Annotated in this window: 80 protein-coding genes and 2 pseudogenes; 60 read left to right on the forward strand and 22 right to left on the reverse strand. The window is 64.6% G+C overall.

The genetic code is table 11. The features are described from left to right. Positions 1-443: 443 nt before the first annotated feature. Entirely contained in the window at positions 444-1,643 is a 1,200-nt protein-coding gene (gene tyrS / locus Q1L50_RS19545; protein WP_300341999.1) for a tyrosine--tRNA ligase, read from the reverse strand. Between the two features lie 83 nt (positions 1,644-1,726). Between tyrS and Q1L50_RS19550 the strand changes: the two genes are divergently transcribed. Further along, the gene (locus tag Q1L50_RS19550) at positions 1,727-3,055 is read left to right on the forward strand and encodes a peptidoglycan DD-metalloendopeptidase family protein (protein WP_300342001.1); all 1,329 of its coding nucleotides are present in this window, start codon (positions 1,727-1,729) and stop codon (positions 3,053-3,055) included. Between the two features lie 87 nt (positions 3,056-3,142). On the opposite strand, the gene Q1L50_RS19555 is transcribed toward Q1L50_RS19550, so the two are convergent. From Q1L50_RS19555 to Q1L50_RS19575, 5 genes are read right to left on the reverse strand one after another with little or no spacing between them, the layout of a single operon-like run. Further along, a complete protein-coding gene (locus Q1L50_RS19555; RefSeq protein ID WP_300342003.1) occupies positions 3,143-3,403 on the reverse strand; it encodes a YfhL family 4Fe-4S dicluster ferredoxin in 261 nt (86 codons plus the stop codon). Between the two features lie 13 nt (positions 3,404-3,416). Further along, positions 3,417-3,914: a pantetheine-phosphate adenylyltransferase gene (gene coaD / locus Q1L50_RS19560; RefSeq protein ID WP_300342120.1), complete on the reverse strand. Its 498-nt coding sequence runs from the start codon at positions 3,912-3,914 to the stop codon at positions 3,417-3,419. Further along, the gene (gene rsmD, locus Q1L50_RS19565) at positions 3,907-4,461 is read right to left on the reverse strand and encodes a 16S rRNA (guanine(966)-N(2))-methyltransferase RsmD (protein WP_300342123.1); all 555 of its coding nucleotides are present in this window, start codon (positions 4,459-4,461) and stop codon (positions 3,907-3,909) included. The genes coaD and rsmD overlap by 8 nt, the downstream gene beginning before the upstream one ends. 4 nt (positions 4,462-4,465) lie before the next feature. Further along, on the reverse strand, positions 4,466-5,761 hold the full coding sequence (locus Q1L50_RS19570) for a pitrilysin family protein (protein ID WP_300342005.1): 1,296 nt from the start codon (positions 5,759-5,761) through the stop codon (positions 4,466-4,468). 13 nt (positions 5,762-5,774) lie between these two features. Beyond that, positions 5,775-7,142 carry a pitrilysin family protein gene (locus Q1L50_RS19575; RefSeq protein WP_300342007.1) on the reverse strand — a complete coding sequence of 456 codons (1,368 nt, stop codon included), beginning with the start codon at positions 7,140-7,142 and terminating at the stop codon, positions 5,775-5,777. Between the two features lie 95 nt (positions 7,143-7,237). Between Q1L50_RS19575 and ftsY the strand changes: the two genes are divergently transcribed. From ftsY to ftsX, 3 genes are read left to right on the forward strand one after another with little or no spacing between them, the layout of a single operon-like run. Next, on the forward strand, positions 7,238-8,227 hold the full coding sequence (ftsY, locus tag Q1L50_RS19580; RefSeq protein ID WP_300342009.1) for a signal recognition particle-docking protein FtsY: 990 nt from the start codon (positions 7,238-7,240) through the stop codon (positions 8,225-8,227). Then, on the forward strand, positions 8,224-8,913 hold the full coding sequence (ftsE, locus tag Q1L50_RS19585; RefSeq protein ID WP_300342010.1) for a cell division ATP-binding protein FtsE: 690 nt from the start codon (positions 8,224-8,226) through the stop codon (positions 8,911-8,913). Before ftsY ends, ftsE begins: the two co-directional genes overlap by 4 nt. Further along, the gene (gene ftsX / locus Q1L50_RS19590; protein WP_300342012.1) at positions 8,910-9,809 is read left to right on the forward strand and encodes a permease-like cell division protein FtsX; all 900 of its coding nucleotides are present in this window, start codon (positions 8,910-8,912) and stop codon (positions 9,807-9,809) included. Before ftsE ends, ftsX begins: the two co-directional genes overlap by 4 nt. Positions 9,810-9,866: 57 nt before the next feature. On the opposite strand, the gene Q1L50_RS19595 is transcribed toward ftsX, so the two are convergent. After that, complete coding sequence (locus Q1L50_RS19595) at positions 9,867-10,241, reverse strand: diacylglycerol kinase (RefSeq protein WP_300342014.1); 375 nt, start codon at positions 10,239-10,241, stop codon at positions 9,867-9,869. Positions 10,242-10,434: 193 nt separating this feature from the next. On the opposite strand from Q1L50_RS19595, the gene rpiA reads away from it, so the two are divergent. Then, positions 10,435-11,097 (forward strand): ribose-5-phosphate isomerase RpiA, encoded by a 663-nt coding sequence (gene rpiA / locus Q1L50_RS19600; protein WP_300342126.1) that lies wholly within the window; start codon positions 10,435-10,437, stop codon positions 11,095-11,097. A gap of 61 nt (positions 11,098-11,158) precedes the next feature. Here rpiA and Q1L50_RS19605 read toward each other — a convergent pair whose 3' ends face one another. The 4 genes from Q1L50_RS19605 to Q1L50_RS19620 form a co-directional block, all read right to left on the reverse strand. Beyond that, a complete protein-coding gene (locus Q1L50_RS19605; protein ID WP_300342015.1) occupies positions 11,159-11,431 on the reverse strand; it encodes an oxidative damage protection protein in 273 nt (90 codons plus the stop codon). 94 nt (positions 11,432-11,525) lie between these two features. Beyond that, a complete protein-coding gene (gene argA, locus Q1L50_RS19610) occupies positions 11,526-12,845 on the reverse strand; it encodes an amino-acid N-acetyltransferase (RefSeq protein WP_300342017.1) in 1,320 nt (439 codons plus the stop codon). Between the two features lies 1 nt (position 12,846). Next, positions 12,847-14,508: a polyphosphate:AMP phosphotransferase gene (pap, locus tag Q1L50_RS19615; protein ID WP_300342019.1), complete on the reverse strand. Its 1,662-nt coding sequence runs from the start codon at positions 14,506-14,508 to the stop codon at positions 12,847-12,849. After that, on the reverse strand, positions 14,501-15,265 hold the full coding sequence (locus tag Q1L50_RS19620) for a 16S rRNA (uracil(1498)-N(3))-methyltransferase (RefSeq protein ID WP_300342020.1): 765 nt from the start codon (positions 15,263-15,265) through the stop codon (positions 14,501-14,503). The genes pap and Q1L50_RS19620 overlap by 8 nt, the downstream gene beginning before the upstream one ends. Positions 15,266-15,318: 53 nt before the next feature. Between Q1L50_RS19620 and Q1L50_RS19625 the strand changes: the two genes are divergently transcribed. Both Q1L50_RS19625 and Q1L50_RS19630 read left to right on the forward strand, forming a co-directional pair. Further along, positions 15,319-15,870, forward strand: coding sequence for a thioredoxin family protein (locus Q1L50_RS19625; RefSeq protein ID WP_300342022.1), 552 nt, complete (start codon positions 15,319-15,321; stop codon positions 15,868-15,870). A gap of 63 nt (positions 15,871-15,933) precedes the next feature. Then, positions 15,934-16,743 carry an inositol monophosphatase family protein gene (locus Q1L50_RS19630; protein ID WP_300342129.1) on the forward strand — a complete coding sequence of 270 codons (810 nt, stop codon included), beginning with the start codon at positions 15,934-15,936 and terminating at the stop codon, positions 16,741-16,743. Positions 16,744-16,943: 200 nt separating this feature from the next. On the opposite strand, the pseudogene Q1L50_RS19635 reads toward Q1L50_RS19630, so the two are convergent. Then, positions 16,944-17,960: pseudogene (locus Q1L50_RS19635) on the reverse strand (PLP-dependent cysteine synthase family protein); the annotation flags it as partial. Positions 17,961-18,121: 161 nt separating this feature from the next. Here Q1L50_RS19635 and apbC point away from each other — a divergent pair. The 3 genes from apbC to Q1L50_RS19650 all read left to right on the forward strand — a co-directional run bounded on the left by apbC (position 18,122) and on the right by Q1L50_RS19650 (position 22,392). After that, positions 18,122-19,213 carry an iron-sulfur cluster carrier protein ApbC gene (gene apbC / locus Q1L50_RS19640; RefSeq protein WP_300342026.1) on the forward strand — a complete coding sequence of 364 codons (1,092 nt, stop codon included), beginning with the start codon at positions 18,122-18,124 and terminating at the stop codon, positions 19,211-19,213. 264 nt (positions 19,214-19,477) lie between these two features. Beyond that, positions 19,478-20,044 (forward strand): dCTP deaminase, encoded by a 567-nt coding sequence (gene dcd, locus Q1L50_RS19645; protein WP_300342028.1) that lies wholly within the window; start codon positions 19,478-19,480, stop codon positions 20,042-20,044. 110 nt (positions 20,045-20,154) lie between these two features. Further along, positions 20,155-22,392, forward strand: a complete 2,238-nt coding sequence (locus Q1L50_RS19650) for an arginine/lysine/ornithine decarboxylase (protein ID WP_300342030.1) — start codon at positions 20,155-20,157, stop codon at positions 22,390-22,392. A 139-nt stretch (positions 22,393-22,531) separates the two neighbouring features. Here Q1L50_RS19650 and Q1L50_RS19655 read toward each other — a convergent pair whose 3' ends face one another. Further along, positions 22,532-23,959 (reverse strand): hemolysin family protein, encoded by a 1,428-nt coding sequence (locus Q1L50_RS19655; protein WP_300342032.1) that lies wholly within the window; start codon positions 23,957-23,959, stop codon positions 22,532-22,534. A 342-nt stretch (positions 23,960-24,301) separates the two neighbouring features. Between Q1L50_RS19655 and hisG the strand changes: the two genes are divergently transcribed. Both hisG and hisD read left to right on the forward strand, forming a co-directional pair. Next, positions 24,302-24,946 carry an ATP phosphoribosyltransferase gene (hisG, locus tag Q1L50_RS19660; RefSeq protein ID WP_300342034.1) on the forward strand — a complete coding sequence of 215 codons (645 nt, stop codon included), beginning with the start codon at positions 24,302-24,304 and terminating at the stop codon, positions 24,944-24,946. Continuing rightward, positions 24,943-26,271, forward strand: a complete 1,329-nt coding sequence (hisD, locus tag Q1L50_RS19665; RefSeq protein ID WP_300342036.1) for a histidinol dehydrogenase — start codon at positions 24,943-24,945, stop codon at positions 26,269-26,271. The genes hisG and hisD overlap by 4 nt, the downstream gene beginning before the upstream one ends. A 55-nt stretch (positions 26,272-26,326) precedes the next feature. On the opposite strand, the gene hisC is transcribed toward hisD, so the two are convergent. Next, on the reverse strand, positions 26,327-27,403 hold the full coding sequence (hisC, locus tag Q1L50_RS19670; protein WP_300342037.1) for a histidinol-phosphate transaminase: 1,077 nt from the start codon (positions 27,401-27,403) through the stop codon (positions 26,327-26,329). A 186-nt stretch (positions 27,404-27,589) separates the two neighbouring features. On the opposite strand from hisC, the gene hisB reads away from it, so the two are divergent. The 10 genes from hisB to tatC all read left to right on the forward strand — a co-directional run bounded on the left by hisB (position 27,590) and on the right by tatC (position 33,330). Beyond that, positions 27,590-28,177: an imidazoleglycerol-phosphate dehydratase HisB gene (gene hisB / locus Q1L50_RS19675; RefSeq protein ID WP_300342039.1), complete on the forward strand. Its 588-nt coding sequence runs from the start codon at positions 27,590-27,592 to the stop codon at positions 28,175-28,177. Next, a complete protein-coding gene (gene hisH, locus Q1L50_RS19680) occupies positions 28,177-28,836 on the forward strand; it encodes an imidazole glycerol phosphate synthase subunit HisH (protein WP_300342040.1) in 660 nt (219 codons plus the stop codon). The genes hisB and hisH overlap by 1 nt, the downstream gene beginning before the upstream one ends. A gap of 76 nt (positions 28,837-28,912) precedes the next feature. Beyond that, positions 28,913-29,656: a 1-(5-phosphoribosyl)-5-[(5-phosphoribosylamino)methylideneamino]imidazole-4-carboxamide isomerase gene (gene hisA / locus Q1L50_RS19685; RefSeq protein ID WP_300342042.1), complete on the forward strand. Its 744-nt coding sequence runs from the start codon at positions 28,913-28,915 to the stop codon at positions 29,654-29,656. 40 nt (positions 29,657-29,696) lie between these two features. Beyond that, the gene (hisF, locus tag Q1L50_RS19690; protein ID WP_300342043.1) at positions 29,697-30,458 is read left to right on the forward strand and encodes an imidazole glycerol phosphate synthase subunit HisF; all 762 of its coding nucleotides are present in this window, start codon (positions 29,697-29,699) and stop codon (positions 30,456-30,458) included. Beyond that, positions 30,455-30,859 (forward strand): phosphoribosyl-AMP cyclohydrolase, encoded by a 405-nt coding sequence (hisI, locus tag Q1L50_RS19695; protein WP_300342045.1) that lies wholly within the window; start codon positions 30,455-30,457, stop codon positions 30,857-30,859. The genes hisF and hisI overlap by 4 nt, the downstream gene beginning before the upstream one ends. Further along, positions 30,856-31,176 (forward strand): phosphoribosyl-ATP diphosphatase, encoded by a 321-nt coding sequence (locus Q1L50_RS19700; protein ID WP_300342046.1) that lies wholly within the window; start codon positions 30,856-30,858, stop codon positions 31,174-31,176. The genes hisI and Q1L50_RS19700 overlap by 4 nt, the downstream gene beginning before the upstream one ends. 3 nt (positions 31,177-31,179) lie before the next feature. Continuing rightward, positions 31,180-31,530, forward strand: coding sequence for a histidine triad nucleotide-binding protein (locus Q1L50_RS19705; RefSeq protein WP_300342048.1), 351 nt, complete (start codon positions 31,180-31,182; stop codon positions 31,528-31,530). Positions 31,531-31,613: 83 nt separating this feature from the next. Continuing rightward, entirely contained in the window at positions 31,614-31,862 is a 249-nt protein-coding gene (tatA, locus tag Q1L50_RS19710) for a Sec-independent protein translocase subunit TatA (RefSeq protein WP_300342050.1), read from the forward strand. Between the two features lie 174 nt (positions 31,863-32,036). Then, complete coding sequence (tatB, locus tag Q1L50_RS19715; protein WP_300342052.1) at positions 32,037-32,456, forward strand: Sec-independent protein translocase protein TatB; 420 nt, start codon at positions 32,037-32,039, stop codon at positions 32,454-32,456. Between the two features lie 7 nt (positions 32,457-32,463). Next, on the forward strand, positions 32,464-33,330 hold the full coding sequence (tatC, locus tag Q1L50_RS19720) for a twin-arginine translocase subunit TatC (protein ID WP_300342054.1): 867 nt from the start codon (positions 32,464-32,466) through the stop codon (positions 33,328-33,330). A 47-nt stretch (positions 33,331-33,377) separates the two neighbouring features. On the opposite strand, the gene Q1L50_RS19725 is transcribed toward tatC, so the two are convergent. Beyond that, entirely contained in the window at positions 33,378-34,184 is an 807-nt protein-coding gene (locus Q1L50_RS19725; protein WP_300342055.1) for a class II glutamine amidotransferase, read from the reverse strand. A 14-nt stretch (positions 34,185-34,198) separates the two neighbouring features. After that, on the reverse strand, positions 34,199-35,374 hold the full coding sequence (locus Q1L50_RS19730; protein WP_300342057.1) for a trypsin-like peptidase domain-containing protein: 1,176 nt from the start codon (positions 35,372-35,374) through the stop codon (positions 34,199-34,201). A 21-nt stretch (positions 35,375-35,395) separates the two neighbouring features. On the opposite strand from Q1L50_RS19730, the gene Q1L50_RS19735 reads away from it, so the two are divergent. The 8 genes from Q1L50_RS19735 (at position 35,396) to Q1L50_RS19770 (ending at position 44,632) form a co-directional block, all read left to right on the forward strand. After that, positions 35,396-36,142, forward strand: a complete 747-nt coding sequence (locus tag Q1L50_RS19735) for a Nif3-like dinuclear metal center hexameric protein (protein ID WP_300342059.1) — start codon at positions 35,396-35,398, stop codon at positions 36,140-36,142. 22 nt (positions 36,143-36,164) lie between these two features. Beyond that, the gene (locus Q1L50_RS19740; protein WP_300342060.1) at positions 36,165-36,848 is read left to right on the forward strand and encodes a fumarylacetoacetate hydrolase family protein; all 684 of its coding nucleotides are present in this window, start codon (positions 36,165-36,167) and stop codon (positions 36,846-36,848) included. Between the two features lie 134 nt (positions 36,849-36,982). Further along, positions 36,983-37,510, forward strand: coding sequence for a DUF3124 domain-containing protein (locus Q1L50_RS19745; protein WP_300342061.1), 528 nt, complete (start codon positions 36,983-36,985; stop codon positions 37,508-37,510). A gap of 105 nt (positions 37,511-37,615) precedes the next feature. Next, complete coding sequence (locus Q1L50_RS19750; protein WP_300342062.1) at positions 37,616-38,164, forward strand: Gx transporter family protein; 549 nt, start codon at positions 37,616-37,618, stop codon at positions 38,162-38,164. Next, positions 38,157-38,774, forward strand: a complete 618-nt coding sequence (locus Q1L50_RS19755) for a flavin prenyltransferase UbiX (protein WP_300342063.1) — start codon at positions 38,157-38,159, stop codon at positions 38,772-38,774. The genes Q1L50_RS19750 and Q1L50_RS19755 overlap by 8 nt, the downstream gene beginning before the upstream one ends. Before the next feature lie 62 nt (positions 38,775-38,836). Next, the gene (locus Q1L50_RS19760) at positions 38,837-39,097 is read left to right on the forward strand and encodes a hypothetical protein (RefSeq protein WP_300342064.1); all 261 of its coding nucleotides are present in this window, start codon (positions 38,837-38,839) and stop codon (positions 39,095-39,097) included. Beyond that, positions 39,097-40,320 (forward strand): MFS transporter, encoded by a 1,224-nt coding sequence (locus Q1L50_RS19765; RefSeq protein ID WP_300342065.1) that lies wholly within the window; start codon positions 39,097-39,099, stop codon positions 40,318-40,320. The genes Q1L50_RS19760 and Q1L50_RS19765 overlap by 1 nt, the downstream gene beginning before the upstream one ends. 112 nt (positions 40,321-40,432) lie before the next feature. After that, positions 40,433-44,632: a PAS domain S-box protein gene (locus tag Q1L50_RS19770; RefSeq protein WP_300342066.1), complete on the forward strand. Its 4,200-nt coding sequence runs from the start codon at positions 40,433-40,435 to the stop codon at positions 44,630-44,632. A 38-nt stretch (positions 44,633-44,670) separates the two neighbouring features. Here the strand turns inward: Q1L50_RS19770 and mutY are convergent, their stop codons facing one another. Then, positions 44,671-45,723: an A/G-specific adenine glycosylase gene (mutY, locus tag Q1L50_RS19775; protein WP_300342067.1), complete on the reverse strand. Its 1,053-nt coding sequence runs from the start codon at positions 45,721-45,723 to the stop codon at positions 44,671-44,673. A 118-nt stretch (positions 45,724-45,841) separates the two neighbouring features. Here mutY and Q1L50_RS19780 point away from each other — a divergent pair, with 118 nt between their 5' ends. The 7 genes from Q1L50_RS19780 to pbpC all read left to right on the forward strand — a co-directional run bounded on the left by Q1L50_RS19780 (position 45,842) and on the right by pbpC (position 56,882). After that, positions 45,842-46,072: a hypothetical protein gene (locus tag Q1L50_RS19780; protein ID WP_300342076.1), complete on the forward strand. Its 231-nt coding sequence runs from the start codon at positions 45,842-45,844 to the stop codon at positions 46,070-46,072. A 37-nt stretch (positions 46,073-46,109) separates the two neighbouring features. Then, the gene (locus tag Q1L50_RS19785; RefSeq protein ID WP_300342077.1) at positions 46,110-46,700 is read left to right on the forward strand and encodes a flavin reductase family protein; all 591 of its coding nucleotides are present in this window, start codon (positions 46,110-46,112) and stop codon (positions 46,698-46,700) included. A gap of 209 nt (positions 46,701-46,909) precedes the next feature. Then, positions 46,910-47,218 carry an H-NS histone family protein gene (locus Q1L50_RS19790; protein ID WP_300342078.1) on the forward strand — a complete coding sequence of 103 codons (309 nt, stop codon included), beginning with the start codon at positions 46,910-46,912 and terminating at the stop codon, positions 47,216-47,218. 183 nt (positions 47,219-47,401) lie between these two features. Then, the gene (gene galE, locus Q1L50_RS19795) at positions 47,402-48,406 is read left to right on the forward strand and encodes a UDP-glucose 4-epimerase GalE (protein WP_300342079.1); all 1,005 of its coding nucleotides are present in this window, start codon (positions 47,402-47,404) and stop codon (positions 48,404-48,406) included. 9 nt (positions 48,407-48,415) lie between these two features. After that, positions 48,416-49,234 carry a symmetrical bis(5'-nucleosyl)-tetraphosphatase gene (locus tag Q1L50_RS19800; protein ID WP_300342080.1) on the forward strand — a complete coding sequence of 273 codons (819 nt, stop codon included), beginning with the start codon at positions 48,416-48,418 and terminating at the stop codon, positions 49,232-49,234. Between the two features lie 85 nt (positions 49,235-49,319). Then, positions 49,320-54,467 (forward strand): MG2 domain-containing protein, encoded by a 5,148-nt coding sequence (locus Q1L50_RS19805; RefSeq protein ID WP_300342081.1) that lies wholly within the window; start codon positions 49,320-49,322, stop codon positions 54,465-54,467. A gap of 96 nt (positions 54,468-54,563) precedes the next feature. Further along, positions 54,564-56,882: a penicillin-binding protein 1C gene (gene pbpC, locus Q1L50_RS19810; protein WP_300342082.1), complete on the forward strand. Its 2,319-nt coding sequence runs from the start codon at positions 54,564-54,566 to the stop codon at positions 56,880-56,882. 508 nt (positions 56,883-57,390) lie between these two features. Here the strand turns inward: pbpC and Q1L50_RS19815 are convergent. Together Q1L50_RS19815 and Q1L50_RS19820 are read right to left on the reverse strand one after the other, a co-directional pair. Next, complete coding sequence (locus Q1L50_RS19815; RefSeq protein ID WP_300342083.1) at positions 57,391-58,152, reverse strand: class II aldolase/adducin family protein; 762 nt, start codon at positions 58,150-58,152, stop codon at positions 57,391-57,393. Positions 58,153-58,251: 99 nt separating this feature from the next. Further along, entirely contained in the window at positions 58,252-59,982 is a 1,731-nt protein-coding gene (locus Q1L50_RS19820; RefSeq protein ID WP_300342084.1) for an amidohydrolase family protein, read from the reverse strand. A 204-nt stretch (positions 59,983-60,186) separates the two neighbouring features. On the opposite strand from Q1L50_RS19820, the gene Q1L50_RS19825 reads away from it, so the two are divergent. The 14 genes from Q1L50_RS19825 (at position 60,187) to queC (ending at position 73,470) form a co-directional block, all read left to right on the forward strand. Continuing rightward, complete coding sequence (locus tag Q1L50_RS19825) at positions 60,187-60,339, forward strand: hypothetical protein (RefSeq protein ID WP_300342085.1); 153 nt, start codon at positions 60,187-60,189, stop codon at positions 60,337-60,339. A gap of 11 nt (positions 60,340-60,350) precedes the next feature. Next, positions 60,351-60,854: a hypothetical protein gene (locus Q1L50_RS19830; protein WP_300342086.1), complete on the forward strand. Its 504-nt coding sequence runs from the start codon at positions 60,351-60,353 to the stop codon at positions 60,852-60,854. Positions 60,855-60,940: 86 nt separating this feature from the next. Continuing rightward, positions 60,941-61,231, forward strand: coding sequence for a DUF1330 domain-containing protein (locus Q1L50_RS19835; protein WP_300342087.1), 291 nt, complete (start codon positions 60,941-60,943; stop codon positions 61,229-61,231). Between the two features lie 380 nt (positions 61,232-61,611). Continuing rightward, on the forward strand, positions 61,612-62,745 hold the full coding sequence (locus tag Q1L50_RS19840) for a DNA repair exonuclease (protein ID WP_300342088.1): 1,134 nt from the start codon (positions 61,612-61,614) through the stop codon (positions 62,743-62,745). Further along, positions 62,742-65,396, forward strand: coding sequence for an AAA family ATPase (locus Q1L50_RS19845; protein WP_300342089.1), 2,655 nt, complete (start codon positions 62,742-62,744; stop codon positions 65,394-65,396). The genes Q1L50_RS19840 and Q1L50_RS19845 overlap by 4 nt, the downstream gene beginning before the upstream one ends. Before the next feature lie 381 nt (positions 65,397-65,777). Next, the gene (locus Q1L50_RS19850) at positions 65,778-66,536 is read left to right on the forward strand and encodes a transglycosylase SLT domain-containing protein (protein WP_300342090.1); all 759 of its coding nucleotides are present in this window, start codon (positions 65,778-65,780) and stop codon (positions 66,534-66,536) included. A 332-nt stretch (positions 66,537-66,868) separates the two neighbouring features. Next, positions 66,869-68,158 (forward strand): Tol-Pal system beta propeller repeat protein TolB, encoded by a 1,290-nt coding sequence (gene tolB, locus Q1L50_RS19855; RefSeq protein WP_300342091.1) that lies wholly within the window; start codon positions 66,869-66,871, stop codon positions 68,156-68,158. 42 nt (positions 68,159-68,200) lie between these two features. Next, a complete protein-coding gene (pal, locus tag Q1L50_RS19860; RefSeq protein WP_300342092.1) occupies positions 68,201-68,725 on the forward strand; it encodes a peptidoglycan-associated lipoprotein Pal in 525 nt (174 codons plus the stop codon). Positions 68,726-68,738: 13 nt separating this feature from the next. Continuing rightward, on the forward strand, positions 68,739-69,524 hold the full coding sequence (gene ybgF / locus Q1L50_RS19865; RefSeq protein ID WP_300342093.1) for a tol-pal system protein YbgF: 786 nt from the start codon (positions 68,739-68,741) through the stop codon (positions 69,522-69,524). A gap of 4 nt (positions 69,525-69,528) precedes the next feature. Beyond that, a complete protein-coding gene (queE, locus tag Q1L50_RS19870; RefSeq protein ID WP_300342094.1) occupies positions 69,529-70,188 on the forward strand; it encodes a 7-carboxy-7-deazaguanine synthase QueE in 660 nt (219 codons plus the stop codon). Between the two features lie 13 nt (positions 70,189-70,201). After that, the gene (locus Q1L50_RS19875; RefSeq protein ID WP_366145266.1) at positions 70,202-70,573 is read left to right on the forward strand and encodes a PilZ domain-containing protein; all 372 of its coding nucleotides are present in this window, start codon (positions 70,202-70,204) and stop codon (positions 70,571-70,573) included. Positions 70,574-70,652: 79 nt separating this feature from the next. Next, entirely contained in the window at positions 70,653-72,011 is a 1,359-nt protein-coding gene (locus tag Q1L50_RS19880) for a hypothetical protein (RefSeq protein WP_300342095.1), read from the forward strand. Positions 72,012-72,135: 124 nt separating this feature from the next. After that, positions 72,136-72,621 (forward strand): phasin family protein, encoded by a 486-nt coding sequence (locus Q1L50_RS19885; protein ID WP_300342096.1) that lies wholly within the window; start codon positions 72,136-72,138, stop codon positions 72,619-72,621. Between the two features lie 150 nt (positions 72,622-72,771). Continuing rightward, positions 72,772-73,470 (forward strand): 7-cyano-7-deazaguanine synthase QueC, encoded by a 699-nt coding sequence (gene queC / locus Q1L50_RS19890; protein WP_300342097.1) that lies wholly within the window; start codon positions 72,772-72,774, stop codon positions 73,468-73,470. 47 nt (positions 73,471-73,517) lie between these two features. Here the strand turns inward: queC and Q1L50_RS19895 are convergent, their stop codons facing one another. Continuing rightward, the gene (locus tag Q1L50_RS19895) at positions 73,518-74,837 is read right to left on the reverse strand and encodes a hemolysin family protein (protein ID WP_300342134.1); all 1,320 of its coding nucleotides are present in this window, start codon (positions 74,835-74,837) and stop codon (positions 73,518-73,520) included. A gap of 614 nt (positions 74,838-75,451) precedes the next feature. On the opposite strand from Q1L50_RS19895, the gene Q1L50_RS19900 reads away from it, so the two are divergent. Further along, complete coding sequence (locus tag Q1L50_RS19900; RefSeq protein ID WP_300342098.1) at positions 75,452-76,177, forward strand: lytic transglycosylase domain-containing protein; 726 nt, start codon at positions 75,452-75,454, stop codon at positions 76,175-76,177. Between the two features lie 13 nt (positions 76,178-76,190). Here the strand turns inward: Q1L50_RS19900 and plsB are convergent, their stop codons facing one another. Together plsB and fusA are read right to left on the reverse strand one after the other, a co-directional pair. Continuing rightward, positions 76,191-78,686: a glycerol-3-phosphate 1-O-acyltransferase PlsB gene (gene plsB / locus Q1L50_RS19905; RefSeq protein ID WP_300342100.1), complete on the reverse strand. Its 2,496-nt coding sequence runs from the start codon at positions 78,684-78,686 to the stop codon at positions 76,191-76,193. Between the two features lie 38 nt (positions 78,687-78,724). Beyond that, positions 78,725-80,773 carry an elongation factor G gene (gene fusA / locus Q1L50_RS19910; protein WP_300342103.1) on the reverse strand — a complete coding sequence of 683 codons (2,049 nt, stop codon included), beginning with the start codon at positions 80,771-80,773 and terminating at the stop codon, positions 78,725-78,727. A gap of 320 nt (positions 80,774-81,093) precedes the next feature. Here fusA and Q1L50_RS19915 point away from each other — a divergent pair, with 320 nt between their 5' ends. From Q1L50_RS19915 to Q1L50_RS19950, 8 genes and pseudogenes are all read left to right on the forward strand, one after another. Next, a complete protein-coding gene (locus Q1L50_RS19915; protein ID WP_300342105.1) occupies positions 81,094-83,382 on the forward strand; it encodes an NADP-dependent malic enzyme in 2,289 nt (762 codons plus the stop codon). 227 nt (positions 83,383-83,609) lie between these two features. Next, entirely contained in the window at positions 83,610-85,325 is a 1,716-nt protein-coding gene (gene pilB / locus Q1L50_RS19920; RefSeq protein WP_300342106.1) for a type IV-A pilus assembly ATPase PilB, read from the forward strand. A 13-nt stretch (positions 85,326-85,338) separates the two neighbouring features. Then, a complete protein-coding gene (locus Q1L50_RS19925) occupies positions 85,339-86,577 on the forward strand; it encodes a type II secretion system F family protein (protein WP_300342108.1) in 1,239 nt (412 codons plus the stop codon). Then, positions 86,577-87,437 carry an A24 family peptidase gene (locus Q1L50_RS19930; protein ID WP_300342110.1) on the forward strand — a complete coding sequence of 287 codons (861 nt, stop codon included), beginning with the start codon at positions 86,577-86,579 and terminating at the stop codon, positions 87,435-87,437. The genes Q1L50_RS19925 and Q1L50_RS19930 overlap by 1 nt, the downstream gene beginning before the upstream one ends. Before the next feature lie 106 nt (positions 87,438-87,543). After that, positions 87,544-87,873 (forward strand): zinc ribbon domain-containing protein, encoded by a 330-nt coding sequence (locus tag Q1L50_RS19935; protein WP_300342112.1) that lies wholly within the window; start codon positions 87,544-87,546, stop codon positions 87,871-87,873. Then, on the forward strand, positions 87,873-88,505 hold the full coding sequence (locus tag Q1L50_RS19940; RefSeq protein WP_300342115.1) for a DUF502 domain-containing protein: 633 nt from the start codon (positions 87,873-87,875) through the stop codon (positions 88,503-88,505). The genes Q1L50_RS19935 and Q1L50_RS19940 overlap by 1 nt, the downstream gene beginning before the upstream one ends. A gap of 20 nt (positions 88,506-88,525) precedes the next feature. Continuing rightward, positions 88,526-90,328, forward strand: a complete 1,803-nt coding sequence (gene aspS, locus Q1L50_RS19945) for an aspartate--tRNA ligase (protein WP_300342118.1) — start codon at positions 88,526-88,528, stop codon at positions 90,326-90,328. Between the two features lie 66 nt (positions 90,329-90,394). Then, positions 90,395-90,726, forward strand: a pseudogene (locus Q1L50_RS19950) (ribonuclease domain-containing protein); the annotation flags it as partial.

Raw genomic sequence — 90,726 nt, forward strand, 5'->3', positions numbered from 1 at the left:
GGATCGCTCCAGACCAGCACTCCTACTCCGTGCGAGTTACTCCATCTTTTCCGACAGCCCACCTAAGCAGACTACCCCAGACCGAGAACCCACACCTATCGGTTGTCTCATTTTTAAAGAGCTGGCGGATCGACCAACTGGCCGGGCGCCGTGTTGCGTTGCTGCCGGAGCAGCGAGAGGGGCGCATTATACAGACGTTTCCGGTTGCGTCAACACTTCTTTCCAGAAACCACCAGAGCCACCTTGCACCGCTTGCGCAGCCCCTCAAGGTCGCGCCAAACTCGCACTGTACGTCGATAACACACTGATTTTATTCAGCTTTTATGTCATACTCCGTAGCGGAGGTGCGAATTATACAGTGCTGGTTACCGGCGTCAACCCTCTTTCGAAACAATTCGGAGATCATTTCCGAAACCTTTGTCAGAGCGGGACTGCCAGAGCGCTCAAGCGATGCGCACCCGAGCAAACTTGCGCTTTCCGACCTGCAGGACGAAGCTGCCCTTGGCCGGGAGGACGAGGTGCCTGTCGTCGACGCGGACGCTGTCGATCCTGACGCCACCCTGATCGATCATGCGCAAGGCCTCGGAGGTGCTGGCGGTGAGCCCGGACTGCTTGAGGACCTGCGCGAGGCTCAAGGAAAACCCGGCGCCCGAAACGCTGACCTCGGCGATGTCGTCGGGGATTGCTCCCTCGCGGAAGCGGGCGTCGAAATCTGCCAGGGCCTGGGCAGCGGCAGCGCCACCATGGAAGCGCTCGACTATTTCCTGCGCCAGCAGCACCTTGACGTCGCGCGGATTACGTCCGCCAGCGACGTCTTGCTTGAAGCGATCGATCAGTTCCGTCGTCCGGAAGGACAGCAGTTCGAAGTAGCGCCACATCAATTGATCGGAGACCGACATCAGCTTGCCGAACATATCGCCAGGCGGCTCGTTGATGCCTACATAGTTGCCCAGCGACTTTGACATCTTGTTGACCCCGTCCAGACCTTCAAGCAGCGGCATTGTCAAGATACATTGGGGCACCTGCCCGTAGTGCTTCTGTAACTCCCGCCCGACCAGCAGGTTGAACTTCTGATCGGTACCTCCGAGTTCGACATCCGCCTTCATCGCCACCGAGTCATACCCCTGACAAAGGGGATAGAGCATTTCATGGATAGCGATCGGCTGCCCATTGCGATAGCGCTTGGCGAAGTCGTCGCGCTCGAGCATCCGCGCCACGGTATGCAGCGCGGCCAGGCGGATCATCCCCGACGCACCAAGTGGCTCGAACCAGGTGGAATTGAAACAGACCTCGGTCGCCTCCGGATCGAGGATCTTGAACACCTGCTCCTGGTAGGTCCCGGCGTTCTGGAGGATTTGTTCGCGCGACAGCGGCGGCCTCGTCACGTTCTTGCCGGTGGGATCACCGATCATGCCGGTGAAGTCCCCGATCAGAAACATCACATGGTGACCAAGGTCCTGAAAGTGCCTGAGCTTGTTGATCAGCACGGTGTGTCCCAGGTGCAGGTCGGGAGCGGTTGGATCAAATCCGGCCTTGATCCGCAGTGGGCGGCCACTTGCGAGCTTTTCGACCAGCTCGGTTTCGAGCAGCAATTCTTCAGACCCGCGCTTGATTTGCTTGAGGTCTTGTTCAACGGCGCGCATGCAAACCTCTATTGTTTGTGCCCAGAGAGCTTCTGGTGAGGAGGGTTTCTTGCTAGACTCCAGCGTTTTGCCACCGACAGTCCATGGATTTCGAGGAGAGCCGGATTCTAGCGCATTCACACCCATCGATCGACCGACTGCGTCGTCACCCTTGGGCAGCAGCCGCCATCGGCGGCGTCTCGCTGCTCGGCATGGTCGCCGCATTTGCCATTGCGCCAACAGCCGAAAGCCCGCGCGTTGCCCCGGTCACGGTGCTCGAACGACTTCCCGCACCGACCGCCATTCTGCTCAAGAGCGAGAACGCAGCCTTCCTGCGCGAAGAGCGCGTCCAACGCGGTGACACCATAGCCAGCCTGTTGAACCGCCTCGGAATTGCCGACCGCGAAGCGCTGCAATTCATTGGCGGCAATCGGCAAACGCAGGACGTGGCCCGGCACTTGCGGCCGGGAAATACCGTCAGCGCAAAATCCAGCGAAGGCGGCGAGCTGCTGGGCCTTTATGTCGAACTTCCCGGCGAGGACGCGCTGCTGGTAGTCGAACGTACTGGCGACGGCTTCGTTGCGTGGCAAGAGGCGCTGCACCTGGAAAGCCGCGCGGTCCTCAAGTCAGGCGAAATCCGCCACTCGCTGTTCGCAGCCACCGACGAAGCCGACATTCCCGACGCCGTCGCTCTGCAGATGGTCGCCATTTTCTCCAGCGAGGTCGATTTCCATCGCGACCTGCGCAAAGGCGACCGCTTTTCGCTGGTTTACGAAAGCCTTACGCACCGCGGCCAGACGGTGCGCAGTGGCCGCCTCCTGGCGGCCGAGTTGATCAACGACCAGAACGTCCTGCGCGCTTACTGGTTTCAAACAGAAGACGGCGAAGGCGCTTACTACGCCGCTGACGGCAGCAGCCTGCGCAAGGCCTTCCTGCGCTCACCGATCGAGTTCTCGCGGGTCACCTCCGGCTTTTCCGGCGCCCGCTTTCATCCAATTCTGCGCACCTGGCGAGCCCACAAAGGGGTGGACTACGGAGCGCCCACGGGCGCAGGCGTCGTCGCGGTGGCCGACGGCGTGGTCGAGACCGCAGAACGCCAGAGCGGCTATGGCAACTTGATCGTGCTCAAGCATCAGGGAAGGTATTCGACCGCCTATGGTCACCTGCAGAAGTTCGCCAAGGGCGTTCGCCAAGGCACCCGCGTCCGCCAGGGAGACACCATCGGCTACGTCGGCCAGACGGGACTAGCGACCGGACCGCATCTGCATTATGAGTTCCGGGTCAACGACCAGCCGGTCGACCCACTGGCCATTTCGCTGCCCCGGGCGATCCCGCTAACCAACTCGCTGCGCACTCGCTTCAACGCCTCCAGCAGGACACTCCAGGCACAGCTCAGCCTCGCCGGCCAAACCACCCTCGCCGCTATCGAGTGAGGTCGAGGCAGCGGCCCCACAAAAAAGCCGTCCCTGACCAGCAGGTGCGGCTCGTCCGCGGCTACCGGCCGACCACGGTTTCCGGGTTCAGGAAGTGCGCGGATTGCCGGTCAGCTTCTCGTACTTGACCCACAGTTGATCCTCGTTCTCCTGATTGGCCGGATCCTTGGGGATGCAATCGACCGGACACACCTCGACACACTGGGGCGTATCGTAGTGACCGACGCATTCGGTGCACTTGTTGGGGTCGATCTCGTAGATTTCCACCCCCTGGCTGATAGCTTCGTTCGGGCACTCGGGCTCGCACACGTCGCAGTTGATGCATTCGTCGGTGATAGTCAAAGACATTCTTGCTGTTCCTTCAGATCGATGAAATTTCTCTTACACGCTTGGCCAGTCGCTCACAAATTGCCGGCTGCACGAACTGGCTTACATCTCCGCCGAGCACGGCGATTTCCCGAACCATCGTCGCCGAGATGAACATGTACTGCTCGCCCGGTGTCAGAAATACCGTTTCGACCTCCGGAAAGAGGTTTCTGTTCATCCCCGCCATCTGGAATTCATAGTCGAAATCAGAAACCGCCCGCAATCCTCTGATGATCACCTTGGCGCCTTTGGCGTGAAGGAAATCCATCAACAGACCATTGAAGCCGCAGACTTCAGCATTCGGGTAGGGCGCCAGAATCTCCTGCGCCATCTCGACCCTCTCGACCAGCGAGAAGAACGGCCTCTTCGGCTGGCTCTCGGCGATGCCGACGATCACCCGGTCGAAGAGGCAACTCGCACGCCGAACGAGATCCTCATGGCCGCGTGTCATCGGATCAAAGGTGCCGGCATAGATTGCCATTCGCCTATTCAGCGCCATTAGCCTCGCCTCGCCGCATCAAGTGATAAAAAACCTGGCCCGCTTTCCCCTGGCGTACCGTGCGCCACGTCCCGCAACCCTCCAGCAGCCGCTCCGCCTCGACGTAGATGATGCCGTCCTCGGCCAGAAGGCTCGGGACGATCGGGGCCAGGCGGTCGATCCAGCCCTGATTGAATGGCGGATCAAGAAACAGCACGTCAAAGCACCCGCCGACGGAAGTTGCGAATCTTACCGCATCCGCGCAAACAATCTCCAGGCGCCTGTCAAGGTCCAGAGTCCTGGCGTTGCTCGCCAGCGCCGCCACGACTTTCGCCGAGCTATCGACCAGCACCGCCCTGGCCGCGCCGCGCGAGGCCGCCTCGAACCCCAGCGCGCCGCTGCCGGCAAACAGATCCAGGCAGGATGCGCCGCGCAAGTCGTTGCCCAGCCAGTTGAACAAGGTCTCGCGCACCCGATCCGGTGTCGGCCGCAAACCCGGCAAGTCAGGAAAGCGCAAAGTGCGGCGCCTCCACTCCCCGCCGATGATCCGCACCGCGTTCAGAGAACTATTCCGCGGCGACAACCACTGTCACCAGATGCTCCGGGCGCACATGCCGCGAGAACGCCGCCTTGACCTCGGCGGCGGTCACCCTGGCGATGTTTTCCGGATAAAGGTCGAGATAGTCGAGCGGCAATTCATAGAAACCGATCATTGCGACGCTGTCCAGAATCTTGCGATTGCTGTCGAGGCGCAGTGGAAAACTGCCGACCAGATTCTCTTTCGCCGCCTGCAACTCAACCTCGCTGGGCCCCTGTTCAAGGAAATTGGAGAGCACCGCGCGGGTCAGTTTGAGCGCCTCATTGGCCTGCGCCTTCTTGGTCTGCAGACCGATCTGGAAAGGCCCCAACTGCGCCAGCGGGTGAAAGTAGCTGTGCACACTGTACGCCAGCCCGCGTTGGTCCCGCACCTCCTTCATCAGCCGCGAGACAAAGCCACCACCGCCGAGCGAGTAGTTTCCGACCGCCAGTGGAAAGAAATCGGGGTCGCCGCGCTTCAGCGCCGGCAGCCCCAACAGCAGGTGCGCCTGCAACGCCGGGTGGGCAATCCGATGCTCGCTGGCAGCCGGCAAAGTCGGAGCGGCGACACCGCGCATCGCCGGCGCCGAAGGCAATGCAGCTGTCAGCTCGTCGGCCAGAGCCTCGGCCTGCGCTCGCTCCAGGTCGCCGACGATGGCCACGGTAGCGCGTGGCGCGGTGTAATTCGCGGCGTGGAAAGCGGCGACATCGGCCCGCTCCAGGCCGCTCACCGACTCCGGCGTGGCATAGCTGCCGTATGGGTGCGACCCATACATGGCCGACCAGAAGGCCCTGCTGGCCAGGGTATCGGGACGCGTCAGCGCCTCCTTGAGCGCGGCCACCGTACGCGCCTTCTCGCGATCAAGAACGGCCGCTGCAAACTGCGGCGTGCTCAGGATGGCGCGCAGAACGTCGAGCGCGGGACCCCGCTTGTCGGCCATCGACAACGTGCGCAGCACCACCGAAGCGCGATCCATGTCGACCCCACCCGACAGCCTGGCGCCGACATCTGCCAGCCGGCTGGCAATTTGCGTTTCATCGATCCCGGCCACGCCGAGGTCGATGAGCGCTCGGGTCAAGGACGCGACGCCTGCCCGTCCGACGGGCTCATAGGCCGTGCCGGCAGCAAAATCGACCTGAAGGTCGAGAATCGGCAAGGTGTGGTTCTCGACAAAGAACACCCGTGCACCCGACGAGCTTTGCCAGTGCTGGATCTTCGGGCCGGCGTGCGCCAGCTCCATGGTCAGAGCGAGAAACGACAGGAGCAGCAGCTTGAAGGGAGTCATCGACGCTCTCTGATCAGTGGCGCGCGGTGGACGGCGAAGCCGGGCGCGAAGCCAGCGGCAAGGGTTGCGGGTCGAGTTGGGCGACCGTCAGCTGCTCGTCACGAAAATATTTTGCTGCTACCACCCGAATTTGCTCGGCAGTCACCTCTTGCAGCTTGTCGATCATCCGCCGGTTCAGTGCGTGGGGGATTCCGACCGCTTCCAGTTGGCCGATTTCCATCGCCTGGGCAAAGATCGAATCGCGCTTGTAGATCTGTCCGGCGATCAGTTGCGCCTTGGCGCGCGCCAACTCGTCGGCGGCCACGCCATGCTGCTGCACGTCGGCGATTTCGGCGCGCAGGCCGGCCTCGAGTTCCGCCGCCGTCCGGCCCTCGCTGGGCGATCCATGCAAATAGAAGATGCCCGGACCGCGCGCGGTCGAGTCGTAACTGGCGGAAGCCACCACAGCCAGCCGCTGCTGGCGCACCAGGTGCCTTGAAAAGCGCGCTGCGTCGTGGCCGGCAAGAACGGCTGCCAGCATTTCCAGAGCATAGGGGTCGACGTCCTGATCGACATCGCGGATCACCGGCGCCTTGTAGGCCATCATCACTACCGGCAGATCCGCCGGCGCCTTGACCGTCAGACGACGAATGCCGAGCTGCGGCGGCTCGTCCTGCGGTTTCCTGACCGGCAACGGGCGCGCCTCCAGAGGGCCGTAGTGTTCTTCGGCAAGCTCGAACACCACCTGGTGATCGAGGTCACCGACGACCACCACATAGGCATTGTTGGGCGCGTACCAGCGCTCATACCAGCGGCGGGCATCGGCCGGCGCCAGGTGCTCAAGATCGTTCATCCAGCCGATGATCGGCACCCGGTAGGGGTGCGTCTGGAAAGCGACTGAGGTCAACTGCTCGACCAACAGCGACTGCGGCTGGTCGTCGGTGCGCAAGCGGCGCTCTTCCATGACCACCTTGATCTCTTGTGCGAACTCCCTGGGGTCAAGCGTCAGATGGCGCATCCGATCGGCTTCCAGCTGCATCATCTCGGACAGTTTCTGCTTCGGTACCTGCTGGAAGTAAGCGGTGTAGTCCCGGCTGGTGAAGGCATTGTCGCGTCCCCCCGCGGCGGCCACGCGACGGCTGAACTCGCCGGGCCCGGCACTCGGCGTACCCTTGAACATCATGTGCTCGAGAACGTGCGCCACGCCGGTGCTGCCATTCGTTTCGTCCATGCTGCCGGCACGGTACCAGACCATGTGTGCTACCGTGGGGGCACGGTGATCCTCCTTGACGATAATCCGCAGGCCATTTGCCAGCTGCCGTTCAAAGGTCTCGGCCAGCCCGCTGACCGGCATGGCCAGAGCCAGCAACAGCGGAATCAGTCTCGCGTGGCGCATGGGCATCAATCGCTTCTGATAGAATTTCGGGGTGTCGGGTGTTTGCGCCGGCATCTTAGCACCGCCAAAGCCTCGAAGCGCCTTTGAGACACGAACGCCCCATGTTTGGTTTCCCCAAGAAGTCCCCGCTACCACAAGAGACCCCCGCTGCGACCGTCAGTGACGTCAGCGAGGCCGCAGCGGCCGCATCGTGGCGGCTGCGACTCAAGACCGGTCTGGCGCGCACGCGCGCTCAGTTTGGTGGCAAACTGAAATCACTGTTCTCGCGCGGCAAGGTTGACGACCAACTGCTCGAAGACCTCGAAGCCCTGCTGCTGACCAACGACGTCGGCCTGGACGCCACGCAGCACCTGCTCTACCAACTGAAGATGCGTGCCAGACGAGACAGGCTCGGTACCCCCGAGGCCATTCAGCAAGCGTTGTCGGACATCATGTTCGACCTTCTTCGGCCGCTTGAAGAAGCGCTCGACGTGACCACCCACCGCCCCTTCGTGATCATGATCGCTGGCGTCAACGGTGCCGGCAAGACCACCTCGATCGGCAAGCTGGCCAAGCATTTCCAGGCGCAGGGCCGGTCGGTTCTGCTGGCCGCGGGCGACACCTTCCGCGCGGCGGCGCGCGAGCAACTGCAAACCTGGGGCGAACGCAACAACGTGACGGTCATTTCACAGCAGTCCGGCGACTCGGCGGCGGTTATTTTTGACGCCATCGCCGCCGCCAGGGCGCGTGGCATCGACATCGTGCTGGCTGACACTGCGGGTCGCCTGCCAACGCAGTTGCATCTGATGGACGAGATCGCCAAGGTCCGTCGCGTCATCCAGAAGGCCGACCCGTCCGGCCCGCATGAAACGCTGCTGGTGCTGGACGCGACCTTCGGCCAGAATGCCCTGCAGCAGGTAATGGCCTTCGACAAGGCGATCAAGGTCAGCGGCCTGGTGTTGACCAAGCTCGACGGCACCGCCAAGGGAGGTGTGGTCGCCGCAATCGCCCGCCAGTGCCCCAAGCCGGTACGCTTCATCGGCGTCGGCGAGGGTATCGACGATCTGCGACCTTTCCATGCCCGCGATTTTGTCGACGCGCTGTTCGAGTGATTACTGCCAACGCTGTCACCAAACGTTACCCTGACGGTCACGAAGCGCTCAAGAACGTGAGCTTCGAGGTCACCGCCGGGGAAATGGTCTTCCTCACCGGCCACTCGGGCGCCGGCAAGTCGACACTGTTCAAGCTGCTGGCGGCGATCGAACGTCCGACCGCGGGCAGCATCGTGATCAACGGCCAGAACCTCGCGGCACTTCGCAAAAGCGCGATTCCCTACCTGCGCCGCAAGCTGGGGCTGATCTTTCAGGATCAGAAGCTGCTGTTCGACCGCACCGTCCTCGATAATGTGCTGTTGCCGCTATCGATCGTCGGCCATCCGGCCAAGGACGCGCCGCGCCGCGCACAGGCGGCACTGGCCAAGGTCGGCCTGCCGAATCGCGAAAAGGCCTTTCCGATCGCCCTCTCGGGCGGCGAACAGCAACGCCTGGCAATCGCCCGTGCGGTGGTCAATCGGCCGGCGATCATCCTTGCCGACGAACCGACCGCCAACCTCGACGCGGAGTCGGCCACCGAGATCCTGGGAATCCTCCGGACTTTTCAGCAGGTCGGGGTTACCGTTCTCATCGCCACCCACGACCCGCTGATCCTGGCCAGGCTGAAGCCAAGAATTCTTCGCCTCGACAAGGGCGAAATGAGCGAACAGCTGCCCGAGCAAGCGGCCGACGGTGGCGAGCCATGACGGGCCGGCTCGGCCACCATCTGACCGCCTTGCGCGAGGCGCTGCGGCGCCTCGCCGCGGCGCCGCTGAACACCCTGCTGTCGCTGCTGGTGATCGGCGTCGCGCTGACGCTACCGACCGCCGGCTGGCTGGCCATCGAAAACCTGCGCACGCTGACCGGCAATACCCCGGGTGTGCAACAGATCAGCATTTTTCTCGAGCTCGACGCCGGTCAGCGCGAGCGCGGGGAAATTGAGTCACGGCTGCAGCAAGCGGCCGCCGGAAGCTGGCATTTCGTTCCCCGCGCAGAGGCACTCAAGCGCCTGCAGGAGTCGGAGGGAATGGCCGAGATCATCGGCAGCCTGCCGAAAAACCCGCTGCCGGACGCGTTCGTCGTCACCCCTGCCGATTCGCAGCCCGAATCACTCGAACACCTGGCAGAAACCTTCTCGCAATGGCCAAAGGTGGCGCACGTACAACTCGATTCGGTCTGGGTGAAGCGCCTCGATGCCCTTCTTCGCCTGGCGAAGCTGGTCGTCATGCTGCTCGCGGTGCTCTTCGCCGGTGCGCTGGTGACCATCACCTTCAATACCATTCGCCTGCAAATCCTCGCCCAGGCGGACGAGATCGAGGTTGCCAAACTGATCGGCGCGACCGATAGCTACATTCAACGCCCACTGCACTATTTCGGACTCCTGCAGGGCGCCCTCGGAGGACTGTGCGCTGCGCTGCTGGTGACCGCGGGCAGCCATCTCCTGACCCCACCGGTGGCCGAGCTGGCGCGGCTCTATGGTGCCGACTTCACTCTGCAGAGCCTGTCGGCCCGCGACTTTGGCGGGCTGGCCGCTATCGGCGGCGGCCTCGGCTGGCTGGGAGCCAAGATCTCGGCCCTGATTCACCTGCGCGGCAGCCGCTGAAGCCGGCACCCGTCGCAGCACCCTGAGCCAGCCACAGGACACTCTGGCCGAATGCACTCAGCCGAGCAATACGCAAGCCCAGATCAGCAGGGCATTGAGCAAGGCCAGCAACACCGCCGCGCTGCCAATGTCCTTGGCGCGCTTGGCAAGGTGATGCCGGTCCAGCGAGATCCGGTCCACGGTTGCCTCGATGGCTGAATTGAGCAGTTCGACGATCAGCACCAGCAGCACGCTGCCGATCATCAGCGCCCGCCCGATGCCATCCACGGCGAGGAAGAACGACCAGGGGATGAGCAGCGCGGCGATCAGCACTTCCTGGCGAAAGGCGTCCTCGGCGACAAGAGCCGCGCGCAAGCCCGCCAGAGAATAGTGCAGGGCGTTCCAGACCCGCCTCAACCCGGTCTGTCCCTTGAACGGGCTTTCGTCAACCATCGGGGTTTCCTTGCCGGTATTCGATCGGCGGCAAGTATAACCACATATGAACACCCCGCTGGTGCTCGCGGCCGCGTATGGCTCGATTCGCGGCCCAACGCGGCGAGGTCAATCCCGAGCTGTCGTCGCTTGCCCACCGCCGCTACAATGGCGGCCATCCACCCACGCGCAGACGACGAGGCCGAGTTTGGCGATTACCCAGGACCAACTGAAGCAAGCCGTTGGGCGCGCAGCCATCGCGCACCTTGTCGAAGGAGAAATTGTCGGCGTCGGGACGGGTTCGACCGCCAACTGCTTCATCGACGAACTGGCGGCGATAAGAGACCGGATCAGGGGCGCGGTAGCCAGTTCCGAGGCCACCAAAAGACGACTCCAGGGCCACGGCATTACCGTTTACGATCTCGACGAAGTCGACCGCATCCCGGTCTACGTGGACGGCGCCGACGAGATCAACGCGGCGATGCAGATGATCAAAGGCGGCGGCGGCGCGCTGACACGCGAGAAGATCGTCGCGGCGGTGGCCGGGAAGTTCATCTGTATTGCCGATGGTGCCAAACTGGTGCCAGTGCTGGGTCGTTTCCCCCTGCCAGTCGAAGTCGTTCCGATGGCCCTTGGCCACGTCAGACGCGAACTGGCGGCGATCGGCGGCTCGCCAGTTCTGCGCGAAGGCTTCGTCACCGACAACGGCAACCTGATCATCGACGTCAGCGGGCTCGAGATCCTCGACCCGGCCGGCCTGGAAACGCGTATCAACCAGATCGTCGGAGTGGTGACCAACGGCCTCTTCGCCCGTCGTCCGGCTGACGTCTGCCTCCTGGGCACGGCGGCCGGAGTGCTGACCCTGACCGCCAGTTGAACGACCGGCCGGACTTCCCGCCGCCGCCCATGCCGCCGCCGGCACGGGCGGCGGCAGCCGATCAGCTGGCAGGCGGAACGTAACCCTGCACCTTGTCCGCCCCACTGCCGAAGAAGTGTCTTTCCAGCTGCTCGGCGAGATACTTGCGATGCGCGGCGTCGGCAAGATTGAGGCGGTTCTCGTTGATGATCATGGTTTGCATGCGCACCCATTGCTGCCATGCTTCCTTGGATACGGCTTCATACAGCCGCTTGCCCAACTCGCCCGGATAGGGCGGAAAATCCAGTCCCTCGGCCTCGCGGCCCAGCTTGATGCAGTTAACCATTCTCGTCATGCAATCCACTCCTTGATTGCTCCACGGCGGCGCCGCAGAGGTAAACCCTGTACGTTCCGGTCGGCGTATGGGCCGAACGGCAACGGCAAGAAAACTAGAGATCCTTGATCAGCACCTTGGAACGACGCTGCAGGTTATACACCAAGCGCTTCTCGGCCGGCAGCTGATCAATCTGACGTTCGGCGAAGCCGCGCTCCTTGAACCAGTGTGCGGTCACCGTGGTGAGTACGAACAGGCGTTTGATCCCGGACGCCCGAGCCCGCGCCTCGATCCGCTTCATCAGCAGCGCCCCATGACCCCAGCGCCGATAGTGCGGATGAACGGCCAGGCAGGCCAGCTCGGCCTGATCGCCACCGTAAGGATAAAGCGCGGCACAGGCGACGATCACCCGATCGTGCTCGACCACCGAGAAGCGCGTGATTTCCCGTTCGAGCAACTCCCGCGAACGGCGGACCAGCGCGCCTTCTTCTTCGAGCGGCTCGATCAGCGCCACCAGGCCGCCGATGTCGTCGGGTCGGGCGTCGCGCAGTTGTTCGAGCGACTCACGGGTGATGATCGTACCCACCCCGTCACGCGTAAACAGTTCGCGCAGCAGGGTGCCGTCCTCGTCGTAGCCGATCAAGTGCACACGGCCGACGCCAGCGCGACTGGCGCGCACGGCGCAAGGCAGGTAGCGCTTGAGGTCCGGTGACAGCCACTCGCCGAGACTGAGCAGCCGCTCGGCCGCGGCAACCGTCAACTCGTCGAGCAGGGCGCCGTCGATGTCGGTCGCACCCCGGCTGTCGGTCAGAAAGATCAGCTTGTCGGCCAGCAAGGAAGTCGCCACTGCCTCGGCCACCTGCTCCATGGACAGATTGAAGATCTCGCCGGTCGGGCTCGACCCAAGGCACGACAGCAGTACGATGTTGCCCAGCGCCAGCTGGGCTCGTATCCCTTCGCTGTCGACCTTGCGTACCTGACCCGAATACTGCAGGTCCACGCCATCGACGACGCCGACCGGCCGGGCAGTAATGAAATTGCCACCGACCACCCGAATCGTGCTGTTGGCCATCGGCGTATCGGCGAGGCCCTGTGAAAGCAGGGCCTCGATCTCGACGTAGATGCTGCCGACCGCGTCAATCACGCTATCGAGGGCCTGAGCGTCGGTCACCCGACAGTTGCCGTGATAGACCGACGGCAGCCCTCTTTCGCGCAGCAGTTCCTCGATTTGCGGCCGTGCGCCGTGCACCAGCACCAATCGCACGCCGAGCGCCGCCAGCAGGTTGACGTCGTAGGCCAGGGTGCGCCCGAGTGGCCCGGCAATCGCCTTGCCGCCAAACGCGACCAGAAAGGTCTTGCCGCGAAAAAGATTTACGTACGGCGCGACCGACCGAAACCAGGCTACGAAGTTGTCAGAACTCGAATTCGCGGACATCTCACGTGGCGGGCGCCGCCTTTTCGCTCGACTGTTCTGCCGTCGCCCCCTTCATCGCCTTGCTCGCCTTGGCCGCAGTCGCTGCGGCAGCTTTCGATTCCTTTGCCGCCACCGCCTTGGCTGCCTTCTGTGTCGCCGGCTTGGCGACTTTTGGCGCCGCTGCCTTGACTTCCTTCATCGGATCGACTTTCAACTCTTTTTCGACGCGCTCGCAGATCGTGCGCAACACCTTGACGCGCGCAAAATACTTGTCGTTGGCCTCAACGATCGTCCACGGAGCGGTCCCGGAGCTGGTGCGCTCCATCATGTCGCAAACCGCTTCATGGTATTGGGCCGCCTTCTCGCGGTTGCGCCAGTCTTCCTCGGTGATCTTGAAGCGTTTGTGCTCGACCTCCGCGCGCCCCTCGAATCGCTTGAGCTGCTCCTCGTCGCTGATCTGCAGCCAGAACTTGATGACGATGCCGCCTGCGTGCCAGATGTCATGCTCGAAATCGTTGATCTCGGCGTACGCGCGTGACCAGTCGGCTTCGCTGCAGAAGCCCTCGACGCGCTCGACCAGCACCCGGCCGTACCAGGTCCGGTCGAAAATGGCCACCCGTCCGAGACGCGGCATGCGTCGCCAGAAGCGCCACAGATAGGGCTTCGCGAGTTCTTCCCGGGTCGGCGCGGCAATCGGGATAATCTGATACTGGCGCGCATCCATCGCCGAGGTCACCCGCCTGATCGCGCCTCCCTTGCCGGCCGCGTCGGAGCCTTCAAATGCGATGACCAGGGCGCGCTTGGTGAACGCCGGGTGGCGCGTCAGCTCCGCCAGGCGCCCCTGCCATTTGGCGAGTTCGGTCTCGTAGACGTCTTTGGCCAGGGTCTGCGACATATCGAGAGCACTCAGCACGTCCAGACCGTCGATTCGCGGCGACACCGGCGGCGCCAGCGGCGCACTTGCCTCGCGCTTCTCGAGCAAACGCTTCTGCACCGCATCGAGGATGGTCTTGCCGACGGTCAATGAGCGATAACGGTCGTCGGTACCCTCGACGATGATCCACGGTGCCCAGGAGGTGCTGGTCGTGCGCAACAGATGGCCGGCAACCTCCTGCAACTTGTCGTAGGTCTTCAGGCGATCCCAGCTCGCCTTGGTCACTCGCCACTTGGTCAGCGGGTTCGCCTCGATCGATTGCAGGCGCTCGCGCTGCGCGTCCTTGGAGAGGTGTATCCAGAACTTCAGGATCAGCGCGCCCTCGTTGACCAGCATCTCCTCGAACCGGTTGAGCTGGTCCATGCGCTGATCGAAATCGGAGCGCGACATGTCGTTGGTGATCCGCTCGGCAATCGGGTGCGAATACCAGGAACCGGAAAAGATCGCGACTCGCCCCTTCGGCGGCAGCGCTCGCCAGTAACGCCACATCGAGGGGCGCGCCTTCTCTTCGGCGGTCGGCGCGGAGTAGGCGTGCGTCGACAGGTAACGCGGGTCCATCCACTCGTAGAGGACGTTGATCGTTTCCCCCTTGCCCGACCCGTCGACGCCGCTGATCAGGATGATGACGGGAAAGCTGTCGTTGTCGCGCAACTGCGCCTGCGTTTCGAGCAAGGCGGCACGCAACTTGGGCACCTCCTCGCGGTAAGTTGCCTTGTCGATCTTGTGTCCCAGCTCGGCCGATTCAAACATCAGTCATCTCCTCCTTCAAGTCACCCCACAAAAACTGGATTGCTGCGAGCGCAGCCAGGCCAGCGGTCTCGGTGCGTAGAATACGCGGCCCCAGACGTAACGACAAAAAACCTGCCAACCGGGCCATGACGATTTCCTCGGGTGCCAGACCACCCTCGGCACCGACCAGCAACTCAACACGCCCGCCGACGCTCGGTGCCGGCAGACTCGCCAGCGAGTGCCGGCCGGCCGGCGCCAGCATCAGTCTGTGAACGCCCGGTTCGACGCCTCGCGCCAGCCAGTGTTCGAGACTCTCCGGAACGACAACCTCAGGCAAGCGGTTTCGGCCGCACTGTTCGCAGGAAGCAGCGACGATTCCGCGCCAATGTTCGAGCCGGCGAACCGCGCGCTGATCGGCAAGACGCACCACGCTGCGTCGCGAGATCACCGGCACGACACGTTCGACGCCGAGTTCGACCGCCTTCTGCACGGTCAGGTCCATTCTTTCACCGGCCTGAAGCGCCTGCACCAGGGTGATTGAAAGTGGCGACTCCCGCTCGGTGTCGCGCCTTTCGAGGACCTCGACGCGGACCCGCGCACGCTCGCAGCCAACGATTCGCGCAGCATATTCTCCGCCAGCACCATTGAACAGCGTCAGGCCATCGCCATGACGCAGGCGCAGAACCCTGACCGCGTGATGCGCAACCCGCTCCGGCAAATCGGTTTGGGTGCCTGCCGCAAGCGGCATCGGGCAATGAAAACGGGGATCATTCACCATGGTATTATAAAAGTTAAGCGCTTGGATGGTCGTTCTTTGGAGGCGAGTCGCTGATGGCACTCAATACACCAGTGTGTGACTTCGGCTGGCAGGCCGTAGACTTCGAACTCGAGGACACCAGCGGTTTGCGACATACGCCAGCCTCGCTGCGCGGCCCGAGCGGGCTGCTGCTGATGTTCATCTGCAATCACTGCCCCTATGTCAAGGCGGTAATCGACCGGATCTGCCGCGACGCCCGCGAGCTGCAGGCCATCGGCATCGGTGTTGCCGCGATCATGAGCAACGATTCGACCGAATACCCCGAGGATTCCTTTGAAAACATGCAGCGCCTGGCAGTGCGGCTCGACTTCTCTTTTCCCTACCTGTACGACGCGACGCAGAGCGTCGCACGCCAGTACGGTGCCGTTTGTACGCCGGATTTCTTCGGCTTCAACCGCCGCCTTGAATTGCAGTATCGCGGCCGACTCGATGCCAGCGGCCGTCTGCCCGCGGCACCGGATTCCCGACGCGAGCTGGTGCTCGCGATGCGAGAGGTTGCCGAAACAGGACACGGTCCGCGCCAGCAGATCGCCAGCATGGGCTGCTCGATCAAGTGGCGCAGCTGAGTCACGATGAGTGCCCTGGACAACGCGGCACTGCCGACGACCTCGGACAGTGAACTCAAGACGATGCTCGACGCCACCGTCGCGCTGGTCCGCGAGGTCGCGCAGCGGGAAATCATGCCGCGCTTCTTGCGCGTCGTCCACGACCAGCGCAAGGACGACGGATCACTGTGCTCGGAAGCCGACCTCGCCGCCGAGAACTTTCTGCATGAGCGGCTGAAGGAGATTCGCCGCTGCCCGATCATCGGCGAAGAAATGTCGCCAGCGGCCCAGCGCGCCAACTGGCTCGGCGGCAGCGACGACGACGGAGGCCTGTGGTGCATCGACCCCATCGACGGCACCACCAACTTCATCAATGGACTACCCTGCTTTGCCGTCTCGATCGCCTGGATCCGCGCCCGCCGAACCCGGCTGGCGGTGACCTACAACCCGATCACCGACGAAATGTTCTACGCCCGCGAAGGCAATGGCGCCTACCTCAATGGCCGCCGCCTGCCGCTGCGTCAGGTGACCGCCGACATGGGCCGCGCCGTCGGCGGCGTGGACTTCAAGCGGATTCCCAGGCTGCTGGCCGACCGAATTGCCGTCAGCCCGCCGTTCTACTCGCAGCGCAATTTCGGCAGCTCGACGCTCGACTGGTGCAACCTCGCCGCTGGCCGGCTGGATCTTTACCTGCACGGCGGCCAGATGCTCTGGGACTATGCTGCCGGCAGCCTGATCCTGCGCGAAGCCGGCGGTCAAATGTGTACGCTGGCGCACGACGACTATGACGATGAGGACGTCTGGTGCCGCTCGGTGATTGCCGCCCTGCACCCGACCGTGTTCACCAACTGGCGGAAGTGGGTGCGCCAGAACAGCTCGCCGGACGTCGGCTGAAGGCGTCTCACCGGACGTACGAGCGAGCTTCTGCACCCGCCGAAGCGCATGCTTTCTGGCTACTAGCCGGATCAGGCGCGCCTGATCGCCAGTTCGCCAGCGGTCCGCCAACTGGCGGCGAGCTCGGCGGCAATCCGACCCGAGTCCAGCGATACGGCAACGGCCTTGCGCTGCTCGTCACACTGCAAGCCGGCCTGCTGCAACCACTCCCGGCGGTAGTAGGTGCGGCCGTAGCGCTGCCCGGCATCACAGAGCAGGGTAACCACCGAGCCTGATTCGCCTCGTGCGCGCATCTGGTCCATGCACGCCAGCGCGGCGATCAGATTGGTTCCGGTCGAAGCACCCACCCGACGACACAGGCGCACCGATAGCTCGTGCATCGCGGCCACCGACCAGACATCGGGCACCTTGACCATGGCGTCGATGACCTGCGGCAGGAACGAAGCTTCGACGCGCGGCCGGCCGATGCCCTCGATTCGCGAGCCCTCACGCAGGCAGAGGTCGGGTTTGCGGCTGAGGTAGTGCTCGAAGAACACCGAAAACTCGGCATCCGCCGCGCAGACGCGGGTTGGCCACGCGCAGTAGCGGACGTAGCGACCGAGCGTCGCGACCGTGCCGCCGGTGCCGGCGCTGGAAACCAGCCAGCTCGCAACAGGGTGCTTCTCAAGCCGCATTTGCTGAAAGATGGACTCCGCGATGTTGTTGTTGGAACGCCAATCGGTGGCACGCTCGGCGTAGGTGAACTGATCCATGTAATGACCATCGACTTCGTCGGCCATTCGCTGTGACTCGCTGTAGATGCTCATCGGGTCGCCGACCAAGTGGCAGCGACCGCCCTGGAATTCGATCGCCGCGACCTTTTCCGGCGAGGTCGAGGCGGGCATGACGGCGACGAAGGGCAGCCCGAGGAGGCGGGCGAAATAGGCCTCTGAGATGGCTGTCGAGCCACTGGACGCCTCGACCACCGTACTGCCCTCGCGCAGCCAGCCATTGCACAAGGCGTAAAGAAACAGCGAGCGCGCCAGTCGGTGCTTGAGACTACCGGTCGGGTGGCTCGACTCGTCCTTCAGATAGAGGTCGATGCCCGGAAAACCTTTGAGCGGCAAGGGGATCAGGTGGGTATCGCTGGAGCGCTGGAAATCGGCCTGGATGCGGCGGATAGCGGCCAGCACCCAGTTTCGGTCACCTTGCTGAACGGGCGCAGGCGGGATATTCATGCGTGCAGCTTAGCAGCCGACAGGCGGCCGTCAATCGCCGTGATGGTGGAGTATCGTACAGCTACGCACCGCGCCGGCAGAACGACGGCGCGTGTGCTATGCGACTTTTTCGGGTAAACTTTACTAAATTACTCAGGTATCCATCGAAGGAGCTTTGGCAAATGGCTGTAACGAAAGAAGCCGTACACGCGGCACTGAAGGATGTGATCGATCCCAACACCCAAAAAGACTATCTGTCGACGCGTGCGGCGAAAAACATCAGGGTAGAAGGTTCAGATGTCTCGCTCGACATCGAACTCGGTTACCCGGCCAAGTCGCAGCTCGACGAAATCCGTCGGGCCGTAATCGACAAATTGCGGACAGTGCCCGGCATCGGCAATGTCAGCGTCAATATCGGCGTCAAGATCGTCGCCCACACCGTGCAGCGCGGCCTCAAGCCACTGCCGGGAGTGAAGAACATCATCGCCGTGGCCTCCGGCAAGGGCGGCGTCGGCAAGAGCACGACGGCGGTTAACCTGGCGCTGGCGCTGGCTCAGGAGGGCGCCACGGTGGGTCTGCTCGACGCCGACATCTACGGCCCCTCGCAGCCGCAAATGCTTGGCCTGACCGGTCAGAAGCCCGAATCCGAGGACGGCACGTCGATGGACCCGCTGCGCGCACACGGCTTGCAGGCGATGTCGATCGGCTTCATGATCGACGTCGATTCGCCGATGGTCTGGCGTGGCCCGATGGTGACCCAGGCCCTCGAACAATTACTCAAGCAGACCAACTGGGACGATGTCGATTATCTGGTGGTCGACATGCCGCCGGGAACCGGCGACACGCAACTGACCCTGGCGCAGAAGGTGCCGGTCACCGGCGCGGTGATCGTCACCACGCCGCAGGACATTGCGCTGATTGACGCGCGCAAGGGCCTCAAGATGTTCGAAAAAGTCGGCATCCCGATTCTTGGCCTGGTGGAGAACATGAGCACCCACATCTGTTCGAAGTGCGGCCACGAGGAGCACATCTTCGGTCAGGGCGGCGGGGCCCAGATGTGCGCCGACTACGACACCGAGTTCCTTGGTTCGCTGCCCCTGGAACTCTCGATTCGCCAGTTGACCGACTCGGGGAAACCCACCGTGGTCGGCGCGCCGGACTCACGGGCCGCCGAGATCTACCGGACGATAGCGCGCCGGATAGCGGTCAAGGTCGCCGAGCGCAGCCGCGACATGAGCGCCAAGTTCCCAAGCATCGTGGTCCAGAACACCTGAGAGCAGGCAGCGGGCCGGACCAATGCCGACCTATCGCAGGCGTTTAGAGGCACCCGCTTCCCGGCGATCAGGCGAGGCTGCGGACTAACAACGCTGGCGGTTCCGCGGCAGCCGCGCAAGGACCGAGAGCCTCGTCGCGTGGCCGACTGGCGTGCTGCCGCCGTAGCGCTCGCCTGGAATCGGCGTCGGAAGCGGTTTCTTCCCTTGCCCGGACGCCGTAGAATGAGCGCCTTTCCGGTATTGTCGGAATTCGGGTGACCAGCGATGTCGATCAAGTCTGACAAATGGATCCGCCGCATGGCGGCAGAGCACGGCATGATCGATCCCTTCGAGGCCAATCAGGTGCGCGAGATCGATGGCCGCCGGATCGTCTCCTACGGCACTTCGAGCTACGGCTACGATATCCGCTGTTCAGACGAATTCAAGCTGTTCACCAACCTCAACTCGACGATCGTCGATCCGAAGAACTTCGACCCGAATTCATTCGTCGAGGTCAAGAATGACTTCTGCATCATTCCACCGAACTCCTTTGCCCTGGCGCGGACGGTCGAATACTTCCGCATTCCGCGTAGCGTGTTGACCGTCTGCCTCGGCAAGAGTACCTACGCGCGTTGCGGCATCATCGTCAATGTCACGCCGTTCGAACCCGAGTGGGAAGGCTACGTGACGCTGGAATTCTCGAACACGACGCCGTTGCCGGCAAAGATATACGCCAACGAGGGCATCGCGCAGGTTCTCTTCTTTGAATCCGACGAGGAGTGCGAAACGTCGTACAAGGATCGAGGCGGCAAGTACCAGGGCCAGGTCGGCGTGACCCTGCCGAAAATGTGACCCCGTGCGGGACGCCTGCGCGGCTGGCGGGACACCAGGCGCCAGCGGCCGCACGACAATCCCGTGCTGATGCTGCAGCTTCTCCCTCTTGATTTCGTACTGGACTGGCCATGCATTTCGCTTTCCCGGTAATCATCATCGACAAGGACTACCGCTCGGAGAACAGCGGCGGACTGGGTATCCGGGCGCTGGCCAAAGCCATCGAGAAGAAGGGCTTCGAAGTCCTCGGGGTGACCAGCTACGGTGACCTGACATCGTTCGCGCAGCAGCAGAGCCGCGCCTCGGCGTTCATCCTGTCGATCGACGACGAGGACTTCCACGACGGCAAGGCCGACGACACCGTCGCCAGCCTGCGCGCCTTCGTCAAGGAAATACGCTGCCGCAACGAGGATATCCCGATCTTCCTTTACGGTGAAACGCGAACCTCGGGTCACATCCCGAATGACGTCCTCCGCGAGTTGCACGGTTTCATCCACATGTTCGAGGACACGGCCGAATTCATCGGCCGTTACGTCATCCGTGAGGCCAAGACCTACCTTGACAGTCTGGCACCGCCGTTCTTCCGTGCCCTGACGCATTACGCCGAGGACGGCTCGTATTCGTGGCACTGCCCGGGGCACTCAGGGGGGGTCGCTTTCCTGAAGAGCCCTGTGGGCCGCATGTTCCACCAGTTCTTCGGCGAAAACATGCTGCGCGCCGACGTCTGCAATGCCGTCGAGGAACTCGGCCAACTGCTCGACCACACCGGTCCGGTCGCCGCCTCGGAGCGCAACGCGGCGCGCATCTTCAACGCCGATCACCTGTTTTTCGTCACCAACGGTACCTCGACGTCGAACAAGATCGTCTGGCACTCCACGGTCGCACCCGGCGACGTCGTGGTCGTCGACCGCAACTGCCACAAATCCGTACTTCACTCGATCATCATGACCGGTGCCATCCCGGTGTTCCTGATGCCGACGCGAAACCACTACGGGATCATCGGGCCGATTCCGAAAGAGCAGTTTCGCTGGGAGAACATCCGCAAGAAGATCGAGGCGCACCCTTTCGCGCGCGCGGTCACCGCCAAGCCACGGGTGCTGACCATCACCCAGAGCACCTACGACGGGATCCTCTACAACGTGGAGGAAATCAAGGAAATGCTCGACGGCGCGATCGACACCCTGCACTTTGACGAGGCCTGGCTGCCGCACGCCGCTTTCCACGAGTTTTATGGCGATTACCATGCCATCGGTGCAGACCGGCCGCGCTGCAAGGACGCGATGATCTTCTCGACCCAGTCGACGCACAAGCTGCTGGCCGGCCTCTCGCAGGCGTCACAGATTCTGGTCCAGAACTCGGAGGGGCGAAAACTCGACCGCGACATCTTCAACGAAGCCTATCTGATGCACACCTCGACCTCGCCGCAATACGCGATCATCGCCTCCTGCGACGTGGCAGCGGCGATGATGGACGCGCCGGGCGGAACGGCTCTGGTCGAGGAATCGATTGCCGAAGCGCTCAACTTTCGACGCACGATGCGCAAAGTCGAGCAGGAGTGGGGTGCCGACTGGTGGTTCAAGGTCTGGGGCCCCGCCGACCTCTCGGAAGAGGGAATCGAGGAGCGTGCAGCGTGGATTCTCAAGCCGGGTGAACGCTGGCATGGTTTCGGCATGCTCGCCGAAGGCTTCAACATGCTCGACCCGATCAAGGCCACGGTGATCACCCCCGGGCTCGATGTCGACGGCGACTTCGCCGACTGGGGAATTCCGGCGGCGATCGTCACCAAGTACCTGGCGGAGCACGGAATCATCGTCGAGAAGTGCGGCCTGTATTCGTTCTTCATCATGTTCACCATCGGCATCACCAAGGGTCGCTGGAACACGATGGTCACTGAACTGCAGCAGTTCAAGGATGGTTACGACCAGAACCTGCCGCTGTGGAAGGTCATGCCGGAGTTCCTGGCCAAGAATCCCCGCTACGAGCGGTACGGTCTGAAGGACCTGTGCAAGCAGATTCACGGCATCTACGCGGCCAACGACGTGGCGCACCTGACCACCGAGATGTATCTCTCGGACATGGAGCCGGCGATGAAGCCGACCGACGCCTTTGCCAGCATGGCGCACCGCGAGATCGACCGCGTCCCGATCGACGATCTGGAAGGGCGGATTACCAGCACCTTGCTGACACCCTATCCGCCGGGGATCCCGCTGCTGATCCCCGGCGAGCGCTTCAACGCCACAATCGTTCGTTATCTGCGCTTCGCGCGCGATTTCAATGAGCGTTTTCCAGGCTTTGAAACCGACGTCCATGGCCTGGTGAAAGCGCTGGCCAACGGCAAGGCGGTGTACTCGGTGGATTGCGTTCGCTGAGGTGGCCGAGGCGCTTTTTTCGCTACCGGGGCATGCCCCCGACCATGACCAGTCCCGCTCGGCCCCCGCTCGATGATTGGCCGCTGCAGCGGCATTTGCCACTGCTGCAGTTGGCCGCGAGCGAGCGACGCCGTCCCGGTCAGGGTGCTGGGGAAGCGGCCGCATCTGCGGCAGAAGAGTCCTCTACCAGGCGAACGACACCGTCGGCACCCAGGGCAGTGTCTTCAAACTTCAACAGCGTGATCCGGTGGTTGTCCATCTCGAGTACGGTCAGTCGGCCACCCTCTAGCTCGACTGAATCGCCAAGTTTTGGCACGTTGCCCAGCTTCTTGTAGAACAGTCCCGCGAGAGTGACGTAGTCGTCGTCCAGGGGAAACGGAAAGTCGAGCAGCGACTCGAGGTCGGTGACCCGCATCGACGCATCGATCTCGTACTGGCTACCGAGCAGCTTTTTCACTCGCCGCCCCTGGCGAGTGAACTCGTCCTCGTACTCGCCAACGATTTCCTCGAGGATGTCTTCGAGGGTGATGATCCCTTCGGTCCCACCGTATTCGTCGATGACGATCGCCATCTGCTGGCGACTGTGCTTGAATTCCTTGAGCAGATCGCTGAGCGACTTGCTGTTCGGAACGATGAAGGGCGCCTGCGCGAACTCGCTGACCGGTCGCCGGCTGACTTCTTCAAGGGTCTGGCCGCTGCTTTCGGCCATGACCGTCAGCAGTTCCTTGATCGCCACCACGCCGGTGATCCGGTCGAGACTCTTGTCACAAATCGGAAAGCGCGCGTGCGGCACGTCGCGGAAGACCCGCAGAGCGTCGGCGAGGGTGTCGTCCTGGGTCAACGCCCGGATCCGCGTCCGCGGGATCATCGCCTCGCGTACCGTGTGTTCGTCGAGCTTGAACACGCCACGAATCATCTGCGTTTCCTCGGGCGCCAGCGTGCCGTCCTTCTCGCTGGCAGAGAGAATCATGCGAATTTCCTCGACCGACATCGTGAAGTGACTCTCCCCATGGCCTTCCAGGTTCTGCTGCCCGAAGAGCCTGAGCAGAGCGTTCGAGGACATTTTCATGACGTGGATCAGCGGTTTGAAAGTCAGGTACAGCACGTTGATCGTCCCGCCAACGGCCATGCTCAACTGCTCGGCCTTGTGGAAAGCCAGGACCTTGGGCGCCAGCTCGCCAGCGACCACGTGCAGGAAGGAAATGACGATAAAGGCAAAGACATAGGACATGGTATGCGCTGCCTTGATCAGCGCCGGACTGTCGCCGAACAGCGCGAAGACGGCGATAAAGGTCGAATCGGTCAGCGTGCTGATCGTCTCCATGCCGACGGCGCCCAGGCCGAGCGAGACCAGAGTGATGCCGACCTGGGTCACCGAGTAAAAGCGCTCCGGTTCGTTGTGCAGCATCTCGACCCGTGCCGCGCGCTTGTCACCCATCTCGGACAACTGCTTGATGCGGCTGCGACGCGCCGACGAAATGGCGATCTCGGAGCCGACAAAGAAGGCATTGCCGGCAATGAAAACCAGAATTAGTACGAGATTAAGATAGATAGTCATCTGTTCCATGCAAAACCCTCCCGTGTTAGCGGCAATTGAGAAACTCCAGCGGCCGCATGCGACCACCGAGCGCAACGACCGGCCCGCCCCCCGGGCAAGCGCCAACACTGCACATTTCCCGCTTTTTGGCCTTGTTTTTCCGTATTGTCGCCGCTGCGCGCGAATAGTACGCCATTTATGCGCGAACGCCGCCTTTTCGGCGCCTCCTCCGGAATCATCCCCGAGTCCTGGGGCAACCCTGGCGCCACACCTTTATTCCGGCGCGCGACGCGCCAGCCAGAGACCCGCCAGACGGCCCCGGCGACTGCATTGCGGTAGAATGCATCTTCATCGTCGAGCAGGAAAGCAGCCGTGAATGGCATCACCATTGCCCTCTCCAAGGGCCGGATTTTCGAGGAAACGCTGCCGCTGCTGGCGGCCGCTGGCATCGAACCGTTCGAAAACCCGGAAACGTCGCGCCGGCTGATCATCCCGACCAGCCGTGACGATGTGCGCCTGGTCATCGTCCGCGCCACCGACGCGCCGACCTACGTGCAATACGGCGCTGCCGACCTTGGTGTCGCCGGCAAGGACGTTCTGCTCGAACACGGCAGCGACGGCCTCTACCAGCCGATCGACCTGAAGATCGCCAAGTGCCGGATGATGGTCGCCATCCCGTCCGGTTTCGATTATGCCAATGCCGTGCGTCAGGGCGCACGGCTGAAGGTGGCGAGCAAGTACGTCAATATCGCCCGTGAGCACTTTGCTGCCAAGGGCGTCCATGTCGACCTGATCAAGCTCTATGGCTCGATGGAACTGGCGCCGCTGGCCGGCCTCGCTGACGCCATTGTCGACCTGGTATCGACCGGCAGCACGCTGAAAGCCAACAATCTGGTCGCCGTCGAGCACATCATGGACATCTCGTCGCGGTTGATCGTCAACCAGGCGGCGCTCAAGCTGAAGCGCAAGACGCTGGAGCCGATCCTCGCGGCGATTGCCGGCGTCGTCGAACGATGATCGGGATCAAGCGCCTGGCCAGCAGCGACGCCGACTTCACGGCGCGCCTGAACACCCTGCTGGCCTTCGAGGCCGCCCAGGACGAGGCCCTCGTACAAACGGTCGCCGCCATCCTGGCCGACGTCAAGGCCCGCGGCGACGTGGCGGTCGTCGAGTACACCCGGCGTTTCGACGGACTCGGCGTCAACTCGATGGCCGACCTGGAGATTCCGTCGAGGGTCCTGCTGCGCGCGCTTGCCGGGCTTCCTGCCGACCAGCGGCAGGCGCTCGAAGCCGCCGCCAGCCGCGTCCGCAACTACCACCAGCGGCAGACCCTGCAGAGCTGGCAATACGACGAGGATGGCGAACGGGACGGCGCCGGTGAGAGCCGCGGCACGATGCTCGGCCAGAAGGTGACGCCGCTCGACCGCGTCGGCCTGTACGTACCTGGCGGCAAGGCATCGTACCCGTCATCGGTCCTGATGAACGCGATTCCGGCCCGGGTCGCCGGCGTCGGCGAGCTGATCATGGTCGTACCGACGCCGGCTGGCGAGCATAACCCGCTGGTTCTCGCCGCTGCCGCGCTGGTCGGCGTCGACCGGGTGTTCACCATCGGCGGCGCGCAGGCGGTTGCGGCGCTGGCGTATGGCACGCAGACCGTTCCGCAGGTGGACAAGATCGTTGGCCCCGGCAACGCCTACGTCGCCGCCGCAAAGCGCCGGGTCTTCGGCGTCGTCGGCATCGATATGGTCGCCGGGCCCTCGGAGATCCTGATTATTTGCGATGGTCATACCGACCCCGACTGGGTGGCGATGGATCTCTTTTCGCAAGCCGAGCACGACGAACTCGCGCAGGCGATCCTGATCTGTCCCGATGCCGCCTATATCGACCGCGTTGCCGCGTCGCTCGAAGCACTCTTGCCGAGCATGCCGCGCCAGCAGGTGATTCGCGCCGCGCTGGAGAACCGCGGCGCACTGATCGAGGTACGCGATCTCGACGAGGCTTGCGATATCGCCAACCGCATCGCTCCCGAACACCTCGAACTGTCGCTCGACGACCCTGACCGCTGGGTGGATAAGATTCGGCACGCCGGCGCGATCTTCATCGGCCGCTACACCTCCGAGTCGCTGGGTGATTACTGCGCCGGGCCGAATCACGTCCTACCGACTTCCGGCAGCGCACGCTTCTCGTCGCCACTGGGAGTCTACGACTTCCAGAAGCGGACCAGCCTGATCCGTGTTTCTCGTGCCGATTCGAAAACGCTGGGCCGCATCGCGGCGACGCTGGCCTACGGCGAAGGCCTGCCGGCCCACGCCCGATCGGCTGAATATCGCGTCGACAGCTGAGGCCACGATTAGCGGCAGCGCCAGATGACTGTCGCCACCGCATCCGGCCCGTCGCTCAGGCCAGAATCTGGCGTAAGGCGGCGATCAGCACGCCGCATTGCGCGTCACTGCCAATACTGATCCGCAGATGCTGGTCGATGCGCGGCAGCTTGAAGTGGCGGACGATTATCCCGCGCTGGCGAAGGGCCGCCGCCAGCTGAACGCCCTCACGTTGCGGGTGGCGGGCGAAGACGAAGTTGGCCAGCGACGGCAGCACCTCGAAACCCAGCCCCAGCAGCTCGCCGCGCAGCGCCTCGCGGCTGCGGATGACCGCTTGCCGGGTGGTCTCAAAGTGCTCCTGATCGGCCATCGCCGCCACCGCACCGGCAATCGCCAGGCGGTCGAGCGGGTAGGAGTTGAAGCTGTTCTTGACCCTTTCCAGGGCCTCGATCAGATCCCTGTGGCCGACCGCGTAGCCGACCCGCAGCCCGGCCAGCGAACGCGCCTTGGACAGGGTGTGCACCACCAGCAGGTTCGGGTGCTGATTGACCAGGCCGATCGCCGACTCGCCGCCAAAGTCCACGTAGGCCTCGTCGACGACCACCGCCGACTGACGATGGCTGGCCAGCAGGCGCGCGATCGACGCCACCGGCAGCAGGCAGCCGGTCGGCGCATTCGGATTCGGGAAAATGATGCCGCCATTCGGCGCCGCGTAATCGTCGATGCGGATCGCGAAATTCTCGTCCAGCGGCACGGTGGCGTAGGCCACGTCGTGCAGCCTGCAATAAACCGGGTAGAAGCTGTAGGTGATGTCCGGGAAGAGGACCGGCAAGCGATGCCTGAGCAGCGCCATGAACACGTGCGCCAGTACTTCGTCGGAACCGTTGCCGACGAAAACCTGCTGCGGCGCGATGTCGAACTCGGCGAAACGGGCGGCTATCGCTTCCTTGAGGCGCGCCGCGTTCGGGTCCGGGTAGAGTCGCAGCAACTCGCCGCCATTGGCCAGTTGGTCGGCGATCGCGGCGACCACGCGCGGCGACGGCGGGTAGGGGTTTTCGTTGGTATTCAGCTTGACCAGATTCGGCAGCTGCGGCTGTTCGCCCGGAACATAGGGCGTCAGGCGATGAACAAGGGAACTCCAGTAGCGGCTCATGAAAGGCGGCGCAGGTCGGATGCAAGGAAAGCGCGAAATGGTATCATGCGCGTCTGCCGATCGAGACGCCATTGCGGATCATCGACCACTGCTCGCAAGCCACGCCAGGCGCCAACGGCGACCCCTTGCTGGCCCCGATCATTTCCGACTCAACATTCTTTGTTGCCACTCTGCGACGGGATCCCGATGCGGCAAGCAGAAGTCTCCAGGAATACGCTCGAAACCAGGATCACCGTTCGTCTGAACCTCGACGGCAGCGGTCAGAGCAGCTTCACCACCGGCGTCCCGTTCCTCGATCACATGCTAGAGCAGATTGCCCGGCATGGCCTGATCGACCTCGAAGTTGAAGCCGACGGCGACCTGCACATCGACGCGCACCACACCGTCGAGGATATCGGCATCACCGTTGGCCAGACGCTGGCCAGGGCGCTCGGCGACAAGAAGGGTCTGCGGCGCTACGGACACGCGTATGTTCCGCTCGACGAAGCGCTGTCGCGGGTGGTGATCGACCTCTCCGGCCGGCCGGGTCTCGAGTTCCACGTTGATTTCAGGCGCGCCATGATCGGCGCCTTCGACGTCGATCTGGTGCACGAATTCTTCCAGGGTCTGGTCAACCACGCGCTGATCAGTGTGCACATCGACAATCTACGTGGCGACAACGCGCACCACCAGGCGGAAACGGTGTTCAAGGCCTTCGGCCGCGCGCTGCGTGCCGCGGTCGAAGCCGACCCGCGCGCCAGCGGTACCATTCCGTCGACCAAGGGCACGCTCTGATGCCATCGCTCAACGCCCCGCCGGGGGCGATCGTCGTGATCGACTACGGCATGGGCAACCTGCGGTCGGTGTGGCAAGCGCTGGTGCGCGTCGCCGACGGGCGCCAGGTGCTCGTCTCTTCTGATCCAGCGATGGTCAGCGCAGCCGAGCGCGTGGTCTTTCCCGGGCAAGGGGCGATGCCCGACTGCATGCGCGAGATCGACCAGCGCGGCTTGCGAACGGCGGTGCTCGATGCGGCCCGAAACAAGCCCTTTCTCGGGATCTGCATCGGCCAGCAAATGCTCTTCGAGCACAGTGAAGAAGGCAATGTACCCGGTCTGGGCGTCCTTGCGGGTACCGTCCGGCGGTTTCCGCCCAGCCGCATGTTCGACGCCGCGGGCGACACACTCAAGGTCCCGCACATGGGCTGGAACGAGGTGCGGCACGCCCGCCAACACGCCCTCTGGAACGGCATTGCCGATGGCTCGCGCTTCTATTTCGTCCACAGCTATTTCGTCGACCCGCTGGACAGCGACTGCGCCGTCGGAACCACCGCTTACGGCATCCCCTTTACCAGTGCCGTGGCTCGGGATAATATCTTCGCCATTCAGTGCCACCCGGAAAAGAGCGCCGTGGACGGACTCGCCCTGCTGGCCAACTTCGTCGCCTGGAAACCCTGAACCGGCGCGCTGCTCGCGGTAACCTCTTCTCCCTGGTCGCATCTCCTTTCATCTCACTCTTGCTTGCACATTCAAAATGCTGATCATTCCCGCGATTGACCTCAAGAACGGACAGTGCGTCCGGCTCAAACAAGGTCTCATGGACCAGGCGACCGTCTTTTCGAATTCTCCGGGCGAGCAGGCCCGCGATTGGCTGGCCCAGGGCGCCCGTCGCCTGCACGTGGTCGATCTCGACGGAGCCTTCGCCGGCAAGCCAAAGAACGAGAAGGCCATCAAGGAGATCATTCAGGCCGTCGGCGACGACATCCCCGTGCAACTCGGCGGCGGCATCCGCGATCTCGACACCATCGAACGCTGCCTCGACGACGGCGTCAGTTACGTGATCATCGGCACCGCGGCAGTGAAGAATCCCGGCTTTCTGCACGACGCCTGTGGTGCTTTCCCCGGCCACATCATCGTCGGTCTTGACGCCCGAGACGGCAAGGTGGCGGTCGATGGCTGGTCGAAAATGACCGGGCATGACGTCATCGATCTGGCCAGGAAGTACGAGGACTACGGCGTCGAAGCGATCATTTATACCGACATCGGCCGCGACGGCATGCTCTCCGGGATCAACATCGAGGCGACCGTCAAACTGGCGCAGGCGCTGCTGATTCCGGTGATCGCCAGCGGCGGGCTGTCGAGCATCGACGACATCAGGCGGCTTTGCGCGGTCGAACAGGAAGGAATCAGCGCCGCCATCGCCGGCCGCGCGGTATACGATGGGTCGCTGGATTTTTCCGTGGCACAGGCCGAAGCCGACCGTGCGACCACCCCCTGATCTTCGCCACTTGCTCGCCGAACCAAGGCGCTAGCTGACCGTGGCCCTGGCCAAACGGATCATCCCCTGCCTCGACGTGACCGCCGGTCGGGTCGTCAAGGGCACCAATTTCATCGACCTGCGTGACGCCGGCGACCCGGTTGAAATCGCCCGCCGCTACGACCAGCAGGGTGCCGACGAAGTCACTTTCCTCGACATCACGGCGTCGTCGGATCAGCGCGAAATCATTCTGCACATCGTCGAAGCCTGCGCCGCTCAGGTCTTCATTCCGCTGACCGTTGGCGGGGGCGTACGCTCGGTCGCCGATGTGCGTCGCCTGTTGAACGCCGGCGCCGACAAGGTGAGCATGAACACCGCCGCGGTCGAAAACCCGGACCTGATTGCCGAAGCATCGGCCAAAGTCGGCAACCAGTGCATTGTCGTGGCCATTGACGCCAAGCAGCTGGCGCCGGGAGTCTGGCAGGTGTTCACCCATGGCGGAAGAAGGAATACCGGGATCGACGCCATCGACTGGGCTCGCCGCGTTCAGCAACTCGGTGCCGGCGAAATCCTGCTCACTAGCATGGATCGCGACGGCACCCGCAACGGTTTCGATCTGCCCCTGACGCGGGCGGTGGCGGCTGCGGTCGATATCCCGGTGATCGCCAGCGGCGGCGTCGGCACGCTGCAGCATCTCGCCGAAGGCGTCGCCGAAGGCCGGGCTGACGCGGTGCTGGCTGCAAGCATCTTCCACTTCGGTGAGTACACCATTCGGCAGGCGAAGGAGTACATGCGCGAGCGTGGCATCGAGGTCCGCCTGTGAGCGATCTGGACCCTGACCAACCCTGGCTTGAAGCCCTCAAGTGGGACCAACAGGGCATGCTGCCTGCGATTGCCCAGGACGCCAGCAGTGGTCGGGTGCTAATGTTCGCCTTCATGAACCGGCAGTCGCTACAGGAGACGCTTGACAGCGGTAGCGCGGTATACTGGTCGCGTTCGCGTCAGCGGCTGTGGCGGAAAGGCGAAGAGTCGGGCCATCGGCAACGGGTACGCTCGATCCGCACCGACTGTGACGGCGACGTGCTGTTGCTGGCGATCGACCAGGAGGGCGGCATCGCGTGCCACACCGGTCGGCAGAGCTGTTTTTTCTATCAACTGCAGGGCGGCCTGTGGGTGGCGGTCGACCCGGTGCTCAAGGACCCCAAGGACATCTACGGTAAATGAACATGGACATGCTGCACCGGATCTCGGAGACCCTGCTTGCGCGCCGCAAGGCAGACCCGGAAACCTCCTACACGGCACAGCTGATGGCCAAAGGGCCGGACGCGATCCTGAAAAAGATCGGCGAGGAAACCGCCGAGTTGATCATGGCCGGCAAGGAAGGCAACCGCCTGCACGTCGTCTGGGAGTCCACCGACGTGCTCTACCACACGATGGTTCTGCTCGCCTTTTATGGCCTGTCGATCGAGGATGTGCTGCAGGAGATGCGGCGGCGCGAAGGTGTTTCCGGAATCGACGAGAAGAAGTCGCGGAAGACCTGAGCCATGGAAAACTGCCTGTTCTGCAAAATCGCGGCGGCTCAGATCCCGTCGCGCAAGGTATACGAGGACGACGAGATCTTCGCCTTCCACGACATCAAGCCGGCTCGTCCGGTGCATCTGCTGGTGATTCCCAAGCGGCACATCACCTCGCTGGCCAGCGCCACCGAGGCCGACCTGCCCGTTCTCGGCCGGATGCTCGCCGTCGCCAACCGCCTGGCGACCGAGCAGGGCAGCCCCGACGGCTTCCGCTTGATCATCAATACCGGGACCATCGGGCACCAGGAAGTGCAACACCTGCATGCACACATCGTCGGCGGACCAGACCCGGTCGGGCCGATGCTCAAGCGAATCTGACCGGCGCGGCAGCCCTTGCACGCCGCGCCGGAACACCTTGCTGCCGGCAACGCGAGAGAATTTCACCTTAACGGAGGCCTGCTATGGGTTCTTTCAGCATCTGGCATTGGTTGATCGTACTGATCATCGTCCTGCTGGTTTTCGGCACCAAGAAACTGCGTGGCCTTGGCTCCGACCTCGGCGGCGCGGTCAAGGGATTCAAGGACGGCATAAAGGATGCGACGGCCGAAGACCAGGCGGCCGACAGCACCGCGCAGCCGACCCCTCCGCCGCCGCAGGTCAAGGAGGGTCAGACGATCGAGGGCGAGGTCAGGGAAAAGACCAGGAGCTAGTCGCCGTGCCAGCTGCTGCTCCCGCGACTTCCGGCGGCAGGCGATCCGGCAACCTGCGGCCTGGAGGTCATTGCCAGGCCGGCGCCGAAGACCCGTCAGGTCGCACTTCCCACAGGGGTTTCCACTGCAGTTCGCCGCGTTTCCACCGCTCGCACCCGATGCCCACACCGCGCCATGTTTGATATCAGCTTCAGCGAGATGATCCTGATTGCCGTCGTGGCGCTGGTGGTCATCGGACCGGAGCGGCTGCCCAAGGTGGCACGCACCGCCGGGCACCTGCTCGGCCGTCTGCAACGCTACGTCAGCGACGTCAAGTCCGACATCAACCGCGAAATCCAGCTCGACGAACTGAAGAAACTGCGGGCCGAGATCCAGGAGTCTGCGCGCAGCGTCGAACAGACCCTGAGCAGCGAAATGCACGCGGCACGGCAGGCGATGACCCAGACCGCCCAACAGGTCAGCGGCGAGAACCAGGCCGCAGCGGCCAACGAGCCGCCACCGCCCGCGGCGACGCCGATCCTGCCCGGCCCGGGGGCCGAGACGCCGCCGCCCGCAGACCAAGGCGGCGCCGGCAAGCCTAGCGGTCTGGCCTGAACGACCGATGAGCGAAACCGAAGACTCCTTCCTGTCGCACCTGGTCGAGTTGCGCGACCGCCTGATCAAGGTGCTGATCGCCATCGGCGTCGTTTTCCTCTGCCTCTTCCCGTGGGCCAAGGAACTCTATTCGCTACTCGCGCAACCCCTGCTGGCGACCCTGCCGCAAGGCGGCCAGATGATCGCTACCGACGTCGTCGGCGTCTTCCTGGTGCCGATGAAAGTGGCGCTGATGGTCGCCTTCCTGATCGCGCTGCCCTACGTCCTCTATCAGGTCTGGGCCTTCATCGCGCCGGGACTCTACGCCCACGAGAAGCGGTTGGCGCTGCCACTGGTCGCGGCGAGCGTTCTGCTGTTCTTCATCGGCATGGCCTTCGCCTATTTTCTGGTCTTTCCGACGGTCTTCGGGTTCATGGCCAAAGTGGCACCCGAGGGCGTCGCCTGGATGACCGACATCGAAAAGTATCTCTCTTTCGTGATGACCACCTTCATGGCTTTCGGGGTGACTTTCGAGGTCCCGGTGCTGGTCGTCGTTCTGGTTTATGTCGGCATCGTCGACCTCGCCAAACTCAGGGAATGGCGCCCGTATGTGATCGTCGGATCGTTCGTCGTGGCGGCAGTGTTCACGCCTCCGGACGTGATCTCGCAGTTGCTGATGGCCATTCCAATGTGCCTGCTTTTCGAGCTGGGGCTGCTGATGGCCAGGTTCGTCACCCGACGCGCAGCGCCTGCTGGCACACCGGGCGACCAGCCAGGGCCATCGGCTGCCGCCAATCAGGGGGACGATTGGACACCGCTGACCACCGAGGAAATGAACCAGGCGATCGCCGATCTCAGTCCGCAGCAGGGCGACGACCGCAAACCCGACGCCTGACACCGGGTGGTGGCGCCCTGCTCGACCGGCGGCGGACAAGTCCTCGCTCAGGCGGGTGTCTGCGGTGGTCCAGCGATGGTGAGCCGATGCCGGGCCGGCGCGCCGCCTTCGAACTGCCACAGGCTGCCGCGCGGCATCACCGTCCACTGTTCATTGTCGGTCAGTGGCACCGTGGCGATCACCGCGACGCGATCGTTGGGCGTCGTCACAGCGCTGAAATCGATGCTCAGATCCTGATCTCGCAGATGGGCAACGGCAAAGGGCGCCTGGCGAACGATGTAGCTCAGCTGCGTCGAGCAGTGCGCGAACAGGCAATCGCCATTCGACAGCAGGTAGTTGCATGCGCCACGCGCGCCGAGATCGAGGGTCAGTTGATGCAGCGCCTCGAACAGCATCGCCTGACTGGGCGGCCGGCTGCCGAAGCGCTGCCGCAGGTTCTGCAGCAGCCAGCAGAAAGCGCGCTCGCTGTCGGTCTGGCCCACCGGCGTGAAACTGCCGTCGAGTTCCGGCGCGAAATCCGGCAAGTGGCCGTTATGCGCGAAGATCCAGTAGCGTCCCCAGAGTTCGCGCATGAACGGGTGGGTGTTCTCGAGCGCGACCAGACCCTGGGTCGCCTTGCGGATATGCGCGATGACGTTTTGCGAATGGATCGGATAGCTGCACACCAGCGCGGCGACCGGCGACGAGCACGATGGCTGCGGGTCGAGGAACACGCGTGTGCCGCGGCCTTCGAAAAAGGCAATTCCCCAGCCGTCCGAATGCACGTCTGTAGCCCCGCCGCGGACCTGGAAACCGGCAAAGGAAAAGCAGATGTCGGTGGGCACGTTGCAGTTCATGCCGAGCAGCTGACACATGCCGGCTCGCCCGACTACTCGCGCTCGCGGCGCTGTGGCGCCCGCTTGCCGATCTTGACCGTGGTGTCGAACAGCTTGTTCTGCCGCCGCAACTGGAAACTGACCGTTTCTCCCGGCTTCTGGCCGGCGATCAGATCGAGCATCCCCTGCGGATCCTTGACCGGCCGCCCGCCGACGGCGAGCAGAATATCGCCCGGCTTGATCCCTCCCGCATCGGCCGGGCTGCCGCGCAAGACGCCGGCGATCAGGGCGCCCGAGGTATCGGGCAGGCCGAAGGACTCGGCCAGATCGATGGTGATTTCCTGCGCCTCGACGCCGATCCAGCCACGCGTCACGACGCCGGTCTGGATGATCTGCTCCATGACGTTGCGGGCGATCGAGATCGGAATCGCAAAACCGATGCCCAAAGAACCGCCAGAGCGCGAATAGATGGCCGTATTGATCCCAATCAGGTTACCCTGGCTGTCCACCAGCGCGCCTCCGGAATTGCCCGGGTTGATCGCCGCGTCGGTCTGGATGAAGTTTTCGAAGGTGTTGATCCCGAGATGCGAGCGGCCCAGTGCCGAGATGATTCCCATGGTCACCGTCTGCCCGACGCCGAAGGGATTGCCGATCGCCAGGGTCACGTCGCCGACCCCCACGTCGTCCATCTGTCCCAGCGTTATCGCCGGCAACACCAGCTTCTTGCCGTGCTCCTCGCTGATTTGCAGGACCGCGAGGTCGGACTCGGGGTCGCTGCCAACGAGGCGGGCGCTCAGGTTGCGACCATCACTGAGGGCAATCTCGATCTGGTCCGCGGCTTCGACGACATGGAAGTTCGTGAGAACATAGCCATTCGGGCTGACAATGACCCCCGAGCCCAGGCCGGACGTGCTCGGACCATCGCCACCCTCGCCGTCGCCAAAGAAGTGGCGGAAGGCCGGGTCGTCGAGCAGTGGATGGCGGCGCGCCTTGATCTTCTGCGAGGTAAAAATGTGCACCACCGACGGCAGCGCTTTCTTCGCCGCTTCGCGATACGACGGGGCGACCAGCACCGGCGGCATCCCCTTGACCGACTCCTGCAGGGAAACGATGCTGGGCCCCGTCAATGACCCCTTGCCCAGCCACTCGGGCTTAAGCGTGCTGACCACGAAGAGAACGGCCAGACCGATGGTCACCGTTTGTGCAAAAATCAGCCAGAGCCTGCGCATGGGCGAAATCGGAGCCGGTGAATGAAACGCGATGAATTGACACGCTACCTGGACAAGCTCCTGGACGCCGCGCGCTTCCGCGATTATTGCCCAAACGGTCTGCAAGTGGAAGGAGGCACTGCGGTCCACCGCCTGGTCGCCGGCGTCACCGCCAGCCAGGCCTTGCTTGATGCCGCCGTGGCGCGCGGCGCCGATACCATTCTGGTCCATCACGGCTGGTTCTGGCGTGGCGAAGATGGCCGCGTCACCGGCATCCGCAGAACGCGGCTGCGGACCCTGCTGGTAAACAACATCAACCTGATCGCCTATCACCTGCCGCTCGACAGCCATGACGAATTCGGCAACAACGCCCAGTTGGCCCGGCGGCTGGGCTGGCTGGCCGACGGGCGCTTCGGCGACCAGGACGTCGGCTGGCTGGGCCGCCCGGAAAGCCCGACCAGCCTGGAAGCTGTCGCCGGACGAGTCGCCGAGCAGTTACAGCGAATGCCGCTGGCGATTGGCGATAGCGCGCGCCTGGTACGCCGTGTCGCCTGGTGTACCGGCGGCGCGCAGGGCTTGTTCGAACAGGCCATCGCGCTTGGCGCCGACCTCTACCTGAGCGGCGAGGTCTCGGAGCAGACCGTGCATCTGGCGCGCGAGTCCGGTGTCGCGTACCTCGCTGCCGGTCACCACGCCAGCGAGCGCTATGGCGTGCAGGCGCTCGCCGAACACTTGGCCGAGCGCTTCGGCCTCGACTGCCAATTCGTCGATATCGACAACCCTGTCTGACACCGAACCGCGAGGAGAAGCAATGCCCTACGTCTTTCCACCCCCCCCCCAGGTCAGCGTTCCGGTCGCCGGCAGCGACGGCCTTTTCCCGGTCCGTCGGGTGTACTGCGTCGGTCGCAATTACGCCGATCACGCCGCCGAAATGGGCGCCGACGGCCGCGAACCGCCCTTTTTCTTCAGCAAACCCGCCGATGCGCTGGTTCCCGGCGGTGGTGCTGTCCCCTATCCGCCGGCCACCGACAATCTGCAGCACGAAGTCGAACTGGTCGTCGCGCTGGTCGGTGGTGGCGCGGATATTTCGCCGTCCCGGGCGCTCGAATTGGTCTATGGCTACGCGGTCGGAGTCGACCTGACCCGGCGCGACCTGCAGCAGGCGGCGAAGGACAAGGGCCATCCATGGGATATGGGCAAGGGCTTCGACCACAGCGCACCAATCGCGGCGATCCGGCCACTGGCCGCGATTGGCCATCCGAGCTGCGGCGCCGTCTGGCTCAAGGTCAATGGCCAGACGCGGCAGAATGGCGATCTCCAGCAGATGTCGTGGACGGTCGCCGAGGTGATCGCCAACCTTTCGACCTACGTCACGCTCGCGGCCGGAGACCTGATTTTCACCGGGACCCCGGCCGGGGTCTCGAAAGTTCTGCCTGGCGACGTCCTCGAAGCGGGCGTGGCCGGGGTCGGCGAGCTGACCGTGCGACTTGTCTGAAGCTGGTGCAAACCCACCTCGTTGCCATCGCGGCAGCGCCGGCAGGCGCCGCGACCCGACCCCCTACCGACGCCCGCCGGCGGAGCGATGACCAGGGACCGTTACCACTTGGGTCCCGAAGACAGGAGCGTGCTATGAGCAAGGACTACATTCCATCCCCAACCCGCCGCTGGCTGGCGCTGGCTGGCTGCCGACTGACCGCGGCGCTGCTGCTCGCCGGCGTGCTAACGCCCGCGCTGGCCGAGGGCATCGAGCCACCGACCCGAGGGCAAACGGTCTATGTGCCGATCTATTCGCATTTCCGGCACGGCAACGTCGCCTCGTCGGGCAGGTCGGGGACGACGCTGGTGTCGGTTCTGGTCAGTGTCCGCAACACCGACCCCAAGAACCCGATTCGCGTCGTCGCGGCACCGTACTACGATACCGAAGGCGTACTGGTTCGAAACTCGGTACCGATCCCCAGAACCATCCCCCCGTTTGGCACCATGGAACTGTTTATCGAGCTCAACGAGAACGCCGGCGGTTCCGGCGCCAACTACGCGATCAAGTGGGACGCCACAACGATGGTTTCGCCGCCGGTCATCGAAGCCCTGCATTCGAAGTTCCAGGCCGGCTATTCAGTGGCCTTCATTTCGCGCGGCCGAGCGATCTCGGAACCATGAGCTTCACTGGCCAGCGCCGCGGTCGGCGCGACGCTGGACGGCGGACCGAAGTCGGCAGCCGGCGATGTCCGTTTTCCTGACCAGCGCTCTAGCGCCGTGCCCCGAATGCCCGAGACCAGGCCGCTGATCAAACTCGTGGCGACACCCGAAGACCACCGCATCGCGCAACTTGCGGCGGCGGCGATCGGTCTGTCGCTGATCGACGCGGCGATCCCGCTGCCGTTGCCAGGAATCAAACCTGGCCTGGCGAACATCGTCACGCTGATCGTCCTGGCGCGCTACGGCTGGCTTGCCGCCGCCTGGGTCAGCGGCCTGCGCGTCTTTGCCGGCGGCCTGCTGCTCGGCTATTTTCTCTCGCCCGGGTTCTTCATGAGCCTCACCGGTGCGCTGTTCAGCCTGGCCACGCTGGCGCTCGCCAGCCGCCTGCCGAAGCGCTGGTTCGGGCCAGTCAGCTGGAGCGTCCTGGCCGCCTTCGCCCATATCGGCGGGCAGTTGCTACTGGCCCGACTGTGGCTGATCCCCCACGACGGCCTGTTCCTGATGGTGCCGTTTTTCGCAGCGGCGGCGCTCACTTTCGGTATCATCAACGGCCTGCTTGCCGCGCGCCTGCTTGAGGAGCTGCCGGTCGATGCAGCGGAGGTCAACCATGCCTGAAACGATCTGCCTGGCCTTCACCGGCGCCTCCGGCATGCCCTACGGCGTCCGCCTGCTCGAGTGCCTGCTGGCCGCCGGCTGCCGCGTGCAGTTGCTCTACTCGCAGGTCGCGCAGATCGTCGCCCGGCAGGAGATGGAGCTCGAGCTGCCGGCGCGTGCCAGCGATGCGCGCGCCGCCTTGCAAGGGCGCTTCCAGGGCTTGCCGGGAACACTCGAAGTTTTCGGCCGCGACGAGTGGTTCGCACCGGTCGCCAGCGGTTCCAACCCACCCGACGCGATGGTCGTCTGCCCGTGCTCGATGGGAACCCTGGCGGCAATTGCCCAGGGGCTGGCCAGCAAGCTGATCGAGCGGGCCGCCGACGTGGTCCTCAAGGAAGGCCGTAAGCTGGTCCTGGTGCCGCGCGAGACGCCCCTGTCGGCGATCCATCTCGAGAACATGTTGCGGCTGTCGCGAGCCGGGGCAGTAATCCTTCCACCCAGCCCGGGTTTTTATCACCACCCGCAGCGCGTCGAGGATCTGGTCGATTTTGTCGTCGCCCGCATCCTCGATCAGCTGCGGGTGCCGCACGCGCTGATCCGGCGCTGGGGAGACCCCGAGGCCAGCGAATGAGGTCGGCTGAAGGCCCCATGCAACCGCCCCGCGAAACGGCGACCGCACGATGGTCGCCGGAAATGGCGCTGTTTCGGCTCGGCGTGGCGTTGTTCCCGGGCGGCCTGAGAGCGTTGCTGCCGCAAATCGCCGCCCCGGCGGGAGCGGCCCGGATGCCCGCTCCGGATGTCTTCGACGACGCCAGCCGGCCCGCCTTTCGACTGGCCGAAACCTTGCCGCTGGAACAGCTGACCCGGCAGAAACCGCTCGAAGTCGACCATCCCGCGGCTCGGCTGGACACACTGTCAGGCGATCTGTCCCAGCCGCCACCGAACGGCCCGTAATGAACGGCGCGGCGACACGCTCGCCGACCAGGCTGGTGACCCTCTTCTGCGTCTCGGAAGCCGCCTCGATGGCCGGCTTCGCGCTGGTACCGTCGCTGCTCCCGCAGCTCTCGGAGCAATGGTCGCTATCGGCAACCGAAGCTGGCTGGCTTGGCGGCATTTTCTTTCTCGGCTACATCCTGGCCGTTCCGCTTCTGGTCGGCTGGACCGATCGCATCGACGCGCGGCGCATCTACCTGGCCGGCGCCGCCTTGAGTGGCGCCGCGCTGGCCGGCTTTGCCAGCTTTGCGGACAGTCTTGCCGCCGCCATGTTCTGGTGGTGGCTCGCCGGGCTTGGCCTGGCCGGCACCTACATGCCAGGCCTGAAAGCGCTGACCGATCGGCTGCCGGTCGCCGCGCAGTCGCGCGGCACGGCGTTCTACACCGCCACCTTCGGCGTCGGCGCAGGACTATCGTACCTGTGGATCGAACTGCTGCGAGGGCTGCTGCCATGGCCCGCGCTGTTCGCCGCCGCGGCCGGCGGCACGGCGCTGTCGCTCGCGCTGGTCTGGCGCGGGGTGTCGCCGGGCCAGCGGCCAGCGCCGGTTGCGGTCGCCCACCGCCGTTGGCGCAGCGTCCTGCGCGACCGCCGCATCCTGGCCTTCTGCGGCGGCTACTTCGGTCACAACTGGGAGCTCTTCGGCTTCCGCGGCTGGCTGGTTGCATACCTGACCTGGACGCATGCCAGCAGCGCCCACCCCTGGACCAGCATGCCTGGGCTGATCGCGGCGCTGGCGACTTTTCTCGCCGTCCCGGCGAGCATCCTCGGCAACGAAGGAGCGCAGCGCTGGGGACGCAGTCGGTGGCTGAACGGCGTGATGCCCTTGTCGTGCGCCCTGGCGCTCGTCGTCGCCTTTTCGGGCGGTCAGTCGAGCCGGCTGCTGGTGCCGCTGGTGCTCGTTTACGCGTTGAGCATGAATCTCGATTCAGCCGCGCTGACCGCCGGTCTGCTCACCGAAACGGCCCCCGAAATCCGCGGCACCGCGCTCGCGCTGTACTCGTCGATCGGCTTCGCCGGCGGCTTCTTCGGGCCCGTGGCATTTGGCGTCGCGCTCGACGCCTTCGGTCGTGCCAGCGATGCGGGCTGGGCGGCCGGCTTCGTGACGCTGGCCTGCGGCGTCGCTTTCGGGCGTTGGGCGATCGGCCAGATCGGCACCATGCCGGCCACAGCGAGTCACCAATGAGCCCGCAAGCCGGCCGCGACGGCGCTTGCACTGGTAGCCCGCGCCGACCAGACGCTGGCTCGTTCCCTGGCCTTGTCTTGTCTTGCCCGGCGAAGTCTTGCAGTATTGCCCGATGACATCCGTTGCTTCTCTCGCCACCATCCGTAGCCAACGCCGAACGCTGCGGATGGCGGTCGCCGTGCTGCTCCTGGTAGTCCTGCTGCTGCTGCCTTACCAGCTCTGGTTGAGCTACCAGGAGCAGGTTCACGCTGCCGAAACAACCACGCGCAACTATGCTGCGATCTTCGAGACCCGCCTCGAAGCAACGCTGCGGCGCACCGATAGCGTCCTGCAGGAACTGGCATGGCACATCCCCGCGGCAGCACTGAACCCGCGGCAGGCCGCCCGCTACCGCAGCGAAGTAGACGGCGAACTCGACGAACACCTGCACAATTTTGAGGAACTGGCCGGTCTGCGGGTTTTCGACCGCAATGGCGACCTGCAGTACAGCTCGGACGCGGCCGCGACGCCGCGGATCAATGTCGTCGACCGCGACTATTTCCGGATGCTGCGCGAAACGCCGCTGGCCGGACCGGTGTTCTCGGAGGTCCTGTCGTCGCGCGTCATCGACCGACCCAGCCTGATCGTCGCCCGCGCCCTGGTCGGCGAGCAAGGCACTTTTCTTGGCATCGTCACCGCAGCGCTCGACCTCGCACGCTACCAGCGGATCTTCCGGTCGGTCGATCTCGGCAGGACCGGGTCGATCGCACTGCGTCGGAGTGACGACCAACGCCTGGTCGTCCGCTGGCCGGATCTCGCCGGGCTGGTGAACCAGCCGCTCGATCCACGGCATCCGTTTAGCCTGCAGATGAGCGCCAGCGAGCCGACGGCAACGCTGCGCCTTGCCGACCCGACCGACCCGCAGGAGCGCATCTACAGCCTGCACCGGCTGCAGCGTTATCCCTTCTATTTCGTCATCGGCGTCAGCGTCGACGAGGTTCTGGCTGGCTGGCGGACGCGCGTGCTGGTGGTCGGTGTTTCCGGCTTGCTGCTGCTGGTCCTGCTGAGCACGCTGCTGCTGCGCCTGCAACGCAGCGAACGGCGCCAGGCACAGCTGATCAGCGAGCTGGTCGAGGGCGAGCGGCAGCTGCGCGCCAACGCCGAGCGACTGAACATCTTCCAGCTCCTGGTGGACAACGCCGGGCAGGGCATCGGCATGGCGTATCCGGACGGAAAGCTCATTTACGTCAACCCGGCAGCGCGCCGAATGCTGCAGCTGCCGCCGGCGGCAGAGAGCAGCGACTACTCGCTCACGCAGTTCTACAGCGACGAGAACCTGCACAGGATGCAGCAGGAGGTGCTGCCGGCTGCTCTGGAGACCGGCCACTGGACTGGCGAGATTGAATTGAAGGCGCTCGACGGCCGCAGCATTCCGACCATCCACGCGGTCTTCGTGGTCCATCAAGTTCCGGGAGAACGGCCGATCATCGCCAATGTCCTGGCCGACCTGAGCGAACGCCAGGAAATGGAAGAGCGCAACCGGCAGCTGCTGGCCGAGATGCAGACCTTGCTGGCCAACGCCATGGTCGGCATCGTGCACCTCCGGCAGCGACGTGTCATCTACTGCAACCGGCGCACCGAGGAAATCTTCGGTTACCAGCCGGGCGAACTGGTCGGCGAGTCGTCGGAGTGCTTCTACGCGTCGCGCGAGATCTTCGAACAGGTCGGTGCCAGAGCCTACGCCACGGTCGCCACGGGCAGCGCCTTCAGCACTGAAATGATGCTCAGGCGCAAGGACGGCAGCCTGTTCTGGGGCGCGTTGACCGGCCGGGCGATCGACCCGCAAGCGCCACAGGCAGGAAGTATCTGGATTTTCGCCGACATCTCGGAACGCCGGCAGGCCGAGGAAGAATCGCAGAAGCTGTTGCAGGCGGTCGAACAAACGCCGATGGCGATCATGATGACCAACCGTGACGGGGAAATCGAGTACGTCAATCCGAGTTTCACCCGCGTCACCGGCTATTCGCGGCTCGAAGCGATCGGCCGCAACCCGCGCTTCCTGCAATCCGGCGAGACGCCCGCCGAAACCTACCGCAGCCTGTGGCGCAGCCTGCTCGACGGCCGGGTGTGGAGCGGTCTGCTTCACAACCGGCGCAAGAGCGGCGAACTGTTCTGGGAAAATGCGTCGATTTCGCCGGTTCTTGGCGATCACGGCGAGGTCACCCACTACCTGGCGGTCAAGGAGGACGTTACCGACCGACTACGCGCCGAGCAGCAGCTACGCGAGAGTGAGGAGGCTTTTCGCCGTCTTTTCGAGGACGCCAAGGACCCGCTGCTGCTGCTCAAGAATGGCCGCTTCATCGACTGCAACGCGGCCACCCTGGCGCTCCTTGGCTACGGCTCCAAGGCCGAGTTCCTCGGTCGCCGTCCGGCCGACATCTCGCCGGCCCGCCAGCCCGACGGCCAGGTCTCCGACCAGAAGGCAGCGGCGATGATCGCCGCCGCACGTCGTTTCGGCTACCACCGCTTCGAGTGGACGCACCAGCGCGCGAACGGCTCGCTGGTCGCGGTCGAGGTCACGCTGACGCCGATCACGCTGCGTGGGGACGTGATTCTGCATACGCTCTGGCGCGATATCAGCGAACGCCGGGTCACCGAGACACGATTGCGTCTGCTGGCCGGTGTTTTCGAGCACAGCGCAGAGGCGATCATGGTCAGCGACCGCGACAACCGCATCCTGGAGGTGAACCATTCGTTCTGCCGCCTCACCGGCTATGACGCCGACGAAGTCCGCGGCAGGGATCCCGGGCTGCTGTCGTCGGGGCGATCATCCGCCGACGACTATCGGCAGATGTGGCAGGCGATCAATACCACCGGTCACTGGCAAGGCGAAGTCTGGGACCGCCGCAAGGATGGCAGCTGCTACCCGAAATGGCTGGCGATCTCGACCATTCGCGGCGCCGACGGCGCCATCGAGTACTACATCGGCAGCTTCGTCGACATCTCCGAGCGCAAGGCCGCCGAAGAGAAGATCAGCCATCTTGCGCACTTCGACACGCTGACCGACCTGCCCAACCGCTCCAGCCTGCAGTCGCGGCTGGACCAGGCGCTGGCCAACGCGCGGCGTGACCGCCCGAGCAGCCCGCTGGCGGTGATGTTCCTTGATCTCGATCGCTTCAAGAACATCAACGACACGCTCGGTCACCACATTGGCGACGCCCTGTTGCTGGAAGTCTCGCAGCGCTTGCGCGCCAGTGTCCGCCAGAGCGATGTAGTGGCGCGGCTGGGCGGTGACGAATTCGTCGTCGTGCTGACCGGTACCGACGCCGCGGCGGCCGAGCGGGTGGCGGCCAAGGTCCTCAAGGCGCTGTCGCAGCCCTACCAATTCGACGGACACACGGTGCACACCACGTCGAGCATCGGCATTACGGTCTTCCCGGGCGACGGCGAGACCGCCGACCTGCTGATGCGCAACGCCGACGCCGCGATGTATCACGCCAAGGCCGCCGGACGCAACAACGTGCAGTTCTTCACCGCGAGCATGAACGAGCTGGCCAGAGACCGGCGACAACTCGAGGAGGGTCTGCATCTGGCTTTGCAGCGGGGTCAGTTCATCGTCCATTACCAGCCACAGGTTGACGCCAAGCGACGCGTATTTGCGGCCGAAGCGCTGCTGCGCTGGCTACATCCCGAACGTGGGCTGGTGTCGCCAGCCCAGTTCATCCCGCTGGCCGAGGACACCGGTCTGATCGTGCCGATCGGTCAGTGGGTCCTGGCAAGCGCCTGCGCGCAGCTCAAGGAGTGGTCACTGGAAGAGCGGACTCGCGAGTTGCAAGTGGCGGTAAACGTCAGCGCCCGCCAATTCCGCCAGGCGGATTTCGTCGACCAGCTGGCGGTGATACTGCGGCACAGCGGTGCCGAGCCAACACGCCTGAAGCTGGAACTGACCGAGAGTCTGGTGCTCGACAACGTCGCCGATACGATCACCAAGATGAACGCCATCAAGCGTCTTGGCGTCACCTTCGCGATGGACGATTTCGGTACCGGCTACTCCTCGCTCTCGTACCTGACCCGCCTGCCGCTGGACCAGATCAAGATCGACCGCGCCTTCGTCAACCGACTCCCCGACAACCAGAGCGACGCGGTGATCGCCCAGACCATCGTCACCATGGGCCGTAGTCTCGGGCTGAAGGTCGTTGCCGAGGGAGTGGAAAACGAGGCTCAGTACCGGTTTCTCGACAGCCACGGCTGCGACGGCTATCAGGGCTATCTGTTCAGCCGCCCCTTGGCCAGCGACGATTTTGCCCGGTTTCTGAAACAAAGATCATCCTGACCGGACCGCCGCTGCGCGGCACGACCGTGCCGCTGGCATCAGACGGCGGCGCCCAGCAGGAGCTTCTTGATCGGCGCCGGCAAGGCCGCCGCTGCGATCTGGTCGACCGGCAGCCATTCGAGAACGGCCTCGCTTGCGCCGCCGAGCACTTCGACGTCACAGCGCAACACCTCGATACGCAGGCGAAAATGGCTGAAGACGTGCGCGATCGGCGGCAGCGCCCGGGCACTCAGCAACCGGCAACCGTGGCGCAGAACGAAAGCGTCCGGGGCTTCGCCGCGCAGTTCGGGCAAGCTCAGCAGCCCGCCCCAGATACCGACCGGCGGGCGGCGCTCGAGCAGCACCCGCTGGCCATCGGTGAGCAACAGCACGCTGCTCGATCGCTGTGGCAGCGCCGCCCTGCTCCGGCGCTCCGGCAGTTCGGCTTGGCGGCCGTCGCGGCGGGCGACACAGATCTCCCGCAGCGGACAGCCGGCGCAGGCGGGCTGGCGGGCGGTGCACACCGTCGCCCCCAAGTCCATCATGCCCTGGGTGTAACTTTGCACGCCGCGCTCCGGCAGCAGCGATTCGGCGAGCGCCCACAGCGCACGCTGATCCTGCGCGGCCGACGAGCCGGCGGTGACCGCAAAGCAGCGCGCCAGGACGCGTTTGACATTGCCATCGAGAATGGCGGCGCGGCGGCCGAAGGCAAAGACGCTGATCGCCGCAGCCGTAGACCGACCGATTCCCGGCAAATCCACGTTTTCACGGGGATCGGCAGAGAACTTCCCCGCCCGCTCGCCGACCAGCATTTGCGCGCACCGGTGCAGATTGCGCGCGCGTGCGTAATATCCGAGCCCGGACCACAGCTCGAGGACACTGCCGAGCGGCGCGCGAGCGAGTGCTTCAAGGGTCGGAAAACGTGCCAGAAAACGCGCGTAATAGGGAATCACGGTGGGCACCTGCGTTTGCTGCAGCATGATTTCAGACAGCCAGATGCGGTACGGGTCGGCCGTCTGCTGCCATGGCAGGTCGTGGCGGCCATTGGCTTTCTGCCAGCCAATCACGCGTCGGGAAAAGCCGCGTCGGGCGGCGGGACTGGAGTCAAGCATGTGCCGAACGGTTGCTCGCCGTGGCTGGAAAATGCCCGCTTGCACAACGGCCCGGACGAGGATTCGCCCGGCGCTCTTGAACGCACGCCGCAGGGCGATGTCTGATCGAGTCCAGATAATGGATTATCAAAATCGTCTCGACATCGAAGCGCAGTGCGGCGATAATCGCGCTTTTCGTCTACTTGCCGGCACGACGAGGAATGGCAAGCCCGGCAAGCAGAATGGCAAATCTGCCGAAGTTTGCATTGGCCTTATCGTCAGGTGTTTATTATTATCGGTAGCTGTCACCGGATTTCCATTTGCCTTGCCGCAGTCATGCGGATCTCGCCAACCATTTTGCCAACAGTGAATTCTAGCATGCCCGCAGCACGACCCCGGACGGCGTGATGGACCGGCTTTCTGGATCGCCCGAATGCCCGGCCGCCTCCGCCGCACTTGCCGACCTGCCGTGCGAGACCTGTGACACGGGCCGCGCGCTGGCGGCGCGAGACCTTGTCTGTCGGGACTTCCGCGATGCTCTGGGCAGCTTTGCCACCGGCGTCACGGTGCTTACGGCGCTGGCCCCGGACGGCAAACCGATCGCGGTGACGATCAATTCCTTCAACGCCGTTTCGCTGGAGCCGCCGCTGATCCTCTGGAGCCTGTCGTGCACTTCACCGCGACTCGACGCTTTCCGTCGCGCCAGCCATTACGCCGTCAATGTATTGGCCGCCGACCAGCAGTGGATCTCGGACTATTTTGCCGGCCGGGACAACGATCGTTTCGATCCGGTCGCGACCACCCGGGGACTGGCTGGCGCACCGCTCATCGAGGGCTGCTCGGCGTGGTTCGAGTGCGTCAATGAGGTACAACATCCCGGTGGCGACCATCTCGTTTTCATTGGTCGGGTGCAGCGCTTTGCGCGGGGAGAAGCCAGCGAGCCGCTGATTTTCCATGCCGGTGTCTATCGGCAGCTACGCGGGACCGCGGAGCGATAGCCATGAGCAGACGATCGGATAGCGTCGGCAAGGAGTACTGCCAATGCCGGGGCGGTCGACGTCGAGCAGCGAGCACTTGTTTTTCCAGCTGCGTTCTCGGCGTCATGGCGGCAGCGCGACACAACTTGATGACTTGATGCGTCGCGTGCTGCCTGTTGTAAATGGCGGTTTTCTTGTGTAACAGAACAATTTACTTTCGGGAGAAGTGCATGGCGACGTACAAGGAACTACTGGAACAACGTGAGGCCTTGGAGCAACAAATCGCGGAAGCTCGGCAGACAGAAGTGGCGTCGGCTATCGTGAAAGCGAAGCAGCTGATCGCCGAGTACGGTTTGACCGCCGCCGATTGCGGCTTCAGGGGCGTGGCTGCCTTTGCCGGCAAGACCAAGACCACGGTCGCCGTCAAGTTTCGCGGCCCCAACGGCGAGACCTGGTCGGGCCGCGGCAAGGCGCCAAACTGGCTGACAAGTCTGGAGGCGCAAGGACGGCACAAGGACGAGTTCCTGGTTGCACGGTAGTCGCGCGCCGGCAATGATCTCAGCCCGGCCCTCCTCGCCGGCACGGCAGGAGTGGCCAGCTTGCGGACTTCTTCGTGGCGTGACCTGCGCAGGCAGGCCGTTCGCGGTCCGTCGCCGGTCGTTGCGCTGTCGCCGCCGGGCAGGCGTGCCAGCGCCGTAGCGGATCCACCAAGAGGCTAGAGAATGAACATCCTGGTAACCGGCGGCTGCGGCTACATCGGCTCGCACGCCTGCGTCGCGCTGCTCGCCGCAGGTCACGCGGTGACCGTCGTCGACGATTTCTCCAACAGCCGGCCCGAGGTCCTCGACCGCGTCGCCAGGATTGCCGGCCAACGGCCGCTCTTGGTCGAGGGCGATGTCCGTGACCGCGCCTTGCTGCGCCGCGTCTTCACGGATTCGCCGATCGACGCGGTGATTCACTTCGCCGGCCTGAAAGCCGTCGGCGAATCGGTAGCCCAGCCCTTGCGATACTACGACTGCAACGTCGGCGGGACGATCGCCCTGTGCGAGCTGATGGCCGAAGCCTCGGTCAAGACCCTGATCTTCAGTTCCTCGGCGACGGTCTATGGCGACCCGGCCTCGGTGCCGATCCGCGAAGATTTCCCGCGCTCGGCGACCAATCCGTATGGTGCCAGCAAGCTGATGATCGAAGACATCCTGGCCGACCTGGTGCACGCCGACCGGCAATGGCGGATCGCGCGCCTGCGCTATTTCAACCCCGTCGGCGCGCACCCCAGCGGCCTGATCGGCGAGGAACCCAATGGCGTGCCCAACAACCTGCTGCCCTACGTGGCGCAGGTGGCGGCCGGCACGCGCAAGCAGCTGAGCGTCTTCGGCAGCGATTATCCGACCCCCGACGGCACCGGCGTCCGTGACTACATTCACGTCATGGACCTCGTTGAGGGCCACCTGGCGGCGCTTGACCATCTGCTCGCCAGGGGCGGCCTGCTGACGGTCAATCTGGGCACTGGTTGCGGCTACTCGGTACTCGACATGGTTCGCGCCTTCGCCGCCGTCAGCGGTCGACCGGTGCCCTACGCGCTGGTGCCACGCCGCCCGGGCGATGTCGCGAGCTGTTACGCCGACCCGGCATTGGCCCAGCAGCTGCTCGGCTGGCAAGCCCGGCGCGGCATCGAGCAAATGTGCAGCGACGCCTGGCGCTGGCAGCAGCAGCGCGCCTCGACCTGAACGGAAAGCATGGCAACGTACGCTATTGGCGATATTCAGGGCTGTTTCGATTCGCTGCTGCAGCTCCTGGACAAGTGCCGTTTCGATCCGGCCTGCGACCGTCTGTGGCTGGTCGGCGACATCGTCAACCGTGGCCCGCGCTCCCTGGAAACGCTGCGTTTCGTTCGCGATCTGGGTCCGGCTGCAACGACGGTACTGGGCAATCACGACCTCTACCTGCTGCTGGTCGCCGCCGGATTTGACCGGCGGGGCAAGGGCGACACGCTCGACGAAATCCTCGATGCAGCCGACTGCCAGGAATTGATGGATTGGCTGCGGCATCGGCCGCTATGCCATCAGGAAGGCGAATTCTGCCTGGTCCATGCCGGCCTGTTGCCGCAGTGGACGGTGGCCCGAGCGCGCGCGCTGGCCGCAGAGGTCGAAGCGGTGCTCGCTGGCCCGAGCTATCTGGATTTCATGGCCAACATGTGGGGTAGCGAGCCAGCAGCTTGGAGCGACGACCTGGAAGGCTGGGCGCGCTTGCGGGTGATCGTCAACGCGATGACCAGGATGCGCCTCTGTTCAGCTGACGGCGTGATGGAGTTCAAGACCAAAGGCGAGCTGGCGAGCGCGCCGGCCGACCTGCTGCCATGGTTCGAGGTCCCGGGCAGACTGAGCGCCGGCGACGTTCTGGTCACCGGCCACTGGTCGGCACTCGGGCTGAGGATCGAGCCCAACTTGCTGGCGCTCGATTCGGGTTGCCTGTGGGGCCGCCATCTGACGGCCGTTCGCCTTGACGACCGCGAGGTTTTCCAGGTCGATTGCTCGCCCGGCGAAGCCCAGGGATGAGCTGAAACCCTGCCGGCGCGAGAAAGACAGCAGCCCGCAAGCGCCCGCCTGCTAGAATCGCCGCAGCACATTCCCGGAGAATGCCATGCGCAGCGGACGGCACATCAGGCAGCGCGGGCGGGCAGCGATACACGCCGCGCTGGCAGCAGTGGCGCTGGCGATCGCCGGTTTCCTGGCCATCGGCAACCTGCCGCAGCAGGCCAAGGACCAGACGGCGACCGCTGGCGTCCGTTTCGAAGTGGTCGACGGCGCGAATCGCGAGCTCGATGGTTCGCCAGCGCTGGCGCTGTCGTTCAGCCTGCCACTCGATAGCAAGCAAAATTACGACCAGTTTGTCCAGGTCCTCGAAATGCCGCCCGCCGCGACGACGGCAACCGCCAGGCGCGACGATGAGCAAGGCGACGACCAGCAAGGCGACGAGGAGAGGCCGACGACCGGGGCCAGCACCAGCAGTGCGCCGGAGGACACCCGTCTCGACGGTGGCCAGCCGGTCTCAGGCGCCTGGGTGGTCGGCGACAACCCGCACCTGCTGTTCTTCCCGCGGATCAAGCCGCAGGCGCGCTACCTGGTACGCGTCCAGCCCGGGCTGATGGCCAGGAACGGCGACCAACTCGACCAGGAAGCGCGCTTCTCGATCCGCACCGCAGCCGTCGCGCCGGCGTTCTACTTCGCCAGCCGCGGCATGGTCCTGCCAGCCGCACAGAACGGCGGCCTGCCGGTGACCACGGTCAATGTGCCGGAGGTGGACATCCAGTTCCTCAAGGTCAAGCCGGATCAGCTCGCGGCGTTTCTCGAAAAGGTCGTCGCCAGGGGCAAGCCCACAGCGGTGGCGGCGACCGGCGAGCAGGGGGCAGCTGATGACGAAGAGGGCGATGGTAACGGTTATTACGGCAGCGGCACGCGTCTGAAGGGCGCCGTCAGCTACTGGGAGCTCGACCAGTTGCAGCAGCTGACGACCAGCGCCTTCGTCGGCCGTTTCCTCACCGAACAGCAGGCCAATCGCCGCCGCGTGACCTTCATCCCGGTCGAGAGCATCGCCGCGCTGCGCGAGCCGGGGATCTACGTGGCCGTGATGTCGCAGCCGAATCGCTTCCGTGGCGATTACCAGACCACCTACTTCTACGTCAGCGACCTCGGCCTGCATCTGCGCCAGTACGCCAATGGCGGTGCCGACGCCTACCTCAGCTCGCTGACCGACGGCAAGCCGCGCGCCGGCGTCGAAGTGAGCTGGGTGGATCGTCTTGGCAAGGCGCTGGCGCGTGCCGAGACCGACGGCGACGGTCGCGCGAGCTTCGCCGAGAAGCCGCCCGGCGCGCGCGTTCTGGTCGCCAGGAAGGGTGAGCAGATGTCGCTGATCGGCCTGCGCGAACCGGCGCTCGATCTCGCCGAATTCGACATCGCCGGCATGCCCTACGTGCCGGTGCGCCTCTTTGCCTACAGCGGTCGCAACCTTTATCGGCCGGGCGAGCGCTTCGACGTCTCGGTGATCGCGCGTGACGCCGATGGCCATCCGGTGCCGTCGCAGCCGATTCAGGCGACCCTTCGCCGTCCCGACGGCAAGGCGCAGTGGACCGCGAACTGGCAGCCTGAGCCGGCTTTCGCGGGCTACTACCGGCGCGCCATCGACTTGCCGGTCGACGCGGCCACCGGTTCCTGGCAGCTCGAACTGCGCGCCGATCCGGCGGCCAGGGTCGCCGGCAGCAGCATGCCGTTCGCCGTCGAGGAGTTCCTCCCGGAGCGAATGAAGCTCGACCTGAGCAGCGCCAGCGAGCGCCTGGCCGGCGAATCGGCCTGGCAGATCGAGGTCAGCGGCCGTTACCTGTACGGCGCGCCGGCGGCGGGCAATACTCTGGTTGGCGTGGTGACCAGCGAGCGCAACCGTAATCCGCTGGCAGAGAAGCTGCCCGGATTCGTTTTCGGCGACGCCGACGAGGAGCAGCTCAAGTCGCGCAGCGAACTCCCCGGACGGGAAATGGACGACCAGGGCCGGGCCACCGTCGAGGTCGACCTGACGACGGTGGCCAAGCACCGTTCGCCGTTCACCGTGCGTGCGACGCTGAGCCTGCTCGAAAGCGGTGGACGACCGGTGGTGCGCAGCATTGAGCGCGCCTTCTGGCCGGCGCCGGTATTGGTCGGGCTGCGGCCGCTGTTCGTCGGCGCCTACGCGCGCGAAGGCGCCCCGGCCGATTTCGAGGTCGTGCGGACCGACGCCAGCGGCGCACTGCAAGCCGCCAACGCGCTACCGGTGCGACTGTTCAGGGAAGACCGTCACTACTACTGGCGCTTCGACGATCAGCGTGGCTGGCATTCGGGTTTCAGCGAGACCGACGAACTGGTGGCGACGACGCAGGTCTCGGTTGCCGCCGGTGGCCGCGGCAAGCTGAGCCTGCCGCTGCGCTACGGCCGCTACCGGGTCGAAGTCTTCGACCCGGAGACCCGTCAGACGACGCGCTACCGCTTCTACGCCGGCTGGTCGGCCAAGGACGACGAGACGCAGGGCGTACGCCCCGACCGGGTGGCGCTCAAACTCGACAAAGCAAGCTACCGGGCCGGCGACACGGCGCGTCTGACGATCACTCCTCCACACGCCGGCGAAGCGCTGGTCACCGTCGAAGGCGACCGCGGGCTGTGGGTGCGCCGGCTGACCGTCGGCGCCGACAGCAAGACCATCGACATTCCGCTCGACAAGGCCTGGCAGCGCCATGACCTGTACGCGACGGTGATGGTCCTGCGTCCTGGCGACAGCAGCGAGAAGGTGACGCCGGCGCGCGCCCTGGGCGTGGCCTACCTGCCACTCGACCGCGACCAGCGCAAGCTGGCGGTGACCATCGACGCGCCCCGGAAAATGGAGCCCGAACAGCCGCTCAAAGTCAGGATCAAGGTTCCCGAAGCCAAAGGGCGGCAGGCGATGGTGACGCTTTCGGCGGTCGATGTCGGGATCCTCAACATCACGCGTTTTGTCAGTCCTGATCCTTTCGCCTTCTTCTTCGCCAAGCTGCGTTACGGCACCGACGCCTACGACATCTATGGCCGGGTCATCGAGAAGATGGACGGCAGCAAGGGCAAGCTCAAGTTCGGCGGCGACCAGGCGCCCAAACCAACGCGCAGCATGCCCAGGAAAGTTCGTCTGGTCGACCTGTTCAGCGGCCCGCTGCTGCTCGACCAGCAGGGCGAAGCAGAAGTCTCGCTGGCGGTTCCGGACTTCAACGGCAGCCTGCGGCTGATGGCCGTGGTCGCCAGCGGCGAGCGCTTCGGGATGCAGGAGGCCGAGCTGACGGTGGTCGCCCCGCTGGTCGTCGAGCTGGCGACGCCGCGTTTCCTGTCGGTCGGCGACAGCGCGGTGCTGGCGCTCGACGTGCAGAATCTGGCCGGCAGCACGCAGGAGATCAGGCTGCTGGTCAGCAACAGCGATGGCCTGCTGGTCAAGGACGGCGAGCAGCGGTTCACGCTCAAGGACCAGCAGAAGCGGACCCTGCGGATCCCGATCGAAGCCGGAACGGCGATCGGGTTGACCGAGGTGCAGGTGCGCGTCGACAGCCCGCGGATCCGGATCAACCGCAGCTTCGCGCTGCAGGTGCAGGCGCTGACGCCCCGGCAGTCCGTGATCAAGCGCCTGCTGGTTGGCGCCGGCGAAAGCGTCGAACTGCGCGAGGCCGAGCTGGGCGGCTTCGTTCGCCAGAGCGTCGCGGCGACGCTGGCGGTGTCGAACCGCGCGCCGATCGACGTCCGCAGCGCCGTGCAGGGGCTGCTGAGCTACCCCTACGGTTGCGCCGAACAGACCACCAGCGGCGCCTACCCGTACGTCTTGATCGACGAAGCGGCAGCCAGGGACTTCGCGCTCAAGCCCTTCACCAAGGCCCAGCGCGCTACGATGGTCGACCAGGCGATCGCGCGCCTGGCCGGGATGCAGGCCGCCAACGGCGGCTTCAGCCTGTGGGGCAATCTTGGCGAGTACCAGTACTGGCTCTCGGCCTACGTCACCAACTTCCTGCTCGACGCGCGCGAGCAGGGCTTCAGCGTCCCGCCGGAGGTCGAGAAGCGTGCTGTCGAATTCCTGCTCAAGGGGCTGCAGGAGGGCGTCGCCGGGCTGTCCCGCGGCGCCGTCACATATAACCAGAACTCGGTCTGGAACGACCACCGCTACGCCGGTTCCGGCCGCTTCGCGGTGCTCGCCTACGGCGCCTACGTGCTGGCGCGCCAGAGCAAGGCACCGCTATCGACCCTGCGCCAGCTGCACGAGTCGCAGGCCGCCGCGCATTCGGGGCTGGCGCTGGTTCATCTCGGCCTGGCACTGAAGCTGATGGGCGACGAGACGCGCGCAACCAGCGCCATCGAAGCGGGTCTGATCAAGCCGCGCGTTGGCCCGAGCCACGCCTGGTGGGGTGATTACGGCAGCAGTCTGCGCGACTGGGCGCTGACCTACGTCCTGCTCGACAAGCACCGGCTGACGCCCGCAGGGCGCGAGAACCTGCTGGCCCAGGTCGCCGGCGAAATGCAGGGCAAGCGCTACTACAGCACGCAGGAGAAGCTGGCGCTGTTTCTGATGGGGCGCAGTTTCCTCGGCGAGCCTGGCCGGGAGTGGACCGCCGAAACGGTATCGGCCGGCAGGACGCAGGCAATCGGGGGCACGGGAACGCAGTTCCTGCCCTTGTCTGCAGAGCAGCTGGCAGCCGGCGTCAGGATCGGCAACACCAGCAAGGAGCGCCTGTATATCGAACTGCAGGTCGCCGGCAACCCGGTCAACATGCCTGCCGCACGACGCGAGGCCTTCGACCTCAAGCGCGACTGGTTTGCCGCCGACGGCAAACCGCTCGACGGTCGCCCGCTGCGCGTCGGCGAAACGGCGATCGTTCGTCTGCAGGTCAAGACGCCAGGCCGTTACGCCAACGGCCTGGTGGTCGACCACATCCCGGCGGGTCTGGAAATCGAAAACGCCAACATCGTCCAGGGCGAGCAGTCGGTGGTCACCGTCGACGGCGTCGATCCGCGGCAGGCGATGCTGCATGGCGACATCCGGCACGTCGAGTTCCGCGACGACCGCTTCGTCGTCGCCGCCCGGATCGCCGGTCAGATGCAGTTCTTCTACCGCGTTCGCGTCGTCACCCCGGGACGCTTCGTGGTCCCACCGAGCTACGCCGAAGACATGTACCAGCCGGAGATTTTCGGGCTGGCCGGCGGTGGCGAGACGCTGGTGATTGGCGATGGGCGCGAAGCCGGCACTGGCCCGAAATGAGGCGTCGAGGCGGCGCGTAGCCGGGGCGAAGACGCGTGGCTCCGGTGCCGCACGAGTCGTTTCGGGCGGTGCAGGGATGAGGCCTGGCACGCGCTGATGGCGTCCACGCTACGGCAGCCGACAGGCGCTCTGCGGCTATCGCTCGCCGCCGTGCTTGCCGCGCTCCTGGTCGCCGACCAACTCCTGCCACCGCCGCTGCCCGGGCGCTCCGCGGCGCACGCCCAGGTCGTTCTCGCGCGTGACGGCACACCGCTGCGCGCCTTCCCCGACCACGCACACGTCTGGCGCCACCCGGTACCCATCGAAGAGGTCTCGCCGCGCTACATCGAGGCGCTGGTCGCCTACGAGGACCGCGGTTTCTGGTGGCATCCGGGGGTCAACCCGTGGGCGCTGCTGCGCGCAGGCGGGCAATGGCTGCGGCATGGGCAGATCGTCTCCGGCGGCTCGACCTTGACCATGCAGGTGGCGCGCCTGCTCGAACCGACGCCCCATACCCTCGTCGGCAAGCTGCGGCAGGTCGCACGCGCCGTACAGCTCGAACTGCGGCTCTCGAAACGCGAGATTCTCGAACTGTACCTCGGCTACGCACCGATGGGCGGCGTCCTCGAAGGCGTCGAGGCCGCGAGCCGCGCGTATCTCGGCAAGCCGGCGCAACGACTGAGCGAATCGGAAGCGGCACTGCTGGCCGTGCTGCCGCAGGCGCCGTCACGATTGCGACCGGATCGCTACCCGGACCGGGCCCGCCAGGCCCGGGACAAGGTACTCGATCGCCTGCAGTCGCGCTGGAGCGCCGCGGCGATCGCCGACGCACGCCAGGAACCGGTGATCGCCCAGGCCATCCGTGAGCCGCTGCTGGCGCCGCTGCTGGCAGAACGCCTGCGACGGCTGCAGCCGCACGCCGCGCTCGTCCACTCGACCCTCGATGCAGGGATGCAGCAGACCGTCGAACAACTGCTCTCGGGCCGCCTGGCGGTGCTGCCACCGCGGGTATCGATGGCCGCGCTGGTGGTCGACAACGCCACCCTGGAGGTTCGCGCCTACGCCGGCTCAGCCGATTTCTCCGACGATGACCGCTTTGCGCACGTGGACATGGTGCAGGCGGCGCGCTCACCGGGTTCGACGCTGAAACCCTTCCTCTACGGACTGGCGCTCGACGAGGGGCTGACGCATTCCGAGTCGCTGCTGGCTGACGTACCGCAGTCGTTCTCGGGCTATCAGCCCGGCAACTTCCAGGCCAACTTCAGTGGCCCGGTCAGCGCCTCGGAAGCCTTGCGCAAGTCGCTCAACGTGCCGGCGGTCGAAGTCCTCGAACGGCTCGGACCGGCGCGTTTCGTTTCGCTGCTGCGCCGCGGCGGCCTGAAGCTGGAGTTGCCGCGCGGCGCCACGCCAAATCTCAGCGTCATCCTCGGTGGCACGGCGGTCACCCTCGAAGGGCTGGTCGGCGCCTACACCGCGCTGGCCCGCGCCGGGGTCAGCGGCCAGCCGCGCTACTTTACCGATGCCCCGCGCGAAGAAGCACGGATGATGAGCGCCGGCGCCGCCTTCATCATCCGCGACGTCCTCGAAGCCGGCGGGCCGCTGGCTCGCCTGGTAGACGAGGGGGTCGGCGAACGCCGCGGCATTGCCTGGAAAACCGGCACCAGCTTCGGCTTCCGCGACGCCTGGGCGGTCGGCGTCAGCGACCAGTTCACCGTCGGCGTCTGGATCGGCCGGCCCGATGGCACGCCGAATCCCGGTTTCTTCGGCGCCAACATCGCCGCGCCGCTGCTGGTCGACATCTTCTCGGTGATCGACGAGGCGCCGCCGCGGCCGCGAACTCCGCCAGCCAGCGTCTCGGCGGCAAGCATCTGCTGGCCGCTGGGTGCGCGCAGCGATTCGACCCCGCCCGAACTGTGCCATCAGCAAAGGACGGCCTGGATCCTCAACGGGACCACCCCACCGACCTTCCCCGATCGCCTGCGCGGCGGCGGCTCGCGCTATACCGACTACCGCGATGCGGCGAGCGGCCTGCGCGTCCGCGCCGCATGCGCCAGCGGCGAGATGCTGGCCGTCGGCATGGCTCGCTGGCCGGCGGCCCTCGAACCATGGCTCGACGCGGCTACCCGCCAACGCGCACTACCTCCGGCATGGACTCCAGCTTGCAGTAGCGCGAGCGGTCCCGACGGCGGCTTGCGAATCGTCGGCGTCAGCGACGGCGAAACCATCCGCCGCGCCGGCAACGGCCCGGCGCCCGAGCTGCGTCTCGAAGCGCGCGGCGGCCAGCAGGAACTGATCTGGCTGCTGAACGGCCGCCAGATTGGCCGGGTGCCGGCCGGGCACGCGCTGCAACAGCGATTCCGCGACGCCGGGCGCTACCAGATCACGGTGATGGACGACGCCGGTCGCTACGACCGGGTCGAAATCAGCGTCCGCTGAGCGCCAGGCCGACGCGGGGGCAGCGTCGGCACCGCACCCTGTGCGCGGGTGCACCCGTTTTCCTCGGTTGACCTGCGGTGCGGTTCGTTGATCGTCCACCCCGCATCGCCAGCGTGCTGCTTGCCACGTCCGGACAAATCGCCCGCACGCTTGACCGACTACGGTCTCCACGCACTGATCATCGCGGGGGTGCGCCCTGTACTCCGACGACCGCTCACCCGGAGTCGTCTCGCCCGACAAGGCCGCCATCGCCACTTGCGCTGTGAACTGCGCACGGTGTTGCTTGCGTACCGTGCTCATCGTTCACGTCCCTTCGGTCCGGTCGGGCTTCGCGTAAGCAACTGTCCAATAGAGCGGTACCGCCGCATCGGGCACGGGGTGACGCGCATCCGACAACTGGCCGATCATTCCGACGAAACCCGCACCGGGAAGGTGAGCGGCCAGATAAACGTCGCAATCGTCGAAGCTGGTGCTTGTCAGCGGCAACGAGTCGATCGGCCAGCCCCCCTTACGACCGGAAGCCAGGGTCGATGCGATCGACCTTGCGCAGCAGCGCCGGCCACGCCAGCCCGCCGCCCGCGCCCTTGGTGACCTGCTGCCACTGCAGTTGCGCACCCTCGACGATGTGGGGGCTGATTAGTGTGAGTTCTCCGCCCGCTTGAGCGCGCACCTGCATCATGCAGCTGGTCTCGAAAAAATACATGGCGACGAAAGCTTCGGAAACCGATTCGCCGACCGTGAGCAGGCCATGATTGCGGAGCATGATAAAGCGCTTGTCGCCAAGGTCGCGCACCAGCCGCGGCTTTTCGTCCTGGTTGAGCGCGACGCCTTCGTAGTCGTGGTAGGCGAGTGACGACAAGACGAAAATCGAGTGCTGCGAGATCGGCAGGACGCCGCGCGCTTGTGCCGATACGGCGACACCATTGACGCTGTGCACGTGCAGGACGCACTGGGCGTCCTCGCGCGCCGCATGAATGGCGCTGTGAATGGTGAATCCGGCGGGGTTGATCTCGTAGGGGCTGTCCATCACCTTTTTCCCCTCCAGGTCCACCTTGACCAGTCCCGACGCGGTGATCTCGCTGAACATCAGCCCGTAGGGATTGATCAGAAAGTGGTGTTCCGGTCCCGGTACGCGGGCCGAAATGTGGGTGAAGATCAGATCATCCCAGCCGAACAGCGCGACCAGTCGGTAACAGGCCGCGAGATTGACACGTTGCTCCCATTCGGCCTCGCTGACGAGGGCTTGAACGTCGGTCCTTGGCTTGCTCATGGCGGATTTCCTTTCGGGCAAGTGTGGCGGAGGGGAAGGAGTCGTCACTGCGTCCGGTCGCGCGGCGGAACGCAAGCGACGAAGCTCGGAAGGGAGATTCTAATGCGTCGCCGCGGACTGCGGCCCGCGCACCAGCCGTCCCGGCAGCGCACCGGTTGGCACTCCGCGGCGATGGACGATGCTACCACCGACGATGGTCGCGGCGTAGCCATCGGCACGCTGCACCAAGCGCCTCCCGCCGGCCGGCAGGTCGTATACCGCCTCGGGAGCATGCAGACGCAGATGGTCGAGATCAATCACGTTCAGATCGGCCTTGTAACCGGCAGCAATGCGGCCGCGGTCGAGCAGTCCCACCGCACGCGCGGTATCCTGGCTGAGCCATTTGACGACCTGCGGCAGCGGCAGGCGCTCGCCACGGGTGCGGTCGCGAAGCCAGTGCGTCAGCATGAAAGTCGGATAACTGCCGTCGCAGATGGTACCGCAGTGCGCACCGCCGTCCCCGAGTCCGAGAACTGCCCCCGGGTGTCGCATCATCGCCAGCGACGAGTCGAGCGATCCGTGCTCGTAGTTGCACAAGGTGACGTAGAGGTTGTTCTTGCCGTCGCGCTCGAGCATCAGGTCGTAGACCAGCTCTTCGGGCGTCACCCCGGCGCGCTCGGCCCGCGCGGCGATACTCTGATCGAAAGGCTGCTCGTAGTCGGGCGGGTCGCCGAGGATGAACACATGCTCGAACTCGCGCGCCAGGCGCCCGAGGACGATAGGCGGGTTGGGGTCTGCCGACTCGGCCAGGATGCGCGCCTTCACCTCCGGAAGGCCGAGTACGCGAATCCGTTCCGCGAACGGCAGGCCGGCCAGTTTCACGTAGGACTCGCAGGTATAGAAGGTATTGAGCGTCAGTTCGTGTCCAAGCATCACGCCGATCGCCCGGCTCAGCACCTGCGCCTTGATCGGCAGACCGGCAGACGTCGACTCGGCCGCCCAGTCGAGCACCTCGCGCCAGCGCAGCGTCATCGGGCCGTAACCGCCTTCGAGCAGCGAGACCGACAAGGGCCTTCCCGAGCGCTCGACCATCCGGCGCAACAAGGCCAGCGTCCGATCCGGATCGTCGAAGTCGGTGATCAGCTGCATCGCGCCCTTGCCGCACTCCTTCAGCGCCAGCGCCAGTGCCCGCAGTTCGTCCTCGGCGGCGGCGAAACTTGGTGTCGACTTGCCGTCACTGGATCGATGGAAGAAGGTGCGCGAGGTCGACACGCCCATTGCGCCCGCCTCCACGGCCTCGCGCACAATGCGCGCCATCTGCTGCAGTTCCTCGACGGTCGCCGGCTCGCGGTCGGCTCCGCGCTGCCCCATCACGTAGACCCGGACCGGTGCATGCGGAATGTAGGCGCAGACATCCATGTCGTAGTGGCGACTGGCCAGGAGATCAAGGTACTGGGGATAGGTCTCCCAGGTCCACGGCAAACCCTCCACCAGAACCGGATGCGGGATGTCCTCGACACCTTCCATCAGGCCGATCAGCATCTCGTGCTGATCGGGTCGGCATGGCGCGAAGCCAACACCGCAGTTGCCCATCACTACCGTTGTCACCCCGTGATACGACGACGGCACCAGCCGATTCTCCCAAGTGACCTGCCCGTCGTAGTGGGTGTGGATGTCGACGAAACCGGGGGTGACCACCTGACCGCGGGCGTCGATCTCGTCACGCGCGCGGCCGACGACTTCGCCGACCTCGACGATCCGCCCGGCCGCAATACCGACATCCGCCTTGAAGGCCTCTGCGCCCGCTCCGTCAACCACCAGGCCACCTGCCAGATCCATTGCGTGTGCCATCGCCCGCCCTCCTTCGCTGCGCTCATCCCTGTCGCTTCGACTCGCCAAGGCGTGACTGCGTTCAGGACCGGGTGAGGCCGCTGCGACCGAGACCAGCGACACACGCTCGGACACCGCCCGGGCTGATGTTAGGCGAAGCACCCTACTTTCTCCGGCGCATCCAGTCCATACTCTCGAACTCCCCCACCATCACGAGGAATGATCATGACTCTTTGCCCAATTGCGATCGTCGCTGGCTGCCAGAAATGCCCCGCGTTCAAGGTCTGTCCGCTCAAGGGAGTGATCGGCGACTACCAGGCCCCCGAGCCCGATACCAAGAAACCCGCGTCCCCGAACGCCGGCAGCAGCCAGAAGTAGGAAACGAGTCGATGCCATCGAACGCAACCGGCGGCGCCGAGGAACCGGATGCAGCCGCCGCGGTGAACGAGCCGCGACTATGGATCATCAACGGCTGGACTGCCCGCATCATCAAGAACGAAGACGATGAAGGATGGGCCGTGGCGATGATCAAGGAAGGCGAATCCGAGCCGGCGCTGGTTGGTCCGTGGACCATGGGTCGCGACAAGAAGAACCCGAAACCGCTGGACGTGTCGGCGTTCAACACGCTGGTCAAGACCGCCTCGGAAGTCCTGCGCCGTCACCAGCAACAGCTGCACGCGCTGTACCACAAGAGCGTCACGGTCGACGCGCCGTCCGGACGCATCACGGTGACGCTGGACATCGTTCCCGACGAATACGACCCGCATGCCCTGTTGGCGGCAAACGACGCGCTTGGCGAACCATTGGCGCAGGTGCGCGTACCGCCGGGTTTCAAACTGAGCGTCAGCAGCGCCGGCGCATGGATCGACGATGACTTCCGCAAGCCGCGCTGATCGACTTTGCGCGCGGCTTCGGCCGACATGGCGAAACCGGAAAACGGCTGAAGACGGGCTCGGAAGCGCCGACGCAGGAGAAAAGAATGACAACAAGGCTTTTCGGCCTGATCAGGCTCGTCGATGCAGCGGCCTTCGACGAATACCGAAGCAGGGTCGGGACGACCGTGGAAAAATACGGGGGAATGGTCGTTCATCGGGGAACGCTGGCGCACTGCTACTGGAATGAACTCGGTTGCGGCGCTTTCGATGCTTTTGTCGAGCTTCAATTTCCGACACTGGCAGACGCCACCCGCTGGGCTAGCAGCGAGGATTACCAGAACTTGCTGCAAGTCCGCGAGCAAGCCATGCAGCTGACCCTGTTTGCAATCAACTAGGCTGCGTTTGCCTGGCGCACCAGTTCGCACTCCACCTTCGCTGGCGACCACGCGCTCTTGCCGGAGCCGCTCCTCCTGGCCACTCGAGATGCGATCTGCCGGGGCTTCCCGCGCTCGAACCGGAGCGGTACGAAAAGCCAATCGACGCCGCCGACATCGGCAAGCCTGACGAGCGGGTGCCGGAAGACCGGCAGGCGCATGTGACGGAGCAGGCGCGGTCATCGATCGTTCCCGACCCGGATCCGCATGAGCAGTTTCGCCACCTGAGCAGCCAACTGTTCGCCACGCAGAAGCCACGAGGCTGCGACTGGCGCCCGCTCGAATAAAGCTGTATACCCAATTGCATTCGCTATCCACGCAACACCCGCAGGAGCAGCCCGTTGGTCAGACTACTGCACACAGCCGACTGGCAGATCGGCAAGCTGTTCGGACAGTTCGACCGCGACGAGGCGGCGCTGCTCGCCGATGCGCGATTCAAGGCGGTCGAGCGACTGGCGAATCTGGCCAACGAGCAGCGTGTTGACCTGGTGCTGGTCGCCGGCGACATCTTCGACGCGCAGGCGGTTGCCGACCGGACCATCCACCGCCTGTTCAACGCCATGGCGGGTTTTTCGGGGCGCTGGGTTCTGCTGCCGGGGAACCACGACGCCGCCCTGGCGGAATCGGTATGGACGCGCGCCGAGCGCCTGCAAGCGATCGCCGGCAATGTCTCGCTGTGCCTGACACCCGAAACCCTGTTTCTGACCTCGCTCGGCGTCGCGATCCTGCCGGCGCCGCTGACCCAGCGCAACACCTTCAGCGATCTGACCGAGTGGTTCGCCAGCGCCCGGACACCGGCGGGAATGCTGCGAATCGGATTGGCGCACGGCAGCGTCCAGGGCATCCTCGCCGAAGCCGTCGACTCGGCCAATCCGATCGCCGCCGGCCGCGCCGAGCAGGCTGGCCTCGACTACCTCGCGCTTGGCGACTGGCACGGCACCCGGCGGGTGGACGCACGCTGCTGGTACAGCGGCACTCCCGAGACCGACCGCTTCCGGGCCAACGACTCCGGCCAGGCGCTGCTCGTCGATCTGAGCGAGCCGCGAGCGCTGCCAACGGTAAGAGCGATCGGCACCGGACGCCATCGCTGGCGCTCGGACAGCCAGGCACTGCAGGTGCCGAGCGACCTCGAAGCGCTGCTGCAGCGCATCGCCGGCTATGCCACGGACGACGTCGTGCAGCTCAGTCTCTCCGGGCAAACCGACCTGGCCGGCCAGCGGCGTCTTCGCGACGCCATCGGGCAAGCTCAGGGACGAGTCCATAGCCTGCTGGCCGACGTCTCGGCGCTGCGCCTCGAACCAACGTCCGAGGACATCGACGCGCTACAGGCCGACGGCTATCTCGCCGAGGTCGTCGCCGAACTGCGCGCGGCGCAGGAAGGGGCCGACGCGCAGACCGCCCGCGACGCGCTCAGCCTGCTCGCCGGAATCCTCGACGAGCGGCGCCGTGGCGCCAGTGCGAAGGGCGCGCCGTGAACATCACCCGGATTCGCCTCGAACAGTTCAGGCAGGTCCGCCAGGCGCTGGAAATCGGCGATCTGCAAGCCGGCATCAACGTGTTCACCGGCCCCAATGAGGCCGGCAAGAGCACCATCGTCGCGGCGATTCGCGCCGCCTTCTTCGAGCGGCATCGGTCGAGCTGCGTCGACGACTTCCGCCCGTGGGGCGACTCGGCGGCGTCGCCGACCGTCGAACTGGATTTCACGATCGGCGGCGAAGATTACCGGCTCACCAAGAGCTTCCTCGGCAAGAAGCGTTGCGAATTGAGTGTCGGCACACAGGCGCTGGACGGCGACGACGCCGAAAACCATCTCGCCCGGCTGCTGGGATTCCAGCATGCGGCCAGAGGCGCCAGCAAGGCCGAGCACTGGGGCATCCCAGGCCTGCTGTGGATCGAGCAGGGCAGTGGGCAGGAAGTCGGGGAAGCGGTCAAGAACGCCACCGACCACCTGCGAACGGCCCTGAACGACTCGCTCGGCGAAGTCGCCGGCGGTGGCGGCGACGAGGTGATGGCGGCGGTCGAAGCGGCGCGCAACGAACTGCTGACGGTGGCGAGAGCTGCGCCGCGGGGACCGTACGACGAAGCGCTCAAGCAGGCGAACTCGCTGGCGGGCGAACTCCGGGGCGTCGAAGCCGAGGTCGCCACTTACCACCAGAAAGTCGATGCGCTCGGATTGCTGCGCCGTGAACACGCGCGCGATGAAACCGAGAAGCCGTGGGCGCACTTCCGTGCACAGCAACAGGCGGCAAGCGACAAGCTCGATGTCATCGACCGCATCGAAGCCGCGCATGCCGCCGAAAAGCTGCGTGCGAACGGGCTCGATGCGCGAATCGAACTGCTGCGCGGCCAGATCGATGGCTTCGCCGGCGAGCGGCACGCGGCCGAGACGCGCGCCGCCTTGAGGGAAACCGCCCGACAGGACCAGTCTGCAGCAGCCGCGCTGGTCGAGCACTGGCTGGCCCAACGCGCCGACGCAAGCGCTCGTTACGACGGCGCGCGCGAGACGTTGCGGCGGACTCGCCAGGAAGACACCCGCCGCAGCCTGACCCGGCAGTTCGACGAAATGCGATTGAAGATCGACAGCAGCGCCAGCGCGCTGGCCAGAGCCGACGCCGAACAGGCGACGCTCCTCGAACTGCAGCGGCAGGCAGCTGCCTCCGAGATCAAGCCCGCAGATCTTGAAACGCTGCGCGAGCAGCGTCGGCAAGGCAGCGAACTGCGGATCCGCCAGGCGGCCGCCGCGACGCGGCTGCATTTCGCGCTGGACGACGGTCGCCACATCACAGCCGGCGGCGAGTCGCTGGCCGGCACCGGCGACTTGCTGCTGATCGAGGCGACGACGGTAGTCGTGCCGGGATTAGGCACGCTGCTGATCGAGCCAGGTGGCACCGACCTCGCACAACTCGGTCGTCAGGAGGGTGAAGTCGCCGACCGGCACGCCGCGCTGCTGCAGCGGCTGGGGCTGCCCTCGCTGGACGCCGCCGAAAGCCGCCAGCAGACGCACGCGCGGCACCTCGCCGAACTCGGGACGGCGGCAGCGACGCTCAAGGCGCTCGCCCCCAAAGGCATCGAGTCGCTGCGCAGCGAGCTGGCGGCGCTGCAGGCGCGCGGTGGGGAAATCGAAGCAGCGCTGCGCCAGTTGCCGCCGCTCGTCGACCGCACGCCCGCGCCGGCCTCGGTCTCCGAGGCGGAAGCAGCCGAAGACGCTGCCGGGAAATCGCTCACCGCGATCAACGACAGTCTGCACGCCGCGCAACTCGCCGCCGGCAACGCGCAGACCACCTTCGAAGCGGCGACACGCGAATTGGCCAGCGCCAGAGCCCTGCTCGACGCCCCCGACCGCGCCAAACGCGAAGCGACGGCAAATCGCGAGCTGACCGACGCGCGCGCCGAACGATACACCCTGAGCGGCCGGATCGAAGCACTGCGCCAGCAGGTCAGCGAAGCGCGTCCCGAGATCCTCAAGCAGGACGTCGAACGCTTTCGCAAGAGCGCCGAGCAACACGAAAAGAGTTTCAGCGAACGCCGCGACACGCTGATCCGGCTGGAAGTCGAACTCCAGGCAGCCGGTGCGCAAGGGCTCGAGGAACGCCGCGCCGAGCTGACTCGCGACCTGGCGCAGGCGCAACGCCGCGCCGAGGAACTGCGTCGCCGCGCGACGGCGCTCGACCACCTGCTGACGCTGTTGCGCGACAAGCGTCGGGCGCTGACCAGAAGGCTGCAGGCGCCGCTGCAGAAACACCTGAACCGCTACCTGCAGCTGTTGTTCCCGCAGGCCAGCCTGGAAATCGACGAGAATCTCAGCCCGGGGCCGCTGACGCGGATCGGCGCCAGCGGCAGCGAGTCGAGCGCCTTCGACAACCTGAGCTTCGGTGCGCGCGAGCAGATGGGCCTGATCAGCCGGCTGGCGTACGCCGACCTGCTGCAGGAAGCCGGCCGCCCGACACTGATCATCCTCGACGATGCGCTGGTGCACAGCGACGACGATCGCCGGGCGCAGATGAAGCGCGTGCTCTTCGACGCCGCAACGCGGCACCAGATCCTGCTGTTCACCTGCCATCCGGCCAACTGGCGAGACCTTGGCGTTGGCGCGCGGTCGTTGCAGGCGATCGGGGCGGCGAGCTGACTGCGGCCGGCCTCGTCCGTTAAGGCGATCTACAGGCGGTCGCCTGAAGATCAACGCGGCCGCGTCCCAGCAGCAGGGACAGCGGGCGCGTCGGCCGGATCGGAGCGCAGCGAAGCAAAAAACGCTCTGCCGACGACCCCAGCTTCCCGATCGCCAGACAGCCGCCAGTTGACGGCCAAGGCCGGTACAATGAGCACGCGACAATCGAAGCACGAAAATTGTCGTCACATGATGCTATTCTCGGCGAGCTGGCAAGAAGGAGAAGCCCATGCGGACCACCCTGGCACTCGATGATGAATGGCTCGCCCGTGCCCGATCAGGCCTTGGGCATGCGTCACGATGTGACCCCAGCGTCGTGACCAGCAACGCAGGGCGCTCCTGATGCGGATCGCCTGTCGTGTTCTCGCGCTTTCGCTCAGCCTCATTTCGGCGAGCGCCCAGGCCAGCATTTATGGTTACGTCGACGAGCAAGGCGTGGCGCATCTTGCCACCGAGAAGATCGATTCGCGCTACAAGCTGTTTTCGCGCGGCAATGCACTGCAGTCGTCTTCATCGCTGGAAATCGGTGCCGAAACGCCCGAACTGTTGCGCTATTTGTCCAAACATCCAAACCTGAAGAAGCTCGAACCCTTGCTCAAAGCGGCGGGCAACGAATTCGCCGTCGATTCCGCCTTGCTCAAGGCAGTCATGGCGGCGGAATCGGGCTTCAAACCCGACGCGATCTCCGCCAAGGGAGCCATTGGCCTGATGCAAGTCATGCCCGCCACTGCCGAGCGCTATGGCTTGCGCGGCGACAAGCAGAAGACCCTTGAGCAAAAGCTGGCCGACCCTGAAACCAATATCCGTTTGGGCGCACGTTACCTGCGTGACCTTCAGCGCATGTTTCCAAATCAGCAAGATCTGGTGCTGGCTTCCTACAATGCCGGCGAAGGCGCCGTCCAGCAATACAACAACACCATTCCGCCGTATCCAGAGACTCGCAGTTACGTGAAACTGGTCACGCAGATCTACCAGTTGTATCAACCCAGGGCTCCGACACCAAGATTCCAAACCATCAGGCTCTCCACTACTGGAAGCACGGGCAGGCGCCTTTACATGACCATTCCCGGACAAACGGCACCAGCGGCCAGGCTTGACTAAGCCCTAGCGACAGCTCGCGTCGTTCGGCTTCCGGCAGCGGATCTTCTCCCCCTCGTCACGGGGACGGGTCGCCCTGGGTGAGAAATGCGATTTTGTCACTTATTGCAGAAGCCCTGACCAAGAAGGCGAAAGTCGAGAGCTGACACCACTCGTCGGGACAGTTGGCCGAGCGCTTTGCCTGGTTGGCGCATTCGCCCGAGGTCGGCTGGATATCTACCGCGGTCGGGTACAAGGTTGAGGCGATTGCCCTGAAGATCACGTTTCGTTACAAATCCAAGCCATGCAAAGGCGATATAATCGCGAATTCTGAACCGCTGAACCGGACTCTCGCCATGTTAAGAATGCTGCTTGAACTCGGTCGCATCAGCCTGTTGGCGGTCGTCCTGGCCTTGCTGCAGGTTCCGGCGCACGCCGAACTGACCATCGAAATCACCGGCGCCGGCGCCAACCGCATTCCGGTGGCGATCGCCGATTTTGGTGGTGATCCGGCTGCGGCACGGATCGTGACTTCGGTGGTGCGTGCGGACCTTGAACGTAGCGGTCTGTTCAAGATGGTCGACGCCAGCGGTCTGCCGATGACCGAAACCTCGACTCCTCCGTTCGAAGACTGGAAAAGCAGGGGCGCCGACGCGCTGGCCGCCGGCAGCATCGGCACCAGCCCCGACGGCCGCCAGGAGGCCCGCTTCCGACTGTACGACGTCAACAAGCAGAGCGTACTGGGCGGTTCTGCCTTCGTCACTTCGCGGACGATGCTGCGCGCCGCCGGCCACCGAATTGCCGACATGATCTACGAAAAGCTGACCGGCGAGCCCGGGGTCTTCTCGACGCGTATCGCCTACGTGGTCCGGGTCAGCGGAACGCGCTACGAACTGCACATTGCCGACGCGGACGGACAGAACTCCCAGGCCGCGCTGATTTCCAAGGAACCGATCATCTCGCCTTCCTGGTCGCCGGATGGCAGCCGCCTGGCTTACGTTTCCTTCGAGAACAAGAAGCCGGTGGTCTACGTTCATTCGCTGGCATCTGGAAAACGGATCGTCGTAGCCAACTTCAAGGGCTCCAACTCGGCGCCGACGTGGTCGCCCGACGGCCGCCGGCTGGCGGTGGTGCTGAGCAAGGATGGTGGCTCGCAAATCTTCACGGTCAGCGCCGATGGCTCGGGAGCGCAACGCCTGACCACCGCCAACGCGATCAACACCGAGCCGCAGTATTCGCCGGACGGACAATCGGTCTACTTCACGTCGGACCGTGGTGGCAGCCCGCAGATCTACCGCGTTGGTGTCGGCGGTGGCGACCCGCAGCGAGTGAGTTTCGAAGGCAGCTACAACGTGACGCCGCGGATCTCGCCCGATGGCAAGACGATGGCCTTCATCAGCCGGCGTGATGGCGGTTTTCGCCTGAGCGTGATGGACCTGGCCAGCAGGCAGGTGCAAGTGATTACCGATTCGCAAAAAGACGAATCGCCGACCTTCGCCCCGAACGGGCGGATGATTCTGATCGCCACAGAAGCCGGTGGCCGTGGGGTGCTATCGGCGGTCTCGGTCGATGGTCGTATCAAGCAACGGCTTTCGGTGACGGCGGGTGACGTCCGCGAGCCGGCGTGGGGACCCTTCAACAAATAAGGCTGCGTTCTTAATGCCAATTTTCTGCAGGAGATTTTGCTAATGAAACAACTCTTTATTCCGGCCGTTCTGGCCCTTCTGCTGGCCGCCTGCAGCTCGACGCCCGACAAGGATCAAGCCGGCGGTGCGCCGGTCGAGACGCGAGGGGGGCCTGGCGTGGCGACGGTCACCGCGCCAGGCGTCGATAGCCGGAACCTGCCTGCGGTCCTCACGGACCCGAAGAGCATCCTGTCGAAGCGCAGCGTCTACTTCGACTACGACAACTACGAAGTGAAGGCCGAGTACAAGGATCTGGTGGCGGCGCACGGCAAATTCCTCTCCGAGAACCGTCAGTTCAAGATGCTGATCCAGGGCAACACCGACGAACGCGGCAGTCGCGAATACAACCTCGCGCTGGGCCAGAAGCGCGCCGACGCGGTCAAGAACATGCTGGCCTTGCTTGGCGCCCGCGAGGACCAGCTTGAGGCAGTCAGCCTCGGCGAGGAGAAACCGAAGAACGAAGGCCACAACGATGCCGCGTGGAGCGAGAACCGGCGCGCCGACATGCTGTACAACGGCGAATTCTAGGATGTCGGGGACGGTGACCGCTCGCTGGCCGGGGAGACCTCGCGTTCTCGGAATTGCCCTGCTGCTTGGCGCACTCGGCGCGCAGCAGGCGAATGCCGGCCTGTTCGACGACGAAGAGGCTCGGCGCCAGATCAACGATCTGGCGATCAAGAGCAACGAACGCCTTGACACCACCGCCAAGGCACAGATGGAACTGGCCAACCAGATTCAGGCGCTGCGCGACGAAGCCGCTCGCCTGCGCGGACAGGTCGAAACCCTGAGCTACGAGCTGGAGGCGGCCAAAAAGCGGCAACAGGACTTCTACGTCGACCTCGACGGCCGTCTGCGCAAGATCGAAACGCCTGCGCCGGCCAGGGTGGACGCCAAGCCGGTCGACGAAGGCAGTCCCGCGCCGGCCACCGAGGCACCCCGGAAAGTCGCCAGCGACCCCGCAGCCGAGACGCGTGAGTACGAGGCGGCGCTCAACCTGTTCAGGGCCAACAAGCTCAAGGAAGCTGCGACGGCTTTCGAAGCCTTCGCCAAGGCGCATCCGGACAGCACCCTGACGCCGAACGCGTACTATTGGCTGGGCAACGCCCATTACGCGCTGCGTGACTGCCGCAAGACGATTGACGCGCAGCGGGTGGTGGTCGGCAAATGGCCGACACACGCCAAGGCCCCCGATGCGCTGCTCAATGTCGCGACCTGCCAGCAGGAACTGGGCGACAGCAAGAGCGCACGGACGACGCTGGAAGCGCTGCTGGCCAAGTATCCGGAGAGCTCGGCGGCGACCGCGGCCAAGCAGCGACTGAAAAAATAGGCGGGTGGAGACCTCGGCCCGAGCGTTTTCGCTGAAGGTCAGCGAGATATTCCTGTCGCTGCAAGGTGAGAGCTCGCGTGTCGGCCTGCCAACCGTCTTCGTTCGCCTGACGGGTTGCCCGCTGCGCTGCGGCTGGTGCGATACGGCCTACGCCTTCAGCGGTGGCCAGACGATGTTGCTGCCTGAAATCGTCGACGAGGTCGCCGCGCACGGCGTGCGCCACGTGTGTGTAACCGGCGGTGAGCCACTCGCCCAGCCAGCGTGCCTGCAACTGCTGAGCACACTCGCTGACGCGGGCCATGCGGTGTCGCTGGAGACCTCCGGCGCACTCGATATCGGCCGGGTTGACGCCCGCGTTGCGCGCGTGGTCGACCTCAAGGCGCCCGGTTCCGGCGAGAGCGGCAGGAATCACTGGCAGAACCTGGCCCTGCTGACGGCCAATGATGAACTGAAATTCGTCCTCAAGGACCGTGCCGATTACGACTGGGCATGCCGCCTGATCGACGACAGGCAGCTCGCCGCACTCTGCCCGCTGCTCTTCTCGCCCGTTGACGGCGAGTTGCCGGCGGCGATGCTGGCCGAATGGATCGTCGCCGATCGTCTGCCGGTGCGCTTTCAGTTGCAACTGCACAAGGTTCTTTGGGGTAAGCTGCGGGGCAAGTGAGTCCTGCGAGCGAATGGCCGTGAATGAACAACGTCGCCACTTTTCCAGAATAGGATTTGATTGTCCCGCGCGGCTTTCGCTAACTGACTGCCAGTTCGCGGTGCAGGTGATGGACCTTTCGCTGCGCGGCGCGCTGCTCCGCCTGCCGCACGGCGCCGATGTTCAAGCCGGGGCAGCTGCCCGGTTGCACGTCGATCTCGACCAGGCGGCTGGCTCCGAGGTCTTGATGCAGGGCACCGTCGCGCACGCCGAAGGCCGCTGCGCAGGCGTGGTCTGCCGCAGCATGGACCTCGACAGCGTCACCCATCTGCGCCGTCTGGTCGAACTCAACCTCGGCAGCGCCGACCTGCTGCGGCGCGAGCTGTCGGCCCTGCTGGGCGAATAGACGGGTGCCTGCCGACTGGCGAGTGACCGCGCAAAGGGGAAGGAAGATGCCGGGAAAATGCGACCAAGGTGGTCTCCGGGTGCGCTTCGGGGCCACCCTGCTGCTCGCTGCCGTGGCCCTTGGCGGCTCCGCCGCTGCAGCGCCGGCACTCGAAGACGTGGCCCGCGGAGTCACCATTGACAGCAGCCGGGTCTCGGTTTCGGGCATTTCATCGGGTGGGTTCATGGCTCACCAGTTTCATGTGGCCCATTCCGAGCACATCATGGGCGCCGGCATCGTCGCTGGCGGCCCCTACTACTGCGCTCACGGCAAAATCCTCGACGCCGTCACCCGCTGCAGCCAGTTCGTGATGCTCGATTGCCTTGCCCTGAAGCTGGATCCCAAGCTTTGCGGCAGGACGGACCTGGCGCCAAAGAACCGGAAGAAGGTCGAGCGGGCGGCCCGCGCGTCCTTCGACGAAGCCCGGAAGCAGGAAACAGCCGGGAAGATCAGCCCTCTGGCCAAACTGCAGGATGCCAAGATCTACCTGTTCAGCGGCGCCTACGACGAAATAGTCCCGCACGGGGTAATGGATGCGCTGTTCCACTTCTATGCCGACCCTGACAAGGCCGCTGTCCGACAGGGCAACATCGATTACAACGGCACTTTCCCCGCCCGCCACACGATGGTCCGCGACAGTTTCGCCAAACCCGCCGGCAGCGTCGTCGGCAACTGCGCGCTGCCGCCCGCGCCACCACCGCCGTCAGACAGCAACGCCTACATCGACGACTGTCAAGCGGTGGCCACGATGCACGAGGCGCGGAATCACTGCCGCTGCCCGCCCGCGGCAGCACCCGGGGCGGGCAGCGGCGCGACCTGCCCGCCGGCCGACAAGCTGGCGGTGTGCAAGGATCTGAAGGACGTCGATCTGGCTGGCGCGATCATCGAACGGATCTACGGCCCGCAGACGCTGCAAGGCGGACGCCAGCCGGTGGACGAGAGCGAGTTGCGGGCCTTTGACCAGCGGCAGGTATTCAGTCTGTTCTCGAATATCCCCTACAATGCCCTGCAGAATGCATCGATGGCCAGGGAAGGCTACGTCTTCATCCCCGCGAGCTGCAAGCAGGAAGGGCGCCAGTGCGCGCTGCATGTCGCTTTTCATGGCTGCCGTCAGGGGGGAATGACGGACTATCGCAGTGGCCACACCGGCAATCTGTTCGCCAAGTATGCCGGCTACAACGAATGGGCGAAGGCCAACGGGATCGTTGTCCTCTATCCGCAGATTCAGGCGCGCAGCGCATCGGTCCCGCTCAATCCGCGCGGCTGCTGGGACTGGTGGGGACAGAACTACACCCACACCGGCTACCACACCCGTGACGGCAAGCAGATCAAGGCGGTTGCGCAGATGATCAACATCCTGGCTGGCGGGCAAGAATTGCTGCGCATCCCGCCCGAGTGAGCGAACGAGCGCGCTCAGCAACTGAGGTAGCGGGCAGCGTGCCGAAAGGCAAGCCGATCGATGGTCGATGCCGAACGAGTGCGGATGGGCAGCTTACATGGCAAGTCAACCGGAGGAGTGAGAAATGGCAGACGTATCCCAACTGATGCAGGAGTGGAGCAAGGTGATTTCGAGCATCGATGCGACCAAAGGCAGCGAACAACTGTTGAACACCCTGGCCAGCCTCAAGGTGCCGGGCGTCAATATGGACGCGCTGGTGGCCAGCCAGCGCGACAACCTCGAAGCGCTGAGCGCTTCCAACCGCGCCGCGCTCGAAGGCATGAAAGCGGTCGGCGCGTGGCAGGTCAAGCTGATGCAGGAAACCATGCGCGAGCTGACCTCGGCGATTGGTGGGCTGGCCAGCGCCGGTTCCCCACAGCAACTGGTGTGGGCCGAAAGCGAACTCGCCAGGAAGGCTTTCGCGACTGCGGTCAGCCAGATGCAGGAACTCACCGCGATCGTCGTCAATGCCAATCAGCAAGCGACGGCCGCGATCGCCAAGCGCCTCCCGGAGAGCGTCGGCGAAATCGGGGACGTGCTGAAACTGCCGCAGTCACCGACGAAGTCCTGAGCAGATCTGCCGGGGAGTCGGCGCGGTCCGGGCCGGAGATGACCGCCGGCGACGGGAGTTCCAGCGGCCGCGGTGCCGCTCCCGGCCAAGACCGGTGAGAACCGCGAAAGACGAGCCCAAGGCGCTCGAAAAAGGTTATTCTTGGATCCGATGAAGACGCTACTTCGCTCTCGCGGCCAACGCGCCGTCGTCCTCCTCTCGGGTGGCCTGGATTCGGCAACGACCTTGGCCACCGCCCGCGCCGCCGGCTTCGCATGCCATTGTCTTTCGGTCGACTATGGCCAGCGTCACCGCGCCGAATTGAAGGCGGCGGCGGCGCTGGCGCTAGCGCTCGGCGCCAGCGAGCACCGCATCTTGCGCCTGCCGCTGGCCGACTTCGGCGGCTCGGCGCTCACCGACAACGCCATCGACATCCCGGTCGCGGGCATCGAACCGGGAATTCCGGTCACTTACGTGCCGGCGCGCAATACCATCATGCTCTCGCTGGCCCTGGCCTGGGCCGAGGTGCTGGCCAGCAGCGACATCTTTGTCGGGGTCAATGCCGTCGACTACTCCGGCTATCCCGATTGTCGGCCCGAGTTCATCGAGGCATTCGAAAGAATGGCCAACGTCGCCACCAAAGCCGCGGTCGAAGGCGGCTGCCTGCGCATTCACGCGCCACTGATCAACCTTGGCAAGGCGCAGATCATCCGGCGTGGCGCCGAACTCGGGGTGGACTTCGGTCTCACTGTTTCGTGCTACCAGGCCGACAACCTTGGCCGCGCCTGCGGGGTCTGCGACTCGTGCCGCCTGCGGCGGGAGGGATTCGTCGCTGCCGGCGTCGCCGATCCAACGCGCTACATCGGCTGATCGCCGCCCGGCGGCGGGGTCAAGTCAGACCTTTCGCGCCGGCGACTTCAGGAAGCTCTTCCCGTGGCTACCTGTGGCGGTTTGATCGTTTGCGAAATCAAGACCTTATCGACTCGGTTGTGGTCCATGTCGACGACTTCGAAGCGTAACCCGGCGAGTTCGAAGTGATCGGATGGAACGGGGATACGACCGAGCAGGTACATCATCAGGCCGCCCAGCGTGTGGAACGTCTTCTCGTCCTCGCCGGGAAGAACGCCACTGAACCCGAGGACGGTCCGCAGGCGCTCGATGGAGACCGCACCATCGACCAGCCATGACCCGTCCTCGCGAACGACGATTTCCTGGACTTCGGGGGTATCGTAGACCGGCAGATCACCGACGATCGAAGTCAGCACGTCGGTGAGGGTGACCAGGCCTTGCAGCTCGCCGTATTCATCGACCATCAGCGCGCACTGCTGCCGCGCGCGGCGGAAGGTTTCCAGCAGCTGGGTGGTGGTCACGCTCGCCGGCACGTAGAGCGCTGGCCTGACGAAGGCCTCGATCGACAAGGCCTCGCCCAGCAACGCACCCTTCAGCAGATCTCCGGTTCGCAAGACACCAACTATCTGCTCAAGCCCATCGCGGCAGACGACGATACGTTTGAACGGGCTCGCCGCCAGGCAGTCGCGAATTGCCGCTTCGCTGTCGTTGAGATCCAGCAGGTAGATATCCTTGCGGTGGGTCATGATCTCGCGGATGTGCTGCTGATCGAGGCGCAAGACATTGGAAACGATGTCCTGCTCACTGGCGTGGAAGGTGCCGGCCATGGCGCCCTGGCCCATCAGCAGCTTGATTTCCTCGTCGGTCACTGACGACCCCTGCGCGCGCGGCGCACCGAGCAGGCGCAGGAACAGGCTGGACGACGACGAAAGCAGCCAGACCAGTGGCCGGGCCAAGGCTGCGAACAGGTCCAGCGGACGGGCGACCAGTGCGGCAACTCGTTCGGGCGCCAGCAGGCCCAGGCGCTTCGGTACCAGTTCGCCGACGACGACAGCGAAATAGGTCAGCCCGACCACCACCAGGGTCAGCGCGAGACCCTGCGCATAGGGCGCCAGCGGTGAGAAGGAGGCCAACCAGCCGGCCAGCGGCACCGCCAGCGTCGCCTCGCCAATGGCGCCGCTCAGGATGCCGACAGTGGTAATCCCAACCTGGATCGTAGACAGGAAGTTCGCTGGCTCGCGGCTGATCCCCAGCGCCGAGCGGGCGCCCGCGTTGCCGTCATCGGCCAGCGTCTGCAGACGCGACTGCCGTGACGAAACAACCGCGATTTCCGACATCGCCAGGACGCCGTTGAGCAGAATGAGAAATACCAGTAGTGCGATATCCATGCGGGGCGAGAAAGTGATCAGGCAAGCAGCCGGCTGCCCGGCGGCTGGTAGCAGCATTATATAGACCATGGAGCGTGCCGCAGTGCGCCGCGGGCGCGGCACAGCGGCCGCGAAGCGCTGGCCAGGCGTCTCGCGCCGCCGCCCATTTCGCCCGCCAGAGCGTTTTTTCGGGGGGCGATGACGCACTATTTGTTGTACTGGCGCAACATTTTTCCCCGCAGCCTATTGTCCTGAACCAGGCCATCGGGATTCCCCGTGGAACCGGCCGTATCGCCCTTGGCACAAGGCTTTCAGGGCCAAGGGCAGAGTCCGCAGGGGGGCTGAAACACCAGGCCTCGCGAGAAGATGTGCGGCGCGCCGCCGGGAGTCCGTTTCGCTGAAGCGCTTGACCAACGCCTTGATAGACCCTAGAGTCCGGCTCCTGTTGAAACGAAATCAACCTTATTTCAGCTGTCAAGCTTCATCCTCGCCCCTCTGTTCGCGGTATCTGAAACCGCACGGAGTCCCGGCCTCAGGGTACCTGTTCCCCCCTATGTAGAGGCTTTGCACCCGCCTGTAACCGTCCATCGTCGGTCGCTTTAATTTGGGCCGATGACCAAAGTGAAGGAGAGAGCATGTCTGCAACCATTTTGCTCAGGAGTACAAGGGCGCGTCGTAGCGACGCGACTTCCAGTTTCATTCAATACGGCTTGATCATCGTTACCCTGATGCTCGTTCTGAGCATCGTCAAGCCAGCCTTCAGTGGCAACCTCGGTGCCGGCAGGCTGACGGCTGCGCTGGCGGCATTCACCAAGGCCGAGGAATCGTCAGAAGCCCCCGAAGCGTTGGCGGTGGAAGCCGCCGACGCTTCGCCAGTGGCCGAACCCGCTTCCGAAACACTCCGCCCATCGTTGAAGCGCGCGCTCGACTATGTGTCGCGTCGCTACCGCGTTGCCCCGGAGGCGCTGGTGCCAATCTTCGAGGCCGCGCAGAGCGTCGGCCGCGAAAGTCGTCTCGATCCCTTGCTGATCATTGCCATCATCGGTATCGAGTCGCGGTTCAATCCCTTCGCCGAAAGCCCGGTAGGGGCCAAGGGCCTGATGCAGGTGATGCCGGATATCCACCTCGACAAGGTTCCGGAAGGCGCTGGCGATCAGCCCTTTCTGGACCCGGTGACCAACATCCGGGTCGGCGTCCATGTCCTCGAGGAGGCGATCCGTTGGCGTGGCAGCTTGACCGGCGGCCTGCAGCATTATGGCGGCTCGCCAACCGACCCCGAAACCGGCTATGCGAACAAGGTGTTTGCCGAGAAGCAGCGCATCGAACAGGCCGCGCGGCGGGGCAACGGCCCGCGGGCCTGAGTCGGGCGTTATCTCAGGGTGCCGCCGCCAGCTGGACGGCCACGCTGCTGCCCGCCATGCGCCGGATCGCCTGCCGTGCTGCAGACGCCAGCACCAGTTCCGAGTCGGCCAGCGGAGCCATCAGGCGATCGTCGAAATGCAGCCGACCGGCTTCGTCCTCGCACAGGAATTCGGCTTCCATCAGCTTGGCAATGAATGCCGAAAAAGTCGCTTTCTCGGCGAGCTCGGAGCTGTTGAAGTCGTACAGTAGCGCCAGGCGCTGGGCCAGCCGGTGGCAGTTGTCTTCCAGTGCCTGACGGGTCAGGTGGCCGCTCCCCTGTTGCTCGAGCAGCGCCAGGGTCAGGAAGTGCCGCTCGAGCAACGGGCGAATGCTCTCGCCGAGCAGGTGCAACTCGGCAAATTCCGGACTGACCGGCTCGGGCGCGGCGAGCCCGCCCGATGCGTCCGGACGACGCAGCAGACCGCGCGCGAGAAGCACGCGAACGACTGCTGCGCTGGCTGCCGGCAACTCCTCGACCGGCCAGCGCAGGAACAGTTCGGCCCGCATCAAGCCGTAGATGCCGCGCACCGCCTGTGTCACGCGTCCGTCGTCAAGGCGGCGGTTGTGGCTCAACAAGCAGGCAATCACCGCCGGCAGCGCAAACAGGTGCAGAACATTGTTGCGAAAGTAAGCGAGCAGGGGAGCCTGTCTGGCAGGCACCCGAATCAGATCACCCAGGGGATCGGCGAAGCGCTCGACGATCGCCAGCCGCTCGGCGTAGGCCACGATCGCCGGCGCGTCTAGGGCGCAGGCGATGCTGGCCGGTGCATAGGAGGCATCGCGGAGGAGCGCCTGGTAGTGCTCGATCATCCGCTGCAGCGCTTGCTCGTCGGCGGTGTGCTTCGGCGTCGCCAGCAGGGCCAGGGCAATCAGGTTGACCGGATTGACCACTGCCGCCTCATTGATCCGCTTGGCCAATTCAACGGCGGCGCTGCGCGTTACGCTTCGCGACCCCGGCGAAGGGCAGTCGGCGTCGCGCCAGCTCGGGTACCGGGCGTCAAGAAATGCGGCCAGAGCCAGCGGTTCGCCGATGTTGACGTGGACCTTGCCAAAGACCCGCTTGATGCTCCGGACACTCTTCAGGAGGCCCCACAGGGATTCGCTCTGCTTGGGTTTGCCGGTCAGCTCGGCGAGGTAGCTTCGCCCCTCGAGCAGCTTCTCGTAGCCGATATAGACCGGCACGAAGACCAGCGGCCGCCTGTGCTCCCGAATGAAGCTATGCACCGTCATCCCGAGAATGCCGGCCTTGGGCGCCAACATCCTGCCGCTGCGGCTGCGCCCGCCTTCGATGAAGTACTCAAGCGGGAAGCCGCGGGCGAGCATCAGATGCAGGTATTCGTCGAACACCGCCGCATAGAGGGGTTCGCCCTTGAAGCTGCGGCGCAGGAAAAAAGCGCCACAGCGGCGCAGCAGGGCGCCGACCACCGGCAGGTTGAGGTTGGCGCCGGCGGCGATGTGCGGCGGCGTCAGCCCGTGGCGGTGGATGAGATACGACAGCAGCAGGTAGTCGATGTGGCTACGGTGGCACGGGACATACACCATCTCGTGCCCCGGGGCGATGCGCGTCAGGGCGTCGATGTTGTGCACTTCGATACCATCGTAAAGCCGCGCCCACAACCAGGTCAGGAGCAGTTCCAGGGCACGCACCGCTCCGTATGAGTAATCGGAAGCAATCTCGAGTGCAAAACGGCCGGCGCTCTCCCGCGCTTCCTCGATCGAGATGCCGCGTGCCGCAGCCTCGCTGGCGACGGCCACGCGTACCCGCTCGCCGGCGAGCACCGCGCCGACCTGGGTGTTGCGGTGTGACAAGTCCGGGCCGATGGCCATCTGGCGCTGGCGGCGAAAGTGAACGCGCAAGATACGCGACAGCTTGCGCAGTGCCTGCTCTTCGCCGATGCCTTCGTGCAGCAGCTTGCGTAGCGAAATCGGAGCGCTGTAGCGCACCAGGACATTGCGACCGTGCAACACGATCGCCAGCAGTTGCCGCCAGGTACCTGGCGGGCGCCAGGTTTCGGCGAACAGCGCCCTGAGGATCGAGTCCTGCTTGCCCGGCGCGCGCCCCCAGAGGATCAGCACCGGGACCAACTGTACGTCGAACGGCAATTCAAGGCGCTGGTCGGCAAGCGTTTCGCGGACCAGCGCCACCAGCGACGCCGACTGAGCGTTGCCGTCGCGCGCCCTGCCAGCAGGGCTGCGGTCGCGATTCAGAAAGAAGAACGAGCGCGGCAGGCGCTGCCCGCCGACCGCAAGTGGCGCCTCGGCAAGCGGCAACTCGGCTCGCCGCGACTCTTCGAAGAGCACCAGCAGGTTCGAGAGGTGTCGGTCCTGCAGAACGTAACAGACCGGTTTCGCCGGATCGAGGCCCAGTTCATCCACCGTCTCCGGGAAAACCGAGGTCCGTACCCAGAAGTACAGCAGCCGGCGAGCCAGCGGCAGGAACCAGTCGGAGACCTTGAGCGTACCGCTCACGGTTAGCGAGTTCCTTGGTCCTCGCTGGTCGCTGGCCACTACTCCTCTTCGACGACCTGGTGCTGCGCTACCAGTTGCTGCTGCGTCGCTGGTGGCACCTGCGCGTAGTGCGAGAAAGCAATGCTGTACGAGCCCTGTCCGCCGGTCAGCGACTTCAGGCGCGACTGATAGCCATCGAGTTCCGCCAGCGGGACCTCGCCACTGATCGCCATCACCCCGGGGCCCCGCGGCTGGGTGCCGGTGAGATGGCCGCGTTTGCTCGACAGGTCGCCGGTGAGATCACCGGTCATGGCGTCCGGCGCGAGGATCTCGATGTCGACCACCGGTTCGAGAATGATCGGCCTGGCGGCGCGAATGGCGTCGACGGTGGCTTTGCGGGCGGCGGTCATGAAAGCGATATCCTTGCCGTCGACCGGATGCGACTTGCCGTCATGAACAGTGACGCGCAAGTCCTGTACCGGGAAACCGGCGACGACGCCGTCGGCAAGCGCCTGCCGAACGCCTTTTTCAACCGAAGCCATGAACACGCCGGGAATGACGCCACCCTTGACGATATCGACAAACTCGAAGCCGGCGCCACGCTCGAGAGGCTCGACGCGCAGCGCGACCTCGCCGAACTGGCCGGCGCCGCCACTTTGCTTCTTGTGCCGGCAGTGACCCTCGGCCGAACCGGTAATCGCTTCGCGATAAGCAATCCGCGGCGGGGTGGTATCGAGTTCCAGCTTGTACTGCTGCGCCAGGCGCGCCAGCTTGGCGCGCAGATGCATTTCTCCGATCCCGCGGATCACCGTCTCGTTGGTTGTCGGGTGGCGTTCGATGATGAAGCAGGGGTCTTCCACCTCCAGCTTGCGGAGGATCTCGAACAGGCGCTGCTCGTCGGCCTTGCGCCGGGCATGGACCGCCAGACCCTGCATCGGCTGCGGGAATTCGAGCGGTTTCAGGTGGATATGGTCTTCATCGTGCGAATCGTGCAATACACAGTCGAACTCGATTTCCTCGACCTTGGCCATCGCCCCCAGGTCGCCAGGGACCAGCGTTTCCGCCTCGATGTATTCCTTGCCCTGCAGCCGGTAGATATGGCCGACCTTGAACGGTCGCTTGGCGTCGCCGACGAAGAGTTGCGAGTCCTTCCTGATCGTCCCCTGATGGACGCGAAAAACACCGACCTTGCCGATGAACGGATCGCTGACGATCTTGAAGACGTGTGCCAGAACATGTTTCTGCGGGTCGGGGTCGGCCCGAAAGGCCTCGCCGGGTCCATCGGGCCCGCCGCGGTAGAACGGCGGCGGATTGCCCTCGGCCGGATTCGGCGCCAGCCTGGCGAGGACGTCCAGCAATTGCGGGATGCCGGCGCCGGTCTTCGCCGAGACGAACAGGATCGGAATCAGGTGGCCCGAGCGCAGTGCTTTCTCGAACGGCAGATGCAGTTCATCGGGACTCGGATCGATGCCTTCGTCAAGATAGCGCGCCAGCAGATCCTCGTCTTCCTCGACGATCTGATCGATCAGCGCGCGGTGCGCCTCTGCCACCGACGCGAAGTCGCTGTCGCCGCTATCGTGCCCGAGCAATTCGACGACTTCACTGCCGTGCTGAACCGGCAGGTCGAGCAACATGCATTCGGCACCGAAGCGCTCGCGGATTTCGCCGACCAGCGCCGGCAGGTTGACATTGTCGGCATCGATCTTGTTGATCACGATCATCCTGCAGACGCCGCGGGCAGCTGCCAGCCGCATCATCCGCTCGCTGACCAGCTCAATGCCGTTTTGCGCGTTGATCACCACCAGCGCGGTGTCGACTGCAGCCAGCGCGGCGATCGCCTGCCCCGAAAAATCGGGAAAGCCCGGCGTGTCGATCAGCTGGATCTGCACGTCGTCCCAGGAAAAGCCCGCCAGCGCCGAATTCAGCGAGTGTCCGAATTCCTTCTCCTGTGGATCGAAGTCGCAAACCGTATTGCCCTTCTCGACGGACCCGCGGCTGCTGATGGCCCCAGCGGCGGCAAGCAGGGTTTCGGCCAGCGTCGTCTTGCCGGCCGCGCCGTGCCCGACAAGAGCGACGGCGCGAAGCTTACTGGTGGTGGATTGACCCATTCCTCTTCTCCCATTCAAGGCAAACGCACGCTGCAGGCGAAGACAGCCACATGACATGACGGCTGGCGCGTGCTGGCATCATTTTACCCCGGCCACGGCCGAATCGCTCGCCGCTCGCGCGCTGGTCATTTCTCGCCACCCCGGGTTCGTCGCACTCCGCCTCGCCAGCAGGCATCGGCCGAAGACCGTTGGCGGGCGAATTCCCGGTGCCTTCTGGCACTCCATCGTCGGATATGAATGGAACATCTGTTTTGTGTAAACCGCGTGAGTCGGATAAAGTGACGCGCTTCATTTTGATGAACACTGCGTCAGGAGCCACAATGAAAAAGGATCTGCCCCAGACCGATCTTCGTGAGGCGGCCCTGGAGTACCACCGCTACCCGACGCCGGGCAAGGTGGCTGTCCAGCCGACCAAGGGACTGACCAACCAACTGGACCTGGCGCTGGCCTATTCCCCGGGCGTTGCTTTCGCGTGCCATGCGATCGTCGATGACCCTGGCTCAGCCAGCCTCTACACCTCACGCGCCAACCTCGTCGGCGTGATTACCAACGGCACCGCCGTGCTCGGCCTGGGCAACATCGGGCCACTGGCCGCGAAGCCGGTGATGGAGGGCAAGGGCTGCCTGTTCAAGAAATTCGCCGGGATCGATGTGTTTGACATTGAGCTGGCTGAAAGCGACCCCGACAAGCTGATCGACATGATCGCCGCGATGGAGCCAACCCTGGGTGGCATCAACCTGGAAGACATCAAAGCGCCGGAGTGCTTCTACATCGAGGCCAAACTCAAGGAGCGCATGTCGATTCCGGTATTTCACGACGATCAGCACGGCACGGCGATCATTTCTGCGGCGGCGATCCTGAATGCGCTCAAGGTCACCGGCAAGAAGATCGACGAAGTGCGCGTGGTCTGTTCCGGAGGGGGAGCGGCGGCCATTTCCTGCCTTAACCTGTGGTGCGTCCTGGGTGTGCTACGCGAGAACATCATCGTCTGTGACTCCAAGGGCGTGATCTACGCCGGCCGCGACGCCAACATGGAGCCGAACAAGGCGCGCTATGCGCGCGACACGCCGTGCCGAACGCTGGCCGACGCACTCGATGGCGCCGACGTTTTTCTCGGGCTTTCGGCGGCAGGAATTCTCCAGCCCGAAATGTTGCTCAAAATGGCCAAGCAACCGATTGTCTTCGCGCTGGCCAATCCGACGCCGGAAATCATGCCCGAGCTGGCCCGGGAAGTCCGCCCCGACGTGATCATGGCCACCGGCCGTTCCGATTACGCCAACCAGGTCAACAACGTTCTCTGTTTCCCGTTCATCTTCCGCGGCGCCCTCGACGTCGGTGCGACCGGCATCAACGAGGAGATGAAGATGGCCTGCGTCAAGGCGCTGGCGGCAATGGCGCAATGGGAGGTCAGCGACGAAGTGGCGATGGCTTACGCCGGCCAGGAGCTGAGGTTCGGCGCGGACTACCTGATCCCCAAACCCTTCGATCGGCGTTTGATCACCACCATCGCACCGGCGGTCGCCGAGGCAGCGATGCGCTCGGGCATCGCGACCAGGCCAATTGCCGATCTGAATGCCTACCGCCAGAAGCTGCGCGAGTTCGTCTATCAGACCGGCTTTGGCATGCGAGCCGTCTTCTCGGCGGCCAAGGGCGTCCGCGAGACGCGCATCGTCTATTGCGATGGCGAGGACGAGCGGATGCTGCGGGCGGCCCAAACGATTATCGACGAAGGCCTGACGCGCCCGATCCTGATCGGTCGTCCCGATGTGATTTCAGCGCGGCTCAAGAGAATCGGATCGAAGCTGGTGCCAGGTACCGATTTCGAGGTCGTCGACCCGGCCAGCGACAGTCGCTACAAGGAATGCTGGACAAGCTATCATCAGCTGAGAAAACGTCACGGGGTGACCATCGACATCGCCAAGACGCGCTTGCGCACCAACAATACGATCATCGGCGCCATCCTGCTCAAGCTCGGCTACGCGGACGGGATGATCTGTGGCCTTTCCGGCCGCTTCGCGCATCATCTGCGACAGATCGACGAGATCATTGGCAAGGTGCCCGGGCGCAGCACGATGGCGGCGATGACGCACGTGTTGCTGCCCGGCCGGGCCCTCTTCCTCTGCGATACCCACGTCAATGAGGACCCCGACGCCGCGCAACTGGCCGAGATCACCCTGATGGCGGCGGAGGCGGTCAGTCGGTTCACGATCAAGCCCAAGGTGGCGATGCTCTCGCATTCCAACTTTGGCTCTTCGCAGTCCGCGTCCACCCGCAAAGTGAGCGAGGCGCTGGCGATGGTCCGCGCCAAGGCGCCCGATCTCGAAATCGACGGCGAGATGCACGGCGAAAGCGCGCTCTCGGAAGCCATTCGCGATCGCTCGGACCCCGATTCGCCGCTCAGTGGCGAGGCCAATCTCCTGGTCATGCCCAATCTCGACGCCGCCAACATCTCCTACAACCTGCTCAAGATGACCGGTGGTGACGGCATGTCGGTCGGCCCGATCCTGCTTGGTGCGGCGTTGCCGGTGCACGTCCTGGTCCCGACGTCAACCGTTCGCCGGGTGGTGGACATGACCGCGCTGGTGGTCGTCGAAGCGGCCGCCGAGTAGGCCTTGCTGCCCCCGCCGCGGGCCCCGGATCGTGGTCCAGCGGCGGCGGTCGGCAATCAGCCCGAGGCGTCGCGCAGACCATCGGCCAGTCACGCAGGTTGCCGGCGAAAGCTTGCACGCGGTTCGCTTCTTTACAAACATGCCGAGTCAATGCATCATCATGAGGGCTCACTCGGTATAGCCCGGACCTGATGGTTAACAATGCGTTGCAAGGTCCTATTGCAAAAATGGCAGCCAATCCGCAAAACTCGCCGCTCAGTGGTCTCGCCCGTGCGCTGGTACAAGCTGGCCGCCTCAAGGAAGCCGAGGCGGAGTCCATGCTCGCGCAGGCCGCCGCCAACCGTACCTCGCTGATCGAGCACCTGGTCGGCGCCAAAAGGGCAACATTCCTTGAACTGGCGCGTTTTGCCGCGGACAAGTTCGGTTACCCCCTGCTCGATCTGGCCGCCTTCGACGACGTCCACATCCAAAAAAACGCCGTCGACCGCAAGCTGATCGCGACCCACCGCGTCGTCCCCCTGCACAAGCGCGGCAATCGCCTGGCGATCGCCATCGCCGATCCGACCAATCTGCGTGCGCTTGATGAAATCCGCTTCCAGACCGGCCTGGCGGTTGACCCGGTGGTCGTCGAGGAAAACAAGCTTTCGCCGCTGGTGGCGAAACTCTCCGAAACGGTCGAGGAGAGCCTCAAGAGCTTCACCAACGAGGACATCAACCTCGAGTTCACCGACGAGCAAAGCCAGGACAAGGCGGACGAGGCCTCCACCCTCGAGGTCGATGACGCGCCAGTGGTCAGATTCATCCAGAAAATGATGCTCGACGCGATCAATGATGGGGCGTCCGACATCCATTTCGAGCCCTACGAAAAGAACTATCGGATCCGCTTTCGAACGGACGGAATCCTGCGCGAAGTGGCCGCGCCGCCGCTGGTGATCAAGGACAAGATCGCCTCGCGCATCAAGGTGATTTCGCGCCTCAATATTGCCGAGAAGCGCGTTCCGCAGGACGGCCGGATGCGTCTGGTGCTATCGAAGAGCCGCTCGATCGACTTTCGCGTCAGCACCTTGCCGACCATGTACGGAGAAAAAATCGTCCTGCGAATTCTCGATCCAGCCAGCGCGTCGATGGGGATCGATGCGCTGGGCTACGAGCCGGAGCAGAAGGCAGTGCTGCTGGATGCCATCCACCGGCCGTACGGAATGATCCTGGTTACCGGACCGACGGGCTCGGGAAAGACCGTTTCGCTCTATACCTGCCTCAACCTGCTGAACAGGCCCGGGGTCAACATCGCCACCGCCGAAGACCCGGCCGAGATTCCCTTGCCGGGGATCAATCAGGTCAACGTCGATGACAAGGCCGGACTGACCTTCCCGGTCGCCCTCAAGGCCTTTCTCCGGCAGGACCCGGACATCATCATGGTTGGCGAGATTCGCGACATCGAGACAGCGGAAATCGCGATCAAGGCCGCGCAAACCGGTCACATGGTGTTGTCGACGCTGCACACCAATGACGCGCCAGGGACCCTGACCCGCCTGATGAACATGGGCATTCCGACTTTCAATCTGGCTTCGAGCATCCTGCTGATCACCGCGCAACGCCTCGTCCGCCGGCTGTGCACCTGCAAGCAGCCGCTGGATACACCGGTCGAGACCTTGCTGAATGCCGGCTTCACGGAAAACGACCTGGATGGGAGCTGGACGCTTTACGGGCCGCGCGAGTGCGAGCGCTGCAAGGGAAGCGGCTACAAGGGACGCGTCGGTCTCTACGAGGTAATGCCCGTGACCGAGGCGATTCAGCGCATTATCATGGCCAACGGAACGGAACTCGACGTGGCCCACCAGGCCCGGAAGGATGGCGTCAACGATCTTCGCCGGTCCGGATTGCTGAAGGTCAAGCAAGGGCTCACGTCTCTTGACGAGGTTCTCGGCAGCACCAACGCTTGAAGACGAGGGAAGAATGGCGACCGCAGCGAAGACCACCAGAAGAGCCGCGCCAGAAGTCAAGGAATTTACTTTTCTCTGGGAAGGGAAGAACAAGGCGGGAAAGGTCGTTCGCGGCGAACAGCGCGCCAACAGCGACACCGTCGTGCGAGCCACTTTGCGGCGCCAGGGGATTGTCGTCAGCAAGGTCAGCAAGCAGCGTTTCAAGGGCGGGCGACAGATCACCGAGAAGGACATCACGCTGTTCACGCGCCAACTGGCGACGATGATGAAAGCGGGCGTGCCGCTGCTGCAGACTTTCGACATCGTCGGTCGAGGACACGACAACCCGTCAGTGGGCAAGCTGCTGCTCGATATCAAGTCCGATGTCGAGACCGGCAGTTCATTGTCGCAAGCGTTCCGGAAATACCCGCTGCAGTTCGACCAACTGTACTGCAACCTGGTCGCTGCCGGCGAACAGGCGGGCATTCTCGAGACGCTCCTCGACCGTCTGGCCAACTACAAAGAGAAGATGATCGCCATCAAGTCGAAGATCAAGGCGGCGCTATTCTACCCGGTGGCGATTATCGTCGTCGCGTTCGTCATTACAGCGGTGATCATGATCTTCGTGATCCCGGCATTCAAGGAGGTCTTCAAGAGCTTCGGTGCCGACCTGCCGACACCAACCCTGGTCGTGATCGCCATTTCGGACTTTTTCATCGAGTACTGGTGGGCGATTTTTGGCGGCATCGGCGGCTCGCTCTACGCCTTCTTCTATACCTTGAAGCGATCGGAGAAGATGCAGATCGCATTCGACCGGATGTTCCTCCGCCTCCCGGTCTTTGGCGACATCATACGCAAGTCGGTAATCGCCCGCTGGACGCGCACACTGGCGACCATGTTTGCTGCCGGCGTGCCGCTGGTCGAGTCGCTGGAGTCGGTGGGTGGCGCGGCCGGAAACTATGTCTACAAGGCCGGCACCAGGCAGATCCAGAGTGAAGTCAGCACCGGCACCAGCCTCACCTCGGCGATGCAGAACAGCGAACTCTTTCCGAACATGGTGAACCAGATGGTCGCGATCGGCGAGGAATCCGGCGCCCTGGATGCGATGCTCGGGAAGGTGGCCGATTTCTTCGAGGCCGAGGTCGACGACGCCGTCGAGGCCCTGTCGAGCTTGATGGAGCCGATGATCATGGTCGTCCTCGGGGTGCTGATCGGCGGCATGGTGATTGCCATGTACCTGCCGATCTTCAAGCTGGGCGCCGTGGTCGGCTGATGCCGGCCGTGCTCCCCGCCGATCTGGCGCCGACGCTGTTTCCCGTCATTTGTGGTCTGCTCGGGTTGCTGGTCGGCAGCTTCCTGAATGTCGTCATCCATCGCCTGCCACGGATCATGGAGCGCGACTGGCGTGTTCATTGCGCCGAGCTGTGCGGCGAGCAGCCGCCGGTCGGCGAGCCGCTGTCGCTGGCCAGGCCCGGCTCGCGATGCCCCGCTTGTGGGCACGCGATCACCGCGATCGAGAATGTTCCGGTCCTCAGCTGGCTATTCCTGCGCGGACGTTGCTCGGCGTGCGCGGCGCCGATCTCGCCCCGCTACCCGCTGGTCGAGGCCAGCAGCGGCGTGCTGAGCGCCTTCGCCGCTATTCATTTTGGTTATGCCTGGGCGGCACTCGGCGCGATGCTGTTGATCTGGTGCCTGCTGGCGCTGACCTGCATCGACTTCGACACGCAGTTGCTGCCCGATTCGATCACCCTCCCCTTGCTCTGGGCTGGCCTGCTGTTCAATCTTGGCGGCACCTTCGCCGACCTGCACTCGGCCGTGATCGGGGCAGTGTGCGGCTATCTGGCGCTGTGGTCGGTCTACTGGGCATTCAAACTGACCACCGGCAGGGAGGGCATGGGTTACGGTGACTTCAAGCTGCTCGCCGCGCTTGGTGCCTGGCTTGGCTGGCAGATGTTGCCGCTGACCATCCTGCTCTCGTCGCTGCTTGGGGCAGTGGTCGGCATCGCACTGATCGTCGTCGCCAAGCGCGGACGCAGCGTGCCGATCCCTTTCGGCCCATATCTGGCGGCGGCAGGCTTGCTGGCGCTGTTCTGGGGGAAGGGACTGACGCGCGCCTATGTTGGGCTGCTGTAGCCGCATCACCCGGCGCCAAGAGTCCTCGCGGTCGGGCGAGGGCGGGTGAACCCACTGCTGCTTCGAGTATAATCCACGTTTTTCCTGCGCTTGCCGAGGGTTAGCCATGCCGATTTACGCCTATCGCTGCGATTCATGTGCTTTTGAAAAGGACCATCTGCAAAAGCTCAGCGACCCGGCATTGTGCATTTGTCCTCAGTGCGGGCAGACGACCTATCGCAAACAGGTGACAGCAGCCGGCTTTCAGTTGAAGGGAACCGGCTGGTACGCGACCGACTTCAAGGGTGGCAACAAGACCCCAGCGACTGCGCCCGCCCAGCCCGAAGACGCCGGGAAGGCGCCGGCCAACGCCGGTGCCGCCCCTGCTGCTGCCGCCACTACCACCGCCCCCGCCGCCGCTTCCGGCAGCACACCCGGTGTTGGCGCTGGCAGCTGATGAAACGCTACTTCATTACCGGCCTGCTGATCTGGGTGCCCTTGTCGATCACCGCCTGGGTGCTGGTGCTGATTGTCGGCACCATGGATCAATCGCTGCACCTGCTGCCGGCGGCGATCCACCCGCGCACGATCCTTGGTTTCGATATCCCGGGTGCCGGGGCGATCCTGACCCTGCTGATCATCATGGTCACCGGCTTGCTCGCTGCCAACTTCATCGGCCAGCGGCTGGTGTCGTGGTGGGAGCAGCTGCTGGCACGGATTCCGGTGGTCAACTCGATCTACAACAGCGTCAAGCAGGTTTCCGACACGCTTTTCTCGTCGTCAGGCAACGCTTTTCGCAAAGCGCTGTTGATCGAGTATCCGCGCCGAGGTACGTGGACGATCGCCTTCCTCACCGGAAGACCGGGCGGCGACGTGGTTCGGCATCTCGACGGCGACTATGTCAGCGTCTACGTCCCGACAACGCCGAATCCGACCTCCGGGTTCTTTCTGATGCTGCCGAAAGCCGAGGTGATCGAGCTGGACATGAGCGTCGATACGGCGCTCAAGTACGTGATCTCGATGGGCGTCGTCGCGCCACCGCCGAGAACGCGGCCGGTCGCCGCGGCCCAGACCACTACCAACACCTGACACCAGTAATCGGGAAATTCATGCGTACTCATTATTGTGGACAAGTCAATTCACAGCTGATTGGCCAGGAGGTACGGCTCTGCGGCTGGGCGCACCGGCGCCGGGACCACGGCGGCGTGATCTTCGTCGACCTGCGCGACCGCGAGGGCCTAACGCAGATCGTCTGCGATCCGGACCGTCCGGAGATGTTCGCCACCGCCGAGCTGGTCCGCAACGAGTTCTGCCTGAGGATTACGGGCAAGGTCCGTGCGCGTCCGGCCGGCACGGTCAACGCCAACATCGCCAGCGGCGAGGTCGAGATTCTTTGTCACAAGATGGAAGTCCTCAACGCTTCGGTAACGCCCCCCTTTCAGCTTGACGAAGAAAACCTGTCGGAGAGCATTCGCCTGCTGCACCGGGTGATCGACCTGCGCCGACCGCAGATGCAGAAGAACATGCGGCTTCGTTACCAGACGGCCCGCGCCTTCCGGCGTTTCCTGGATGAGGCCGGCTTCATGGACATCGAAACGCCGATGCTCACCAAGAGCACGCCAGAGGGCGCCCGCGACTATCTGGTGCCGTCGCGTGTTCATCCGGGACAGTTCTTCGCCCTTCCCCAGTCACCGCAACTGTTCAAGCAACTGCTGATGGTGGCCGGTTTTGACCGCTACTACCAGATTGTCAAGTGCTTCCGCGACGAGGACCTGCGCGCCGACCGGCAACCGGAGTTCACCCAGGTCGATCTCGAAACCTCGTTCATGGGCGAGGGCGAAATCATCCAGCTGATGGAGGAGTTGATCCGCGCGGTGTTCAGGGAAGTGATCGGCGCCGAGCTGCCCGACCCCTTCCCGCGTCTGAGCTACAGCGAGGCCATGGACCGCTACGGCTCGGACAAGCCGGACCTGCGCGTGACGCTCGAACTGGTCGAAGTGGCCGACGTTCTGAAGGACGTTTCCTTCAAGGTCTTTGCCGGCGTCGCCAACAGCGAAGGCGGTCGCATCGCCGCCTTGCGCGTTCCCGGCGGAGCCAGCCTGACGCGCAGCGAGATCGACGCCTACACCCAGTTTGTCGGCATCTACGGCGCCCGGGGGCTGGCCTACATCAAGGTCAACGATGTCACGCAGCTCAACGAAAGCGGCCTGCAATCACCAATTGTCAAGAACCTGCATCCGTTTGCGCTCCAGGCGATCGTCGACCGGACCGGCGCGCAGTCGGGCGATCTGATCTTCTTCGGTGCCGACAAGCGCAAGGTGGTGAACGACGCGCTCGGTGCCCTGCGGGTCAAGATCGGTCACGAAAAGGGCTTCCTGAACGGCCATGCCTGGGAGCCGGTGTGGATCGTGGACTTCCCGATGTTCGACTACGACGAGGAAGAGCGGCGGTGGACGGCCTGTCATCACCCGTTCACCAGTCCGAAGGACGGCCACCTGGAACTGCTGCAGAGCGACCCCGGCCGCTGCCTGGCGAAAGCGTACGATCTGGCGCTCAACGGCTCCGAACTGGGCGGCGGCTCGGTACGGATACACCGATCCGACGTGCAGGAGGCGGTTTTCAAGGTCTTGGGAATTGGCGACCAGGAGGCACGGCTCAAGTTCGGTTTCCTGCTCGACGCGCTGAAGTACGGCGCACCGCCGCACGGCGGCCTGGCCTTTGGCCTCGATCGCATCGTCACCATGATGGCCGGCGCCGAATCGATCCGCGACGTGATCGCTTTCCCGAAGACCCAGCGCGCCCAGTGCCTGCTCACCGATGCCCCGAGCGCAGTGGACGACAAGCAGCTGCGCGAGCTGCATATCCGCCTGCGTCAGAGAGTCGAGACGCAGGTCGAGCTTGGCCAGAGCTGAACAAACGTGTTTCGTGTCACCGGCGTTGTCCGCCTGCTGCTGGCAGCGCTCGTCGCGCTGTTCGGCCTGGTCGGCGCCGCGCAGGCACGTGCAGCGCAGCCCCCCCAGAGCGTCGCTCTGGCTGAACTTCCTGCCGAGGCTCAGCAGGTCCTGCAGCTGATCCGGCAGGGCGGGCCTTTTCCGTACCCGCACAAGGACGGCAGTGTTTTCGGCAATTTCGAGCGACTTCTACCACTACGCAGCCGCGGCTACTACCGGGAGTACACGGTGCCGACCCCGGGCAGCGCCAGCCGCGGCGCACGACGCATCGTTGCCGGTCAGGGAGGTGGCGGCGAAACCGCCCAGCGAGTATTACTACACCGACGATCACTACCGCAGTTTCCGGCGCATCCGCGAAT

The organism is Accumulibacter sp. (assembly GCF_029255145.1).
GTDB lineage: Bacteria > Pseudomonadota > Gammaproteobacteria > Burkholderiales > Rhodocyclaceae > Accumulibacter.

What these genes read in the sequence shown, in the direction of transcription:
- tyrS (WP_300341999.1), bottom strand. Translation starts at nt 1,643, where the DNA reads ATGCGCGCCGTTGAACAAGACCTCAAGCAAATCAAGCGCGGGTCTGAA.
- Q1L50_RS19550 (WP_300342001.1), top strand. Translation starts at nt 1,727, where the DNA reads ATGGATTTCGAGGAGAGCCGGATTCTAGCGCATTCACACCCATCGATC.
- Q1L50_RS19555 (WP_300342003.1), bottom strand. Translation starts at nt 3,403, where the DNA reads ATGTCTTTGACTATCACCGACGAATGCATCAACTGCGACGTGTGCGAG.
- Q1L50_RS19570 (WP_300342005.1), bottom strand. Translation starts at nt 5,761, where the DNA reads ATGACTCCCTTCAAGCTGCTGCTCCTGTCGTTTCTCGCTCTGACCATG.
- Q1L50_RS19575 (WP_300342007.1), bottom strand. Translation starts at nt 7,142, where the DNA reads ATGCCCATGCGCCACGCGAGACTGATTCCGCTGTTGCTGGCTCTGGCC.
- ftsY (WP_300342009.1), top strand. Translation starts at nt 7,238, where the DNA reads ATGTTTGGTTTCCCCAAGAAGTCCCCGCTACCACAAGAGACCCCCGCT.
- ftsX (WP_300342012.1), top strand. Translation starts at nt 8,910, where the DNA reads ATGACGGGCCGGCTCGGCCACCATCTGACCGCCTTGCGCGAGGCGCTG.
- Q1L50_RS19595 (WP_300342014.1), bottom strand. Translation starts at nt 10,241, where the DNA reads ATGGTTGACGAAAGCCCGTTCAAGGGACAGACCGGGTTGAGGCGGGTC.
- Q1L50_RS19605 (WP_300342015.1), bottom strand. Translation starts at nt 11,431, where the DNA reads ATGACGAGAATGGTTAACTGCATCAAGCTGGGCCGCGAGGCCGAGGGA.
- argA (WP_300342017.1), bottom strand. Translation starts at nt 12,845, where the DNA reads ATGTCCGCGAATTCGAGTTCTGACAACTTCGTAGCCTGGTTTCGGTCG.
- pap (WP_300342019.1), bottom strand. Translation starts at nt 14,508, where the DNA reads ATGTTTGAATCGGCCGAGCTGGGACACAAGATCGACAAGGCAACTTAC.
- Q1L50_RS19620 (WP_300342020.1), bottom strand. Translation starts at nt 15,265, where the DNA reads ATGGTGAATGATCCCCGTTTTCATTGCCCGATGCCGCTTGCGGCAGGC.
- Q1L50_RS19625 (WP_300342022.1), top strand. Translation starts at nt 15,319, where the DNA reads ATGGCACTCAATACACCAGTGTGTGACTTCGGCTGGCAGGCCGTAGAC.
- Q1L50_RS19630 (WP_300342129.1), top strand. Translation starts at nt 15,934, where the DNA reads ATGCTCGACGCCACCGTCGCGCTGGTCCGCGAGGTCGCGCAGCGGGAA.
- apbC (WP_300342026.1), top strand. Translation starts at nt 18,122, where the DNA reads ATGGCTGTAACGAAAGAAGCCGTACACGCGGCACTGAAGGATGTGATC.
- dcd (WP_300342028.1), top strand. Translation starts at nt 19,478, where the DNA reads ATGTCGATCAAGTCTGACAAATGGATCCGCCGCATGGCGGCAGAGCAC.
- Q1L50_RS19650 (WP_300342030.1), top strand. Translation starts at nt 20,155, where the DNA reads ATGCATTTCGCTTTCCCGGTAATCATCATCGACAAGGACTACCGCTCG.
- Q1L50_RS19655 (WP_300342032.1), bottom strand. Translation starts at nt 23,959, where the DNA reads ATGGAACAGATGACTATCTATCTTAATCTCGTACTAATTCTGGTTTTC.
- hisD (WP_300342036.1), top strand. Translation starts at nt 24,943, where the DNA reads ATGATCGGGATCAAGCGCCTGGCCAGCAGCGACGCCGACTTCACGGCG.
- hisC (WP_300342037.1), bottom strand. Translation starts at nt 27,403, where the DNA reads ATGAGCCGCTACTGGAGTTCCCTTGTTCATCGCCTGACGCCCTATGTT.
- hisB (WP_300342039.1), top strand. Translation starts at nt 27,590, where the DNA reads ATGCGGCAAGCAGAAGTCTCCAGGAATACGCTCGAAACCAGGATCACC.
- hisH (WP_300342040.1), top strand. Translation starts at nt 28,177, where the DNA reads ATGCCATCGCTCAACGCCCCGCCGGGGGCGATCGTCGTGATCGACTAC.
- hisA (WP_300342042.1), top strand. Translation starts at nt 28,913, where the DNA reads ATGCTGATCATTCCCGCGATTGACCTCAAGAACGGACAGTGCGTCCGG.
- Q1L50_RS19700 (WP_300342046.1), top strand. Translation starts at nt 30,856, where the DNA reads ATGAACATGGACATGCTGCACCGGATCTCGGAGACCCTGCTTGCGCGC.
- Q1L50_RS19705 (WP_300342048.1), top strand. Translation starts at nt 31,180, where the DNA reads ATGGAAAACTGCCTGTTCTGCAAAATCGCGGCGGCTCAGATCCCGTCG.
- tatA (WP_300342050.1), top strand. Translation starts at nt 31,614, where the DNA reads ATGGGTTCTTTCAGCATCTGGCATTGGTTGATCGTACTGATCATCGTC.
- tatB (WP_300342052.1), top strand. Translation starts at nt 32,037, where the DNA reads ATGTTTGATATCAGCTTCAGCGAGATGATCCTGATTGCCGTCGTGGCG.
- tatC (WP_300342054.1), top strand. Translation starts at nt 32,464, where the DNA reads ATGAGCGAAACCGAAGACTCCTTCCTGTCGCACCTGGTCGAGTTGCGC.
- Q1L50_RS19725 (WP_300342055.1), bottom strand. Translation starts at nt 34,184, where the DNA reads ATGTGTCAGCTGCTCGGCATGAACTGCAACGTGCCCACCGACATCTGC.
- Q1L50_RS19730 (WP_300342057.1), bottom strand. Translation starts at nt 35,374, where the DNA reads ATGCGCAGGCTCTGGCTGATTTTTGCACAAACGGTGACCATCGGTCTG.
- Q1L50_RS19735 (WP_300342059.1), top strand. Translation starts at nt 35,396, where the DNA reads ATGAAACGCGATGAATTGACACGCTACCTGGACAAGCTCCTGGACGCC.
- Q1L50_RS19740 (WP_300342060.1), top strand. Translation starts at nt 36,165, where the DNA reads ATGCCCTACGTCTTTCCACCCCCCCCCCAGGTCAGCGTTCCGGTCGCC.
- Q1L50_RS19745 (WP_300342061.1), top strand. Translation starts at nt 36,983, where the DNA reads ATGAGCAAGGACTACATTCCATCCCCAACCCGCCGCTGGCTGGCGCTG.
- Q1L50_RS19750 (WP_300342062.1), top strand. Translation starts at nt 37,616, where the DNA reads ATGCCCGAGACCAGGCCGCTGATCAAACTCGTGGCGACACCCGAAGAC.
- Q1L50_RS19755 (WP_300342063.1), top strand. Translation starts at nt 38,157, where the DNA reads ATGCCTGAAACGATCTGCCTGGCCTTCACCGGCGCCTCCGGCATGCCC.
- Q1L50_RS19760 (WP_300342064.1), top strand. Translation starts at nt 38,837, where the DNA reads ATGGCGCTGTTTCGGCTCGGCGTGGCGTTGTTCCCGGGCGGCCTGAGA.
- Q1L50_RS19765 (WP_300342065.1), top strand. Translation starts at nt 39,097, where the DNA reads ATGAACGGCGCGGCGACACGCTCGCCGACCAGGCTGGTGACCCTCTTC.
- Q1L50_RS19770 (WP_300342066.1), top strand. Translation starts at nt 40,433, where the DNA reads ATGACATCCGTTGCTTCTCTCGCCACCATCCGTAGCCAACGCCGAACG.
- mutY (WP_300342067.1), bottom strand. Translation starts at nt 45,723, where the DNA reads ATGCTTGACTCCAGTCCCGCCGCCCGACGCGGCTTTTCCCGACGCGTG.
- Q1L50_RS19780 (WP_300342076.1), top strand. Translation starts at nt 45,842, where the DNA reads ATGGATTATCAAAATCGTCTCGACATCGAAGCGCAGTGCGGCGATAAT.
- Q1L50_RS19785 (WP_300342077.1), top strand. Translation starts at nt 46,110, where the DNA reads ATGGACCGGCTTTCTGGATCGCCCGAATGCCCGGCCGCCTCCGCCGCA.
- Q1L50_RS19790 (WP_300342078.1), top strand. Translation starts at nt 46,910, where the DNA reads ATGGCGACGTACAAGGAACTACTGGAACAACGTGAGGCCTTGGAGCAA.
- galE (WP_300342079.1), top strand. Translation starts at nt 47,402, where the DNA reads ATGAACATCCTGGTAACCGGCGGCTGCGGCTACATCGGCTCGCACGCC.
- Q1L50_RS19800 (WP_300342080.1), top strand. Translation starts at nt 48,416, where the DNA reads ATGGCAACGTACGCTATTGGCGATATTCAGGGCTGTTTCGATTCGCTG.
- Q1L50_RS19805 (WP_300342081.1), top strand. Translation starts at nt 49,320, where the DNA reads ATGCGCAGCGGACGGCACATCAGGCAGCGCGGGCGGGCAGCGATACAC.
- pbpC (WP_300342082.1), top strand. Translation starts at nt 54,564, where the DNA reads ATGGCGTCCACGCTACGGCAGCCGACAGGCGCTCTGCGGCTATCGCTC.
- Q1L50_RS19815 (WP_300342083.1), bottom strand. Translation starts at nt 58,152, where the DNA reads ATGAGCAAGCCAAGGACCGACGTTCAAGCCCTCGTCAGCGAGGCCGAA.
- Q1L50_RS19820 (WP_300342084.1), bottom strand. Translation starts at nt 59,982, where the DNA reads ATGGCACACGCAATGGATCTGGCAGGTGGCCTGGTGGTTGACGGAGCG.
- Q1L50_RS19825 (WP_300342085.1), top strand. Translation starts at nt 60,187, where the DNA reads ATGACTCTTTGCCCAATTGCGATCGTCGCTGGCTGCCAGAAATGCCCC.
- Q1L50_RS19830 (WP_300342086.1), top strand. Translation starts at nt 60,351, where the DNA reads ATGCCATCGAACGCAACCGGCGGCGCCGAGGAACCGGATGCAGCCGCC.
- Q1L50_RS19835 (WP_300342087.1), top strand. Translation starts at nt 60,941, where the DNA reads ATGACAACAAGGCTTTTCGGCCTGATCAGGCTCGTCGATGCAGCGGCC.
- Q1L50_RS19850 (WP_300342090.1), top strand. Translation starts at nt 65,778, where the DNA reads ATGCGGATCGCCTGTCGTGTTCTCGCGCTTTCGCTCAGCCTCATTTCG.
- tolB (WP_300342091.1), top strand. Translation starts at nt 66,869, where the DNA reads ATGTTAAGAATGCTGCTTGAACTCGGTCGCATCAGCCTGTTGGCGGTC.
- pal (WP_300342092.1), top strand. Translation starts at nt 68,201, where the DNA reads ATGAAACAACTCTTTATTCCGGCCGTTCTGGCCCTTCTGCTGGCCGCC.
- Q1L50_RS19875 (WP_366145266.1), top strand. Translation starts at nt 70,202, where the DNA reads ATGGCCGTGAATGAACAACGTCGCCACTTTTCCAGAATAGGATTTGAT.
- Q1L50_RS19885 (WP_300342096.1), top strand. Translation starts at nt 72,136, where the DNA reads ATGGCAGACGTATCCCAACTGATGCAGGAGTGGAGCAAGGTGATTTCG.
- queC (WP_300342097.1), top strand. Translation starts at nt 72,772, where the DNA reads ATGAAGACGCTACTTCGCTCTCGCGGCCAACGCGCCGTCGTCCTCCTC.
- Q1L50_RS19895 (WP_300342134.1), bottom strand. Translation starts at nt 74,837, where the DNA reads ATGGATATCGCACTACTGGTATTTCTCATTCTGCTCAACGGCGTCCTG.
- Q1L50_RS19900 (WP_300342098.1), top strand. Translation starts at nt 75,452, where the DNA reads ATGTCTGCAACCATTTTGCTCAGGAGTACAAGGGCGCGTCGTAGCGAC.
- fusA (WP_300342103.1), bottom strand. Translation starts at nt 80,773, where the DNA reads ATGGGTCAATCCACCACCAGTAAGCTTCGCGCCGTCGCTCTTGTCGGG.
- Q1L50_RS19915 (WP_300342105.1), top strand. Translation starts at nt 81,094, where the DNA reads ATGAAAAAGGATCTGCCCCAGACCGATCTTCGTGAGGCGGCCCTGGAG.
- pilB (WP_300342106.1), top strand. Translation starts at nt 83,610, where the DNA reads ATGGCAGCCAATCCGCAAAACTCGCCGCTCAGTGGTCTCGCCCGTGCG.
- Q1L50_RS19925 (WP_300342108.1), top strand. Translation starts at nt 85,339, where the DNA reads ATGGCGACCGCAGCGAAGACCACCAGAAGAGCCGCGCCAGAAGTCAAG.
- Q1L50_RS19930 (WP_300342110.1), top strand. Translation starts at nt 86,577, where the DNA reads ATGCCGGCCGTGCTCCCCGCCGATCTGGCGCCGACGCTGTTTCCCGTC.
- Q1L50_RS19935 (WP_300342112.1), top strand. Translation starts at nt 87,544, where the DNA reads ATGCCGATTTACGCCTATCGCTGCGATTCATGTGCTTTTGAAAAGGAC.
- Q1L50_RS19940 (WP_300342115.1), top strand. Translation starts at nt 87,873, where the DNA reads ATGAAACGCTACTTCATTACCGGCCTGCTGATCTGGGTGCCCTTGTCG.
- aspS (WP_300342118.1), top strand. Translation starts at nt 88,526, where the DNA reads ATGCGTACTCATTATTGTGGACAAGTCAATTCACAGCTGATTGGCCAG.